General features: G+C 66.5%; 121 protein-coding genes, 4 pseudogenes and 1 riboswitch (1 of these 126 only partly in view). Of the genes and pseudogenes, 51 read left to right on the forward strand and 74 right to left on the reverse strand.

All coding sequences use genetic code 11. The features are described 5' to 3' along the window. The coding region (locus AAHS21_RS25195; protein WP_342930263.1) for a hypothetical protein at nt 1-810 on the forward strand (810 nt) is incomplete at its 5' end. 244 nt (nt 811-1,054) lie between these two features. Here AAHS21_RS25195 and AAHS21_RS25200 read toward each other — a convergent pair. The 9 genes and pseudogenes from AAHS21_RS25200 to AAHS21_RS25240 form a co-directional block, all read right to left on the reverse strand. After that, nucleotides 1,055-1,324, reverse strand: coding sequence for a hypothetical protein (locus AAHS21_RS25200; RefSeq protein ID WP_342930264.1), 270 nt, complete (start codon nt 1,322-1,324; stop codon nt 1,055-1,057). Between the two features lie 33 nt (nt 1,325-1,357). Then, complete coding sequence (locus AAHS21_RS25205; RefSeq protein ID WP_342930265.1) at nt 1,358-2,032, reverse strand: RelA/SpoT domain-containing protein; 675 nt, start codon at nt 2,030-2,032, stop codon at nt 1,358-1,360. Nucleotides 2,033-2,369: 337 nt separating this feature from the next. Further along, nucleotides 2,370-2,819 (reverse strand): annotated as a pseudogene (locus tag AAHS21_RS25210) (NUDIX hydrolase); the annotation flags it as partial. A 597-nt stretch (nt 2,820-3,416) separates the two neighbouring features. After that, nucleotides 3,417-3,737, reverse strand: a pseudogene (locus tag AAHS21_RS25215) (protein tyrosine phosphatase); the annotation flags it as partial. A gap of 112 nt (nt 3,738-3,849) precedes the next feature. Next, the gene (locus AAHS21_RS25220) at nt 3,850-4,245 is read right to left on the reverse strand and encodes an HNH endonuclease signature motif containing protein (protein ID WP_342930266.1); all 396 of its coding nucleotides are present in this window, start codon (nt 4,243-4,245) and stop codon (nt 3,850-3,852) included. Beyond that, nucleotides 4,245-4,472 (reverse strand): hypothetical protein, encoded by a 228-nt coding sequence (locus tag AAHS21_RS25225; RefSeq protein WP_342930267.1) that lies wholly within the window; start codon nt 4,470-4,472, stop codon nt 4,245-4,247. Before AAHS21_RS25225 ends, AAHS21_RS25220 begins: the two co-directional genes overlap by 1 nt. Further along, complete coding sequence (locus AAHS21_RS25230; protein WP_342930268.1) at nt 4,469-5,245, reverse strand: hypothetical protein; 777 nt, start codon at nt 5,243-5,245, stop codon at nt 4,469-4,471. Before AAHS21_RS25230 ends, AAHS21_RS25225 begins: the two co-directional genes overlap by 4 nt. After that, on the reverse strand, nt 5,208-5,594 hold the full coding sequence (locus AAHS21_RS25235; protein ID WP_342930269.1) for a hypothetical protein: 387 nt from the start codon (nt 5,592-5,594) through the stop codon (nt 5,208-5,210). Before AAHS21_RS25235 ends, AAHS21_RS25230 begins: the two co-directional genes overlap by 38 nt. Nucleotides 5,595-5,815: 221 nt before the next feature. Next, nucleotides 5,816-6,115, reverse strand: a complete 300-nt coding sequence (locus AAHS21_RS25240) for a hypothetical protein (protein WP_342930270.1) — start codon at nt 6,113-6,115, stop codon at nt 5,816-5,818. Between the two features lie 167 nt (nt 6,116-6,282). On the opposite strand from AAHS21_RS25240, the gene AAHS21_RS25245 reads away from it, so the two are divergent. Further along, complete coding sequence (locus AAHS21_RS25245; RefSeq protein ID WP_342930271.1) at nt 6,283-6,450, forward strand: hypothetical protein; 168 nt, start codon at nt 6,283-6,285, stop codon at nt 6,448-6,450. A 384-nt stretch (nt 6,451-6,834) separates the two neighbouring features. Here AAHS21_RS25245 and AAHS21_RS25250 read toward each other — a convergent pair whose 3' ends face one another. The 4 genes and pseudogenes from AAHS21_RS25250 to AAHS21_RS25265 form a co-directional block, all read right to left on the reverse strand. Next, on the reverse strand, nt 6,835-8,139 hold the full coding sequence (locus AAHS21_RS25250; protein ID WP_342930272.1) for a phage/plasmid primase, P4 family: 1,305 nt from the start codon (nt 8,137-8,139) through the stop codon (nt 6,835-6,837). A gap of 115 nt (nt 8,140-8,254) precedes the next feature. Further along, nucleotides 8,255-8,665 carry a DUF2742 domain-containing protein gene (locus tag AAHS21_RS25255; RefSeq protein WP_342930273.1) on the reverse strand — a complete coding sequence of 137 codons (411 nt, stop codon included), beginning with the start codon at nt 8,663-8,665 and terminating at the stop codon, nt 8,255-8,257. Next, nucleotides 8,665-8,862, reverse strand: a pseudogene (locus AAHS21_RS25260) (helix-turn-helix domain-containing protein); the annotation flags it as partial. The gene AAHS21_RS25255 and the pseudogene AAHS21_RS25260, both read right to left, overlap by 1 nt. A gap of 315 nt (nt 8,863-9,177) precedes the next feature. Next, nucleotides 9,178-10,368 (reverse strand): site-specific integrase, encoded by a 1,191-nt coding sequence (locus tag AAHS21_RS25265; RefSeq protein ID WP_342930274.1) that lies wholly within the window; start codon nt 10,366-10,368, stop codon nt 9,178-9,180. A gap of 326 nt (nt 10,369-10,694) precedes the next feature. On the opposite strand from AAHS21_RS25265, the gene AAHS21_RS25270 reads away from it, so the two are divergent. From AAHS21_RS25270 to AAHS21_RS25280, 3 genes are all read left to right on the forward strand, one after another. Next, complete coding sequence (locus tag AAHS21_RS25270) at nt 10,695-11,102, forward strand: hypothetical protein (RefSeq protein WP_342930275.1); 408 nt, start codon at nt 10,695-10,697, stop codon at nt 11,100-11,102. A gap of 223 nt (nt 11,103-11,325) precedes the next feature. Next, nucleotides 11,326-11,751 carry a ricin-type beta-trefoil lectin domain protein gene (locus AAHS21_RS25275; protein ID WP_342930393.1) on the forward strand — a complete coding sequence of 142 codons (426 nt, stop codon included), beginning with the start codon at nt 11,326-11,328 and terminating at the stop codon, nt 11,749-11,751. A gap of 227 nt (nt 11,752-11,978) precedes the next feature. Further along, entirely contained in the window at nt 11,979-12,122 is a 144-nt protein-coding gene (locus AAHS21_RS25280) for a hypothetical protein (RefSeq protein ID WP_342930276.1), read from the forward strand. A gap of 16 nt (nt 12,123-12,138) precedes the next feature. Here the strand turns inward: AAHS21_RS25280 and AAHS21_RS25285 are convergent, their stop codons facing one another. From AAHS21_RS25285 to AAHS21_RS25295, 3 genes are all read right to left on the reverse strand, one after another. After that, nucleotides 12,139-12,630, reverse strand: coding sequence for a hypothetical protein (locus AAHS21_RS25285; protein ID WP_342930277.1), 492 nt, complete (start codon nt 12,628-12,630; stop codon nt 12,139-12,141). 115 nt (nt 12,631-12,745) lie between these two features. Further along, complete coding sequence (locus AAHS21_RS25290) at nt 12,746-14,419, reverse strand: alpha/beta hydrolase (protein WP_342930278.1); 1,674 nt, start codon at nt 14,417-14,419, stop codon at nt 12,746-12,748. A 12-nt stretch (nt 14,420-14,431) separates the two neighbouring features. Beyond that, nucleotides 14,432-14,758 carry a WXG100 family type VII secretion target gene (locus AAHS21_RS25295; RefSeq protein ID WP_342930279.1) on the reverse strand — a complete coding sequence of 109 codons (327 nt, stop codon included), beginning with the start codon at nt 14,756-14,758 and terminating at the stop codon, nt 14,432-14,434. A gap of 1,503 nt (nt 14,759-16,261) precedes the next feature. Between AAHS21_RS25295 and phoU the strand changes: the two genes are divergently transcribed. Beyond that, nucleotides 16,262-16,936 (forward strand): phosphate signaling complex protein PhoU, encoded by a 675-nt coding sequence (gene phoU / locus AAHS21_RS25300; RefSeq protein ID WP_342930280.1) that lies wholly within the window; start codon nt 16,262-16,264, stop codon nt 16,934-16,936. 22 nt (nt 16,937-16,958) lie between these two features. Here phoU and AAHS21_RS25305 read toward each other — a convergent pair whose 3' ends face one another. The 4 genes from AAHS21_RS25305 to AAHS21_RS25320 form a co-directional block, all read right to left on the reverse strand. After that, nucleotides 16,959-17,312 (reverse strand): VOC family protein, encoded by a 354-nt coding sequence (locus tag AAHS21_RS25305; protein ID WP_342930281.1) that lies wholly within the window; start codon nt 17,310-17,312, stop codon nt 16,959-16,961. Between the two features lie 13 nt (nt 17,313-17,325). Next, complete coding sequence (locus AAHS21_RS25310) at nt 17,326-17,799, reverse strand: GtrA family protein (protein ID WP_342930282.1); 474 nt, start codon at nt 17,797-17,799, stop codon at nt 17,326-17,328. 69 nt (nt 17,800-17,868) lie between these two features. Further along, nucleotides 17,869-19,848: a serine/threonine-protein kinase PknD gene (locus AAHS21_RS25315; RefSeq protein ID WP_342930283.1), complete on the reverse strand. Its 1,980-nt coding sequence runs from the start codon at nt 19,846-19,848 to the stop codon at nt 17,869-17,871. A 217-nt stretch (nt 19,849-20,065) separates the two neighbouring features. Further along, a complete protein-coding gene (locus AAHS21_RS25320; RefSeq protein WP_342930284.1) occupies nt 20,066-20,398 on the reverse strand; it encodes a DUF732 domain-containing protein in 333 nt (110 codons plus the stop codon). Nucleotides 20,399-20,532: 134 nt separating this feature from the next. On the opposite strand from AAHS21_RS25320, the gene AAHS21_RS25325 reads away from it, so the two are divergent. Further along, entirely contained in the window at nt 20,533-21,561 is a 1,029-nt protein-coding gene (locus tag AAHS21_RS25325; RefSeq protein WP_342930285.1) for a polysaccharide deacetylase family protein, read from the forward strand. On the opposite strand, the gene AAHS21_RS25330 is transcribed toward AAHS21_RS25325, so the two are convergent. Together AAHS21_RS25330 and AAHS21_RS25335 are read right to left on the reverse strand one after the other, a co-directional pair. Further along, nucleotides 21,558-22,535, reverse strand: a complete 978-nt coding sequence (locus tag AAHS21_RS25330; RefSeq protein ID WP_342930286.1) for a glycosyltransferase family 4 protein — start codon at nt 22,533-22,535, stop codon at nt 21,558-21,560. The genes AAHS21_RS25325 and AAHS21_RS25330 overlap by 4 nt on opposite strands. A 169-nt stretch (nt 22,536-22,704) precedes the next feature. Further along, nucleotides 22,705-23,388, reverse strand: coding sequence for a GAP family protein (locus tag AAHS21_RS25335; protein WP_342930287.1), 684 nt, complete (start codon nt 23,386-23,388; stop codon nt 22,705-22,707). Between the two features lie 189 nt (nt 23,389-23,577). On the opposite strand from AAHS21_RS25335, the gene AAHS21_RS25340 reads away from it, so the two are divergent. Genes AAHS21_RS25340 through AAHS21_RS25350 form a run of 3 tightly spaced genes read left to right on the forward strand, consistent with a single transcriptional unit; the run spans nt 23,578 to nt 25,823 of the window. After that, complete coding sequence (locus tag AAHS21_RS25340) at nt 23,578-24,738, forward strand: glycosyltransferase (RefSeq protein WP_342930288.1); 1,161 nt, start codon at nt 23,578-23,580, stop codon at nt 24,736-24,738. Nucleotides 24,739-24,771: 33 nt separating this feature from the next. Further along, nucleotides 24,772-25,119, forward strand: coding sequence for a metalloregulator ArsR/SmtB family transcription factor (locus AAHS21_RS25345; RefSeq protein WP_342930289.1), 348 nt, complete (start codon nt 24,772-24,774; stop codon nt 25,117-25,119). Further along, nucleotides 25,116-25,823, forward strand: a complete 708-nt coding sequence (locus AAHS21_RS25350; protein WP_342930290.1) for a cation transporter — start codon at nt 25,116-25,118, stop codon at nt 25,821-25,823. The genes AAHS21_RS25345 and AAHS21_RS25350 overlap by 4 nt, the downstream gene beginning before the upstream one ends. 30 nt (nt 25,824-25,853) lie before the next feature. Here the strand turns inward: AAHS21_RS25350 and AAHS21_RS25355 are convergent, their stop codons facing one another. The 3 genes from AAHS21_RS25355 to AAHS21_RS25365 form a co-directional block, all read right to left on the reverse strand. After that, on the reverse strand, nt 25,854-26,507 hold the full coding sequence (locus AAHS21_RS25355) for a hypothetical protein (protein WP_342930291.1): 654 nt from the start codon (nt 26,505-26,507) through the stop codon (nt 25,854-25,856). Between the two features lie 166 nt (nt 26,508-26,673). Next, nucleotides 26,674-27,606 (reverse strand): cytochrome c oxidase assembly protein, encoded by a 933-nt coding sequence (locus tag AAHS21_RS25360; RefSeq protein WP_342930292.1) that lies wholly within the window; start codon nt 27,604-27,606, stop codon nt 26,674-26,676. 34 nt (nt 27,607-27,640) lie between these two features. After that, on the reverse strand, nt 27,641-28,009 hold the full coding sequence (locus tag AAHS21_RS25365; RefSeq protein WP_096286456.1) for a DUF732 domain-containing protein: 369 nt from the start codon (nt 28,007-28,009) through the stop codon (nt 27,641-27,643). 90 nt (nt 28,010-28,099) lie between these two features. Here AAHS21_RS25365 and AAHS21_RS25370 point away from each other — a divergent pair, with 90 nt between their 5' ends. After that, complete coding sequence (locus AAHS21_RS25370; RefSeq protein ID WP_342930293.1) at nt 28,100-28,708, forward strand: hypothetical protein; 609 nt, start codon at nt 28,100-28,102, stop codon at nt 28,706-28,708. 7 nt (nt 28,709-28,715) lie between these two features. Here AAHS21_RS25370 and AAHS21_RS25375 read toward each other — a convergent pair whose 3' ends face one another. Further along, nucleotides 28,716-29,042, reverse strand: coding sequence for a DUF732 domain-containing protein (locus AAHS21_RS25375; RefSeq protein WP_342930294.1), 327 nt, complete (start codon nt 29,040-29,042; stop codon nt 28,716-28,718). Nucleotides 29,043-29,175: 133 nt separating this feature from the next. On the opposite strand from AAHS21_RS25375, the gene AAHS21_RS25380 reads away from it, so the two are divergent. Next, nucleotides 29,176-29,694, forward strand: coding sequence for a hypothetical protein (locus tag AAHS21_RS25380; RefSeq protein WP_096291019.1), 519 nt, complete (start codon nt 29,176-29,178; stop codon nt 29,692-29,694). Continuing rightward, the gene (locus tag AAHS21_RS25385; RefSeq protein WP_342930295.1) at nt 29,682-30,230 is read left to right on the forward strand and encodes a GNAT family N-acetyltransferase; all 549 of its coding nucleotides are present in this window, start codon (nt 29,682-29,684) and stop codon (nt 30,228-30,230) included. Before AAHS21_RS25380 ends, AAHS21_RS25385 begins: the two co-directional genes overlap by 13 nt. On the opposite strand, the gene zapE is transcribed toward AAHS21_RS25385, so the two are convergent. Next, nucleotides 30,208-31,278 carry a cell division protein ZapE gene (zapE, locus tag AAHS21_RS25390; protein ID WP_342930296.1) on the reverse strand — a complete coding sequence of 357 codons (1,071 nt, stop codon included), beginning with the start codon at nt 31,276-31,278 and terminating at the stop codon, nt 30,208-30,210. The genes AAHS21_RS25385 and zapE overlap by 23 nt on opposite strands. 34 nt (nt 31,279-31,312) lie before the next feature. Between zapE and AAHS21_RS25395 the strand changes: the two genes are divergently transcribed. From AAHS21_RS25395 to msrB, 4 genes are read left to right on the forward strand one after another with little or no spacing between them, the layout of a single operon-like run. After that, nucleotides 31,313-32,092 carry a pyrimidine reductase family protein gene (locus AAHS21_RS25395; protein WP_342930297.1) on the forward strand — a complete coding sequence of 260 codons (780 nt, stop codon included), beginning with the start codon at nt 31,313-31,315 and terminating at the stop codon, nt 32,090-32,092. Nucleotides 32,093-32,111: 19 nt separating this feature from the next. Continuing rightward, complete coding sequence (locus AAHS21_RS25400; protein ID WP_342930298.1) at nt 32,112-33,692, forward strand: alpha/beta hydrolase; 1,581 nt, start codon at nt 32,112-32,114, stop codon at nt 33,690-33,692. Between the two features lie 20 nt (nt 33,693-33,712). Beyond that, nucleotides 33,713-35,059 carry an arabinofuranan 3-O-arabinosyltransferase gene (aftC, locus tag AAHS21_RS25405; RefSeq protein ID WP_342930299.1) on the forward strand — a complete coding sequence of 449 codons (1,347 nt, stop codon included), beginning with the start codon at nt 33,713-33,715 and terminating at the stop codon, nt 35,057-35,059. A gap of 28 nt (nt 35,060-35,087) precedes the next feature. Next, nucleotides 35,088-35,498 (forward strand): peptide-methionine (R)-S-oxide reductase MsrB, encoded by a 411-nt coding sequence (msrB, locus tag AAHS21_RS25410; protein ID WP_342930394.1) that lies wholly within the window; start codon nt 35,088-35,090, stop codon nt 35,496-35,498. 7 nt (nt 35,499-35,505) lie between these two features. On the opposite strand, the gene AAHS21_RS25415 is transcribed toward msrB, so the two are convergent. The 4 genes from AAHS21_RS25415 to hemE are packed head-to-tail and all read right to left on the reverse strand — an operon-like array spanning nt 35,506 to nt 39,421. After that, nucleotides 35,506-36,258 (reverse strand): methyltransferase domain-containing protein, encoded by a 753-nt coding sequence (locus AAHS21_RS25415; RefSeq protein ID WP_342930300.1) that lies wholly within the window; start codon nt 36,256-36,258, stop codon nt 35,506-35,508. 27 nt (nt 36,259-36,285) lie between these two features. Beyond that, nucleotides 36,286-36,993 (reverse strand): hydrogen peroxide-dependent heme synthase, encoded by a 708-nt coding sequence (hemQ, locus tag AAHS21_RS25420; RefSeq protein WP_342930301.1) that lies wholly within the window; start codon nt 36,991-36,993, stop codon nt 36,286-36,288. Nucleotides 36,994-36,998: 5 nt separating this feature from the next. Beyond that, on the reverse strand, nt 36,999-38,375 hold the full coding sequence (locus AAHS21_RS25425) for a protoporphyrinogen oxidase (protein WP_342930302.1): 1,377 nt from the start codon (nt 38,373-38,375) through the stop codon (nt 36,999-37,001). Beyond that, nucleotides 38,372-39,421 carry a uroporphyrinogen decarboxylase gene (hemE, locus tag AAHS21_RS25430; RefSeq protein WP_342930303.1) on the reverse strand — a complete coding sequence of 350 codons (1,050 nt, stop codon included), beginning with the start codon at nt 39,419-39,421 and terminating at the stop codon, nt 38,372-38,374. The genes AAHS21_RS25425 and hemE overlap by 4 nt, the downstream gene beginning before the upstream one ends. An 88-nt stretch (nt 39,422-39,509) precedes the next feature. On the opposite strand from hemE, the gene AAHS21_RS25435 reads away from it, so the two are divergent. The 6 genes from AAHS21_RS25435 to AAHS21_RS25460 all read left to right on the forward strand — a co-directional run bounded on the left by AAHS21_RS25435 (nt 39,510) and on the right by AAHS21_RS25460 (nt 44,850). After that, entirely contained in the window at nt 39,510-40,304 is a 795-nt protein-coding gene (locus AAHS21_RS25435) for an enoyl-CoA hydratase/isomerase family protein (protein WP_342930395.1), read from the forward strand. Between the two features lie 131 nt (nt 40,305-40,435). Then, entirely contained in the window at nt 40,436-41,095 is a 660-nt protein-coding gene (locus tag AAHS21_RS25440) for a DUF3000 domain-containing protein (RefSeq protein WP_342930304.1), read from the forward strand. Nucleotide 41,096: 1 nt separating this feature from the next. Continuing rightward, nucleotides 41,097-42,392, forward strand: a complete 1,296-nt coding sequence (locus AAHS21_RS25445) for a ribonuclease D (RefSeq protein ID WP_342930305.1) — start codon at nt 41,097-41,099, stop codon at nt 42,390-42,392. 232 nt (nt 42,393-42,624) lie between these two features. Beyond that, nucleotides 42,625-43,887, forward strand: a complete 1,263-nt coding sequence (locus tag AAHS21_RS25450; protein ID WP_342930306.1) for an EspA/EspE family type VII secretion system effector — start codon at nt 42,625-42,627, stop codon at nt 43,885-43,887. Further along, the gene (locus AAHS21_RS25455) at nt 43,884-44,201 is read left to right on the forward strand and encodes a type VII secretion target (RefSeq protein WP_342930307.1); all 318 of its coding nucleotides are present in this window, start codon (nt 43,884-43,886) and stop codon (nt 44,199-44,201) included. The genes AAHS21_RS25450 and AAHS21_RS25455 overlap by 4 nt, the downstream gene beginning before the upstream one ends. Before the next feature lie 61 nt (nt 44,202-44,262). Next, nucleotides 44,263-44,850, forward strand: a complete 588-nt coding sequence (locus AAHS21_RS25460; protein WP_342930308.1) for a DUF2694 domain-containing protein — start codon at nt 44,263-44,265, stop codon at nt 44,848-44,850. Nucleotides 44,851-44,909: 59 nt separating this feature from the next. On the opposite strand, the gene AAHS21_RS25465 is transcribed toward AAHS21_RS25460, so the two are convergent. The 5 genes from AAHS21_RS25465 to AAHS21_RS25485 form a co-directional block, all read right to left on the reverse strand. After that, the gene (locus tag AAHS21_RS25465; protein ID WP_342930309.1) at nt 44,910-45,257 is read right to left on the reverse strand and encodes a YbaB/EbfC family nucleoid-associated protein; all 348 of its coding nucleotides are present in this window, start codon (nt 45,255-45,257) and stop codon (nt 44,910-44,912) included. Between the two features lie 113 nt (nt 45,258-45,370). Beyond that, nucleotides 45,371-47,284: a 1-deoxy-D-xylulose-5-phosphate synthase gene (dxs, locus tag AAHS21_RS25470; RefSeq protein ID WP_342930310.1), complete on the reverse strand. Its 1,914-nt coding sequence runs from the start codon at nt 47,282-47,284 to the stop codon at nt 45,371-45,373. A gap of 37 nt (nt 47,285-47,321) precedes the next feature. Next, entirely contained in the window at nt 47,322-48,785 is a 1,464-nt protein-coding gene (locus AAHS21_RS25475; RefSeq protein WP_342930311.1) for a cation:proton antiporter, read from the reverse strand. Between the two features lie 166 nt (nt 48,786-48,951). Then, nucleotides 48,952-50,148 carry a TRAM domain-containing protein gene (locus AAHS21_RS25480; RefSeq protein ID WP_342930396.1) on the reverse strand — a complete coding sequence of 399 codons (1,197 nt, stop codon included), beginning with the start codon at nt 50,146-50,148 and terminating at the stop codon, nt 48,952-48,954. Nucleotides 50,149-50,188: 40 nt separating this feature from the next. Continuing rightward, nucleotides 50,189-52,183, reverse strand: coding sequence for an APC family permease (locus AAHS21_RS25485; RefSeq protein ID WP_342930312.1), 1,995 nt, complete (start codon nt 52,181-52,183; stop codon nt 50,189-50,191). A gap of 122 nt (nt 52,184-52,305) precedes the next feature. Here AAHS21_RS25485 and AAHS21_RS25490 point away from each other — a divergent pair, with 122 nt between their 5' ends. Both AAHS21_RS25490 and AAHS21_RS25495 read left to right on the forward strand, forming a co-directional pair. Continuing rightward, nucleotides 52,306-52,989 (forward strand): TrkA family potassium uptake protein, encoded by a 684-nt coding sequence (locus AAHS21_RS25490; protein ID WP_342930313.1) that lies wholly within the window; start codon nt 52,306-52,308, stop codon nt 52,987-52,989. 38 nt (nt 52,990-53,027) lie between these two features. Continuing rightward, complete coding sequence (locus AAHS21_RS25495; RefSeq protein WP_342930314.1) at nt 53,028-53,705, forward strand: TrkA family potassium uptake protein; 678 nt, start codon at nt 53,028-53,030, stop codon at nt 53,703-53,705. Here AAHS21_RS25495 and AAHS21_RS25500 read toward each other — a convergent pair. Both AAHS21_RS25500 and AAHS21_RS25505 read right to left on the reverse strand, forming a co-directional pair. After that, nucleotides 53,702-54,379 (reverse strand): DUF3159 domain-containing protein, encoded by a 678-nt coding sequence (locus AAHS21_RS25500; RefSeq protein ID WP_342930397.1) that lies wholly within the window; start codon nt 54,377-54,379, stop codon nt 53,702-53,704. The two genes, AAHS21_RS25495 and AAHS21_RS25500, sit on opposite strands and share 4 nt — an antisense overlap. 2 nt (nt 54,380-54,381) lie before the next feature. Then, nucleotides 54,382-54,750: an OB-fold nucleic acid binding domain-containing protein gene (locus AAHS21_RS25505; protein WP_036468284.1), complete on the reverse strand. Its 369-nt coding sequence runs from the start codon at nt 54,748-54,750 to the stop codon at nt 54,382-54,384. Nucleotides 54,751-54,888: 138 nt separating this feature from the next. Between AAHS21_RS25505 and AAHS21_RS25510 the strand changes: the two genes are divergently transcribed. Continuing rightward, nucleotides 54,889-55,587, forward strand: coding sequence for an alpha/beta hydrolase (locus AAHS21_RS25510; RefSeq protein WP_342930315.1), 699 nt, complete (start codon nt 54,889-54,891; stop codon nt 55,585-55,587). 8 nt (nt 55,588-55,595) lie between these two features. Here AAHS21_RS25510 and AAHS21_RS25515 read toward each other — a convergent pair whose 3' ends face one another. After that, complete coding sequence (locus AAHS21_RS25515; protein WP_342930316.1) at nt 55,596-56,375, reverse strand: DUF3710 domain-containing protein; 780 nt, start codon at nt 56,373-56,375, stop codon at nt 55,596-55,598. Beyond that, nucleotides 56,372-56,836: a dUTP diphosphatase gene (dut, locus tag AAHS21_RS25520; protein ID WP_342930317.1), complete on the reverse strand. Its 465-nt coding sequence runs from the start codon at nt 56,834-56,836 to the stop codon at nt 56,372-56,374. The genes AAHS21_RS25515 and dut overlap by 4 nt, the downstream gene beginning before the upstream one ends. Nucleotides 56,837-56,861: 25 nt before the next feature. Here dut and AAHS21_RS25525 point away from each other — a divergent pair, with 25 nt between their 5' ends. Beyond that, nucleotides 56,862-57,341 (forward strand): DUF3093 domain-containing protein, encoded by a 480-nt coding sequence (locus tag AAHS21_RS25525; RefSeq protein WP_342930318.1) that lies wholly within the window; start codon nt 56,862-56,864, stop codon nt 57,339-57,341. Nucleotides 57,342-57,350: 9 nt separating this feature from the next. On the opposite strand, the gene AAHS21_RS25530 is transcribed toward AAHS21_RS25525, so the two are convergent. After that, nucleotides 57,351-57,653, reverse strand: a complete 303-nt coding sequence (locus AAHS21_RS25530) for a DUF4193 domain-containing protein (protein ID WP_036468275.1) — start codon at nt 57,651-57,653, stop codon at nt 57,351-57,353. 182 nt (nt 57,654-57,835) lie between these two features. Between AAHS21_RS25530 and cei the strand changes: the two genes are divergently transcribed. Next, the gene (cei, locus tag AAHS21_RS25535; protein ID WP_342930319.1) at nt 57,836-58,489 is read left to right on the forward strand and encodes an envelope integrity protein Cei; all 654 of its coding nucleotides are present in this window, start codon (nt 57,836-57,838) and stop codon (nt 58,487-58,489) included. A 1-nt stretch (nt 58,490) separates the two neighbouring features. On the opposite strand, the gene AAHS21_RS25540 is transcribed toward cei, so the two are convergent. Next, entirely contained in the window at nt 58,491-59,360 is an 870-nt protein-coding gene (locus AAHS21_RS25540) for an inositol monophosphatase family protein (RefSeq protein WP_342930320.1), read from the reverse strand. Between the two features lie 126 nt (nt 59,361-59,486). Here AAHS21_RS25540 and AAHS21_RS25545 point away from each other — a divergent pair, with 126 nt between their 5' ends. The 4 genes and pseudogenes from AAHS21_RS25545 to AAHS21_RS25560 form a co-directional block, all read left to right on the forward strand. Next, nucleotides 59,487-60,296 carry an ROK family protein gene (locus tag AAHS21_RS25545; RefSeq protein WP_342930321.1) on the forward strand — a complete coding sequence of 270 codons (810 nt, stop codon included), beginning with the start codon at nt 59,487-59,489 and terminating at the stop codon, nt 60,294-60,296. Between the two features lie 177 nt (nt 60,297-60,473). Continuing rightward, complete coding sequence (locus AAHS21_RS25550) at nt 60,474-62,000, forward strand: RNA polymerase sigma factor (protein ID WP_342930322.1); 1,527 nt, start codon at nt 60,474-60,476, stop codon at nt 61,998-62,000. Between the two features lie 69 nt (nt 62,001-62,069). Next, nucleotides 62,070-62,930 carry a DUF4436 family protein gene (locus tag AAHS21_RS25555; protein ID WP_342930323.1) on the forward strand — a complete coding sequence of 287 codons (861 nt, stop codon included), beginning with the start codon at nt 62,070-62,072 and terminating at the stop codon, nt 62,928-62,930. Between the two features lie 68 nt (nt 62,931-62,998). After that, nucleotides 62,999-63,079, forward strand: a pseudogene (locus AAHS21_RS25560) (RidA family protein); the annotation flags it as partial. An 18-nt stretch (nt 63,080-63,097) separates the two neighbouring features. On the opposite strand, the gene AAHS21_RS25565 reads toward AAHS21_RS25560, so the two are convergent. After that, complete coding sequence (locus AAHS21_RS25565; RefSeq protein WP_342930324.1) at nt 63,098-63,478, reverse strand: DUF952 domain-containing protein; 381 nt, start codon at nt 63,476-63,478, stop codon at nt 63,098-63,100. A 134-nt stretch (nt 63,479-63,612) separates the two neighbouring features. On the opposite strand from AAHS21_RS25565, the gene AAHS21_RS25570 reads away from it, so the two are divergent. Together AAHS21_RS25570 and AAHS21_RS25575 are read left to right on the forward strand one after the other, a co-directional pair. Then, on the forward strand, nt 63,613-63,801 hold the full coding sequence (locus AAHS21_RS25570) for a hypothetical protein (protein WP_090608725.1): 189 nt from the start codon (nt 63,613-63,615) through the stop codon (nt 63,799-63,801). A 65-nt stretch (nt 63,802-63,866) separates the two neighbouring features. Further along, nucleotides 63,867-64,871 (forward strand): YihY/virulence factor BrkB family protein, encoded by a 1,005-nt coding sequence (locus AAHS21_RS25575; protein WP_342930325.1) that lies wholly within the window; start codon nt 63,867-63,869, stop codon nt 64,869-64,871. Here the strand turns inward: AAHS21_RS25575 and AAHS21_RS25580 are convergent, their stop codons facing one another. Then, entirely contained in the window at nt 64,872-65,111 is a 240-nt protein-coding gene (locus tag AAHS21_RS25580) for a DUF3039 domain-containing protein (RefSeq protein WP_342930326.1), read from the reverse strand. A 45-nt stretch (nt 65,112-65,156) separates the two neighbouring features. Here AAHS21_RS25580 and AAHS21_RS25585 point away from each other — a divergent pair, with 45 nt between their 5' ends. From AAHS21_RS25585 to AAHS21_RS25595, 3 genes are all read left to right on the forward strand, one after another. Continuing rightward, entirely contained in the window at nt 65,157-65,618 is a 462-nt protein-coding gene (locus AAHS21_RS25585; RefSeq protein WP_342930327.1) for a DUF3099 domain-containing protein, read from the forward strand. Nucleotides 65,619-65,767: 149 nt separating this feature from the next. Next, nucleotides 65,768-66,730 (forward strand): sigma-70 family RNA polymerase sigma factor SigB, encoded by a 963-nt coding sequence (gene sigB, locus AAHS21_RS25590; protein ID WP_090601317.1) that lies wholly within the window; start codon nt 65,768-65,770, stop codon nt 66,728-66,730. A 137-nt stretch (nt 66,731-66,867) separates the two neighbouring features. Further along, a complete protein-coding gene (locus tag AAHS21_RS25595) occupies nt 66,868-67,557 on the forward strand; it encodes a metal-dependent transcriptional regulator (protein ID WP_096286386.1) in 690 nt (229 codons plus the stop codon). Between the two features lie 7 nt (nt 67,558-67,564). Here the strand turns inward: AAHS21_RS25595 and AAHS21_RS25600 are convergent, their stop codons facing one another. Further along, complete coding sequence (locus AAHS21_RS25600; protein ID WP_342930328.1) at nt 67,565-68,623, reverse strand: DUF4192 domain-containing protein; 1,059 nt, start codon at nt 68,621-68,623, stop codon at nt 67,565-67,567. Between the two features lie 113 nt (nt 68,624-68,736). Between AAHS21_RS25600 and sthA the strand changes: the two genes are divergently transcribed. Next, nucleotides 68,737-70,143 (forward strand): Si-specific NAD(P)(+) transhydrogenase, encoded by a 1,407-nt coding sequence (gene sthA, locus AAHS21_RS25605; protein WP_342930398.1) that lies wholly within the window; start codon nt 68,737-68,739, stop codon nt 70,141-70,143. On the opposite strand, the gene AAHS21_RS25610 is transcribed toward sthA, so the two are convergent. Then, nucleotides 70,144-70,965: a serine protease gene (locus AAHS21_RS25610; RefSeq protein ID WP_342930329.1), complete on the reverse strand. Its 822-nt coding sequence runs from the start codon at nt 70,963-70,965 to the stop codon at nt 70,144-70,146. Between the two features lie 206 nt (nt 70,966-71,171). Here AAHS21_RS25610 and AAHS21_RS25615 point away from each other — a divergent pair, with 206 nt between their 5' ends. From AAHS21_RS25615 to AAHS21_RS25625, 3 genes are read left to right on the forward strand one after another with little or no spacing between them, the layout of a single operon-like run. After that, nucleotides 71,172-72,146 carry a PAC2 family protein gene (locus AAHS21_RS25615; RefSeq protein ID WP_342930330.1) on the forward strand — a complete coding sequence of 325 codons (975 nt, stop codon included), beginning with the start codon at nt 71,172-71,174 and terminating at the stop codon, nt 72,144-72,146. Between the two features lie 35 nt (nt 72,147-72,181). Next, complete coding sequence (locus AAHS21_RS25620; protein WP_342930331.1) at nt 72,182-73,213, forward strand: alpha/beta hydrolase; 1,032 nt, start codon at nt 72,182-72,184, stop codon at nt 73,211-73,213. 34 nt (nt 73,214-73,247) lie between these two features. Next, nucleotides 73,248-73,934, forward strand: coding sequence for a PhzF family phenazine biosynthesis protein (locus AAHS21_RS25625; protein WP_342930332.1), 687 nt, complete (start codon nt 73,248-73,250; stop codon nt 73,932-73,934). Between the two features lie 3 nt (nt 73,935-73,937). Here AAHS21_RS25625 and AAHS21_RS25630 read toward each other — a convergent pair whose 3' ends face one another. The 3 genes from AAHS21_RS25630 to AAHS21_RS25640 all read right to left on the reverse strand — a co-directional run bounded on the left by AAHS21_RS25630 (nt 73,938) and on the right by AAHS21_RS25640 (nt 75,559). Next, nucleotides 73,938-74,423 carry a peroxynitrite isomerase gene (locus tag AAHS21_RS25630; protein WP_342930333.1) on the reverse strand — a complete coding sequence of 162 codons (486 nt, stop codon included), beginning with the start codon at nt 74,421-74,423 and terminating at the stop codon, nt 73,938-73,940. Nucleotides 74,424-74,428: 5 nt separating this feature from the next. Continuing rightward, nucleotides 74,429-74,893 (reverse strand): transcriptional regulator NrdR, encoded by a 465-nt coding sequence (gene nrdR, locus AAHS21_RS25635; RefSeq protein WP_096286374.1) that lies wholly within the window; start codon nt 74,891-74,893, stop codon nt 74,429-74,431. A 156-nt stretch (nt 74,894-75,049) separates the two neighbouring features. Next, entirely contained in the window at nt 75,050-75,559 is a 510-nt protein-coding gene (locus tag AAHS21_RS25640; RefSeq protein WP_342930334.1) for a LysM peptidoglycan-binding domain-containing protein, read from the reverse strand. A 292-nt stretch (nt 75,560-75,851) separates the two neighbouring features. Here AAHS21_RS25640 and lexA point away from each other — a divergent pair, with 292 nt between their 5' ends. Further along, nucleotides 75,852-76,553: a transcriptional repressor LexA gene (gene lexA, locus AAHS21_RS25645; protein WP_342930335.1), complete on the forward strand. Its 702-nt coding sequence runs from the start codon at nt 75,852-75,854 to the stop codon at nt 76,551-76,553. 17 nt (nt 76,554-76,570) lie between these two features. On the opposite strand, the gene AAHS21_RS25650 is transcribed toward lexA, so the two are convergent. From AAHS21_RS25650 to AAHS21_RS25680, 7 genes are all read right to left on the reverse strand, one after another. Next, nucleotides 76,571-78,940, reverse strand: coding sequence for a hypothetical protein (locus tag AAHS21_RS25650; protein WP_342930336.1), 2,370 nt, complete (start codon nt 78,938-78,940; stop codon nt 76,571-76,573). Between the two features lie 546 nt (nt 78,941-79,486). Further along, nucleotides 79,487-80,647, reverse strand: coding sequence for an acyl-CoA dehydrogenase family protein (locus AAHS21_RS25655; RefSeq protein WP_342930337.1), 1,161 nt, complete (start codon nt 80,645-80,647; stop codon nt 79,487-79,489). A gap of 75 nt (nt 80,648-80,722) precedes the next feature. Beyond that, on the reverse strand, nt 80,723-82,183 hold the full coding sequence (hflX, locus tag AAHS21_RS25660) for a GTPase HflX (RefSeq protein WP_342930338.1): 1,461 nt from the start codon (nt 82,181-82,183) through the stop codon (nt 80,723-80,725). A 46-nt stretch (nt 82,184-82,229) separates the two neighbouring features. Next, entirely contained in the window at nt 82,230-83,096 is an 867-nt protein-coding gene (dapF, locus tag AAHS21_RS25665) for a diaminopimelate epimerase (protein ID WP_342930339.1), read from the reverse strand. Between the two features lie 4 nt (nt 83,097-83,100). Beyond that, nucleotides 83,101-84,042: a tRNA (adenosine(37)-N6)-dimethylallyltransferase MiaA gene (miaA, locus tag AAHS21_RS25670; RefSeq protein WP_342930340.1), complete on the reverse strand. Its 942-nt coding sequence runs from the start codon at nt 84,040-84,042 to the stop codon at nt 83,101-83,103. Beyond that, nucleotides 84,039-84,734, reverse strand: coding sequence for a hypothetical protein (locus AAHS21_RS25675; RefSeq protein ID WP_342930341.1), 696 nt, complete (start codon nt 84,732-84,734; stop codon nt 84,039-84,041). Before AAHS21_RS25675 ends, miaA begins: the two co-directional genes overlap by 4 nt. Before the next feature lie 35 nt (nt 84,735-84,769). After that, nucleotides 84,770-85,708, reverse strand: a complete 939-nt coding sequence (locus AAHS21_RS25680; RefSeq protein ID WP_342930342.1) for a DMT family transporter — start codon at nt 85,706-85,708, stop codon at nt 84,770-84,772. A gap of 806 nt (nt 85,709-86,514) precedes the next feature. On the opposite strand from AAHS21_RS25680, the gene AAHS21_RS25685 reads away from it, so the two are divergent. Then, nucleotides 86,515-87,849, forward strand: coding sequence for a DUF349 domain-containing protein (locus tag AAHS21_RS25685; RefSeq protein ID WP_342930343.1), 1,335 nt, complete (start codon nt 86,515-86,517; stop codon nt 87,847-87,849). Here AAHS21_RS25685 and AAHS21_RS25690 read toward each other — a convergent pair. The 5 genes from AAHS21_RS25690 to recA all read right to left on the reverse strand — a co-directional run bounded on the left by AAHS21_RS25690 (nt 87,846) and on the right by recA (nt 93,018). Beyond that, a complete protein-coding gene (locus AAHS21_RS25690) occupies nt 87,846-88,478 on the reverse strand; it encodes a hypothetical protein (protein WP_342930344.1) in 633 nt (210 codons plus the stop codon). The genes AAHS21_RS25685 and AAHS21_RS25690 overlap by 4 nt on opposite strands. After that, complete coding sequence (gene miaB, locus AAHS21_RS25695) at nt 88,466-89,992, reverse strand: tRNA (N6-isopentenyl adenosine(37)-C2)-methylthiotransferase MiaB (RefSeq protein WP_342930345.1); 1,527 nt, start codon at nt 89,990-89,992, stop codon at nt 88,466-88,468. Before miaB ends, AAHS21_RS25690 begins: the two co-directional genes overlap by 13 nt. Before the next feature lie 74 nt (nt 89,993-90,066). Beyond that, complete coding sequence (locus AAHS21_RS25700) at nt 90,067-91,251, reverse strand: PPE family protein (RefSeq protein WP_342930346.1); 1,185 nt, start codon at nt 91,249-91,251, stop codon at nt 90,067-90,069. Between the two features lie 239 nt (nt 91,252-91,490). After that, a complete protein-coding gene (recX, locus tag AAHS21_RS25705) occupies nt 91,491-92,012 on the reverse strand; it encodes a recombination regulator RecX (protein ID WP_342930347.1) in 522 nt (173 codons plus the stop codon). Next, complete coding sequence (gene recA / locus AAHS21_RS25710; RefSeq protein WP_342930348.1) at nt 91,978-93,018, reverse strand: recombinase RecA; 1,041 nt, start codon at nt 93,016-93,018, stop codon at nt 91,978-91,980. Before recA ends, recX begins: the two co-directional genes overlap by 35 nt. Before the next feature lie 158 nt (nt 93,019-93,176). Further along, a riboswitch (cobalamin riboswitch) is annotated at nt 93,177-93,313 on the forward strand. Between the two features lie 42 nt (nt 93,314-93,355). Here recA and AAHS21_RS25715 point away from each other — a divergent pair. Further along, a complete protein-coding gene (locus tag AAHS21_RS25715; protein WP_342930349.1) occupies nt 93,356-94,030 on the forward strand; it encodes a (2Fe-2S)-binding protein in 675 nt (224 codons plus the stop codon). Between the two features lie 159 nt (nt 94,031-94,189). Here the strand turns inward: AAHS21_RS25715 and AAHS21_RS25720 are convergent, their stop codons facing one another. After that, a complete protein-coding gene (locus tag AAHS21_RS25720; protein WP_342930350.1) occupies nt 94,190-94,396 on the reverse strand; it encodes a DUF3046 domain-containing protein in 207 nt (68 codons plus the stop codon). A gap of 11 nt (nt 94,397-94,407) precedes the next feature. Next, nucleotides 94,408-95,574: a glycosyltransferase gene (locus tag AAHS21_RS25725; RefSeq protein ID WP_342930351.1), complete on the reverse strand. Its 1,167-nt coding sequence runs from the start codon at nt 95,572-95,574 to the stop codon at nt 94,408-94,410. Nucleotides 95,575-95,623: 49 nt separating this feature from the next. Here AAHS21_RS25725 and AAHS21_RS25730 point away from each other — a divergent pair, with 49 nt between their 5' ends. Then, entirely contained in the window at nt 95,624-96,055 is a 432-nt protein-coding gene (locus AAHS21_RS25730) for a limonene-1,2-epoxide hydrolase (protein ID WP_342930352.1), read from the forward strand. Here the strand turns inward: AAHS21_RS25730 and AAHS21_RS25735 are convergent. The 4 genes from AAHS21_RS25735 to pgsA all read right to left on the reverse strand — a co-directional run bounded on the left by AAHS21_RS25735 (nt 96,052) and on the right by pgsA (nt 98,793). Next, on the reverse strand, nt 96,052-96,861 hold the full coding sequence (locus tag AAHS21_RS25735) for a hypothetical protein (protein WP_342930353.1): 810 nt from the start codon (nt 96,859-96,861) through the stop codon (nt 96,052-96,054). The genes AAHS21_RS25730 and AAHS21_RS25735 overlap by 4 nt on opposite strands. 15 nt (nt 96,862-96,876) lie before the next feature. After that, on the reverse strand, nt 96,877-97,707 hold the full coding sequence (pspA, locus tag AAHS21_RS25740; RefSeq protein WP_096286338.1) for a phage shock protein PspA: 831 nt from the start codon (nt 97,705-97,707) through the stop codon (nt 96,877-96,879). Between the two features lie 102 nt (nt 97,708-97,809). Beyond that, complete coding sequence (clgR, locus tag AAHS21_RS25745) at nt 97,810-98,145, reverse strand: transcriptional regulator ClgR (RefSeq protein WP_342930354.1); 336 nt, start codon at nt 98,143-98,145, stop codon at nt 97,810-97,812. 57 nt (nt 98,146-98,202) lie between these two features. Next, on the reverse strand, nt 98,203-98,793 hold the full coding sequence (gene pgsA, locus AAHS21_RS25750; RefSeq protein WP_342930355.1) for a CDP-diacylglycerol--glycerol-3-phosphate 3-phosphatidyltransferase: 591 nt from the start codon (nt 98,791-98,793) through the stop codon (nt 98,203-98,205). A gap of 56 nt (nt 98,794-98,849) precedes the next feature. Here pgsA and AAHS21_RS25755 point away from each other — a divergent pair, with 56 nt between their 5' ends. Further along, a complete protein-coding gene (locus AAHS21_RS25755; RefSeq protein WP_342930356.1) occupies nt 98,850-99,368 on the forward strand; it encodes an amino-acid N-acetyltransferase in 519 nt (172 codons plus the stop codon). A 6-nt stretch (nt 99,369-99,374) separates the two neighbouring features. On the opposite strand, the gene AAHS21_RS25760 is transcribed toward AAHS21_RS25755, so the two are convergent. Continuing rightward, nucleotides 99,375-101,894, reverse strand: a complete 2,520-nt coding sequence (locus AAHS21_RS25760) for a DNA translocase FtsK (protein WP_342930357.1) — start codon at nt 101,892-101,894, stop codon at nt 99,375-99,377. A gap of 218 nt (nt 101,895-102,112) precedes the next feature. Between AAHS21_RS25760 and AAHS21_RS25765 the strand changes: the two genes are divergently transcribed. The 3 genes from AAHS21_RS25765 to AAHS21_RS25775 are packed head-to-tail and all read left to right on the forward strand — an operon-like array spanning nt 102,113 to nt 104,126. Further along, the gene (locus AAHS21_RS25765) at nt 102,113-102,427 is read left to right on the forward strand and encodes a putative quinol monooxygenase (protein WP_342930358.1); all 315 of its coding nucleotides are present in this window, start codon (nt 102,113-102,115) and stop codon (nt 102,425-102,427) included. After that, the gene (locus tag AAHS21_RS25770) at nt 102,424-103,248 is read left to right on the forward strand and encodes a mycofactocin-coupled SDR family oxidoreductase (RefSeq protein ID WP_342930359.1); all 825 of its coding nucleotides are present in this window, start codon (nt 102,424-102,426) and stop codon (nt 103,246-103,248) included. The genes AAHS21_RS25765 and AAHS21_RS25770 overlap by 4 nt, the downstream gene beginning before the upstream one ends. Nucleotides 103,249-103,253: 5 nt before the next feature. Beyond that, on the forward strand, nt 103,254-104,126 hold the full coding sequence (locus AAHS21_RS25775) for an SAM-dependent methyltransferase (protein ID WP_342930360.1): 873 nt from the start codon (nt 103,254-103,256) through the stop codon (nt 104,124-104,126). Nucleotide 104,127: 1 nt separating this feature from the next. Here the strand turns inward: AAHS21_RS25775 and AAHS21_RS25780 are convergent, their stop codons facing one another. The 3 genes from AAHS21_RS25780 to AAHS21_RS25790 are packed head-to-tail and all read right to left on the reverse strand — an operon-like array spanning nt 104,128 to nt 106,517. Next, entirely contained in the window at nt 104,128-104,733 is a 606-nt protein-coding gene (locus AAHS21_RS25780; RefSeq protein ID WP_342930361.1) for a hypothetical protein, read from the reverse strand. A 58-nt stretch (nt 104,734-104,791) separates the two neighbouring features. After that, nucleotides 104,792-105,118, reverse strand: coding sequence for a type VII secretion target (locus AAHS21_RS25785; RefSeq protein WP_342930362.1), 327 nt, complete (start codon nt 105,116-105,118; stop codon nt 104,792-104,794). A gap of 52 nt (nt 105,119-105,170) precedes the next feature. Beyond that, entirely contained in the window at nt 105,171-106,517 is a 1,347-nt protein-coding gene (locus AAHS21_RS25790) for an EspA/EspE family type VII secretion system effector (protein ID WP_342930363.1), read from the reverse strand. A 232-nt stretch (nt 106,518-106,749) separates the two neighbouring features. On the opposite strand from AAHS21_RS25790, the gene AAHS21_RS25795 reads away from it, so the two are divergent. Continuing rightward, complete coding sequence (locus tag AAHS21_RS25795) at nt 106,750-107,097, forward strand: YbaB/EbfC family nucleoid-associated protein (protein ID WP_342930364.1); 348 nt, start codon at nt 106,750-106,752, stop codon at nt 107,095-107,097. Between the two features lie 84 nt (nt 107,098-107,181). Here the strand turns inward: AAHS21_RS25795 and AAHS21_RS25800 are convergent, their stop codons facing one another. Together AAHS21_RS25800 and AAHS21_RS25805 are read right to left on the reverse strand one after the other, a co-directional pair. Further along, nucleotides 107,182-107,496: a type VII secretion target gene (locus AAHS21_RS25800; RefSeq protein WP_342930365.1), complete on the reverse strand. Its 315-nt coding sequence runs from the start codon at nt 107,494-107,496 to the stop codon at nt 107,182-107,184. Nucleotides 107,497-107,543: 47 nt separating this feature from the next. Further along, nucleotides 107,544-108,908: an EspA/EspE family type VII secretion system effector gene (locus tag AAHS21_RS25805; RefSeq protein ID WP_342930366.1), complete on the reverse strand. Its 1,365-nt coding sequence runs from the start codon at nt 108,906-108,908 to the stop codon at nt 107,544-107,546. 265 nt (nt 108,909-109,173) lie between these two features. On the opposite strand from AAHS21_RS25805, the gene AAHS21_RS25810 reads away from it, so the two are divergent. Continuing rightward, nucleotides 109,174-109,521, forward strand: coding sequence for a YbaB/EbfC family nucleoid-associated protein (locus tag AAHS21_RS25810; protein WP_342930367.1), 348 nt, complete (start codon nt 109,174-109,176; stop codon nt 109,519-109,521). Between the two features lie 58 nt (nt 109,522-109,579). Here AAHS21_RS25810 and AAHS21_RS25815 read toward each other — a convergent pair whose 3' ends face one another. Next, nucleotides 109,580-109,692, reverse strand: partial view of a ribonuclease J gene (locus AAHS21_RS25815; protein WP_342930368.1) — the 3' portion only. Its footprint extends 1,564 nt past the window's final position; the window shows 113 of its 1,677 coding nt (coding positions 1,565-1,677); its start codon lies beyond the right edge, outside the window; the stop codon is at nt 109,580-109,582.

Here is a 109,692-nt window from a genome sequence, read left to right on the forward strand (position 1 = left end):
AAATCACCCCACCGACACCGCCCTCAGACGGCGATCAGCAAGCCGGAACGGAGGTCGCCTGAAACACGCCGATCCACAGGTATTGACAATTCCTCGACCTCAAGCCCCATCTTCGGGATGTCTGCTGTCCTGGTCGATGACGTGGGCGCCCCAAAGTTGCGTGCCGCGGTCAACCAGCTCCGGAGCGAATTTGGCGTGCCGGCGAATAAGCCCATGTCTTGGAAAGAGCACGTCAAAACCCATGACAGGCGGCGGCGTGCAGCCGACGTGCTCGGGGCGGTCGACGAGATGAAGGTGTGCTACGTGTACGCCATCAAGAGCGAGCTGTCGCCGTCCTCGTACGTTGGCAACCGCGATCGCTTTTACAACTACGTCGCGTACAAGCTGTACAAGTCGACGATCTGGGCAGCCCGAAACTGGCATGGCGACTCGGCGCGCCTGTTGACCCGATTCGGACACGTCAGGCACCACGACCACACAGTCACAGAGTCATACATCAAGTGGCAGGCGTCGTCAGACCCGAGGATCCCCTTCCACATGGAGCAGGGGCTCAGGTGGGTGTCAGCGGGTCGTTATCTCGAGAGCCAGGCCGCGGATCTGTTCTGCGGCTTCCTGAAGTCCGCCTTGTGGCCCGGCGGCGACTTCGGGTACACCGAACCGAGTTACCTGCTGAGCGTCTGGCACAAGATCCGCAACAGCGAAGACTGCGCGATACCGCTAGGGATCATGTCGATGCCCCACAACAAGCTGGTGATTGATCAGGCCTGGTTTCCATGCAACGCATGCCCAAAACGGACGCCGGGTGTTTGAGAGCTCCCGCGGGCCGATCCCGTTGGGAGGGCGGTGGCAGCACCGCTGGCGATCCGCGGCGAGCTCTCAAACACCCGGCTATGGGCGACGGTAGCGCTAGGCACCGACAATGGAAAGAAAAAAAGTAACGATTCGATAACGCTTGTTGCTTGTTGCCTGGTGAGGGTGCCGATGCGAGTACCGGAATCGTTACCCGCTCAGCGCGTGTCGACGCTCGAAGCTGACCCACTGAGCAGTGAACCGCTTAGGCGACTATCGGGTCTCGCAGGAACTCCGAGAAGATTGAGCTCTTGGAGGGGTTGAAGTAGTGCCCGTGGGTCTTCATCACGGTGTCGATGCTGTCGGCGCCGATCAAGACGATCTCGTATTTGTCCAGGTGAGGTCGATATTGCTTTTCGGCAGCGTTGTACGCAGCGATCGCCTCGTCGCTGTTGACGTACTCGTTGCGGTGGATCAGTCGACCCTCGTCAAAACTGAAGACGAGGAGGAAATACACGGCATCACCCTTGGCCACTACATCCCCTCTCTGACCTGGTATTTTTCAATCTTACCTGCTGTAGAACCCCGCGGTGATCACGGCCTCGCGGGCAACACGGACCCTCGCATTAAGCTCCGAGGATACGGATAGCCCGTATTCGCGCCGATAAATCAACTCACCGGTCGATGCGAAGTATTCCAGCATCTCCGCGGGAGCCTCGCCATCTTTGAGATTTACGCCCCGATGGCCAAGTCGGGCATCAGCTGTCTCCGCAGCTTCAGCCCATTGCTGCTGACCTCGGGTTCTCAATTGCACCTCGATCGCCCGATCGTCGCGCACCACCACGAAATGCACTGCTCTATAACCGATTTCCTTCGGATACTCGATGTAGTCGCGCGCATCGCGGCGGAACTGATGTTTCCAGTTTTTCTCTATACGTCGGCGCACGCGATTGAGTTCATCCCCATTCCGCAAGATGGCCCGAACGCCACCGATGTCTTCTAGCCGAGCGAGCATCGTTCTCCCGGTCGGCGAACCAACGGTGCGCTGAAGCTTTCGAATGATGCGCGGTACTCGCTTCAGCCGCTGGCCTATGACGTCATCCGCACACTCGGTGCGCACCATGCTCGTCAAGCCGTTCCTGATCTTGAGCAGCGGATATGCGTGAGCCTCCCGGAAGTCGTGGATGACCTGAAGCGCCTCATCCAGCTCCGCTTCTGAGATGGCTTCATGCTCGTACGCCACGCGGCGGACCAACTCCCCGCACTTGTTGATCCTGTTTCTGCTCGGCTCCGCCACGTGGTGGCCGTTCAGCCGACGAAAGCCTGCGGCGAAGCCGACCTCGGTTTAGGAGCCGCCCCGACTACGGTCGCGTACGCATTCGCGAGCTGCTCGAGGTACGCCGGGGTTTGGAATTCAACGGCGCCCTTCTTGATTGCTTGGAGCAGCTCCCGAGCGGTTTCGTCCGCAAGGTCTCTGATGTTCTCGCCAGACATGGCTACGGACGATAGCTGCCCAGTCCGTTCCAGGGGCCCGTTTCACACATCTGAATTGACTCGGGCATTCCTGGTAGTCGCAGTTTGCGAAGTGCTGGCCAGCTGGCCGCGAATCCGGGATGTAGCGGCAGGCCGGTTACCTCGTTTTCAGGCACCCAGCGCAACCTCAGGGCCTCACTATTCGGCCGTGTGGGCAGTAGATAGTCGGCACTGCCGACGACCGTGGTGTAGGTCCAATCGGTCCTGGCCGGGCGGTCGGTGACGAGCTGGGCCCGCAACCGGATCTCATTGTTGGGCACGCCGGCCTCCTCGCGCGCCTCGCGCAATGCGGTCTCGGCTGGGGTCTCGTGGCTGTCACGGGCACCGCCGGGCAGGCCCCAGGTTTCTCCGTGATGGGTGCTTGGCGCTCGATGCTGCAGCAGGATTGCGGTTTTGCCATCGGGGCGCGGCGCCCACAGCAGCAGGCCCGCCGCCCCGTACAGGCCCCAGCGGCGCTCGCCACCAGCGGAGACCCAGCCGTTGCCATCGCCGGGCAAGCCCCGCGGCCGCCGGCGAGCATCGGTGACAGGATGGACAGGAACGCCGTACCGCGCGGCCAACTGCTCGGCGATGCCGCCAGCGGCGTACAGGCGGGTGATTCGGCAAGCGGACGCCTTCCACTCAGGCGATGCAGACCGCACCAGGCCACCGCTGGCACCTGCCGCAGACATGCCGCCCTTCACTAGGCGTGCATCCGGCGACAGCTGCACTTGTCCCAGCACAACGGCCGGAAACTGAGATGGGTCAAGCAGATCACCTGCGAACGCCTTTGTGGCGTGGATGTGGGCCCAGCAATCGGTCGCGGTGGTGAACGCATAAGCTCCGCACCAACAGCCGGCATCGCCGTCATGCGGACAGAACGCCTCGAATTCGACTGCCGGCCAAAGATAGGAGCCGACAGGTGAAGCAAGCACACCATCTGGTGTGACCTTCCACCAGCGCCAAAACTCGCCCGCCGACCACCGTTTGATCTGCAGACGCTTTGCCACCCATGCGTGCAGAGCAGGCATCGCAGCATCAATCCGGTCGAACGCCGCCTCGAAATCAGGAGCAACACAAGGGTTTTTGGCCTCGACATACCGGATCCGGTCGTCGCTGACCCCTCGCCGCTGCAGGGCGGTCACATTCTCAACCCCCAGTGCCACTACCAGATCAGCGCCCAGAGGGTCGCTGTCGAGCTTGGTTGGCCGATGCTTCGGCACGAGGTAACCGCGCCCGCGCAGCACTCGCGCGGCCCGCGAATCCACATCGTCACCAAAGGGATTCGAGCCCGCACTTGAAACCCACACCGTGTCACTTAAGCCGAGCTGCTGCAGCTGCTGGGAGAAGACGGCCGCGGCCATCGGTGACCGCGCCCTGTTGTGGCGACAGACGAAAGCGATGTGCGGCGGCGTGCTGCGCGACGCGTCGTTCACCTTCGTGGCTCGTAGACTGCAGTGATGCGCGCTCTACACCGCTTGCTCGATCGGATCCTTGAGGCTGTCGAAGATGCCCGGGATCGGCGAAGCGTGCGCCGGCGAACTGGGGTCACGGTGTCGGCCGAAGACTTGTGGGCCCGGCTCGGTATCGACCCCTGAGCGTGCGATTCTTTCGCGTGCCGGCCTTGCGGCTGTTGCAGCTGCGGCAGAGGACCTGAAGCTCTCCGTCTGGGGCGCCGCCGCGACTGATCTCGTCGATGTGGTCGGCGGTGAGGTCGGTGCTGTGGTGCGGCGGCCGGTTGAAGCCGGGGCACCAGTCGCCGTGCTGGGCGCGGTGGGCGTCGACCGCGGCTTTGCGTCGTGCTCGGTCTGCGTCTCGGGCGACCTTGGTCGGCGTGGTGGCGCGTTGGAAGCGGTCGCTCTCGCGGCGGTGGTCTTCGCATCGCGACTCAGGCTGCAGGCCTGGACATCCTGGGACTGAACAGACGCGCACGCGATGAGGCATCAGCCGGGTCGCTCCCCATCCCCGAGGCGCGGTGTTTTGCTGTCCCGTTGGGGCTTCGGCTGGCTAGCGATGGCCGCCTCGAGTTCCGCGATCGCGGCGAGCAGCGCGCGGGTGGTGCGTGCCTGCGGATTGATCCCATCGTCGAGCAGAATGCGCTGATGCAGCCGCTTCGTGATGGGCCGATCGTCGGGGACCTCGTCAGGCGACGCCACGATGGTGACGCTCATGCCCCGCCCCCCGTTTCAGCGGCCGTGCGAGCTCGAGCCTCGTCGACCGCCTGTCGCCGGGCGGCTTCTTCTTCATCCGGAGTGGCGTCGCCGGTGAGCCGTGCCGCCCGAATGGCATCGAGACTGCGTGACGGATCGGCAGCGGCGTACTCGGAGATCTGAGCAAGGCTCAGGTTGGCGAGCTCCGTAGGCCGGGGCAGGCTGGCACCGATCGCGCCGCCCAGGCGAGATGCGATGCCGTCAAGCGCCTTTCGCAGGGAGACCAACTCGGCGAGCTTGTCAGCGACTGTGGCGTGAGTACTCGCGTATTTGTCAACGATTACGTCCCATCGGGATTCCCAGGCCCGCATCACGACAGCTTTGGCGAGGACAGCATCGCCAGAAAGTTCAGCGGTCCCAAGCATCTTCGCCGCCGCCTCGACGCTATCAAGCTGGCCGGCCCGGTCCACTGCATCACGGAAAGACACCGCGTCCGCTCCTGTTGATGCGCCGGCCGTCCCAAACACGGTGCGTTCCAATGAGTTGTATCGCTGAACCAAGCTATCGAAGTCGAGTTGTCGCAGACGGGCGATTTCAGCGCGGGTGTTACTCCAGATCCGCGCAATCACCTGTTGACGACCAAGCTCGCTGAGGCTCACATCGCCACGGACGTTATCGCAGGCCCGACGGTACGCGACCTTGAGATCGTTGATCTTCTGTCGGTTCGCGGTATTGGTGATCGCGGCACCGATGTCATCAGTGCTCGTCGCGATCGCGTCGCTTAACCAACTCACGGTGTTCCCTTCTGCTGTCCGCGTAGCGGATGACAGATCGCCGCGAGAACACCAGGTGTGTCGATCCCGCCGGCTGTGCCCCGTCGAGATCGGCCTGGAGCCTCCGCACGTGCCTAGCGCTGCAGCCAAGGAGAGAAGCTGCTTCGGCGGTGCCGATCAGGTCATCCGGTTCTAATTCTGTTTCACTGCCCGAACTTTGATGTCCGGCAGCGGACATCAAAGTCAGCCAGCGATGCGCTTCCCGCACCTCAGCCGGCACGGTGGGACGCTGCCGGATGAAATTGCTCACCGCGTACAGCACCGGCCCGACAAGGTACTCAGGCAGCTCAACGCCGCGCCGGCCGGTCATCGATCGCCCCACAGGAATCGACCAGCGCGTACCCGCCGCGACCTGCTGAAACCTGTTGCCCCGCAACCAAATCCAACGTCGCGTGAATCGGGAAACACGTTGCAGGACAACACAATTCGCGGCACCAAAAACCCGGCCAGGGCCTTCCGCGCTTTTCGTCTAACTTGCGGCACGGGGAATTTCCCTACCCCCCGGCGGTCTCCCCTTACCCTCGCGAGGGGTCATGCCCCACCCCCTGGGGTCGTGTCGGTGCTGGTCACTGGTGTGAAGGCTTGGTTGTCGACGTCGGTGGGTTTCGCAACGTGACCGTCGATGAGCCGTAGTTTCGGGCGGTCCGCCGGCGCGATGTCACTCTCGGCGTTGTCGAGTCGATTTTCGATGCCCATGAAGATGGTCAACAGCTTGAGGGCCTCGTCTGCCGTGAGGTCAGAAGGGTGGATGCGCTGCCAGGATCGGGCGATCGCACCCAGGATCGGTCGCAGGTCAATGCCCTCGTGGTGCTCAAAGTTGTTGGTGGTCATGGTGTTGGATTCCTTTCTGCGGGTGTTGTGCGGTGCCATCCGCATGTGCGGCCGGCGTTGGCTACTTCGACTCGGCATGCGGCCCCGGATTTGGTTGGGCGGCCGCATCGCAACGGCGCGAGCTGGACGCGTGAACGCCACCGCGGTGGTAGGGGGCCGAGTTGTTCGTGGGTGACGGTGGGGCACGACGCGTCGTAGCGAACGGTTTCGTCACCCATCGCGGCCGCCGCGGCGAGAACAAGGTGTTCGTTGCCGTCGACGTCTATTGCGACGGCGGCCGAGTAGCCGGCCAGTCCTTCGCAGCACAGGGATGCGCGACGCTCTGGATCGAGTAGGTGGCAGTCGATGGAAGTCATGGCAGTAGCGGCCTTTCATGCAGGGGCTCGCTGAAGTCGCGCGGCGGGTATGGCTTTCCGTCGCCCGTGTCGATACCGGCTGCCGCGCGGTCGACGCAAGGAACGCGGCGCACTCGTCCATCCGGTCTTGTGCACCACTGTCCTGGCGTTGCGCCGCAGTGCTTGCACGAGACGTCCAGGGCGCCGGTGTCGTCGTACGCCGCGCGTACGGGGCGCCCTTTCATGAGTTCACCAACCGTGTAGGTTGTTGTTGGGGCTCTGACCTGCGGAAAGTACGCAAAGTACGTATCTCCGGTATGTCCTGTAGTGTGCGCGCGCATGGGGCGAACCAGAACTGCGTACTTTGCGTACTGTTGGGCCCGTTCATGACTCGTCCTCAGCGTCAGTGAATTCCGGTCGGATGCCGATGCCCGCGCGCCAGCGCTTGCTGTTGCTGACTGGGCCGGCCGGATATCCGCGTTTGTCTAGGGCCGCGCCGAAGGCGCGTTGACTCAGCGGTTCCGAGCCGTCTTGGGTCTGCCACTTGGCGAACGCTTCATGGAGTTGGCCCGTGGTTGCCTTCATCTGGGAGCCGATGATGCAGCGATCGGCGATGAATCGGCCGATGGCGTCGCTGTTGCGGTGATAGGTGTCAGTGGCTTCCCGGATGCACGCGGGTTCATCAAGCCCGCGCTCGCAGTAATCCTGATAACCCGCCACGGCCCAGGAGAGGATGCCGTCGGCTTCTAGCTGCAGCTGAGAGTCCAGCTCGCGGTTCTGTTCCTCAGGGGGAATCACGACGTCGAACGGCACTACCCGCAGCCTGCGCCAGACCGCCTCGTCGTCGCCCGACACCCGGGGAAGATGGTTCGTGATCAACAGCGGTGTGTGGCTGGGTGTGAATTCGACGAAGTCCTGGCGCATACGGCGGGCTCGGATGGTGTCACCGCCCGTCAAACGCTTCATCGTTGCTTCAGCAAGCCGGCGATCCTTATCGGATTCGCTGACGACCACCCATCGGACGCCGCGCAGGTCCATCTCCCCCGTGGGGTGTGCGCCTTCTCTGTGCATGAAGAGATCCGGCTCGGCGGTGCATGCGTAGTCACCCAGGGTGTAACGGATCGCTTTGTCTAGCACCGACTTTCCGTTGGCCCCGACTCCAGTCATAATGGGCAGGACATGCTCCCGGACGGCACCGATCAAACCGATCCCCAACAGCCGCTGCACGAACCCGCGCACCTCGGGGTCGGGTAACACGCGTTCCAGGAACGCTGTCCAACGCGCCGATTTGACGTCCTGGTAATAGCCGCCCGCGGCCGACTTGGTGATTCGATCTGCAGGAGAGTGATTGCGTAATTCCATGGTGCGCAGGTCCAGCACGCCATTCGCGACATTCAGCAGGTAAGGATCGGCGTCGAGGTCTCGCACCGTCGCGGCGAAAGGCCTTAGTGCCGAAGCGATGTCGAGAACACCGGATACGCCGGCCGCCGACTCGCATCGGCGCACGTCGGTGCGGAGCTGTTTGTCGTCAAGCGATTCGGCGAGCGCCGCCCGTAGGATTTCAATCACCGCTCGCTTGGCCGCACCACGATCGTCGTACGCCCAACGCTTCCCGGTCCAAAAATGCCAACCGAGACTATGGACGAAAAGTAATCGTTCACAGAAGTTTTCAGCCAACCGATAGGCCATACGCACCTGTCCCGAGTGCTGCTCAGGTGCCCCGTTTGGGACAGGTGAGAGGTCGCGTTGCGCGCTATCGGGCCATTCCGGCTCGGGATAATCCTGCCCGTATGAGATAGCCACCCTATGCCACTCCCCCGCGCCGTAGCCAGGGACGTTGGCGGTAGAAGGCATCGAGCTGATTGACCTCGTGAGCTACGGCAGCCCAGTTAGCGGCCGTCGAGATAGCTCTACTCGCGTCGGCCCGAGCGGTTTGGGCGACTTCTATCCGCAGTACGTGATGTTCGCCGGCCACGGCCAGCGCCAATAGCTTCCGCAGATCGCCGTCCGCCAGCGCGCACCACGTAGGGGTCCCCGCCATCGGCAGCGGACCAGAGTTCGCCTGGGCGACAATGGCATCGATAAAGCGATGAGCCTCAGCCCATGACACCTGTTGGCTCGTGGTGTGAGCCTCCGAGGCGCTAGACTGGGGCGCAGCGATTGGCGTCGTCGAGTTGGGCCGGGGGTTGGCACCCGGCCCTTTTCGTTCGGACATTAGGCCGCACCACCACCGCCGAAAGGCTGCATGGCAGCGTCGATTTCGTTGAGGTCGACACGGATGACGCGTCCGTTCAGCTTGTATGCGCGGTACTTGCCAGACGCAATGTGCCCGCGCACGGTGCGGACACTTTCTAGATCGAGGTACTCGGCGGCTTTTTGTAGAGACGCCCACCGAGGCGCCGGCGAAGGTGAGTCTTCTTTTCGGCTGGCGCGGTTGGGTTTTGACGGTGAATCGACGGTTCGGGTCGGCGAGGACGCCACGGGATCACGCTCCAACGCGGGTGTTGTTTGGGTGTGTGGTAGCGAACCGGCATGCCGCAATCGGCGCGGTTCAGTTACTTCCCAAGGGTTAACGTCTCACGTATCGACGATGGTGAAGCCCGTAAGCCCGTCGGCATGCAGATCCCGTATAAGGCCCGTCGGCACAATCCTGCGGAGCAGGTATCTCTACAACTAGTACTACTTTCCGCTATGCGCAAGCAACACGCCGAAAAGCGCCGTCAAGTTTCACGTTGTGGGCGCAGCCATTTTCGAGAGCAGCTTGGCTATCTGGCGATCGCGGCCTTGCGCGGCATGCTGATAGCGCATCGCGGCCTGGGGTGTTGAATGTCCCAGACGGGCCATCAATTCGGCTAACGTGGCGCCGGTCGCTGCGGCTAGCACTGCCCCGCTGTGCCGTAAATCGTGCCAGCGCAAATCATCTCGCTTCGCGGTCGAGCGCGCCTTATAGAACTGGCGGTAGAGGCTGGCAGGGGCAAGGTGGCCGCCATGCGCGGCCGGGAACAGCAGCGCGCCTTTCTCTGGACCGGTGAACCGGGCAAGGTGATCCTTGATTGCCGGCAGGAGGTGAGGCGGAATCTCGACATCGCGCCGGCCGGCGTCCGACTTCGGGCTGGTGACCTGAAAGCCTTTGTCGACCCGCACGACGGCCCGCTCGACACGAACAACACCGTACGACTCGGGTTGCTCCTCTGAATCGACTGCGGCCGCGTCTAATTGCTCGTCGGCCGGCTCGACGATGATGATGTCGCGGCGTCTCAACTCGGTTAGCTCGCCGAACCGCAGCGCACACCAGCTCGCCAGTAGCACCATCGCCCGGTACTGCTCGGGCATCTCCTGGGTGATGGTCGCTATTTCGTCGAGCGTCGCGGGCCGGATCTTATGCACGCGTCGAGCGGTGCCGCCGCCGCGGATTACGCACGGGTTGACATTGATTTTGCCGTCGGATAGCGCGGTTCCCATGATCGTGCGCAGCAGCCCGTAGCAGTGGGCGCGCAGGGTCGGCGTCTTGGTGCCGAGCGCGGCGTGCCAGGCTCGGACGTCGTCGGCGGTGATCGCCGCGATCGGCAGCCCGCCGAACGTCGGCACGATGTGGTCCTCGAGAAGCTTCTGGTAGTGCTCGCGGGTGCGGTCTTTGAGGTCGCGCTGTGCCATCCACGTCTTGGAGTAACTGCCGAACGTCAGCTTGGGCGCTGGCTTCTCGTCGGCTTCAGGCGGTACCCACGCCTTGCGGATGATCTCCGCCTGCCGCAGCGACAGCCAGCCGCGGGCGTCCTTCTCGGTCAGGAACGTCTTGGGCGCGGAGTATCGGCGGCCGTCGGGCCCGTGGTACATGGCCCGATAGCGGCCGCTGGGGAGCTTGTGCGCCGTACCGAAGGCGCCGCGTTTCTGCGACTTGCGCCCTTCTCCCCTGACCACGTCGAGCCTCTCTGCGATACTTCGGTGAGTACTGGCGTGAACTCCGTGAACTCGTTGTGAGCTAACGAGACTGTATCAACTTTCCAACAACTTTCCGGAACATGCTGCTACACTGAGCGGTGTCAACGCAGGTAAATCCACTATTTGCGCTGGTCACAACATCCACGCTAGCAAACTGATTGAACTGGTTCAATCCCAGTATCGCGCACCAGTATTTACGCACGTCAATCCAGTTATCGGCGGATCAATGCTCCGCAGGATCGACGGCCGCCGACCCGACTGTTTCGCGTCAGCAGCGGCATCCGACGCTAGGCTACCGTTCCACCATGCCCGAATTTCCCGCGCGACCGGTGGACCTGTCGTGGTTCTACACGCTGAATTTGCACGACCGGGTCAACCTGCTGAACAACCCGCGCCAGTCACTCATATCTCAGTTTGTCGAACGCATTCTGGCCCAGGTCAAACAGCACGGGATAGACCAAGCGGTCGTAGACGAAGCCCAGTGGAACGGCAGCTCCACCTGGAAGCTCGACGACTCAGTGAGGGCAAAGCTCGAGGAGGACGGTCACAAGCTTGATGGATGGTTCAATTCACTGACACCCAGCGAGCGCAACCACGTCATTTTGCACCGCAGCGAAGAGGGCACCCAAACCGCCGCGACAAAAGCCGGCGTCGACCCACGCATGGCCCACCCCTATCTCGAGATGAAGGCGACGAAACTCGGTCTGCCCTGAGATGGCGCCACTGTCATCGCCCTTGGGTGCGGTAGGTGCACGACTCAGTCCCCGCGTATTCGCAAGGGCGTCAATTCCGACTCGTGGCTGACGGCCCTGTGATTTGATTTTGCCGACAGCGCCCCCTCAGGTCTCGTCTCGCCCACTGAACGGCGCACATCGACGGCTGAGCAAGGAGCGCACAGTGCGGTTGATCAACGGTCGAGCCCTTGCTGTCGTCGCCATGGTGCTCGGCATCGCGGTGTTGAGTGCTGGCTCGGCGAGCGCCGACGGCCCGGTCCAGATAAGAAGCCGAATGGGCGATGCGTGTTTGGACGCCCCGGGTGGGAACTGGTGGGCCGCGGTAGTGGTCAACCCCTGCAATGGTTCCGACACACAGCGCTGGTTTTTCAATGGCCTACAGCTGCAGAACGTGGCCTTCGGCGGGGGGTGCCTGGTAAATCCGCAGGGCAACACTATGTTTGCGCACCTCGCGCCCTGCACCGGAATGTGGAACCTGAATTGGCATTACGACCCCAACAACGGTCACTACTCGACCGATCCGGGGTGGCTCTGCCTCGCCGTCCTCGGCGGACCCGGCCCTGGGACTTGGGTGTCCACCCGCTATTGCGGCGATGATCCGGCTCAAAGTTGGGACATCGTTCCGTAATACATTGACGCACAATGTATTACGCGAGTTCGATCCGCTCAACAGATATTCGAACTGCCCGATCTCTTCCAGGTTGCACCCGAGCACCGGAAAGAAACACCGACACGCACGCCTGCTCCATAATGCAGTTGTGTCCCGCCGACGTCAGCGGCGGGTCTGGGTAGGGGGTGCCATACGCTGTGCCTCTTAAGCGTGTCGACGAGTTGAGGCCAGGCGACCGGATACGAATGAAGATCGGGCGTGCCACCGTCGTCGCCGTCGAGGCCCTGCCCGAGGATCGCACCTTGATCACTTTCGCCTACGGGACAAAAGGCGCTGCCGACAACGATCTGACCGTCGATGTCCTCGGCGAGGATGAGTGGGGCGACTGAACCGACCCGACTGGGCTCAGGAGCCCGTCAGGATCGTCGGGAAGGGGCTGCGCTCCGCGGGCAGGTCGGGCGGGAAACACGGCGAGACACCCTGCAGCGTCGGGGCATAGCCCGGCTGATACCGGGCGATAATTTGCAGGATGTAACCGTCGGGCGCGTAACCAAATCGATTGGGTTTGTAGAAGCCGTCCCGCTCGTACACCTGCCAGCCCCAGCTCTTCCAGATGTCCCCGGCCTTGGCGACGATCGTGCTCGTGTCGACACCGGCCGGCAGCGTCAGATCACCATTGGTCGCGAATTCCATTGGTGGCGTGCCTGTTTCGACATCCTTACACGGATGCACGGTGCCGCCGCCGCTGTAACGGCTGGCGTCAAGCGTGGTTCCGGGCGGCAGCGCCGCAAGCGTCTTCTTGAGGTAACCGATCACCGTATCCTGGGCCTGCTGTTGGGTTTTCGGGATGACGGGTTCCAGCTTCCAGCCGGGCGGTGGCGGTGGCGTTGATTCCACGGGTGGTCCTCCAATGGGCGTGGCACCGGTCGGTGTGGGCGACCCCAGCGGGCGTTCGTGGCTACAGGCAACGACGAGCATGACCACCAACAGAGCACATGTGCGGCGCATACGCTTAGCCTCCCCCACTCGGAATAGCCTGGGGCGGTGGCACACCGGCGATCACGGCGCCCAGATTGAGCAGCGCCGGGTTGCCCTCGCTCCAGTAGCTACTGTGGGCCGCCACGCTCGGTGTCACCCCGAGCGGGTCACTGCTCGGCCCGGCAGCCGCGAACAGCCGCCTCGCACCGAAGTCGTCGGCGGTCGGATCGTGCCCCAGCGTCATGTCGGTCACCAACTCGATGATGTCATTGCGGGCTCGCATGGCATAGACATTCGCGCCGGGATCCAGGCTCAGGTCACCAGCGTGCTTGACCAACATCCCAGGGCTGCCGACCGCGATGACGTTGTTGGCGTCCAGATGATGGCCTCCAGATGCGGCCGCACCGACTAACGTCGAGCCGTAGCTGTGCCCGATCACCGTGTCGATCGACGGCGTGCCCACGTGGGACGCGCGCTGCCCGCTCTCGAACGCATCCAACGCGCCCGCACCCGTCCGGGCCCGATCGGGCCATGCCGCCTCGACGAGATCCATCGGACGGTCGTAGCCCATCCACGTCGTCACCGCGACATCGCCCGGCCTCAAGTTCGGGTCGGCCGCCATCGCGGAGTTGTACATCGCCAAAGACTTGAGGTCGCTGCCTTCGAACGTCGCGAGGTCTTGGCCGGTGCCGGGCACCAAGATCGCATTGCGACGGGCGTAGTCGGGGTTTGCGATCGCGACCGCCCCATGGCCCTGGTTATCGATCAGGCCGAGGTAGCGCCGCACGCCGTCGTTGCGGTTCAACGCCGTCTGCACCGCCCGATAGCCGTCGAGGCTGTGCCGGGCCGCCAGCAGTTGGGGAGCAAGTGCGTTGAATTCACCGGTCGTCGCTTCGGTGTGATCGCCCATATAGATCCGGGCCGCCAGTTCGTCGACGCGGTGCTGCAGACGGTCGACGTCGGCTTGCGTCTGCTGCTGCAGCTCGGGCAGATGAAGCCGGTTGTAGTGATCCTTGCCGAGATGATCCTGCGGATCCCACGGCATCCCAGGGTGATTGCCGATGTTGTGGTCCTGGCTGTAGAGCCAGTCCTTCTCCTCCGGCGTGAGCTTGTTCCACAGGTCGGCGAACTGTTTGGGATCCTGCGGCAGCGGCTGCTCCAATGCCCGTTGCACGTCGGGTCGGTTGTCATGCGGACCGGGCGGAATGGGCGCGTCGCCGTCGGCCATATTGATCGCCGTCGCCAACTCCTGGTCGACGGCGTTTGCCTCGGCCACGATCGCGTCCAATCGGGTTTGCAGCTCGGCGCGCTGCGTCTGCATCTTCGCCCATTCGGCCGCGGTGTAACGCAGCTGGGGAATCGCCAGCACCTGACTGGTCGAGGCGTCGACGTGCAGCCGGGCGGCAGCCACGTCCGCCCGCAACGTAGCAAGCTCGGCCTTGACCTTGTCGATTCCGCCGGCGGCTTTCTCGGCGGCCTGTGCGACGGCGAGCGCTTCGTTCCCATGCGCGTCGAGGTCTTGCCGCACTGCCGCATTCTGGTGTGCGGCGGCATCGCGGGATGCACCCTCCCAGCTGGCGAACACCGCGAGCGTCGCCAACTCACGCGAGGTGCCGAAGGCGTTCTGCGAGCGCGCGGAGGCCGCGTGAAACACCTCGCGCACCGCTTCGGCGTTCCAGCGGTCAATGTCCGCGACCGATAAGGTCATACCCCACTGTTCTCAGCCGCGGCCACTGACCGCGGCAGCTCTGGCAGCGACCCCGGCGAGTGCGCGCGCTCGCTGCGCCTCGGCCGCCGCATGCAGGACCGCGGCGTCTTGCAGCGCGAATCCGTGATCGCCGACCTTGCCCACTAACGCCTGCGACTCCGGCAGCCAGCGCGCAACCCTGGCGCTCAGCGCCAGGGCCGACGTACCGGCCCATCCGTACTGAGCCGCCTCGATCCGGTTGTCGGCCGTGAGGAACCCTGCCGCCAGATCCTCGGCCTGATCGCTCACTTGCCTTCCCGAGACCGTCAACTGTTCCACATCGATTTTGATGTCAGTCACGGTCGGATCCCCTTCCCGGTTGACAAGGCAGCACTCGAAGGTCTGCATCGGTAGCCGGAGCGTAAAGGCGCGAGGGACGCAACGCACTTCACCCCGTCGTCACGGGCTTCGAGCCACCATGACAACCGTGACATTCCGACAGTTGTGACGCCGCCGTCAAAAAGAGGCCGTAGGTATGGGTTTCTCGGATAATTCAGACTCGAGGCCTTATCTCTGAGCCGTTTTTCGGAACATCGGAGGGCCTCGGTATGAATTCCCCGATTAAGACAGACTCGGGGATTTATCAAGAATTTATTGGTTGCCAGGAGATAGCGCTAAAGCTGCTGGGATTACTTGATTTTGGCGAGTTAGATGCCCTACGTTCGAGAACAATCGGCTGCTAAAAATCTATTCTTTGTGCGGGAGGACGAAATGCAGACGATAGCGCTAGTGGTGGTGGCCGTGATCGGTGCATTCATGCTCGTTTTTGGCTTCGGCAACGTTGGCTGCTTCAGCGAATGCGCAGGCAACGCGGGCGGCATCAAGTGCTCCACTTGCGACTCCCCGTCCGACGGCCAGACAAAGCTGGGCTACCACTACATAGGTCACTAGCCAGAACTTTTACCAAGCACCGGCGGTCGACGCCGGTGCTTCGTTTTGCCGGCCGACGCGCCAGCGACCCCGACGCGATGAACTGAACAGCAGCTAGGCTCGGCGGCTGCGGCCCGCCGATGGCATTCGCGGCCTCCGGTTGCTGATGGACACCGCCCAAGCCGGTCGACTTGCCATTGACCAGGGGGCGACTTGTCCATTAACGGGCCGCTAATTGCCACACGATTCAAGATCAATAATGTGGCAATCAAGATCAGATTAATCACCAGTCACGATCAAGTAAATCCTCAATCAAGATCATACGGCCAGAAGTCCAGGCCAATTGCTGGGCCGCACACCTCCCGGCCGTATGAATTCCACACGAACTGCCGAATTCCACGCTCCGCTAACCCGGGTTTGTGATAAGACGGCGAACGTGATGCCGAGTCCGCGATCTTCTGAAACTCCTGGGTGCGGTGTAGCGGGGTAATGCCAATGCGCCGCCGGCGGATACCCCGGGAACCCGCTACAGAATCCCGTAAAACCTTGGGACGCAGGCACATTCGGGACGCAGCGTGAAGGCTTGCGTGAACCAGACTTGAGGGGTGTCGGCCGAAAAATTAAGTGAAGCGGCCACCGAGGATCCTCCCGGTGGCCGCCTCGTCGGCCATCAAACGATGCTAGCTTTCGCCCGCGATCCGCGTGCCGTTTTTCGCGAGTTCTTCCGCAGATCCGAAGATCGGACCGCTCGAGCCCAGGACAGCGCAGGTCAGAGGCTTCGCCGCACCGTCGCCGACCGCTGTCCAACGTTCACGTTTAGCGGGACCGAATGGTGGCATCCCGCGGGCTATGAGTCTGAGGATCAATCTCGATCGCGCACAGCGTCGCCTGATGGCGATCGGCTGGGCGTCCGGCGCGACCAGCTAGTCGATCATGCGGACCGCGTTTCATCACCAACTCGACGCACTGAGGCGAGGCATCGCCGACATGTGTGACCTCACCGGCACCGCGATGGCTCAGGCCACCGAGGCTCTGCTGGGCCCGGACATCGTCTTGGCCGAAGCCGTGATCAGCGCGCACCCGGACGTCATCGTTCGGGCTACCGAGATCGAGAATGACGCCTACACCCTGCTGCTCCTGCAGGCTCCGGTCGCCGGCGACTTACGGGCGGTTCTCGGTAGCCTGCAAAACGTTGCCGACGTCTATCGCATGTCCGCCTTGGCGCTGCATGTCGCCGACACGGTCCGGCTGCGACACCCCTGCACCGCAATCCCGGACGACATCAAGCCCTACTTCGCCGAAATGGGCCGCATCGCCGTGGATCTCAGCCGGAACGCGAGCAGGGTCGTGCTGTCCGGAAACGCCGAGCAAGCCGCCGAACTGGCCCACGACGACGATGCGATGAACGCGCTACATCGACTCGTGTTCACCATCTTGATGGACCGGAAGTGGTCGCACAGCGTCCCCGCCGCAGTCGACAGCACGCTGTTGAGCCGTTACTACGAACGGTTCGCCGATCACGCCGTGAAAGTGGGACAGCGGATTATCTTCCAGGCCACCGGTTCCCACGGCGGCCAATCTCAGCTCAAGCGACATCGCACCGCCTGATGCCGTTGCGGCCGAACGTCGTTCAGCGAGCCAACGGCGTGTAGAAGACCACGCCGTTGCCCTTGTTGTCGTAGACGACGGCACGGCGCTCGTGGGCGTCGTCGTACGGGCCCTTCACGATGCCGCCGCCGCTGGCCTCAACAGCTTTGGCCGCCGCGTCGACATCGGCGGTCTTGATACCGACGACGACCTGCCCGGGTATGGGATGGTCGACGTCCGTCGCCAGGGCGAGAGTGACGGGTCCGCCGTCGAGGGCGGCGAAGTGGGCGCCGTCGCGGAATTTCAGCGCCATGCCCAGGATCTCGCTGTAGAACCGGATCGACTCGTCCAAGTCGTCGGTCGACAAGATGATCATCTTTACTTCGTGCTCGCTCAAGGTTCGCCTCCAGTCAGCGGCGGAAGACCACCCACCGCATCGCGCTATACATGTACACCGCTTCGCACATGCCCGCAACGATTCGCGACAGCTGGTACTGCAGCCCGATAGCCGACAACAGCGTGGTCACCCCGAGGATGAAGGCCAGGTAGTTGACGACCACCACGACGACGTAGACCGCGAGCTGCGAACCGACCGCGCCGTGGGACTGGAAGTTGAAGGTGCGGTTGAGCGCGTAGCTCAGCGCGAAGGCACACGCGTAGGAGACGGTGACGGCAACCGGCACCGGAAGGTCGAGGCCGTCGCGCAGCGTGGTGAGCAGCACGAGATCGACGCTGAAGGTGAAGCCGTTGATCACGCAGAAGCCGAGGAACGTCGGGGCGATGATCGAACTGAGCCCGAACGGGAGCCGACTGACGACGGCCTCGCAGGACCTGTGGAATCGATCGACCGCGCGCGACTGGCTGACCCACGATTCGGCTGTCACGCGGTCACCGTGCCATGACCGGGTTTCGGCCATGTGAGCAATTGGCCAACTCTTCGCTCGCCGGGTGCCTCACTTCGCGGGCAGCTTGACGACCCGGTCGCCGGTGTAGTCGGTGACATAGAGGTTGGCGGCCTTGTCCACTGCGATACCGCTGGGGTGGTTGAGCCCGACGAAGGGCAGCACGCTCTGCCGCTGCGTCGCGGCGTCCATTTTCAGCACCCGGTTGTCGGTGTAGTCGGTGACGAAGATGTCGCCCCCGTCGTCCACCGCGACGCCGCTGGGGTCGCCCGGGGTTAACAGGCCGCTGAACGGCACCACGCTCTGGCGGTTTGAGTCCGCCTCCAGCTTCACCACCCGGCTGTTGCCCGAGTCGGCGACGAAGACGTTGCGCGCCTTGTCGAGCCCCACCCCTTCGGGTGCGTTGAGGCCGCTGAACGGCAGCTCGATCGGGGTGCTCGAGCCGGCCGGCAGCTCCAGCACGCGATTGGCGTCGGTGTCGGCGAGATACAGAGCGCCCGCGTCATCCGTCGCCACACCCTGGGGCCGGTGCAGGCCGGTGAACGGCAACACGATCGGGGCGCTCGAGCCGGCCGGCAGTTTGAGCACCCGATTGTTGTTGGTGTCCGCGACATACAGGTTCCCGGCGCTATCCCCCGCCACACCCTCGGGCGAGTTGAGGCCCGTGAAGGGAAGTTCGATCGCAGCGCTGGAGCCCGGCGCCAGTTTGAGCACCCGGTTGTTCATGTCGTCGGCGACGTAGACGTTGCCGGCGAGATCGACCTCCACATCCGCGGGGTGGCCAAGCCCATTGAACGGCAGTGTGACCTGAGCGCCGTACGAGGGATCGCGATGTTGAGTTGACGGCTTGACGTCATGGGTCTCGAGGTGCCCGACGATGACGACGAAGGCGAGCACCACGGCGGCCGCCATCGCCAGCGCGGCTGGAACCACGATGACCGGTCGGCGCCACCACGGGCGCCGCGCCGGGGTGTCGGCGTCGTCGGGCCAGGGCTGCTGGAACGGTTCGAGATCAGACGGTTCGTCGGCGGGTGCTGCTTCGACCGCGAGATACGAGGTGACCGGTGGCGGCGGCTCAGCGAGATACGAACTGACCGGTGGCGCGGACTCCGCGAGGTACCCGTTCGCGGCTGGGTTGGGCTCTGGCTCCGGCGGCGGTACCGGCTGTGCCTGCGTATCGGGCACCGCGTGTCTGGCCCTGACCGGTGCCCGCGTGGTGGCGGTGATGACGTCGTCCGCGGCGTCGGCCAGCGCGACGGTGGTGGCATACCGGTTGGCGGGGTCTTTGGCCATGCCGGTGGCGATGACGTCGTCGAGGCGCGGGGGCACGCCGGGCCGGGTGACGGACGGTCGCGGCGGCGGTGTGCTCAGGTGCGCGGCGAACAGCCACGTATCACCGGCGAAGGGCGGCTGCCCGGTCAGGCATTCATAGAGCACACACGCCAGCGAGTAGATGTCGGCGCGGGCGTCGGCCTCGCGGGCCCCGGATCGCTCGGGCGCCATGTAATGCCAACTGACGAGCTCGTTGTCGGAGTTCGTCAACCGCGTTTCGTACCAGGGCGCCAACCGGGCGATCCCGAGATCGACGAGGTAAGCGAAATCGTCGCGATCAATCAGGATGTTGGAGGGCTTGACATCGCCATGGACCAGGCCGATCTCGTGCGCCGCGTGCAGCGCGTCAGCCACCTGCCCGATGATGCGCACCGCACGAGCCGGCTCGAGCGGCCCGTTCGCCAACACCTCTTGCAGGTTGCGCCCGTCGATGAGCTCCATGTCGATGTAGAGCTGGTCGCCGATCTCGCCGTAGTCGTGGATGGGAACGATGTGCGCGTTGTTCAACCGTGCCGCCGCGGCCGCCTCCCGGCGGAACTGCTCCGCGATCGCGGGATCGGCAGCCAGCTGTGGCGGGAGTAGCTTGATCGCAGCGGTGCGATTGCCGGTCTCGGTGTCATGCGCCCGCCACACCTCCCCCAGGTCGCCACGGCCCAACAACTCGACGAGCCGGTAGCGACCGAACTCCCTTCCCTCCACGGGCTCACCATACCCAGCCGGGCCGTCGTTTGAGGGTCAAGTTCTGCCCGCCTGTCGACGGCCGCTTCCGGGTATCTGCTTCCCCCGCAGGGTTATTCGGACGGATGGCCGCACGGACCCGCACAGCAAACTTTCAAGCACATAACATCAGCGTCACCAAAAGCGACGGCATGCGAAACGAAATGCGAAAAACGATCCCGAACCGGGTGTTGCCGGTCTAGGACTTGGGCGCCTTCTGGGCGTCGATATCCATGTCCGGGCAGAAGGCCTCGACCGCGGCGAACGCGATCTGCTTGGTCTGCTGCTGGCTGTAACCCATGTTCTGGATACGCTGCAGGGCCTGATCCGGCGGGAGGATGTTGTTGCGCAGCTCGTTGCACAGATTCGTTCCGATGTGGACGATCGTCTCGTGGCTGGAGTAGTGGATGTTGTTCTGGTCCAGGTAGCTGATGTACTCGGCAGTGTTTTCCGGGTCGGCGTTGGCGACTGCCGGCACTGAACACAGCAGTGCGGGCAGGGCGATGAAAGACGCCGCGAGTGCTGTTTTCATGGAACCGAGCATAGGATCACCCCCGAACTTTCAGGTGAACTATAGGCAAACGGCGGTACTCACGGCAGGGCTTAGCAAAACATGGCACGAGTTGCCGCGCCGGATCGGCCGGGATCGCTAGAGTTCCCCTGTTGATGACACAACTGAGCCACCTCATCTCACCCGCGGCCCGTGTGACAGTCAAAAACATGGCGGCCCGACTGCTCTGCGCCGTCGGTGTTCCGGCGCTTGCAAGGCGACGACACCGCGATGTGTTGGGGATCGTGATGTTTCACGGCGTGGAGGACCAAGCACTGTCGCCTGCCTGCTGGCATGTGCTCGATGCGGCGACATACCGGAGACAACTCGAGTACATCCGCGAGCACTTCAACGTCCTGCCACTCGAGGACGCCCTGAATCGGCTTGCGGCGGCAACGTTGCCGCCGCGCGCAATGGCGATCACCTTCGACGACGGCACCCGCAACCTCGCCACGCACGCGGTCCCGGTGCTGCGCGAGCTGGGGCTGCCCGCCGCGGTGTTCCTTGCGACCGGCCCGATGGACAGCGGCGAGACCCTTTGGCCCGACCGGCTTTGGCTGGCGATCGCCGGCACTGCCGCGATTGACGTCGACCTAACGGCATTGGGATTGGGCATTTGTTCGCTCGTAGGGGAAGCCAACCGCGGCAAGGTGTACGCGTCGGCGGCGGCGCGGATGAAAGACTTGCCCGATGCGGATCGGATCACGGTGCTCGGCGAGGTTCTGGACGCCTTGGGCGACGGCGGCGACGGCGGCCCGTTCCGCATGTTGTCCTGGGACGAAGCACGCGACATGGCCAGCGACGGCCTGGTGACGCTATACCCGCACACGGTGTCACACCCGATCCTTTCCCGCTGCACCGACGACAAGGTCACCCAAGAGATCACCGATTCGTGCACCACGCTCGAACGTGAGACGGGCCGGGCACCAAAGGTTTTCGCCTATCCCAATGGGCGGCTGCAGGATTTCGACGCGCGCGCCCAGGAGGTGCTGCGCGGCCGCGGCGTGCGCTGGGCGTTGTCGACCAGGTACGGATTCGCCGACCGCTGCTGCGATCCCATGGCCCTGCCGCGGCTACCGGTGGGCAGCGACACGTCTTTCAACTACTTCCGGCTGATGGTGTCGCGCGGCCTGCCCGGCCGCTAGCAACTCACCTCCGGACGCCGGATCGACGCGGCGGCAAGCCACAACTCGTGCAACGCGTCCCGCCAATGAGCGACGTCGAACTCGCTGGCGCGCTGATATGCCGCCGCCGCGAGTCGATTGCGCAGCTCGACGTCGACGATCAGGGACTGCAGCGCTGCCGCCAGCTGCTCGGGCTTGCCAGGCTCGATCAGCACACCACTCACCCCGTCGGTCACCACCTCGGGTATCGCGCCCACCGCGGTGGTCACCACCACCACGCCGGTGGCCATCGCCTCGAGCACTGCCATCGGCAGGCCCTCGCTGTAGCTGGGCAACAAAAAGATCGCCGACTCGGCTAGCAGCCGGTCCCGCTCCTCGGGCCCAACCCAACCGACGACATCGACGGTGTCACCTAGTCCGTCGGCGGCAACGATGTCGCGCACCTGCACCACTTCGCCGTCACCGGCCAAGGTAACTCGCAAGTTGGCACGAATCTCGTTGGGCAGCATGCCAATAGCACGAACTAGGTCGTAGGTGCCTTTGTTTTCGCCCAGCTTGCCCAACGCCACCGCCCGCAATGGTTGCGCGGTCCGCGGCGAGGGGGCAACAGCGGGCACGACCACTGGGTTGTACAGCACTCGGGTACGGGATTCATCGAAGCCCAGGCTCGCACACGACTCCTTCACGTGGAATTGGCCGAGCACCGCCGAATAGTCAGCACGCAAGGCCAGGCGTACGGCGTGCTTCAACGGCCGCGGCAGCTCCGCGAGCCAGGGGAAGAACTGCGTGGTGTGGCCGTGGACGATGGTCGGCACACCGCGCAGGCGAGCGACGAAAAGCGGTACGGCCTTACGCACAATGCTGCCGCGCCAGGAATAGTGCACATGGAAGACGTCGACCAAGCCGAACAACAGCAGGACCGACGCCCAGAGCATGCCCGTGATGCCGGTCCACAGCCGCACCGGCAGCGATGCGTCGTTGTAGGTGGATATCATGCGAACGCGAAACCGTGGGTCGCTGTCCTCGATTAGCAGGCGCATCATCGTCGCCATGCCGCCGCGGCTGTTGGGTCCAGCCGGGGCGTTCCCGATGGTCAGAATCCGTATCGGCCGGGACGTCGCCTGGTTTACCTCAATGCCCGTATCCCCATCGCTCAAGCTAGCCTCACCACAGGACGTTGCGGAACAGCAAAGCATCCGCCACGAGTCCGACACCGACGACCAGAAATAATATGCGCACCGAGATCGGACCGTAGCGAGTCAGGCCGCGCACAATCCCCCGCTGTATCCGGACGGCCCGCTTGGTCTTGCGAGTGGCAAGAAACAGGATCACCAGCGACGGCGTGAGTGCCAGCATCCAGTAGGCGTACACCAGCAGTGGCCACGCGGCCGGCCGGGGATGCAGCGCCGCGAGCATGGCCAGCCCGGTGATGTAGGGAATCGAGGTCGGCGCCTGCCCGATGCCGACCGCGGCGCCGAGAATGCCGAGCAGCCACGGGCGCTGCCGCATGGCCGCCAGCGCCCAGCCCGGCGCCGAGGTCTGCGCGGTCAACGGAAAGTAGGCCAGACACATCAGCACCACGCCTAGCACCAACTGGCCCCAAAAGTGAAGCGCCGGAGTGATTTTGAAGTCGACCGAGTGCTTCAAGATGCCAAGTCCGAGTACCGTGCAGACGCCGAACGTCGTGGTGATCGCGAACAACCCGGCGATAAAACTCATGCCGCCGGGGATCGGTGAGCGGCGATCGAGTCGGCTGGCGTAGACGACGGCTGAGACAACGCCCACGTTGAGGACATTCAGCGAGTCGAGGAAAGCCAGACCGGCGAGCGCCAGCAAGAGAGCTTCCATGATCGCACCGAAGTTACTGCAACCGCCCGGACGTGACGACACAAAGGGGGCGTTCGGCGCAGAAAAATGTGAAAATGCTAAGAATGCGTGGGTGCATCGGGCCGTTGCCGTCCCGGGTTGCGCCCGAGCGCCACGACCGCCAGGGTCGGACGGTCGACGTGTAGGTATTTGCGCGAGTGAGGTCGCCCTGTGAAATTTGCGCTCGCCGGCTACGGCAGCCGCGGCGACATCGAGCCCTTCGCGGCCGTCGGCAGGGAGCTGCTGCGTCGGGGTCACGACGTGTCGATGGCGGTCACGCCCAACATGATCGGCTTCGTGGAGTCGGCGGGGCTCGCCGCCGGCGCGTTCGGGCCGGATCCGCCGCAGCACAAGGACTTTTCGCACACGACCCTGCAGAACCCGATCATCATGATGGCTGCGGTCACGGATCAGATCCGAGCGGCCTGGACGCAGTGGGCCGCGTCGCTGCTGGCGCTCGCGAAGGGGGCCGACTTGGTGCTGACGGGCAAGAGCGAGCAGGGGCTGGCCGCCAATGTCGCGCAGTATTACGGCATTGCGCAGGCCGCGCTGCACTTCTTCCCCGACGGCGCGGCGCAGACCAATGACATGCTGGCCGGCCTGGCGGCCGAGGCCGAAGCCGCTCAGCGCGCCGAACTGGGCCTAACACAGGCCCCAGGATCGATCGCGCTGGAGATCCAGGCCTACGACAAGCTCTGCTTCTCCGGGCTGGCCGCGCAGTGGGCTCAACAGGGTCTGCGTCGTCCCTTCGTCGGCGCGTTGACTTTGGAATTGCCGGCGGATGCCGACGGCGAGGCGCTGGCGTGGATCGAGGCCGCGACGCCCCCTATCTACTTCGGCTTCGGCAGCGGTGTGCGGGTCGCCTCGGCCGACACGGTCGCGGTGATCGCCGAGGCCTGCGCACGGCTGGGCGAGCGGGCGCTGATTTGCAGTGGCCCCAATGACTTCACCGCCGTTGCGCACTTCGACCACGTCAAAGTCGTCGGCGAGGTGAACCATGCGACCATCTTCCCGGCGTGCCGCGCGATCGTGCACCACGGCGGCGCCGGCACCACGGCAGCGGGCATGCGGGCCGGAGTCCCGGCGTTGATCCTCGGGCTCGGGGTCGACGATCAACAGGTCTGGGCCGAGACCGTGCAACGACTGAAAGTCGGCTCCGGCGGGGAATTTCGGACGACCACGCTGGATTCGCTGGTCGAGGCACTGCGCTGCATCCTGGCTCCGGAGTACGCCACCCGCGCCCGTGCGATTGCGGCCCTGATGGCCACGCCGGCCGAAAGCATCGGCCGCGCGGCCGATCTCCTGGAGGAGGCAGCGCGCGCGGGACGCTAGCGTCAATACAGCCGCGGCTGTATTGTTCTGCGAATGCTGACGTGTGAGGCGCGGGAATCGGCGCTGGCCCGGTTGGGGCGGGCGCTGGCTGATCCGACGCGTTGCCGAATTCTGGTGGCGCTGCTCGACGGCGTGTGCTACCCCGGCGAATTGGCGTCCCAGCTCGGCCTGACCCGGTCGAACGTGTCCAATCACCTGTCGTGCCTGCGTGGGTGCGGCTTGGTGGTGGCCAGTTACGAGGGACGGCAGGTCCGCTACGCGTTGGCCGATGCGCACCTGGCCCGCGCGCTGCGCGAGCTGGTTCAGGTGGTGCTCGCCGTCGACACCGACCAGCCGTGCCTCGACGAGCCCGCGCCCGCCAAGACCGGTGCGCCGCGATGACCGATGGGGATGTCCCGCGCCCGGCCGGGCCCATGTTGCCGCTCTCGGCGCCGGAGGCCGACGGCTGCAATGCCGGGTGCTGCGCCGCCGAGACCGCGAATCTTGTTGAGCCGCAACGGCGCGGCGTGTTGTCGCGACGGGTGCGGCTGCTGGTCACGGCGACGATCAGCTACAACATCGTCGAGGCGATCGTCGCGCTCTCGGCCGGGGTGGTGGCGTCGTCGGCCGCGCTGATCGGGTTCGGGCTGGACTCGGTCATCGAGGTCTCCTCGGCCGCCGCGGTCTATTGGCAGTTCTCCGGTCACGATCCCGAGGCCCGCGAACGCGCGGCGTTGCGGATTATCGCGCTGTCATTCTTCGCCCTGGCGATTTACGTGACGGTCGAATCCATCCGGTCCCTGGCCGGCGGCGAGGCCGCCGGATCCTCAACTGCCGGAATCATTTTGGCGGCCGTTTCGCTGGTGGTCATGCCGCTGCTGTCGTACGCGCAGCGCCGCGCCGGGCGCGAGCTGGGTTCGGCGAGCGCGGTCGCCGATTCGAATCAGACCCTGCTGTGCACCTACCTGTCCGGCGTGCTGCTGGTAGGGCTGCTGCTGAACTACCTGTTCGGCTGGGCGTGGGCAGACCCGCTGGTGGCATTGGTGATCGCCGCCGTGGCGGTCCGGGAGGGCCGCACCGCCTGGCGCGGCGAGCACTGCTGCTGACTTAAACTGCGCCGCAGTATATTTCGGTGTTCAGCCGGCAAGCCCGGCCTTGATGGCCGCGTCCTGCTTGCGCGCCACGTCGAGTGCGATTTCCGGCGGCACCGGGTCGTTGGGCGCGCTCTCGAACTCGATCAGGGCGACGACCTTGCCTTCGCCGAAGATCACCGAGGTCTTGGTCTTGGCGCCGTCTGCCGCGGGTCCGGAAATGATCGTGCCGCCGACGCCCACGTCGACCGGCGCCGGCGTTGCACCCTTGATCGCACCGTTCTGCGGATCGGTGTAGGACTTGGTGAGTGGATCGCGGTCCTTGTCCGCCGCGGCGGGGTCGGGGTAGACCAGCAGCGAGTCGACGATGCTGCGCGAACCGGCCTGGTTGGTGAACACACCCTCGATGCCCGGCGCCGGGTCGGTCAGCTGCCGCGTTTTGGGCCCGCTGAAGCTGTCGCCCGGCACCACGATGTCGGTGGGCTTGATCAGCAGGTTGCTGTAGTCCGACGGCTGCGCGGCACCGCTGGTCGAAGTCGGAGCGGCCGACGACGAGGACGTCGCGGACGAACTCGTCGTCGACGATTTGGACGACGACGAGGGGCTGGACGACTTGTCGCTGCCGCACCCCGTGACCGCTACGCCGACCACCAAAGTGGTTGCCGCCAGACCGGCTGCCGCCACCGATACCTTCTTCACGATAGGCTCCCTTGACTGTCGTCCCGATTTGCTAGCGTCTCGCGCAACATAGCGGATCCTGGATGAGTTTGCTGATTAACAAACCACACCCCGGCGCGCAGCGCTACCACGAAGGCGCCGGCGGCATTGCGGGAAGGTGAACGACGCTGGACGGCTTCAGACCAGCTCAGCCCCGGCGGAACCGTTCGCGCATTTGCGGGTCGTTCTCCCACCACAGCCCCGAGGCAGCGGCGGGTTCGCTCTCGACGGCGTCGGTGCGGTCCAACTCGGCATCGACCTGGACGGCGTGCGCGCGTTCGTCGCGTGACAACGCCCGCATCAACAGCAGCACGAACGGCAACCCGACGACGTCGCCGAGAATCCACAGCACGCCGGCACCGATGGTCTGGTCGAGCCGCTGATCCGGCCCCCACGAGCGATGCAACTCCGAGTAGTACGCCGCGGCGATCAACGAGCCCTGCCAGATGACCAGCCCTAGCAGTCCATCGCCCAGGGTCTCGCCGACCGAGATCAGCAATGAGATCAGCTGCGGGTACCTGCGTGGCACGGGATCCGCCTGCAGCCGCGCGTAAAAGTAACCAAACCCTATGATTACCAACACTATTCGAGTAGGCGCGCCAATCCATTGGTTTCGCAGAGCCGCCGTGTACCACGGCGTCAGGTAGAGCAGCCACGGCGTGGCCAGCATCGCCAGCGACGTCGTCAACGGATGCACCAGCGCTCGAGCCCAGCGGGTGCCGAGCAGCCGGTCGATGCGCTCGCGGCCGCCCGGCCCCGCCGCGTCCCGCAGGACGGTGACCGGTTTGCCTTGCGCGAGGAAGAACGGCACCACATATAGCAACAGCAGTACCTGCAGCGCGCGCATCCAGAACAGGATGTACGCATAGCTGCCGATCGCGCCGACGGTCGCCAGGGCCCAGGCGGCAATGCCGACGGCGAAGCATCCGGCCTGCGCGACGGATCGGGTACCGCCGCGGGCCGTCCGGTAGCACCACGCATAGCTGGCCGCGACCAACAGGATCACGATCGCGGAGGTGGGGTCCAGACACCAGGTCTGGACCAGGGCGCCCCAGGTCAGCGGGCCCGGATCTACGGGCATGGCCCAAGCGTATTGCGGCTCGCGCCAGGCCTGGCTAGGGAGTGCCCTCAGGCTTGGGTCCGCGACCCTCGCCGGTCAGGTAATGCGGGCAATACGAACCGGCGGCGATGGCCGTGAACTTGGCCGCGCCATTGTCGGCGAATCCCGGATTGCGCAGCTGGAGATTGTTGACGATTTCCTGGTCCGAATGTCCCGCGTCCACCAGCGCGCACACGGTCTTGCCGGCCGATATCGCCGCAGCCGGGTCCTGGAAGGTGAGCCCGGCGTCTTTGAGCTCCTTGAGGAAGTTGGCATCAGCGGCCGGATCCGGTTCGGGGCTGGGACTCGGGCTGGGGTCGGCGTGCGCCGGAACCGCCAGGACAATCGTGAAAGCGACGCTGAGCAGCATCACGAGACGTCTCATAACTTCCGAATCCTCCCAGAGTTGCCGGGAACACGCATCCCGCCTAGTCGCCCGGGCGAGCCGAGCCTGGATGGTGTTGGCTAGGACGACGTGGCTGCCATCTTGATCGTTCTCGACGTCTTTGTCGGCATCATCGCGGTGGTCGGGCTGTTCTTCACGTGGAATCAACTGCGGGCCCGCCGCCGACGGTCGGGTGCTAAAGGAGTCGTGCTGGTCGTCGATCGGCTCACCCCGCGCCGAAAGAACATCGCCCGTCTGCAAGTGAGCCTGCGCATGGTCGGACCCACCGTGCGCTACGAGGTGGGCCTCGATCTGGAAGCAGACGGCACGGCGTTCGACGTGTCGACGCCCAAGCCCGAGACACGTCCGTCGATGGGTTGCGAGGACGCCGAAATGTCTTGGAATTTCGAGATTTCCGAAGACGAGATCGACAATGTCTGGGTCATCGCCTCGTGGATGTCGACCGAGAACGCCGACCTGCGGATGGCCGCGTTGGCGTCGAACCTGGGCACGGCGCACACCTACGAGTGGAGATGGGCGGCCGACTTTCGCGTCTCACGCGCCGGCCATTGGCGCAGGCGCCGCAGCGCGACGACTCCCCCACGCACCGTGGCCGGGATGGGGCCGCTGGAACTGGGCCGGGCGCCCGGGCGGGGTCGCGCGGCAAGGCCCACGGCCGAGGCTCCCGACGAGGATTAGCGCGTCGTTATTGCGGAGCGGTGGTCGAGGTGGTGTGCGGCAGCGACGCGGGGCAATAGGCCGTGGCCGCAATCGCCGCGAACTTCGCCGCGTTCTCCTCGCGCAGTCCGGGGTTGCGGTCTTCGACGGTCTTGACGACGTCCACCATCTGCGTGCCCTGGCCGACCGCCTGGCACACCCACTTGCCGGCCGCGATCGCCCGGCCCGGGTCCGGGAAGGTCACGCCGGACGCCGTCAGCGCGGCGAGGAATTGGTCATCCATGGCGTCGGCGTACGCCGGGGCAGCCGTGCCGACCATGGCGACGGCGCTTACCAGCAACAGGAGGCGTCTCATAGCTCCATGATCGTCGCAGACCAGCGGCAAATTCGCATCCCGCGGCCGCGACCGACCCTAGCCCTGGTCAACACGGCTGACCGGGCATGCGAACCCCTCCCGTCGGGCGGAGTCGATGTGCCATTATTCGAAGATGCGCCGCTGGCTGATCGTCCTGTCAACCTTGCTCATCGCCGCCGCGAGTACGGCCGGCGTTGCCGCCGGGCGGGCGTGGGCGCAGGACGCGCCGATCGGCCACATCGGCGATACCCTGCGGGTGGACACCGGCACCTACATCGCCGACGTCACCGTCAGCAGCGTGACGCCCTGCGATCCGCCGCCCGGGTTCGGCTACACCCGCAGCGGCGTTCCGATCAAAAGCTTCCCCGGCAGCACCCCTAACCGCGCCGACGTGACGGTCCGCGCGATCCAGGTGCCCAACCCGTTCATCATGGCGACCGCGTTCAGCTTCGACGGGGTGACGCCGTTCGCTGACGCCTACAAGCCGCGCGCCTCCGACGCACCCGACGCTTTGGACAACGTGCTCACCAACGCGCCGAACGGCGCGATCGTGCGCGGCGGGGTGTATTGGGACGCCTACCGCGATCCCGTCTCCAACGTCGTGCTGCTGGACCGCAAGACCGGCAAGCACCTCGCCCAGTGGAACCTCTGACGCTAGCCGTCCAGCGCGCCGCGACGGATTCCGTCGATGTCACAGAGCTCGCTAACGTTGCGGCCCTTACCTTTCCGTTGGCGTGCCCGCCCACGGCAACACCCGAGAACATCGCGTCCTTCATCGACGCCAACCTGTCACCCGCCCGCTTCCGCGACTATCTCGATGACCCGCAACGGGCCATTCTGATCGCGCGGCGCGACAACCGGATCATCGGCTACGCCATGGTTGTGCACGGCGTCTCCAACCACCCCGGCGTCCAGCAGGCTGTCGAAATCCGCCCGGCCGCAGAGCTATCCAAGTTGTATGTGCTGCCCGACTACCACGGCAGCGGGGCGTCGGCGGCACTGATGGAAAGCGCGCTGGCGGTCACGGCCGACTGGGACGTGCGCTGCGTATGGCTGGGCGTCAGCAAGGCAAATCAACGCGCACAACGCTTTTACACCAAAAGCGGATTCAAGATCAACGGCAGAAGGACGTTTCAAGTCGGCGATCACCTGGAAAACGACTACGTCATGATCCGCGAGGTTGGGTAGCCGCGGCCGTCAGCGCCAACAGGCGAGAGGTAGCCCGCAAGTACTTCTTTCGGTAGCCACCGGCCAGCATCTCCGCACTGAAGACGGTGTCCAGTTTCGCGCCGGAGGCCACCACCGGAATCCCGGCGTCGTACAGGCGATCGGTCAGCGACACCAGTCGCAGCGCCACGTTCTGGTCGTCGATGCCGTGCACGCCGGTCAGGAACACCACCGTCACACCCTCGATCAGGGTCAGGTAGCGCGAAGGGTGCATGGTCGCCAAATGCGCACACAGAGAATCGAAGTCGTCCAGGGTCGCCCCGGTCACGCCGGCGGCCCGGGCAACGACCTCGTCGTCGGACAGGGGCCGCGGCGCGGGCGGCAGGCCGCGGTGCCGATAGTCCGGACCCTCGATCCGCACGGTGGTGAAAATGCTTGCCAGCGTGTTGATTTCGCGCAGAAAATCCTGAGCGGCGAAGCGGCCCTCCCCCAGCTGCTCGGGCAGCGTGTTGGAGGTGGCGGCCACCGACACTCCCCGCTCGACCAGCGACGCCAGCAGCCGCGAGATCAGCGTGGTGTTGCCGGGATCGTCGAGTTCGAATTCGTCGATGCACACCGCGGTGTAGTCGGCCAGCAGGTCGATGCATTCACGAAACCCGAACACCCCGGCCAGCTGGGTCAGCTCGCCGAACGTCGCGAATGCCTTGGGATGCTGCGGCATCCCCGGCCCCGGCAGTTCGTAGTAGGCCGAGGCCAGCAGGTGCGTCTTGCCGACCCCGAATCCGCCGTCCAGGTAGATGCCCACGCCGGGCAGCACCGCCCGTTTGCCGAACAGCTTTCGCCGGCCCGCACGCCGCTGGACGGCCTCGCGGCAGAAGTCCTGGCACGCCACCAGGGCGGCGGCCTGGCTCGGCTCCGCCGGATCCGGGCGATAGGTCCCGAAGCTGACGTCGGCGAACGTTGGCGGCGGCCGCAATTGGGCGATCAGCCGTTGCGGCGACACGCTCGGATGCCGGTCCACCAGGTGGTCCACCCGCGCGAAACCATCCGCGGACGTGGACCCGTGCATGCGAAAACTCTAGCGGCGTGCTGCAATCGTCCTCATGCCCGAGTCAGGCACCGGCAGAGCCGCCGACATCTCGTTAACCCTGCTCGGATCGGGGCGCGACCTTGACGACGGCGAACTCCCCCGCCTCTACGCCTACCCGGACGGCGACCAGACCTGGGTACGGGCGAATTTCATCACCAGCATCGACGGCGGCGCCACCGCCGAGGGCAAGAGCGGCGCGATGGCCGGGCCCGGTGACCGGCTGATCTTCTTCCTGCTGCGCGAACTCGCCGACGTCATCGTCGTCGGCGCGGGCACCGTGCGGATCGAGGGCTATTCCGGCGCGCACGCGGGCATCGCCGAGCGCCAACGCCGGCAGGCCCGCGGGCAAACCGAAGTGCCGCAATTGGCCATCGTCACCAAATCCGGCCGCCTGGAGCGGGAGATGGGTGTGTTCACCCGCACCGAGGTGCCGCCGCTGGTGCTCACCTGCACGGCCGCGGCCGACGAGACCCGCCGCTGCCTGGGCGACCTGGCCGAGGTGATCGACTGCTCGGGACCCGATCCCGACAAGGTCGACGAGGGCGCGCTGCTGGCGATCCTGCGGGCCCGCGGAATGCGTCGCGTGCTGACCGAAGGCGGGCCGATGCTGCTGGGCGCCTTGATGCAACGAGATCTGCTCGACGAGCTGTGCCTGACGATCGCGCCGTTTGTCGTCGGCGGGCCGGCCCGGCGCATCGCGACGGGTCCCGGTCAGGCGCTGACCAAGATGGGCTGCACCCACATCCTGCGCGACGACGCTGGCTACCTGTACACGCGCTACGTGCGGGCTTAGCCGGGCGAAACCGCGCGGCATGGCTACTGTGGTCGGCATGAGTCGGCAAGTCAGGTCCGTTACCACCCTGGTCGCGGTCACCGTGCTGCTGACCGCGTGCGTTCCGGGCCTGGCCGCCGACCCGCGCTTCGCCACCAACTCCGGTGCCCGGCCACAGGGCGCCGCCACGACGAAGCCGCCGCCGGCCGGTCCGCCGCCGATCGCCGCCCCCAAGAACGACTTGTCCTGGCGCGACTGCACGTCGAAGGTGTTCAACGACGCCGGCGTGCGCAACGCCCCGGCCGGCGTGCGGCTGGACTGCGCGAACTACGACGCCGATCTCGATCCGGTCAACGGCGGATCGGGGACGGTCTCCGTCGGCGTGGTGCGGGCCCGGTCGCCGCAGACCCCGACAGACGCCGGCCCGGTGGTCTTCACGACGGGCTCCGACCTGCCGTCGTCGGCGCAGTTGCCGGTGTGGCTCGCCCGGTCGGGCAACGATCTGCTGCAGGCCCACCCGATCGTCGCCGTGGACCGCCGCGGCATCGGCATGTCGGCCCCGATCGATTGCCGGGATCGCGCCGACCGTCAGGCGATGCGTGATCAGACGCAATTCCAGAGCGGCGACGACCCGGTCGCCAATCTGTCGGACATCTCCAACAATGCGACGACGAGTTGCACCGACGCGATTGCGCCGGGCGACACCGCCTACGACAACTCGCACGCCGCCTCGGACATCGAACGTCTGCGTAGCCTCTGGGACGTGCCGGCGGTCGCGTTGCTCGGCATCGGCAACGGCGCCCAGGTCGCGCTGACCTACGCGTCGTCGCGCCCCGACAAGGTCGCCCGGCTGATTCTCGACTCGCCAGTTGCGTTGGGCGTCAACGCCGAAACGGCGGCCGAGCAGCAGGTCAAGGGCCAGCAGGCCGCGCTCGACGCGTTCGCCTCGCAATGCATCGCGGTGAACTGCGCGCTGGGTCCCGATCCCAAAGGCGCGGTCAGCGGGCTGCTGGCCGATGCCCGGGCCGGCCGGGGCCCCGGCGGCGCCTCGCTGGCCGAGGTCGTCAACGCGATCACCGTCGCGCTGGGTTTCCCATCCGGCGGCCGCGTCAACGCCACGACGAGCCTGGCCAACGCGCTGGCCGCGGCCCGCTCCGGCGACACCAGTCAGCTGACCAGCCTGATCACCCACGCCGACGCCACCCAGGACACCGACGGCCAGTTCGTCAGCTCCTGCAGCGACGCGATCAACCGTCCGACCCCGGATCGGGTCCGTGAACTCGTGGTGGCCTGGGGCAAGCTCTATCCGCAGTTCGGCGCGGTCGCCGCGCTCAACCTGGTCAAGTGCGTGCACTGGCCCACGATCTCGCCGCCGGCACCGCCGAAGCAACTCAAGATCGACGTCGTGTTGCTGGGCGTGCAGAACGACCCGATCGTCGGCTCCGAAGGCGTGGCCCAGACGGCGGCCACGATCATCAACGCGGGCGCGGCCAGCCGGCGGGTGATGTGGCAGGGCATCGGCCACGGGGCGAGCATCTACACGCCCTGCGCGATCCCGCCGTTGGTCGGCTATCTCAACAGCGGCAAGCTGCCCGGAACCGACACATACTGTCCCGCCTGAGCTGACGGCTCCGCGCCGCGGTGTACGGTGCGCTGGTGACGGCAGCTGACTCGACTCGGACCGGCCTGCGCGACTGGGTGCTGGCCGCCTTCCGTCCCCGCTCCGGGCCCCCCAGTACCGCGGCGATTCTGCGGTCCGTCCTGTGGCCGGTGGCCATCATGTCGGTATTGCACCGCAGCATCGTGCTCACCCTCAACGGCAATATCACCGACGACTTCAAGCCGGTGTACCGGGCGGTGTTGAACTTCCGCAACGGCTGGGACATCTACAACGAGCACTTCGACTACGTCGACCCGCACTACCTGTACCCACCGGGCGGCACGATGTTGATGGCACCGTTCGGATACCTGTCCTTCAACCCGTCGCGCTACCTGTTCATCCTGATCAACACCATCGCGATCCTGATCGCCTGGTACCTGCTGCTTCGCCTGTTCAAATTCACGCTGTCCTCGGTGGCGGCGCCCGCGCTGCTGCTGGCCATGTTCTGCACCGAGAGCGTGACCAGCACGCTGGTGTTCACGAATATCAACGGCTGCGTCCTGCTGGCGGAGGTGCTCTTCCTGCGCTGGCTGCTGGACGGGAAGGTCGCCCACCAATGGTGGGCCGGCCTGGTCATCGGACTGACACTCACGCTCAAACCCGTGCTGGCCCCGCTGCTGTTGTTGCCGCTGCTAAACCGCCAGTGGCGGACGCTGGTGCCCGCGGCCGTGGTTCCGGTCGTCGTCAACGCCATCGCGTGGCCGTTGGTCGCCGATCCGATGGACTTCGTCACCAAAACGCTGCCGTACATCGGCGGCACCCGGGACTACTTCAACAGCTCGATCGAGGGCAACGGCGTGTACTTCGGCCTGCCCACCTGGCTGATCGTGTTCATGCGAATTCTGTTCGTCCTGCTGACAATCGGCGCGCTGTGGCTGCTGTACCGCTACTACCGCACCCGAGACCCGCTGTTCTGGTTCACCAGCTCGTCGGGTGTGCTGCTGCTGTGCTCCTGGCTGGTGCTGCCGCTGGCCCAGGGCTACTACTCGATGATGCTGTTCCCGTTCCTGATGACGGTGGTGCTGCAGAACTCGCTGATCCGCAATTGGCCGGCCTGGCTCGGGATCTACGGCTTCATGGCGCTGGACGACTGGCTGATCTACAAGTACATGCGGTACGGCCGCGCGCTGCACTACCTGAAGATCACCTACGGCTGGTCGTTACTGCTGATCGTGGCGTTCACGGTGCTGTACTTCCGCTACTTGGACGCCAAGGCCGAGAACCGGCTGGACGACGGCATCGATCCCACCTGGCTGGCGTCCGAGGGCGAGCACGACGCGGCGATCGCAAGCGCGGCGCAGCCGGGCGCGGCGGGTCACCTGCATTAGCGCTAGCGTAGGAGACATGACTTCCGACGTGTCGCAGCCCAAATTGCAGCTGACCGACGACGAGTGGCGCAAGAAACTGACCCCCGAGGAGTTTGCGGTGCTGCGTCGCGCCGGCACCGAGCGCCCGTTCGTCGGTGAGTACACCGACACCAAAACGGAGGGCGTCTACGAGTGCCGGGCCTGCGGGGCGGAGTTGTTCCGCAGCACGGAGAAATTCGACTCGCACTGCGGCTGGCCGTCGTTCTTCGATCCGGCTAATTCGGATGCGGTGATCCTGCGGCCAGACCATTCGATGGGCACGACGCGCACCGAGGTGCTCTGCGCGAACTGCCACAGCCACCTCGGTCACGTCTTCGCCGGTGAGGGTTACCCGACGCCGACGGACCAGCGCTACTGCATCAACTCGATCTCGCTGCGCCTGGTACCGACCGGGCCCTGATTACCCGTCAGTCCACCCGCGTCGCGTGGACTTCCCAGAACGGAGCGTGTACCCGGCCGCCCTTCAGCCAGGGCTCCATCGCGCGGTAGCGCTTCAGCATGTCCTCGGCGTGCTCGGCCATCTCCGGGTTGCGCTTGGCCATCATCTCGATGCTCTCGGCGCTGACGTTGACCTGGTAGGTGGTGGTGCCCAGGTAGGTGATCTCCCAGCCGGCGACCGGAAGCACATCACGAAAGTCCTTCTCGGACAACGAGCGCATCATGGTGAACCCGTTGACGTCGTGCGCGCCGAATTCGAACATATAGAGCCGCGCGCCCGGCTTGGTGGCCCGCCGCAGCGCGTGCGCGTACGTCTGCGCGAGCTCGGGCTCGCTGCTGAAGGTGTGGTAGAAAGCGCAGTCGACCACGGTGTCGAAGCGGTTCTCCAGCCCTTCTAGCTTGGTGGCATCGGCCAACTCGAAATTGACTGTCAAACCGGCCTTTTGGGCGTTTTCACGGGCCCGCTCCAGAGCGCTGGCCGACCCGTCGATGCCGGTCGCCGCGTAGCCCTTGGACGCGTAGTAGATCGCGTGGTGGCCCGGCCCGGTGCCCGGATCGAGCACCTCACCCTTGATCGCGCCCAGCGCGACCAGCTGCTGAACCACCGGCTGCGGGCCGCCGATGTCCCACGGTGTCGCGGTGGGCAGGCCGTGCGACGTTCGCTCGTCGCGGTACATCTCTTCGAAACGGGTGGGATCGCTCGGGTCGAAATCGGTCGTCATATCTCCCCTTTCGCTTCGGATCGCCCGTCAGGGCAGTGCGTTCACCAGCTGCTCGATGGACACCCGCGGCCCGGTGAAGAACGGCGTCTCCTCGCGGGTGTGCCGGCGGGCGTCGGTGGCACGCAGTTCGCGCATCAGGTCGACGATGCGGTGCAGTTCGGGTGCCTCGAAGGCCAGGATCCATTCGTAGTCACCGAGCGCGAACGCCGGAACGGTGTTGGCGCGGACGTCCTTGTACTCGCGTGCGGCCATGCCGTGTTCGGCCAGCATGCGGCGGCGTTCCTCGTCGGGCAGCAGGTACCACTCGTAGGACCGCACGAACGGATACACGCAGATGTAGGCGCCGGGTTCCTCGCCGGCCAGGAACGCCGGGATGTGGCTCTTGTTGAACTCCGCCGGCCGGTGCAGCGCCACGCTGCTCCACACCGGCGCGCTGACCTGGCCCAGGGTGGTGGTACGGCGGAAGTCGGAGTAGGTGGCTTGCAGCGCCTCGACGCGCTCGGCGTGCGTCCAGATCATGAAGTCGGCGTCGGCCCGCAGACCCGCGATGTCGTAGAGGCCGCGCACCACGACGCCGCGTTCCTCCTGCTGCTTGAAAAACCGGGTGGCGTCGTCGATTACTTGTGCCCTTGCATCGCTTCGCTCCGCCCCGAGCTCGCCGGGCTCCACCGAGTACACCGAGAACATCAGGTAGCGAATCGTGGAGTTGAGGGCGTCAAAGTCGATCTTGGCCATGAGACCTATCGTGCCACTTCCGGATTCGAGGGCTCGGTGGCCCTGATCACACGCTCGACGGCCTTGCCGGCCGCACCGATACAGGCCGGCACCCCGATCCCGTCCAGATAGCTGCCCGCCACGGCCAACGTCTCCGGCAGCCCGGCTCGCAGCTGCGCGACCACCTCGGCATGACCCGGCCCGTACTGCGGCATCGCCTCGATCCACCGCTGGACGCGGGCCTCCACCGGCTCGACGGCCAGCCCGAACACGGCGAAAAGGTCGTCGACCGCCCAGGCCCGCAGCTCCTCGTCGGAGGCGGTGGCCGCCAGCCGGTCGCCGAAACGCCCGAACGACATCCGCAGGAATTGCAGGTCACCTTCGATACCCCATTTGCGCGACGACAGGGTGATCGCCTTGGCCCGCAACTGCTCACCGCTGGCGGCCAGCACACCGGAGCACTCCGGGAAGGCCGTGTCTGCGGGCACGGCGAGTGCCACCACCACCGCCGACGCGCTGGTGATGCGGCGCGCGGCGGCGTGCGTCGCCGGTGCCACGCCGTCGATCAGGCGCGCCAGCCGCGGCGCGGGAACCGCCAGGATCACCGCGTCGGCAGCCCAGGCGGCTCCGGTGTCGTCGCGCAGCGTCCAGCCCTGTCCGGCACGCTCCAGCCGGTCCACCGCGGCGCGAACCCACCGCGGCCGGGCGCGGGCGACTAGCTCGTCGAGCAGCACCTGATAGCCGCCGGCCAGCGCGCCGAACACGGGCGCACCCGTGGCCGGCGGCAACCCCTGTCGTACCGCCTCGGTCAAGCTGGTGGCGCCGCGGTCCAATGCCGCCGCCACGCTGGGGGCGGCGGCGCGCAGCCCAATGGTGGCCGCCGAGCCGGCGTACACCCCGCTCAGCAGCGGGTCGACGGACCGCGCCACGGTCTGCTCGCCGAACCGGTCGCCGACCAATTCCGCTGCGGCCGGGTCGCTTCCGGGCTGCCAATCCAGTGGCCGGCCAGGTTCGGCGTCGATGCGCGCGACGGTGGCGTCGTCGACCAGTCCAGCCACCGACGCGGCCGAGGAGGGAATCCCGACCACCGTGCCCGCCGGCAGCGGGTGCAGCTGTCGCTGGCTGTAGATCAACGGCCGGGCACCGGTAGTGCCGAGCTGACGATCAGAAAGGCCCAGCTCGGCCAGCAGTGCCGGCATCTCGGGCCGGCGCAGCACGAACGCCTCGGCACCCAGATCCATCGGTCGCCCGCCGAGCTGCTCGGTGCGCAAGATCCCGCCGAGCCGATCGCCCGGATCGAACAGCGTGATGTCCGCGTCGTCGCCCGCCGCCATCCGCAGCCGATAGGCCGCGGTCAGGCCGGAAATTCCGCCGCCCACAACACAATACGACCGCGGGGTCATAGCGAGTGGACCAGCGACACCAGATCGGTCAGCACGCCCGGGTCGGTCTCGGGCAGCACTCCGTGACCGAGATTGAAGACATGGCCGCCGGCCCCGGCGTCGACCGCGCGACGGCCATCGTCGACGACCCCGCGCGCCGCGCGTTCCACCACCGGCCAGCCCGCCAGCAGCACCACCGGGTCGAGGTTGCCCTGCAGCACCGTGCCCGGCCGCACCCGGGCCGCGGCGTCGGTGAGTGAGGTGCGCCAATCGACACCGACGACCGTCGGGCCCGCTTCCCCCATCGCGCCCAGCAGTTCGGCCGTCCCGACCCCGAAGTGCGTCATCGGCACGCCGTATTCGGCCAGGGTCGCGAACACCCGGCTGCTGTGCGGCAGCACGTATTGGCGGTAGTCGGCCAGCGACAACGTTCCCGCCCACGAGTCGAACAGCTGGATGGCGTCCACCCCGGCACCGATCTGGCCGCGCAGGAATTCCACGGTGAGATCGGTGAGCTTCGACATCAGCGCGTGCCAGCTGGCCGGCTCGGCCAGCATCAGCGCCTTGGTGCGGGCGTGATTACGGCTCGGCCCGCCCTCGACCAGATAGGACGCCAGCGTGAAGGGCGCACCGGCGAAACCGATCAGCGGCACCGCGCCCAGCGCGTCGACCAGCAGCGAAACCGCCTGACAGACCGGCTGAATCGCTTGCGGCTCAAGCGGTTTCATCGCCTGGATATCGGCATCGGTGCGGATCGGGTGTGCGATCACCGGGCCGACGTCTGCGACGATGTCCAACTCGATGCCCGCGGCGCGCAGCGGAACCACGATGTCGGAGAACAAGATCGCCGCATCGACGTCGTGACGGCGGATCGGCTGCAGGGTGATCTCGCAGACCACCTCGGGCTGCAGGCACGCCGCCAGCATGCTGTGGTGTTGACGCAGCGCGCGGTATTCGGGCAGCGAACGCCCGGCCTGCCGCATGAACCACACCGGCACCCGGCTGGGTTTGCGGCCGGTGACGGCAGCCAGGTAGGGCGACTCGGGAAGGTCGCGACGCGTACTCATCGACCTCAATGCTGCCACGGGGGCCCGGCGGCGGCCCCTGGAGCACCTGGCCACGCTGCGTAACATCAACCCGGTGTCAGTCGCACCGATCTCCGTCAACTACGACGAATTCCCCAGCCTGCGCTTCGAACACGGCGCGAACGGCGTCCTCACGGTGGTTCTCGACGCCCCCGGGCTGAACTCGGTGGGCCCGCAGATGCACCGCGACCTCGCCGACGTCTGGCCGGCCATCAATCGCGACCCCGACGTGCGGGCCGTCCTGATCCGTGGTGAGGGCAAGGCGTTTTCGTCCGGCGGCAGCTTCGACCTGATCAGCGAAACCATCGGCGACTACGAGGGCCGGCTTCGCATCATGCGCGAGGCCCGCGATCTGGTGCTCAACATCATCAACTTCGACAAGCCGATGGTCTCGGCGATCCGGGGACCCGCTGTCGGCGCCGGCCTGGTGGTGGCGCTGCTCTCGGACATCTCGGTGGCCGGGCGGACCGCCAAGATCATCGACGGGCACACCAAGCTCGGGGTGGCCGCGGGCGACCACGCGGCGATCTGCTGGCCGCTGCTGGTCGGCATGGCCAAGGCCAAGTACTACCTGCTCACCTGCGACACCCTGCTGGGCGAGGAGGCCGAGCGGATCGGCCTGGTATCCATCTGTGTCGACGACGACGACGTGCTCGCGAAAGCGACCGGCATCGCCAATGATCTGGCGCAAGGAGCCCAAAACGCGATCCGGTGGACCAAACACAGCCTCAACTACTGGTACCGCATGTTCGCGCCCGCCTTCGAGACGTCGCTCGGCCTGGAATTCTTGAGTTTCAGCGGCCCCGACGTGCAGGAAGGGCTGGCCGCGCATCGCGAGAAGCGCCCGGCCCGGTTCACCGGCTGAATAGCCCCTGAGCAGGCTAAACACCGAATGAAGACGACGTGACACAACCTGGTAACAGCTTGGTCGCGACGGGTTTGGAAATCGGCGCGCCTGTCGCGGCGGGTCGGGCGATAGGTCTAGCGTCGAACGCTGTGACCCGCGCATACGACGACGCGGAGCAGCAGCGACGTGGGGGCACCGCCCGCTTGCCGGGGAGAGGAGTAGCGCCAGTGACCTCAGTCGAACCAGGCCCGTTCCGCGAGGCGGTGGCGGCCATGAACGCCGTCAACGCCCGGCCGGAGATCGAGCTGGGCCCGATCCGGCCGCCGCAGCGCCTGGCGCCCTTCAGTTACGCGCTGGGGGCCGAGGTGAAGCACCCCGACCTCGAGATCGTCCCCGAGCGGTCGGAGGGCGATGCATTCGGCCGGCTGATTTTGCTCTACGACCCGGACGGCGCCGACGCCTGGGACGGCACCACCCGTCTGGTCGCCTACATTCAGGCCGACCTGGACTCCAGTGAGGCCGTCGATCCCCTGCTGCCCGAAGTCGCGTGGAGTTGGCTGGTGGACGCGCTCGAAGCCCGGACGGACCAGGTCACCGCCCTGGGCGGCACCGTCACCGCCACCACGTCGGTGCGCTACGGCGACATCTCCGGCCCGCCGCGGGCCCACCAGCTCGAGCTGCGGGCTTCCTGGACCGCGACCACCCCCGCTGTCGGCGCGCATGTCGAAGCATTCTGCGAGGTGCTGGAGCACGCCGCGGGCCTGCCGCCGGCCGGGGTCACCGACTTGAGCTCGCGGTCACGCGCCTGACATGTCTGAGCCGGAGGACCCGGGGCCCGACGGCACCGTGCCCGACAGCAGCACGCCCGAACCGGAGCCACTTCTACACCCGGCCGAGGGCATACCCGACCTGTCGGTGACACTGCGCCAGATCGCGGACGCCGCTCGTTTCCTGGACAGCGGCCACGGGCCGTTCGCGGTGGACGCCGAGCGGGCGTCGGGTTTCCGCTACTCCAACCGGGCCTACCTGATCCAGATCCGGCGGGCCGGCGCCGGAACCGTGCTGATCGACCCGGTCAGCCACGGCAACGATCCGCTGACGGCGCTGCGGCCCGTCGCGGAGGTGCTCAGCACCGACGAATGGATCCTGCACGCGGCCGACCAGGATCTGCCGTGTCTGGCCGAGGTCGGCATGCACCCGCCGGCGCTGTACGACACCGAGCTCGCCGGTCGCCTGGCCGGATTCGAGCGGGTCAACCTGGCGGCGATGACCGAGCGGCTGCTGGGCCGTAGTCTGGTCAAGGGTCATGGCGCGGCCGACTGGTCCAAGCGGCCGCTGCCCACGGAGTGGCTCAACTACGCGGCCCTCGACGTCGAACTGCTCGTCGAACTGCGCGCCGCGATCGCCGCGGAGCTGGCCAACCAGGGCAAAAGTGATTGGGCCGCACAGGAGTTCGACTACCTGCGCAGTGCGGGCAGCAGGGAGGCCACGCCGCGGCGCGATCGCTGGCGACGTACGTCGGGCATCCATCGGGTGCGCGATCGCCGCGGTTTGGCGGCGGTGCGTGAGCTGTGGACCACCCGCGACAACATCGCCGCGCGCCGCGACATCGCACCGCGGCGCATCCTGCCGGACTCGGCCATCATCGAGGCCGCGATCGCCAATCCGAATACGGTCGAAGAACTGGTCGCGTTGCCGGTGTTCGGCGGGCGCAACCAGCGGCGCAGCGCGGCGACGTGGCTGGGCGCGCTGGAGGCGGCGCGCAAGAGTCAGGACCCGCCCGAAGACGCCGAGCCGCCGAACGGTCCCCCGCCGCCGGCGCGGTGGAGCAGGCGCAAACCGGAGGCGGCCGCCCGGCTGGAGGCCGCCCGGGCCGGGCTGTCGAAACTGTCTGAGCGGGTGGGGATTCCGGCCGAGAACCTGGTTTCACCCGACCTGGTGCGGCGACTGTGCTGGGACTGGGCCGAAGCACCGGACCCGGTCGAGGCCGTCGAAGGATTCTTGTGCGCCGGCCACGCGCGGGCCTGGCAACGCGAGCTCGTCGATCCGGTGCTCGCGACCGCGCTGCAGCCGCCCCCCAAAACCGAAGACGGCTCCGCACCGTAGGCAAATGGCCGGTTTGGCCTCAGACGCCTGCGTCGGTGAAGACTCATCGATTTCGTCGCCGCTGCGTTATGCTCGGTGCAATAAGTGGCGCGAACCTTAAACCAAACTGAGTAAACCTGAATAATAATTGTAGAATTCGTGATCGCCCGAAAATTGGTGCACCCGACACGTTCCAAGTGCCGTTAAGCTTTAGATAAGAAGCGAGTTCCAACCCGGAGAAGGGTGCATTGAAATGGCCGTTGCAGCATCAGAAATTGGCGGCCTTGTGGGTAGTCTCGCCGGCATAGGCAGGAATATCGCCGCCAAAGATTGGATTGCGACGGGCATAGGCGCCGGCGCATTCGGCATGGAGACCACCAAAATCATCGTCAAGGGTATCGCCGAGCGAAGAATTAAAGCTGAAATAGAACGCGGCCTCCAGGAGCGAACCAATCCCTGGGCCGCAGAGGTGCCGATTATCGAATGGGGCATCGTCGCCATTACGGTCTTCGAATACTGCCTCGGTCTTGGTGACGCAACCAAGGGAGTTGAATTTGACAACGCCCGTTCAAAACTCGACTCGCCCAGGCGGGACTTGCAGTTGGCCGTCCCCGACAGCAGGTGGGAGTCGGACGCGTCGCAAGAGTATGCCAAGCAGAACCAAGCCCAACTGGATCGCGTTTCCCTGATCCAAACCGAGGATCAGGCGATGATGGATGCGCTTGCCGCCGAAGTCGCTCAGCTCACTGAAATACGCCGTGCGGTCGCTGGAATCAAGGACGGACTTACCGGGTGCATATTCGTTGCCTTACTGATCAAAGCGTATGGCAGCGAAGCCTCGTCGTTGGTGTTTCAGAAAGTGGTCACCCTGGCTGCGATCGCAGCAACCGTCAGTGCCATCGGTTACATGGAATTTTACTCGGGCACCGAGACCAAGCCGAAGCTAAAGGAAGTGGTCGAAGAATACGAGAAGATCATCGCCGAGATGAACAGTTACCTGTCGGCTTCTCACAGCGCGCCGACCGCCCGCATGGCGTCCGCGAAAGGCTCGAAAGTCACTGATTTCTCCAGCCGGACCGGTGCGACGGTTATGCCCGACCCGTCCACGTCGGTGGGCAACGCCGCGGCGAACAAATCGACGATCCTTGACGCCCCAAGGCAGCAGACCCAGATGGCGGCACCGCCGGTGAGCGCCGTGCCCAGCCTGAGCCCGCTGCTCCGGGAGCCCACCCAAGCCCAAGACCTGCCGGATCAGCACACTTCGCCCCTGCCGAGCACCGTCACCCCGCCGCCGGCCACTGCCGCGCAGCGCAGCAAGACGGCCGACGCCGGCGATCAGACCTCACCCTCGAGCGTCGTCCCCGAGGAAGCCACCGTGAGCGAAGACATCGAAGTCGCGGGTGCCGCCGCCGGCGCCGAGGCCACCGAGCGTCCGCCCGTCGAACTCACGGCACCTGGAGCTGAGCAGGCGCAGGGACCGTTAACGGCGAACGAGACATCGAGGAGAATCCGATGACAAATCTGAGCGTCACATCAAAATATCTCGTCGATGTGCTCGCGGCGGCGCATCAGCGAACCACCGAGGATTTCAAGAAATCGGCGACGGCGGTCGAGGGAGTCGGCGTCAACGCGTGGGTCAGCCATGGTGTGGCCTGCGGACCCGGCAACGATGCGGTGGTCGAGGTCGAGGCTCGCCGCGCCGAGGCAATTCGTCTGATGATCAAGGTTGCCGACGACCTCGCCGCGAAACTGCGTGCCGCCGCCCAAGCGTACGAAGGCACCGACCATAAGGCCGCTCAAGATCTCGACACGCAGCTGCGCCCCGGCTGAGCAAGCACCGCGAAAAAGCAACCATTCCACCGGATTTCGCTATTTTCGAGAGTAGGACGCCATGCCCCAGGATCCGAGCAACGACGGCGGCGATGACCTCTTTGCCGTAATGGACTTCTCCGCCGCCGGTGAACCCGCCGGTAACAGCACCGATGCGTCGGTCGCCCTGGACTTCTCCGCCACCGACGACGGGGAAAGGCCGGCCGGCGAAGCTGTCGACATCTCACCCGTATATGCACCGGCCGCGCCCGAAGAGACCGCGACAGTGCTGGACGCCATCGATGCGGTGACACACGCTCCCGAGGAAGCCGACGATGTCGTCCCGCTATTCACCGTGACCAATCCTCCTGGGACGGTATCGGTTTCGGCACTGGGAGATGGGGCGATCGATCGGGTGGACCTGTCAGCAGACGTGACACGCCTTAGCGAGTCGCAGCTGGCCGAGGAGATCCTCGTCATCGCGCACCTGGCAGCCCAAAAAGGGCAAGCCGCCCAGCACGAGTTGCTGTTCGAGACCATGTGCGAGCTGGGCGCGGGCGATCCCGAGGCGGTCAGCGACCTGCTGGAGAAGGGCATGGAATTGGCGTCGCCGCAGCGCGCCGCTCAGACACAGGCCCGAATGTTCGCGACCCGCTACAACAATGGCTGATCGCCCACCACGGCGACCACGCCGAGTGGGCCTTCCCCTCTAGACGCCGTGCGACGCCGTTAGGCCAAGCCCAATGTGTCCGTCATCGATCCGACGATGCCGGCCAGGGACTCGACCAGCCGTTGCTGTTGGGTTTCGTTGGCCACATTCACGACGGCCGCCGCGTTGCGCAAGGCCTCGTTGACGCGCCGCTCGACCGTTTGGGCACCGAGGCGCAGCAAACCATCTTCGATACGGAGGTCGGTGAGGTTGCGGCGTCCGTTCACCGTTACTTCGACGGTCTTTGCCTCGTCGGTGGCCGTGAACGTCTCGGTGTGGGCGCGGTACAGCTCGTCCTCGAGGGCCGACTGCAATTGTTGTCCGTACTCCAGCGCCTGGGCCAGCTGTGGGTGGCGGTCTGTGCTCATTGACCAGGTCTTTCTAATCGGGCGGCCGTCGCGTGGCCAAGCACCGACTGTGTCCTTGGTCCACAATTTCTATTGTATTGCTTTGGCCGGGGCCGCTTTGCACCAAATTGGTCCTAGTCCAGGTGCTCGCGGATCTCCGCTTCGGATTCGCTACTGACCAGGGCGGCAACCCAACCGGTGATCCGGCGGGCCACATCCTGGTCGGTCAGCCCGAGGTCGGCGAGCACCTCACCGCGTGAGGCGTGCTCGTAGAACCTCTGATCCAGGCCGACGTCCCGGCACGGCACGTCGATGTCGGCTCGGCGCAGCGCGGCCGAAATCGCCGACCCCACACCACCATTGACGCCGTTGTCCTCGCACGTGACGAGCAGCTTGTGCTGCACCGCCAATTCGAGTACACCGTCGGAGACCGGCAGCACCCACCGCGGGTCGATCACGGTCACACCGATCCCCTGGTTGTGCAGCCGCTTGGCCACCTCGAGCGCCATCGGGGCGAACGCGCCGACCGCCACCAGCAGCACATCGTGGCTGAGCCCGTCGGCGGGCACCGCCAGCACATCCACTCCCGACCGCTGTTCCAGCGCCGGAATGTCTTCGCCCACATCGCCTTTGGGGAACCGCAGCGCCGTGGGGCCATCGTCGACCTGCAGCGCCTCGCCGAGTTCTTCGCGCAGCCGGGTGCCGTCGCGCGGGGCGGCCACCCGCATGCCGGGCACGATGTTCAGCATCGACAGGTCCCACATGCCGTTATGGCTGGCACCGTCGGAACCGGTGACGCCGGCACGGTCGAGCACGATGGTGACGGGCAGTTTGTGCAGCGCCACGTCCATCATGATCTGGTCGAACGCCCGGTTGAGGAACGTCGAGTAGATGGCCACCACCGGGTGCATCCCACCCATCGCCAGCCCGGCGGCCGACGTCAGCGCGTGCTGCTCGGCGATGCCGACGTCGAACAGCCGGTCCGGGAATCGTTGCCCGAACGCCGACAGCCCGGTCGGGCCGGGCATCGCCGCCGTGATCGCCACGATGTCGCGGCGTTTACGGGCGTATTCAATCAGCGCGTCGGAGAAGGTCGCGGTCCAGCCCGGGCCCGGGATCTTGGTGGCCTGGCCGGTGGCCGGGTCGATCGGCGCGGTGGAGTGCATCTGTTCGGCCTCGTCAGCCTCGGCAGGGGCGTATCCCATGCCCTTGCGGGTTGCGACGTGGACGATCACCGGGCCGCCGAATCCGCGGGCCCGGCGCAGCGCGGCCTCCACGGCGCGTTCGTCGTGCCCGTCGACCGGGCCGACATACTTCAGCCCGAGGTCGGTGAACAGCAGTTGCGGCGCCAACGAGTCCTTGACGCCCGCCTTAACGCTGTGCATGAAGTGGTAGCAGATCTCGCCGATCAGCGGCACCGCGCGCACCACGTCGCGGCCCTTTTCCAGCATCTGCTCGTAGGCCGGCTGCAGCCGCAGCATGGCCAGGTGGTCAGCGACACCGCCGATCGTGGGTGCGTAGCTGCGGCCGTTGTCGTTGACGACGATGATCACGGGACGACCTGAGGCCGCGATATTGTTCAGCGCCTCCCAGCACATGCCGCCGGTCAGCGCGCCGTCCCCGACGACGGCGACGACATGCCGATTGCGGTGTCCGTTCAGCTCGAACGCCTTGGCCAGGCCGTCGGCGTAGGACAGGGCCGCACTGGCGTGGCTGGACTCCACCCAGTCGTGCTCGCTTTCGGCGCGCGACGGATAGCCCGACAGGCCGCCCTTTTTGCGCAGCGTCTCGAAGTCCTGGGCACGACCGGTCAGCATCTTGTGCACGTAGGCCTGGTGACCGGTGTCGAAGATGATCGGATCGTGCGGCGAGTCAAACACCCGGTGCAGCGCCAGCGTCAGCTCGACGACGCCGAGGTTCGGTCCGAGGTGGCCCCCGGTGGCAGCCACCTTGTGGATCAGGAACTCGCGGATCTCCTGGGCCAGATCGCGGAGTTGCTGTTGGGAAAGGTGCTGCAGATCGGCAGGGCCGCGGATCTGTTCCAACATCACGTCAGTCTACGCAGCCGACGCCGGATGTAGCTCGCTACGAGGTGCCGAACAGTTCGGCCAGGCTGTCATGAAGTTCGGGATCGGCCAGGACGACGACCTCGTCACCGGCCTCCAGTTCGGTGTCACCCCGCACCGGCACCAGGCCGGTGGCGCGCACCACCATGCTCACCCAGATGTCCCCGGCACGATCGCCGAGACCCTCAACCGTGCAGCCTTCGGCGGCTGAACCCGGGGCAACGCGCAGGCGATGGATCCCCTCGGGTTCGTCCTGCAGCCGGATACCGATCTCCCACGGCTGCGTCTCGACGGTACGCATGGGCAGCCGCAGCAGTTGGGCGACACCAGGCACCGAGCTGCCCTGCACCAGCACCGAGAAGATCACGACGACGACAACAATCCCGTACAGACGTTCCGCATCGGCGACGTGCGCGGCCCGCAGGAACTCGCCCAGCAGGATCGGCACCGCACCCTTGAGGCCGGCGAAGAGGATGAAGACGCGTTCGTTTCGCTGCAACCGGACCGGAAGCAGACAGGAGCCCACCGCCAACGGCCGAATCACCACGGTCAGGGTCACGCCGAGGATGAGCCCGGGAATCCATACGTCGGGGTGGGCAAGGACGTTGAGGTCGACGGTCAACCCCAGGACGGCGAACGCGACGATTTCGGCCAGACCCGCCAACGCGGCGTGGAATCGCTTGATATCCGGCTTGTAGGGCGCGCGCGCGTCACCGATCACGATGCCCGCGACGAACACCGCCAGAAATCCCGAGCCGTGCGCCAGCGTAGCAATGCCGTACAGCATCAGGCTCGATGCCAGCGTCCGCAGCGAGTAGAGGCCTTCGCTCGGCAGTGCCACGCGGCGCATGAACACGAGCAGGGCGCGGCCACCGATCACCCCGACGGCCAGGCCGATCGCCATCTGCAGTGCGAATTCGGTTCCCACGCGGGCGAATCCGGCCGCCGTGAGGCCACCGGCGGCGATCAGGCTGCTCATCAGCGCGATTCCGACCGGGTCGTTGGCGCCGGATTCGCCTTCCAGGATGGTGCTGCTGCGACCGGCGATCTCGCGTTTGCCCAGCACCGAGAAGACCACGGCCGGGTCGGTGGGAGCCACGGCGGTGGCCACGAGCACCGCAGGGAACCAGTCGATTTCGCACAGATAGTGCAGGATCACCGCGGCGCCGGCGGCGGTGAGCGCGGTGCCGATGACGCCGACCGAGAGGATCGGGGCGGCGGCCGCGCGGAAGCGCGCGGGCCCGATGTGCATGCCGCCGTCGAACAACACCAGCACCAGCGCGATGGTGATCACCCGCTCGACGGTCGGCTCCGAGGGTGACTGCACCGCTGATACGGTGTGCGCGGCGACCGCGGCTCCGACCAGAACCAGCAGGGGCACCGGAATTTTGACCCGCTCGGTGAGCCGATTCGCCAGCACCGCGATCAGGCCGACGGCACTGGCGAACAAGACCAGTAATGCGTACCGGAAAGTCTCGTTCACGTCACCGACCCGTGGGTGAGCATGAATAGGACGGTCGCGAAGCGTTGTTCGGCGCCAGCCACTCGAGCCTCTCGATCGTTCGACAACGGCATCGCCGACCAGACTTCCCGGCACCCCGCGACGGAGTCTAACGTGCCGCGGGAGTCGCCGCAGCGGCATCGCACCGTTACCGGGTCAGCAGCGCGATGCATTCGGTGTGATGAGTCAGCGGGAACGCGTCGAACACCGTGATCCGTTCGACGGCATAACCATGCCCAAGGTACAGGCCGATGTCGCGAGCGAAAGACGCTGCCTCACAACCGATGTGCACCACCCGCCGAACGCCGGCGGCGGCGAGGAGGTCGATGACGTCACGTCCGGCGCCCGACCGCGGCGGATCCAGCACCGCGATGTCGGCGCCGGCTTTCTGCGCCGACACCGCGCGACGCACCGAATCGTTGATGATGTCCACCTGCGGAAGATCAACCAGTGCGGCCCGCGCGGCCCGCGTCGACGCGCGCGAGGTGTCGACGCACAGAACCCGCCCCGACTCCCCCACCGCGTCGCCCAGGGCGGCGGCGAAAACGCCGACGCCGCCGTACAGGTCCCACACGCTCATGCCGGTGCCGGGTTGCGCCCAGTCGGTGACCAGAGCGCTGTACACCCGCGCCGCATCCCGGTGCGCCTGCCAGAACGCGGTCACCGGCACCTCCCAGCTGCGCCGCCCGACGCGTTGGGTTGCCTCGTAGTTGCCCTGCACCACGTTGGTCGCCGTTCGGCCGCCCTTACGCAGGGTGCGCACCACATGGCGGCGTCCGTCGTCATCGACGGCGACGTGCAGCTGTGCGTTCGCAGACAGGTCGGCCGGAGAACACGCCTGGGCCAGTCCGTCCAGCATGCCCGGCGGCAATTGCGCACACCGCAGGTCGGTCACCAGCTCGTCGCTGTGGTAGCGGTGAAACCCGGGGCGGGCGTCGGCGCCCACCTCGAGGCGCACCCTGGTGCGCCAGCCGGTGGGGCCGCAATCCGAAAGTGGTTGTGCCTCACCGCTCCAGTGATGCCCGCCCAGGCGTTCCAGCTGATTGGCCACGACCTGACCCTTGAGCGTCCGGGCCGCTTCCGGGATGGCAAATGCCAGGTCACAACACCCGGCGCCCTCGGCACCCGCGATCGGGCACAACGAATCGGTCCGGTCCGCCGACGCGTCGAGGACTTCGACAACCTCTGCGTGCCAATAAGATCCCCGGTCCGCGGTGACCCGCACCCGCACCCGCTCGCCGGGTAAGGCGTAGCGGACGAACACCACCCGGCCCTCGTGGTGCGCCACACAGCTACCACCGTTGGCGGCGGCACCGGCCAGCAGCGTCAGCTCCCCGGGCGACAGCGAGGACTCGGCACTCACGATCTTGTCCTCGTCGAGCCGGTTAGTCGAAGATCCCGCGACGGGCGTCACCGGGAGCGGCGTGCGGCTGCAAGGTCTTGAGCCGCTCCGACGAATTCAATTGCCAGGGAACCGAAGTCACCATCACGTTGGGCATGAACAGCAGCCGGCCCTTGAGTCGCAACGCGCTTTGGTTGTGCAGCACCTGCTCCCACCAGTGGCCGACGACGTACTCGGGAATGAACACCGTCACCACGGTGCGCGGCGAGTCCTTGCTGACTCGCTTGACGTAATCGAGCACCGGACGGGTGATGTCGCGGTAGGGAGAGGCGATGACCTTCAGCGGCACGCTGATCTCGCTGTGCTCCCAATCATGCACCAGCTCACGGGTTTCCACGTCGTCCACGCTGACCGTGACGGCCTCGAGCACATCGGGGCGGGTCGCGCGCGCGTAGGCCAGCGCGCGCAGGGTCGGTAGATGCAGCTTCGACACCAGCACCAGGGCGTGGTTGCGGCTGGGCAGCACCACGTCGTGCTGGGCGGCCGCCTGCTCCTCCAGTTCCCGGGAGACGGTGGCGTAGTGCCTGCGGATCATCTTCATGATGACGAACAGCGCGCCCATTGCGACGATCGCGATCCAGGCACCGGCAAAGAATTTGGTGACCAGCACCACCAGCAGAACCGCGCCGGTGGATAGCAGACCGACCGTGTTGATCACCCGCGAGCGCTTCATCTTGGCCCGCATCTTCGGGTCGGTCTCGGTGCGCAACAGGCGAGTCCAGTGCCGGACCATGCCGATTTGGCTCAGCGTGAACGATATGAACACGCCGACGATGTAAAGCTGGATCAGCGCGGTGACCTCACCGCGGAACGCGATGACGAAGGCCAGCGCCGCCGCCGACAGAAACAGGATCCCGTTCGAGAAGGCCAGGCGGTCACCACGGGTGTGCAGCTGGCGCGGCAGATAGCTGTGCTGTGCGAGCACCGAGCCGAGCACCGGGAAACCGTTGAACGCGGTGTTGGCCGCCAGCACCAAGATCAGGGCCGTCACGGTGGCGATGAGCAGGAAGCCGATTCGGAAACTGCCGAACACCGTCTCGGCCAGCTGGGTGACCAGTGTCTTCTGCATGTAGCCGGCCGGCGCACCCGTCAACTGAGTGGCAGGGTCATCGACCAGCTGCACATGGATCTGCTGGGCCAGCACGATGATGCCCATCAGCAGCGTCACCGCGATCACGCCCAGCATCAGCAGCGTCGTTGCGGCGTTGCGGGACTTGGGTTTCTGGAACGCCGGGACGCCATTGCTGATCGCCTCGACACCGGTCAGCGCCGCGCAGCCGGACGAGAACGAGCGGGCCAGCAGGAAGGCGAACGCGAAGCCGACGATCTGGCCGTGCTCGGCATGCATCTGGAAGGCCGCGGATTCGGCCCGCAGCGGATCGCCCAGCACGAAAATCCGGATCAGCCCCCAGCCGATCATCACGACGACCCCGACGATGAACGCATACGTCGGGATCGCGAAAGCCACCCCGGACTCGCGGATCCCGCGCAAATTCAACGCCATCACGAACAGGATGGCGGCCACACAGAACCACACCTTGTTCTCCGCCACCAGCGGAACCGCCGAACCGATGTTCGCCATCGCGGACGATGTCGAAACAGCAACGGTGAGAACATAATCCACCATCAGCGCACTGGCCACGACGAGGCCGGCGGTCTCGCCCAGGTTGGTGGTGACCACTTCGTAGTCACCGCCCCCGGAGGGGTAGGCGTGCACGTTCTGCCGGTAGCTGGCCACCACCACCAACATGACCGCGGCCACCGCAAGCCCGATCCACGGCGTCAGCGCGTAGGCGGCCGCTCCGGCCACCGAGAGCATCAAGAAGACTTCCTCGGGCGCGTACGCCACTGACGACAGTGCGTCGGAGGCGAACACCGGCAAGGCGATGCGTTTGGGCAGCAGGGTGTGGCTCAGCCGGTCGCTGCGTTGTGGTCGCCCGATGAGCAACCGGCGCGCTGCGGTTGAAAGTTTGGACACGAGAGCCAAGAGTAAGCGCAACAGGCCATGCCGGTAGCGTTCCGTGGGCGAGAATATTCCCGACGGAAATCGGCTGGCCACAAGTTTGCCGATGGAACACGACCCAGCCGAGAGGACCTGACGTGCGGGTGGTTGTAATGGGCTGTGGCCGGGTGGGCTCTTCGCTGGCCGACGGACTGTCCCGAATTGGCCACGACGTCGCCGTGATCGACCGCGACAGCACGGCATTCAACCGGCTGAGTCCGGAGTTCGCCGGCGAGCGGGTGCTGGGCCAGGGCTTCGACCGGGACGTGCTGCTGAAGGCCGGCATCGAGGAGACCGACGCGTTCGCCGCGGTGTCCAGCGGGGACAACTCCAACATCATTTCGGCCCGGTTGGCCCGCGAGACGTTCGGCGTTAAGCGGGTGGTGGCCCGGATCTACGACGCCAAGCGCGCCGAGGTCTACGAACGCCTCGGCATTCCCACGATTGCCACCGTGCCGTGGACCACCGACCGGCTGCTCGGTCTGTTGACCCGCGACACCGAGACCGCCAAGTGGCGCGACCCCACCGGCACGGTCGCGGTCGCCGAGGTCGTCCTGCACGAGGACTGGGCGGGCCGCCGCGCCACCGATCTCGAGCAGGCCACCGGTGCGCGCGTGGCGTTTCTGATCCGGTTCGGCACCGGCATCCTGCCCGAGCCCAAGACGGTCATCCAGGCCGGCGATCAGGTCTACATCGCCGCGATCTCCGGCCGCGCCGCCGAGGCGGTAGCCATCGCCGCCCTGCCGCCCGCCGACGACATCGATTCGGGGACGGGACATTGAACCCGGGCCGCCGGACCGCGACTTAAGGAGCGCCGCACATGAAGGTAGCTATCGCCGGGGCGGGAGCGGTCGGCCGCTCGGTCGCCCGCGAACTGCTCGAGAACAACCACGACATCACCCTGATCGAACGCAACCCCGACCACGTCGACGTCGACGCGATCCCGGCCGCGCACTGGCGACTCGGCGACGCCTGTGAACTGAGCCTGCTGGAATCGGTCCACCTCGAGGATTTCGACGTCGTGGTCGCCGCGACCGGCGACGACAAAGCCAACGTCGTGCTCAGCTTGCTGGCCAAGACCGAGTTCGCGGTGCCCCGGGTGGTGGCCAGGGTCAATGATCCCCGCAACGAATGGCTGTTCACCGACGCCTGGGGTGTCGACGTCGCGGTGTCCACCCCGCGCATGCTGGCGTCACTGATCGAAGAAGCCGTCGCCGTGGGCGATTTGGTGCGCCTGATGGAATTCCGGCGGGGCCAGGCCAACCTGGTCGAGATCACGCTGCCCGACGACACGCCCTGGGGCGGCAAGCCGGTTCGCCGGCTCGAGCTGCCCCGCGATGCCGCCCTGGTGACCATCCTGCGCGGGCCACGCGTGATCGTCCCGGAAGCCGACGAGCCACTGGAAGGCGGCGACGAGTTGCTCTTCGTCGCGGTCACCGAGGTGGAAGAGGACCTGCGCAAGCTGGTGCTGCCGGCGGTGGCGCCGCCCGACAGCTAGTCGCCGACGGTGTCGGCGTCGATCGGCACGGCGGCAGGATCGACGGCATCGCCGGCGCCGGCCATCGCGCGCTGCGCGGCCCTGATCGCCCCGTAGGTGACCAGCGCAGCGGCTGCGGTCAGCGGCCAGCCCATCCCGATGCGCGCCGCTGCCAGCCAGCCGGTCTGGTCGGCGTCGTAGAGCAGTCGCTGCACCACGAACCGCGCGGCGAAGACCAGCGTCCAGCACAGCGTGGCGATGTCGAACGCGTAGACGGCCCGCGACACGTCGCGCCACGCGCGGTCACGCCCGGTGGCCCAGCTCCAGGCGTATCCGACCAGCGGGCGGCGGATCACGACGGACACCGCGAAGACCACGGCCCACACCAGCGAGAGCCAGATGCCGATCAGGAAGTAACCCTTGGAGGCCCCGACGAAGTAGGCGATCAGCGCGCAGACCGCGACCCCGAAGAATCCGGAGAACGCCGGCTGCGTGGATTCGCGCCGAATCAGCCGCCACACCAGGACGAGTGCGGCCAGCCCCAGCGCGGCCCCGATCGCGGGCACCAGGCCGAGCAGGCTGGAAGCCGCCACGAAGGTGACGACGGGCAGCGACGAGTAGATCAGGCCGCTCACCCCGCCCAGCTGGCTCAGCAGGCGTTCTGGGTTGATGCGGTTAGAATTGTTACCGGGCAGAGTCAACGCTGAATTTCGTAATGCGGGTTGTAGATGGCCTTGGTTCCGTTCTCCAGCTTGCCCATCCGGCCGCTCACCCGCAAAGTGCGTCCCGAGTCGATGCCGGGGATCCGGCGCTGGCCCAACCAGACCAGGGTCACGGTGTCGCTGCCGTCGAACAGTTCGGCCTTCACACCGCCCGCGCAGCCCTTGCCGTTACATTCCACGCTGCGCAACGTGCCCACCATGGTGACCTCTTGGCCACGTTCGCAATCGATCGCGCGCTGCGCGCCAGTGCTCGCGACTTCGTCCGACAATTCCTCGGAATCGCGTTGCTCCGGGTCCTCCGTCAACCGACGGGTGAGGCGGCGCAAATAACCCTGGGCCCCCATGGCCACTCCTGACAATTGGAGAAAAAGCTGCGGTGCTTTCATCTATGCCAACGGACACCGTAGACCTGTTGGTTCCCCTGCGCCAACCGAATCAAACTGTGATTTTGGAAGGTTCGCCGCGCCGGGCAGTATCGGGGCGTGGGTGTCGATTTGCGCGGTGTGACGGCGGTGCTGTTGCCCGGAACCGGATCCGACGACGTCTACGTCAATCGGGCATTTTCCGGCCCGCTGCGCAACGCCGGCGCGCGGCTCGTTTGCCCGCCGCCGCGGCCGGAAAGTTTGGTCGACGGCTACCTGTCCGCCTTGGACGACGCGGCGCGCCAGGGACCCATCGCCGTCGGCGGAATCTCGATCGGTGCTGCCGTAGCGGCCGCCTGGGCACTGGCACACCCAGGTCAAACGGTCGCCGTGCTGGCCGCGCTGCCCGCCTGGTCGGGACCACCGGGGTCGGCGCCGGCCGCGCTCGCCGCGCGGTATTCGGCGTCCCAGCTACGCACCGAGGGCCTGGCCGCCACCACCGCACAGATGCGAGCGTCGAGCCCGGCCTGGCTGGCCGATGAGCTGACCCGGTCCTGGCTTGCCCAATGGCCACTGCTGCCCGATGCCATGGACGAAGCGGCCGCCTACGTCGCGCCCAGCTGTGACGAACTCAACACGCTCGCGGCGCCTCTCGGCGTGGCGGCCGCGGTCGACGATCCGATTCATCCGCTGCAGGCCGGTGTCGACTGGGCCGCCGCCGCGCCGCACGCGGCGTTGCGAACGGTAACCCTCGATCAGATCGGCGCGGACAGCGCCGCGCTCGGGGCGGCCTGCTTGGCGGCGCTGGCCGACGCGTAGGGGCCGGGTCAGCCGCCGGTGGTGGTGCGCAGCTGCTGCATGGCCGAGCCGTCCGCGCTGCGGCGCGCGGCCGGATCGTTGGGCGGGGATTGCGCTTCGGTTTGTTCGGCGGCCTGCTGCGCCGCCTCAGCCTGCTGCAGGGCGGCCTGACGCAGTTGCTCGGCCATCGGTTCGGGAAGGTTGACGGCCAGCGGCGTGCGCACCGGCAGTGGGGTGTCGCCGCGGCGAACCACGGTGTCCGCCAACGCCGAGCGTGCCTCCTGCTCGAGTGCCTCGATGGTTTCGTGCGGGCCGTTGATGACGCACCGGATCATCCAGCGGTAGCCATCGACCCCGATGAAGCGCACCACCCCCGACGCGGTACCGACCACCTCGCGGCCCCACGGGCCGTCCTTGATGCTGACTTGGGCCGAGTCCTTGCGCAGCGAGTCGGCGAGCTCGCCGGCCACCTCGCGCCACAGGCCGCCGGTCTTGGGTGCGGCGTAGGCGGCGATCGTGAACCGGCCGTTGGGCGTGACGACCCACACGGCGCTCGGGACGCCGGTCTCAGTCAGCTCGACCTGCAGCTGGCCGGCTTCGGGCATCGGGATGAGCACCGAGCCCAGATCGAGCCGGGCCAGCTCCGCGACCGCCGGGTCGTCGAAGTCGTCGATGTCGAACGGACCATCCAGCTCGTCCTCGAATTCGTCGTCGACCGGGTCGGCGGCGACCTCCGGTGCGGCCGAGTCGTCGCCGGCCGGCGCGTCGGAGGTGTCGTCTTTGCCTGAACGTTTACCGAATGCCATCACAAACTCGCATGTCCGCCGGAGGAACCGTGACCACCATCGCCACGGGATGTTTCGGCCAGCCCGGCCACGTCGAACGACGCGACCTCGACCAGCTCGACTAACTCGACCCGCTGCACCAGCAACTGGGCGATGCGATCGCCGCGGTGCACCACGATCGGCTCGGCCGGGTCGAGATTGATCAGTGAGATCTTGACCTCGCCGCGATAGCCGGCATCGATCGTACCCGGACTGTTGACGATCGAAAGTCCAACCCGCGCAGCCAATCCCGAGCGGGGGTGCACCAGGCCGACCATCCCGAACGGAATAGCGACCGCCACACCGGTACGGACCAGGGCGCGTTGCCCCGGGCCCAGCGTGACGTCTTCTGCGCTGAACAGATCAACCCCCGCGTCGCCGTCGTGGGCACGACTGGGCAGCGGGAGCTCGGGGTCGAGGCGGACTATGGCCAGACTGGTCGACACGGGGCCACAGACTACCCTTGACCGCGTGTCGAGTACGCGCGTCGCGCCGCACAGTGTGCGATATCGCGAACGGCTGTGGGTCCCATGGTGGTGGTGGCCACCGGCCTTCGCGCTGGCGACGCTGATCGCCGTCGAAGTCAATCTGGGCGTCAAGGCGCTGCCCGACTGGCTGCCGTTCGTGGTGCTGTACATCGTGGCGACCGGCGCGCTGCTGTGGCTGGGCCGCGTCGAAATCCGGGTCACCGCCGGGGACGACGGTGTGGTGCAGCTGTGGGCCGGGGAAGCCCACCTGCCGGTCACCGTGATCGCCCGATCCGCAGAGATAGCGGCGACGGCGAAGTCGGCGGCCCTGGGACGTCAGCTCGATCCCGCGGCGTATGTCGTGCATCGCGCATGGGTCGGGCCGATGATTTTGCTCGTCCTCGACGATCCAGACGACCCGACGCCGTACTGGATGGTGAGCTGCCGTCACCCGGAGCGGGTGCTGTCGGCACTGACACGCTAGCTGCAGCTATCAGGCTGCGCAGTCGGTGCAGATCATCACGCCGTTCTTCTCGCTGGCAAGTCGACTGCGGTGTTGCACCAGAAAGCAGCTCGAGCAGGTGAACTCGTCGGCTTGTTTCGGAATGACCCGAACCGATAGCTCCTCGCCAGACAAGTCAGCGCCAGGCAGTTCGAAATTCTCGGCGGACTCGGATTCGTCCACGTCGACAACAGCCGACGCGGCCTCGTTCCGCCGTGCCTTGAGCTCCTCCAGCGAGTCCTCCGAAACGTCGTCTGTTTCGGTACGCCGTGGAGCGTCATAGTCGGTAGGCATCGTCCAATCCCCTCACATGCCTGCGTTACCTCAGGCAACGCTTTGTACCAGCGTCGAACGCATCCACCAAACGATTCGTGCCCGCAACGCGGTCGGATGGGTTGTGATTTACCTCACACCCCCGAATTAACCCTCATATTCGCCGTTAAACAGTGGATTTGGTGTGCGGCTAGAGTGCAGCTGTGGTCGCACAAATCACCGAGGGTACAGCCTTCGACAAGCACGGTCGGCCCTTTCGGCGACGCAATCCCCGACCCGCGATTGTCGTGCTGGTTTTCCTGGTGTTGGTGACCGGCGTCGCGTGGACGGTGGCGCTGACGCGACCGGCCAAGGTTCGCGAAGCTCAGGTGTGCAACCCGCCCCCAGCGCCGGCCAACGGATCGGCGCCGGCCCAACTCGGCGAGCAAATGTCGCGCAGTGCGATGGCCGACGTGCCGCCCGCCAAACTCGCCGACACCAAGGTTCGCGTGCTCAACGCCAGCGGCCGCGGTGGCCAGGCCGCCGATGTCGCCGGCGCGATGAAAGATCTGGGGTTCGCGCAGCCGACCGCGGCCAACGACCCGATCTACGCCGGCGCCCGGCTGAACTGCCAGAGTCAGATCCGGTTCGGCACGGCAGGCGGGGCCACGGCCGCTGCGGTGTGGCTGGTCGCCCCGTGCAGCGAGCTGTTCAACGACAACCGCGCCGACGATTCCGTCGACCTCGCGATCGGCACGGAATTCACCGCGCTGGCCCACAACGACGACATCGACTCGGTACTGGCCAGCCTGCGCCCCGGTGCCACCGGATCGTCGGATCCCTCGCTGCTGTCCAAGATTCACGCCAGCAGCTGCTGACTCAATCGGCGATCGGCGCCAACCCGTCGAACTTTTCAAGCGCCGCCAGCAGCGCGTCGGCGATTCCGGGGGCGGCCGCCACCACCAGCCCCGCCGCCGATCCCGACTGCCCGACAGGCGGCACCAACACCCGCGCCCCGGCCTCGGCCGCGATCAACCCACCGGCGGCACGATCCCACACCTGCAGTCCGTGCTCGTAGTAGGCGTCCAGCCGTCCCGCCGCGACCATGCACAGATCCAGGGCGGCGGATCCGACGCGGCGCACGTCCCGCACCAACGGCAGCATCTTCGCCAACAGCGCGGCCTGACTGGTGCGGCGCCCGATCGAATACCCAAACCCCGTGCCCAACAAGGCCATCGACAGATCGTCGACGTCGGCACACCGCAGCGGATGCGTGCTCTGCGCGTCGATGACGTACGCACCGAGGCCCTGTGCCGCGGAATAGACCCGTCCCGCCACGACGTCGGCGACCGCGCCGGCCACCGACACGCCATTGATCTGCGCGCCGACCGACACCGCGTAGGCCGGGATGCCGTAGACGAAATTCACCGTGCCATCGATCGGGTCGAGCACCCAGGTGACCGCATCATCGGACGCTGCCTCCTGTTCGGTCGGCCCGCCGCCCTCTTCCCCGAGAATCGGGTCGCCAGGCCGTAATTCGGCCAACCGGTCGCGCAGCAGCCGTTCGGTCTCGGTGTCGACCACCGTGACCGGGTCGGTCGGTGTGCTCTTGGACCGCACCGCGCCGCTGTCGGTCTTGCCCGCGTGCACGCCGAACACCTCGGCGCGGCGAGACCTGACGAACTCGGCGGCTTCGGCGGCTAGCGTTTCGGCTACTGCGCGCAGCTGCGCGGGCTCGGATCGCGTCACGGGTCCATCGCAACACAGTCAGCCACCGCGCCGCAGACCGACAGCACCCCGATCGGATTGCCCGACCGCAACCGCAGCGTGGCCCGCTAAGGTGTGAACGATCCCAAATCTCGCCAAGGAGATTCGATGACCAGCACCGACTCGGCCACGGATGCACCGGGCACCGAGGCAGCCTCCGGCACGCCGCAGCGTCGTGGATTCGGCATCGACGTCGGCGGCAGCGGAATCAAAGGCGGAATCGTCGACCTGGACACCGGACTGCTGATCGGCGACCGGGTCAAACTGCTGACACCGCAACCCGCCACCCCGTCGGCCGTCGCCAAGACCATCGCCAAGGTCGTCAACGAATTCGGCTGGACCGGTCCGCTCGGGGTGACCTACCCGGGCGTCGTCACCAACGGCATCGTCCAGACCGCCGCGAACGTGGACCGCGCCTGGATCGGGACCAACGCGCGCGACGTGATCAGCTCAAAGCTGGACGGCCAGGACGTCACGGTTCTCAACGATGCCGACGCGGCCGGGCTCGCCGAGGAGCGCTACGGCGCCGGCAAGGGCAAGTCCGGCCTGGTCGTGTTGCTCACCTTCGGAACGGGCATCGGATCGGCCTTGATCCACAACGGAAAGCTGATACCCAACACCGAATTCGGCCATCTCGAGGTGGGCGGCAAAGAGGCCGAGAAACGCGCGGCGTCGTCGGTCAAAGACAAGAACAAGTGGAGCTACCCGCGCTGGACCAAAGAGGTGACCAGAGTGCTGATCGCGATCGAGAACGCGATCTGGCCCGACCTGATCATCGCCGGCGGTGGGATTAGCCGAAAGGCCGACGAGTGGGTGCCGCTGCTGAAAAACCGGACCCCGGTGGTGGCCGCGGCATTGCTCAATACGGCCGGAATCGTGGGCGCCGCGATGGCCTCCACCGCGGACGTGACGCACTGAATTTTCCCCGGTAGGGCGGTACGAGCGCGCACTGTCGTTACAATGGTCCACGGCGACCGCCCGACAGAAAGCGTGCGAGCAGTCACGCTCATACCAACGCCGACATTCGACATAGCAGACACTTTCGGTTAACCATGCCCAAACCCACCGAAAGTGAGTCCAACCAAAGGGGTATACGTGGCAGCGACGAAGACCAGCGCGGAAACCGATGAGCCGGTGAAGCGCACCGCCACGAAGACTCCCGCCAAGCGGCCCGCGGCAAAGGCCGCCAACGGCTCCGCACCGGCAAAACGCGCGACAAAGACCGCACCTCGGGCCACCAAGCCCGCCGACGACACTGAGGCGACCATCGAAAAGAAGCCCCGCACCCCCGCCAAGGCCGCCACGGGCAAGGCGCCGGCCGGACGCGGCACCAAGGCCACGGCCAAAGACGTCGGCGACGACGAGAACTTGGAGAGCGTCGACGAGACCGCCGAGGAGCTCGACGGCGAGCCCGACCTCGAAGGCGAGGATCTCGACCTCGAGGGTGACCTCAGCCTCGACGACCTCGAGGAGGACGTCGCCGGCGACGAGGCCGAGGCGGACGACGACACCGCCGACGGCGAGGGGGACGAAGCCGAAGAGGTCGTGACAGTCGTGAAGCCGGCGGTGGCCAAGAAGCCGGCCGAAGACGAGGAGGAGATCGCCGAGCCGTCCGAAAAGGACAAGGCATCCGGCGATTTCGTCTGGGACGAAGACGAATCCGAGGCGTTGCGGCAGGCCCGCAAGGACGCCGAGCTGACCGCGTCGGCGGACTCGGTTCGCGCCTACCTCAAGCAAATCGGCAAGGTGGCACTGCTCAACGCCGAGGAAGAGGTCGAGCTCGCCAAGCGGATCGAAGCCGGTCTGTACGCCACGCAGCTGATGGCCGAGCTGGTCGAGCGCGGCGACAAGCTGCCCGCCGCCCAGCGCCGCGACATGATGTGGATCTGCCGCGACGGAGATCGTGCGAAAAACCATCTACTGGAAGCCAACCTGCGACTGGTGGTCTCGCTGGCCAAGCGCTACACCGGCCGCGGCATGGCGTTCCTCGACCTGATCCAGGAAGGAAACCTGGGCCTGATCCGCGCGGTCGAGAAGTTCGACTACACCAAGGGATACAAGTTCTCCACCTACGCCACGTGGTGGATCCGCCAGGCGATCACCCGCGCGATGGCCGACCAGGCCCGTACCATCCGCATCCCGGTGCACATGGTCGAGGTGATCAACAAGCTGGGCCGCATTCAGCGCGAGCTGCTGCAGGACCTGGGCCGCGAGCCCACGCCTGAGGAGCTGGCCAAGGAAATGGACATCACGCCGGAGAAGGTGCTGGAGATCCAGCAGTACGCGCGTGAGCCCATCTCGCTGGACCAGACGATCGGCGACGAGGGCGACAGCCAGCTCGGCGACTTCATCGAGGACAGCGAAGCGGTGGTGGCCGTCGACGCGGTGTCGTTCACGTTGCTGCAGGACCAGTTGCAGTCGGTGCTCGAGACGCTCTCGGAGCGTGAAGCCGGCGTAGTACGACTGCGCTTCGGGCTCACCGACGGCCAGCCTCGTACCCTCGACGAGATCGGTCAGGTCTACGGCGTGACCCGCGAGCGCATCCGCCAGATCGAATCCAAGACCATGTCGAAGCTGCGCCACCCAAGCCGTTCCCAGGTCCTGCGCGACTACCTCGACTAGCCCCCAGCTGTTCAGCCGGCGTTCAACCGTCGACCCGCCCGGCCGGGTCCACTCGTTTACGGTGTGGGCGTGGCGGTGGGCACGGACTTCAAAAATGTTCGGGCAGTGCACAACCGGCGCCCCCTCGCGCTGCTCGCCATAGCCGCGTTCCTGGCCGTCCTGACGATCACGGCGGTGTCCTACGAGAAGGCCGGCCACGCGACGGGCGTCAACGGCGACCGGAACCTGAGCGACGGCATCCGCATACATGCCGACATCCAAAAGATCAGTCCCACCGACAACCAGTTGGTGGTCGGACTGCAATTCGAGCCGAGAGGACGCTTCGCGCAGGACGGCGTGTTCTTGGCCAATAACGTGCGCGTCGTCGCGGTCGGAGGCGCGGGCCTGGTTGACGAATCATTTGCCGCAGGCGGGCTGATGACGGCACAAACGCTGCCCGTCGCGCTGGAAACCGGCGACGTCAGCCAGTACCCGTTCGACCGCTACACCGCGCTTTTCAGCGTTCGCATCCTGGCCACCGATGGCACCCCGGTCCCGACCGTGCTGCTCGCCGGCGGGTCGGTGCACGGCTACAGCATCAGCATCGGCAACCCGCCGCGGGAGCCGAACGAGGGCAACGACCTGACGATCAGCGTGCGACGCGCGCCTTCGACATGGATCTTCGCGGTATTCATCATCTTGCTGATGTGGACGTTGACGATCCTGGCAATACTGCTCGTAGCCAATCAAATTCGCAGCGATCGACCGATCGACGGCACACTTATCTCATTCCTTGGCGTTCTTCTGTTTTCGTTTTCGGCAGTGCGCAACTCGATGCCCAACGCGCCGGCCGTTGGCGCACTCACCGACTACCTGTCCTTCTTTTGGTGTGAATTGGTGCTCGGACTCTGCGTGGTCGCGATGCTCGTTGTCCGCATCCGCCGCGACTGAATCGCTTGTGCTGTAGCTATTTTCGCGATCATAACGGCGTGAGCTCGCGCGCGGGCTACGGTGACCTCATGACAGCCACCCGCAAGCTGGTCTCGTCCGGATCCGAATTCGAAGCGGCGGTGGGCTATTCGCGCGCGGTACGAGTAGGTGGAGATCGAGGCCGACGCCTACCTGGACCCGTCAGACCGGTCCTGAGGTCTCGCGATCGGCGGGAACGTGCCGTCGTCCCCGGGTGAGTAGGCGGTGACGCTTGTCACCGCGGCAACGGGCAGCGGTCCATACAGATGCGGGAACAGCATCGCCTCCGGATCCGTTGGCACACCTGGCTCCCACCGCACGGGCGCGGCCAGCAAAGCCGGGTCGATGTGCAGCAGCACCAAGTCCAGGCGTCCGCGGAAGAGCCGATTGGCGGGCAGATGGACCTGCTCGGGCGCAGATAGGTGAATGAACTCGGCGCCGGTGCCGGGGCGGATTTCCCCCCGGCTCCGCGCGTCGGACCACTCATCGGATCCGCACAGGTGTACAAGCAGGTCAGGACCGAACGTCACGGTCGTTAACCCTAGAAGAACCTACGAAACCAAACGTTTACCGCCCGTGAGAAACGACACACCCGATAACGATCGGGGAACAACGCAAAAACGCCGAACGTCTGAGACAGTGAAGGAACGAGAAGGAGAAGCCAATGAACGCAACTCTGACGACAACCGCCGAGCTGACTAGAGCCGACCGCTGTGACCGCTGCGGTGCCGCAGCTCGCGTACGCGCCAAGCTGCCGTCGGGAGCCGAGCTTCTCTTCTGCCAGCACCACGCTAACGAGCACGAGGCAAAGCTTGTCGAGCTCGCCGCCGTGCTGGAGGTTAGCGGTAGCTAGGTCCAGCGAACTCGCCCATTCACAATGTGAGGTGTGGGCGAACTGATCGGTAATGCTGGACCGATATGAGCGATCAGACCGTAAGACCGTCGCGCCATCACATTTGGCGAATCACGTTGAGGACCCTCACAAAAAGCTGGGACGACTCCATCTTCGCCGAGTCCGCCCAGGCGGGCTTCTGGTCGGCGCTCTCGACGCCTCCGCTGCTGTTGGGAATGCTGGGCAGCTTGGCCTACGTGGCTCCGCTGTTCGGGCCGGACGCGCTGCCCAGCATCGAGAAGAGCGCCATCTCCGCGGCACACAATCTGTTCTCGTCCAGCGTCGTCATCGAGATCATCGAGCCCACCGTTCGGGACATCACGGCGCACGCCCGCGGTGAGGTGGTCTCGCTCGGCTTTCTGCTGTCGTTGTGGGCGGGGTCGTCGGCGATCTCGGCGTTCGTCGATTCCGTCGTCGAGGCGCACGACCAGACACCGCTGCGCCACCCGGTACGCCAGCGGCTGTTCGCGCTGTTCCTCTACGTGGTGGGGCTGGTGTGCGCGGTGCTGGCCGCCCCGGTCCTCGTGGTGGGCCCGCGCACGGTGTCCGAACACATCCCGGACGCCCTGGCCAACGTGCTGCGCTACGGCTACTACCCCGCGCTGATCCTTGGGCTGGTCCTGGGTGTCGTCATCTTGTACCGGGTCTCACTGCCAGAACCCCTGCCAACGCATCGCCTGCTCTACGGCGCCGTCCTGGCCACCGCCGTCTTCGTGATCGCGACACTGGGCCTGCGGATCTATCTGCGCTGGATCACCAGCACCGGCTACACCTACGGCGCCCTGTCCACGCCGATCGCGTTCCTGTTGTTCGCCTTCTTCGGCGGCTTCGCGATCATGCTCGGCGCCGAGCTCAATGCCGCGATCCAGGAGGAATTCCCCGCGCCCCGCACCCACGCCCACCGGCTGCGCAACTGGTTGCTTTCGCGTTCGCCCGCGCTGCGGCGGACGGCGGAGGCCCTGTCGAATCCGGTGACGACCAATCCGGCGACACAGGACCGTGCCGGCGAGCCGGCCAAGCGTCCGACCTGATCAGCCCTTCTTGAGCTGCTCGTAGATTTTCTTGCAATCCGGGCAGACCGGCGAGCCCGGCTTGGCCGCCCGCGTGACGGGAAAAACCTCACCGCACAACGCGACCACGTGGTTACCCATGACCGCACTCTCGGCGATCTTGTCCTTCTTGACGTAATGGAAGTACTTGGGGATGTCGCTGCCGGTCCCGTCGTCGACGCGTTCGTCGGTGTCGGTGCGTTCGATCGTCTGGGTCTGCATACCTCACATTGTGCCTGCCGATGCGCCCTGACCGGAATCGGCCGGATGTGGGACAGTGGAGGAATGAAGCGCGGCCCGGATTTGGGGTTCGATGACGACGGTCGGCCGGTGCTGATTACCGCCGCCGAGCCTTCGTATGAACAACAGCATCGCGCCCGGGTGCGTAAGTATCTGACGCTGATGGCTTTCCGGATTCCCGCGCTGCTGCTGGCCGCTTTCGCCTATGGCGCGTGGCACAACGGGCTGATCTCACTCGCGATCGTGGCCGCGTCCATCCCGCTGCCCTGGATGGCAGTGCTGATCGCCAACGACCGGCCACCGCGCGCCAAGGACGAGCCGCGGCGGTTCGACGATGCCGCGCGGCGCACTCCGTTGTTCCCGACGGCCGAGCGGCCCGCACTCGAGGCCCCGCGACCCGCGGCGCCGCAGCCGGGTTCCCCGGGCGCGGAATACAACCCGGGCCGCGGGTACAACCCGGGGCCCGGATACGGCGCCGGTTCCGGATAACCGGGTTCTGAGCACTCTTCTCAGGACATTCTCAGGTCGGTGGCACATTTGTGCACGTCAAAGCGTGTGAGATGACGGCGGCGCGGGAACTCTGAGGGCTGATCTGTCGTTTAACACTATGACAGCTACAAGCCAATCGGGAGGCCGCCATGGCGAATGCCATCACAGGCAGGATCGACACCAGCGATCTTGATGCTCAGAGCCCTGCAGCGGACCTCGTGCGCGTATATCTGAACGGCATCGGGAAGACGGCGTTGTTGACCGCCGCGGACGAAGTCGAACTGGCGAAGCGTATCGAGGCCGGACTGTATGCCGAGCATCTGCTCGCGACGCGGAAGCGGCTCGGCGAGAACCGCAAACGCGATCTTGCCGTCGTCGTACGTGATGGCCAGGCGGCGCGTCGTCACCTGCTGGAAGCGAACCTGCGCCTGGTGGTCTCACTGGCCAAGCGCTACACCGGCCGGGGGATGCCGTTGCTCGACCTGATTCAGGAGGGCAACCTCGGACTCATCCGCGCGATGGAAAAGTTCGACTACACAAAGGGATTCAAGTTCTCGACGTACGCCACGTGGTGGATCCGTCAGGCCATCACCCGCGGTATGGCCGACCAGAGCCGCACCATCCGGCTGCCCGTTCATCTCGTTGAGCAGGTCAACAAGCTAGCCCGGATCAAGCGGGAGATGCACCAGAACCTCGGACGCGAAGCGACCGACGAGGAACTGGCCACCGAGTCCGGAATCCCGGTCGAGAAGATCAACGATCTGCTCGAGCACAGCCGCGACCCGGTCAGCCTGGACATGCCCGTCGGTTCCGAAGAGGAAGCGCCGCTGGGCGATTTCATCGAGGACGCCGAGGCGATGTCCGCGGAGAACGCGGTGATCGCCGAGCTGCTGCACACCGACATCCGCAGTGTCCTGGCGACTCTCGACGAGCGCGAGCACCAGGTGATCCGGCTGCGTTTCGGTCTCGACGACGGCCAGCCGCGGACGCTGGATCAGATCGGCAAGCTGTTCGGTCTGTCCCGTGAGCGGGTCCGTCAGATCGAGCGCGACGTAATGGCCAAGCTGCGCAACGGAGAACGCGCCGATCGGCTGCGCTCATACGCGAGCTGAGGTACCCCACTTCGCCAGCTAGCGCCGACAGTATGCCCGCCGCGAGATCGCGGCGGGCATACTTGCTTGCCGAGGGGAAGCGTTGAACCCATTTCGGCAGCTGGCCAAGTAGACTCGGCGTCAATGGAGGGTGCTGAATGAACGACCTGGTTGATACCACCGAGATGTACCTGCGGACCATCTACGACCTCGAGGAAGAGGGCGTAACCCCGCTGCGCGCCAGGATCGCCGAACGACTCGACCAGAGTGGTCCGACCGTCAGCCAGACCGTCTCCCGGATGGAGCGTGACGGACTGCTCCATGTGGCCGGTGATCGGCACCTGGAACTCACCGACAAGGGCCGGGCCCTGGCCATTTCCGTGATGCGCAAGCACCGGCTCGCCGAGCGACTGCTCGTCGACGTCATCGGCCTGCCCTGGGAGGAAGTGCACGCCGAGGCGTGCCGGTGGGAGCACGTGATGAGCGAGGACGTCGAGCGCCGGCTGGTCAAGGTGCTCAACAATCCCACCACCTCTCCGTTCGGCAACCCGATTCCCGGTTTGCTGGACCTGGGCGTGGGCCCCGATTCCGGCGCCGACGACGTCAATCTGGTCCGGCTGACCGAGTTGCCGGCGGGATCGCCGGTCGCGGTCGTCGTCCGTCAGCTCACCGAACATGTCCAGGGCGACATCGATCTGATCGCACGGCTCAAGGACGCCGGTGTCGTGCCGAACGCGCGCGTCACCGTGGAAACCGGCCCTGCCGGGGTCACCATCCTGATACCCGGGCATGAGAACGTCACCCTGCCCCACGAGATGGCGCACGCCGTCAAGGTCGAAAAGGTCTGACTCGCCGCTACCCCGCACAGCGCCCGGATGCCCGTCGCGGCGGTAGCCGCACCCCGAGCCGCTTGGCCAGCCGGTAGCCGGTCGCCGCGAGTTCGCGGATCTGTTCTGGCCGCAGACCCGACTGCAACGCCGTATCAAGCATGCCCGCCATTCGATGGTCCGGATCACAGCGCAACGCGGCCTCCAGCGACACCCCGGCCAGCGGGCCATCTCCGCGGACGTAGGCACTGAACGCGAGCAACACCAGCGCTTCGACCCGCCACGGCGCGGGCAGGGTGCGTGCCAGCGACACCCACAACCCCTCGGCTTCCCCGGCCTTCTCGCCCACCGCGAGGGCGTACAACGTGTCGCGCACCTGCGCGTCGTCCAGCGCGCAGCCCAGCGCGGCAAGCTCGGTGTCGGACAGCGATTGAACGCCGCTGACGCGAGACGCCGCAGCGATCGCGCGTTTGACGTCTCGGCGGGCGCATCCGGCGGGATCCTTACGGTGGGCCGCCGCACGCCTTGAGGACTGGCGTTGCAGCCGTGCGGCCAGCGCGTCGCTGCGGTCCGGATTTTCGACGGCGATGACGGCCTGCAGGTCGGCGCGACGCGCATACAGCCGTCGGCCTTCCAGCACCGCCGCGGCGGCCAGGGGCGACGCGGACGGATCGTCCACCGTGCCGCCCGCGCCGCACTCGTCGACGCAATGCCAACGGCCACCACTGGCCACCCGATCCACCACATGCGCCGCCAACAGCTCAATGTTGTTCTCCGACAACACTTCTGCGAGCATTGCGCAGAGCTGCCGGTATTCGTCGTTGCACTGCGGGCAGTGGGCGCCCTCGTCGTTGACGATCACGGCGATCGCGGCTTCGGGCGCCGCCGCGGCGGTAACCTCGGCCAGCTGTCCGATCCGGCCGGCGAGCTGGTCGCAGAGATCGACGCGCAGCACGGCGCCGAGCTGGCCGCGGTCCAACGACACCAAGACCAATGAATTTTCCGGAACGAAGCCGAGAACGGCCGGTAGCGCCGCAATCAGTGCGCCGGGACGGTTCAGTCCAAAGTCGGGTGTGAGCGGTGTCATGAGGCCAACGCTGCTGGCCGCCACCGTCAGACGGCGCTCGCGCAACGCGATCGAGCCCTCCGTCTGTGGAGAAAGTCTCGACTGTGGGCTCTATCGTCTATCTCATGGGATCGATGCAGGAATACGACATGGTCGTGATCGGCTCGGGGCCGGGCGGCCAGAAGGCCGCCATCGCCTCGGCCAAGCTCGGCAAATCGGTGGCGATCATCGAACGCGGCCAGATGCTGGGCGGCGTGTGCGTGCAGACCGGCACGATCCCGTCAAAGACGTTGCGCGAAGCGGTGCTCTACCTCACCGGCATGAGCCAGCGCGAACTCTACGGCGCGAGCTATCGCGTCAAGGAAAAGATCACCCCCGCCGACCTGCTGGCTCGCACCCAGCACGTGATCGGCAAGGAAGTCGACGTCGTACGTAACCAACTGATGCGCAACCGGATCGACCTCCTGATCGGGCACGGGCGCTTCATCGACCCGCACACCATCGAGGTCGAAGACCCGTCCCGGCGCGAAAAGCTAACCATCACTGGCAAATACGTCGTCATCGCTACCGGCACCAGGCCCGCACGGCCGTCCGGCGTCGAGTTCGACGAAGACCGCGTGCTCGACTCCGATGGGATCCTGGATCTCAAGACGCTGCCCACCTCGATGGTGGTCGTCGGCGCCGGGGTGATCGGTATCGAATACGCGTCGATGTTCGCCGCGCTGGGCACCAAGGTCACCGTCGTCGAAAAGCGCGGCGACATGTTGGACTTCTGCGATCCCGAGGTCATCGAGGCGCTGAAGTTCCACCTGCGCGACCTCGCGGTGACGTTCCGGTTCGGCGAGGAAGTGACCGCGGTCGACGTCGGCTCGGCCGGCACCGTCACCACCCTGGCCAGTGGCAAGCAGATTCCGGCCGAGACGGTGATGTATTCCGCCGGGCGCCAAGGACAGACCGACCACCTCGATCTGCACAACGCGGAGCTGGAGGCCGACAACCGCGGCCGGATCTTCGTCGACGATTTCTTCCAGACCAAGGTGCCCCACATCTACGCCGTCGGCGACGTCATCGGTTTCCCGGCCCTGGCCGCGACCTCGATGGAACAAGGGCGGTTGGCCGCCTACCACGCATTCGGCGAGCCGACCGACGGCATCACCGAGCTGCAACCGATCGGCATCTACTCCATTCCCGAGGTCTCCTACGTCGGGGCCACCGAGGTGGAACTGACCAAGGCCTCGATCCCCTACGAGGTGGGCATGGCCCGCTATCGCGAGCTGGCCCGCGGCCAGATCGCCGGCGACTCCTACGGCATGCTCAAGCTGCTGGTGTCCACCGACGACCTCAAGCTGCTCGGGGTGCACATCTTCGGCACCAGCGCGACTGAGATGGTGCACATCGGGCAGGCCGTAATGGGGTGCGGGGGCACCGTCGAATACCTGGTCGACGCGGTGTTCAACTACCCGACGTTCTCCGAGGCGTACAAGGTGGCGGCGCTGGACGTGATGAACAAGGTGCGCGCGCTCAACCAGTTCCGCCGCTGACTAGCAGGTGTCGTCCAAGTCGACGGGTATCGGATCGCCCGGGCCGCCGGCTTCCGCGCGGGTCAGCAACTGGGCGATGTGGTCGTCGAACGGCGCGGAGTAGGACACGTTCTCGGCGCATCCGCCGCGTTCGAGTCCACCGATCAGCCCGACGACCGTCGTGCCGCTGACCCAGGGGGCCCCGCTGGTACCGCCGACGAGCCCCTGGCATACCAACGAGGGATATCCGGTGTCGGTGACCGCTGTGCTGCCCTGACAGCCGATCGGCGAGCCGCCGACGCCGGAGGGATAGCCCACCACGGTGACGCGGCTACTGGGCGGTGGGGCGGTGCCCAGGGTCAGCGCCAAGCCGGCCCGCGCCTCCACCGAACCACCATGGTCGCTGTTCACCCGCGCGATCGCGTAGTCGGCGTGCGGGTCTTTGCTCGCAACCCAGCGCGGATCCAGGTAGACGTTGTCGGCCGTCCAGAGATCGGGTGGCACCCCATCACCGGACAAACCGGGCACGAAGGTGATCTGGGCAGCTCCGGCCAGGCAGTGCGCGGCGGTCAGCACCAGATTGCCGGTCGCGGAGTGCAGCACCGAGCCCGTGCACACATGCTGGGTGCTGCCGTCCAGGAAGATTGCTCCCACCCGCCGGTCCGGATCCACCGGAGCCGCAACCGCGCCCGGCTCGGGCTGGCTGAGACGCTGGACCGTCTTACTCGTTTTGGGCGCCTGAGTGGTAGTGGGCAACGACACATGCAGCACCGGACGCCCGCACGACGTCAGTAACGTCGCCAGGCCGACCAGTGGGCATAGCAGCAACATCCGGACGCGCATCGATCCCCATCATGCCGGACCACAGCGGTGGAAGCGGAATTCCACGCTTGGCGCCGCGGTTGTAGATTTGCTGGACGAAGGCGATCGGGCGGGCATTGTTCCGTCCGGATTACGTTCACGCGTCATCCCGTTTCGAGTAACAGTGCCTATTGATTCGGGCGACACTGGGTAGGGCACCCTGGAGAAACCCCCGGGAGGAGGCAACGATGTCTAACGAGCGCAACGACGACGATCTCTACTACCAGCCAGGGCAACCCGGCATGTACGAGCTGGAGTTCCCGGCGCCCCAGTTGGTGACCTCGGACGGCCGCGGCCCGGTGCTGGTGCACGCTTTGGAGGGGTTCTCGGACGCCGGCCACGCGATACGGCTGGCGTCCACCCACCTGAAGGACGCCCTGGACACCGAGCTGGTCGCGTCTTTCGCGATCGACGAGCTGCTGGACTACCGTTCGCGACGGCCGCTGATGACCTTCAAGACCGACCATTTCACCAACTACGACGACCCGGAACTGAGCCTGTACGCACTGCGCGACAGCGTCGGCACCCCGTTTCTGCTGCTCGCCGGAATGGAACCGGATCTCAAATGGGAGCGCTTCATCACCGCGGTGCGTCTGCTGGCCGAACGGCTGGGCGTGCGGCAGACCATCGGCCTGGGCACCGTCCCGATGGCGGTCCCACACACGCGGCCCATCACGATGACCGCGCACTCGAACAACCGCGAGTTGATCACCGATTTCCAGCCGTGGATCTCCGAGATCCAGGTCCCGGGCAGCGCGTCGAACCTGCTGGAATACCGGTTGGCACAGCACGGGCACGAGGTGGTCGGGTTCACGGTTCACGTTCCGCACTACCTGACGCAGACCGACTACCCCGCCGCCGCGCAGGCGCTGCTCGAGCAGGTCGCCAAGACCGGGTCGCTGGAACTGCCGCTGTCGGCGCTGACCGAGGCGGCCGCCGAGATCCGGGGCAAGATCGATGAGCAAGTCGAGGCGAGCGCCGAGGTCGCTCAAGTGGTGGCCGCACTCGAGCGCCAGTACGATGCGTTCATCGACGCTCAGGAAAACAGGTCGTTACTAACGCGCGACGAGGACCTTCCTAGCGGCGACGAACTTGGTGCCGAGTTCGAGCGATTCCTAGCCCAACAGGCGGAGAAGAAACGCGACGACGACAACCCGGCCTAACCGCCCCGAGGGGCGCGACAACAAGGGTGGGCGAGATGACTGAGCGGAAGCGCAAGAGCAATCTTCGTCCAGTGCGCGAAGTTACGACTCCCAGGCTGGAGTTCCGCACCATCCACGGATACAAACGTGCCTTCCGTATCGCCGGCTCCGGGCCGGCGATTCTGTTGATTCACGGCATCGGTGACAACTCCACGACGTGGAATACCGTGCAGGCCAAGCTCGCTCAGCGGTTCACGGTGATCGCTCCCGATCTGCTCGGGCACGGACGGTCCGACAAACCTCGCGCGGACTACTCGGTGGCCGGCTACGCCAACGGAATGCGCGACTTGCTGTCCGTGCTCGATATCGAACGCGTGACCATAATCGGTCACTCCCTCGGCGGCGGGGTGGCGATGCAATTCGCTTACCAGTTCCCCCATTTGGTCGAGCGGCTCATCCTGGTCGCCGCGGGCGGTGTCACCAAGGACGTCAACGTCGCCTTCCGGCTGGCTTCGCTGCCGATCGGGACCGAGGCGCTGGCACTGCTGCGGCTGCCCCTGATACTGCCTGCCGTCCAGTTGGCGGGGCGGCTCGCGGGCTTGGCGATCGGATCGACCGGCCTGGGCCGCGATCTGCCGAACGTGTTGCGCATCCTGGACGACTTGCCGGAGCCGACAGCCTCATCGGCCTTCAGCCGGACACTGCGGGCCGTGGTGGACTGGCGCGGGCAGATCGTCACGTTCCTGGACCGATGTTATTTGACCGAGGCCATCCCGGTGCAGATCGTCTGGGGCACCAAGGATGTGGTGGTTCCCGTCCGCCATGCCTGGATGGCACACGCCGCGATGCCCGGCTCGCGCCTGGAGATCTTCCAGGGCTCCGGCCACTTCCCGTTCCACGAAGACCCGGCCCGTTTCATCGACGTCGTCCAGCGCTTCATCGACAGCACCGCACCCGCCGAGTACGACCAAGCCGCGCTCCGCGAGCTGCTGCGCACCGGCAGTGGTGAGCGCACGGTCACCGGCTCCGCCGATACCCGCGTCGCTGTGCTCAACGCGATGGGTTCCGACGAGCGCAGCGCGACTTAGACAATTCGTTTGACCCGCCCCGTACAGTCGGGCCATGGGCATCGACGTGACGGTGTTGCGTGTCTTCACCGACCGAGACGGCAACTTCGGTAATCCGTTGGGCGTCGTCGACGCCGGTCAGGTCGCTCCCGCCGATCGCCAGCAGCTGGCCACCCAATTGGGTTACAGCGAAACGGTATTCATCGATCTACCGACAGCCGGAGCAACCACCGCCCGTGCCACGATCTACACGCCACGCACCGAGATTCCGTTCGCGGGGCACCCGAGCGTCGGGGCGGCATGGTGGCTGCGCGCGAGGGGTACGCCGGTCGACACGCTCGCGGTGCCGGCCGGCACCGTCGGGGTGCACTACGAGGGCGACCTGGTGGGTGTGCGCGCCTGCCCGGAATGGGGCCCGCAGTTGCGCTTCCACGAATTCGAGTCCGTCGACCAGGTTCTCGCGGCCGACCCCGGCGAATTTCCCGACGACTCCGCGCATTACCTGTGGGCCTGGATCGATCAGTCCGAAGGGGTCCTGCGTTCCCGGATGTTCGTCGCGAATCTCGGTGTGCCAGAAGACGAAGCGACCGGCTCGGCCGCCATGCGGATCACCAGCCATCTCTGCCGCGACCTGAGCATCATCCAGGGCAAGGGATCGATGCTGGAAACGTTGTGGTACCCCGAAGGCTGGGCTCGCGTCGGCGGCCGCGTCGTCAACGACGGTGTGACACAACTCGACTGAGATTCAGGCCTTGCGCTGCAGCTCCGCGGACAGATGATGCTGCAGGGGCTGCCCGACCGCACCCATCCGCACCGAGTAGGACAGCTGGTCGCCGTCGATTCGCACGCTTCGGCCAAGCGCGGAAACCTCTTTGGCGGTCGGGGTCAATCCGACCGAGGTGGTGGCCACCTCGATTTCGATGACGCCGCCGGTCACCCGGTAGGTCCCGACCTCGATTTCCGTCACGCCGCTGGGGTGGGCCAGCACCATCTCGACGTGGCCGGGCTGCGGCACCCGAAGGTAGCCGGTCTCGGCATGCATCGGCTTGCCGTCGTCGGCCCCTTTGGTCTTTTGCGCATAGGCCAGAAACGGTTTGCCCACATGGGAAAACACGATTTCTTCGAGATACTCGAAGGGCTGGATCGTCGGGTATTCGCCCGAACCGCGGCCAGCCCAGGTGCCGAGCAGCGGCGCGAGCGCCTCGAGATCGGGATGCAGGTCCGGGGGCATCGGGGTCAGCTCGGTGTCGATACTTGGCGGTGCTTGCGAAGCGCGGCGATCTCGCGCTCGAAATCGTCGGCCGACGAAAAGGACCGGTATACCGAGGCGAACCGCAGATAGGCCACCTCGTCCAGGTCACGCAACGGGCCGAGGATCGCCAGGCCGACTTCGTGACTGGGAACCTCCGGCGAGCCCGCGGCACGGACGGTGTCTTCTACCTGCTGGGCCAGCAGATTCAACGCGTCCTCGTCTACCTGGCGGCCCTGGCAGGCGCGGCGCACGCCTTTGATGACCTTTTCGCGACTGAACGGCTCGGTGACACCGCTGCGTTTGACGACGGCCAGGATCGCGGTTTCGACGGTGGTGAACCGGCGTCCGCACTCCGGACAGGATCGGCGGCGCCGAATGGCTTGGCCTTCATCGGTTTCCCGGGAGTCGATCACCCGGGAGTCGGGATGGCGACAGAACGGGCAATGCATGACCGCTCCTTCGCTGTGCCGGCATCTCGGAAGAACACTCCGAGCGTACCCGTGCGCTCCCCCGGCGGGCCAATGCAGCCGCCACGCACGCGCCGTCACCGATGGGAGGACCGAGGAGCCTTGGCGGAGAGCGGTTTTCGCGATACGCGGCTACGGTCAGCCGACCGGCGCGATCAGGGTCTGGCCGGCGGCCAGCGCGGGAGAGCTCAAGTTGTTGAGTTCGCGGATGCGGTCGGCGACCTGGCGGGCCGGCGCCTCCGGCGCGACCCGGTGCGCCACATCCTGAAGGGATTCGCCCGGCTCGACCTGCACGACCGAGAGCCGGTCCGGAACGGGAGCCGTCGCGGAGTCGCCGTTGGCGATCTGACCGAGATTCGCGACCAGGCCCAGCCACAGCGTGATGACGCCGGCCATCAGGGCCAGACCCACCGTTGTCCCCAGCGTGACCGGCCGGCGGCGATGCGATGCTTGCGACACCGAAACACCGGTACCGCGGTAGCGCATCGGCGCCCCGGCCGGCCGGGCCTGCACCGACCGGCGCGACCGCAGCACGCGCTCCTGCTCGTACCGCGGCCGTGCGACGTCATAGCGAGGCCGAGCAACCAGCCCATCGCTGGGGCGCCGCATGTTGCTGGTCCGCGGTGAGACTGTGTGCATGAGCGTCATGGTGCGTTCCTCCGGTCGTCGAATCCTCGCTCGTGTGTTCGACACTATCGCTCGTGTGTTCGAAATCCGAACATTTGAGCGAAGCGTGTCGCACGAGCAAAACGCTAGACCCCGCCACCGACAACTTCTGCCGGTCGCCGTCCCTTCCATGCAGCACAGGTACCCGGTCTACGCAAAAGTTACACACGTGTGATTCAGCCGTTCTAGGGTCTTTAGCCACCATATGCTTGCCATGACACGCCAGTCGAACACATGTTTGATTCTTGAGTTCAGGGAGGCTACATTCAGTGCCATGAGCGACAGCAACGACACCTCGGCGACCGGCCCGGACGGCCGCCTGCGTTCCGTGGATTCATCGCTTACCCAGCGGCAACGCACCATCTTGAATGTCATCCGGGAGTCGGTGACCACCCGTGGTTACCCGCCGAGCATCAGGGAGATCGGCGACGCCGTCGGGCTGACATCGACCTCCTCGGTGGCTCACCAACTGCGCACCCTTGAGCGCAAGGGATATCTGCGCCGCGACCCGAACCGCCCCCGGGCCGTCGATGTCCGCGGCGCCGACGACGCGGTGGCGGCCGCGCCGCTCACCGAGGTCGCCGGGTCCGACGCGTTACCGGAACCGACGTTCGTCCCCGTGCTCGGGCGCATCGCGGCCGGTGGTCCGATCCTGGCCGAGGAGGCCGTCGAGGACGTCTTCCCGCTCCCCCGCGAGCTGGTCGGCGAGGGCACGTTGTTCTTGCTCAAGGTGGTCGGCGACTCGATGGTCGAAGCCGCGATCTGCGACGGCGACTGGGTGGTGGTGCGGCAACAGAATGTCGCCGACAACGGCGACATCGTTGCCGCCATGCTCGACGGTGAGGCCACCGTCAAGACGTTCAAGCGCGCGGGCGGTCAGGTGTGGCTGATGCCGCACAACCCGGCGTTCGATCCCATCCCCGGCAATGACGCGACCGTGCTCGGCAAGGTCGTGACGGTGATCCGCAAGGTATAGCGCCGCGCGCTAGGGCTTCAGTCGGCCTTCACGAAGCCGTTGACCAGCGCGGCTTCCTCGCTGGACAGCCAGATCTCGGCGAGCGTGTCGTGGTAGAGGTCGCTGTCCGGCGTGTAATAAAGGCCGAAGCGAACACTTACCTTGATCGGGTAGCCGTCGGGCATCTGATACGGGTCGTCCAACGGCAGGTGGATCGTCGGGCGCCCGGCGGGGCCTAATGCCCCGATCGAGGCCACCGGTACAAAGTCCGACTCGTCTTCGGCATCCGCGGCTGCGTGCCGTCCCGCCGCTCTGGGTGCGACGCCGGCCGCGGCACCCAGCGCGGCTGCGAGGCTGGCTGCGGCGCCACCCGCGGCGGCCCCACCGGCAGCACCAGACGCGCCGCCGGCGGCACCGGCCAGATCCGGAGGCGTGTGCGGCACGGCGACATCGGGGTACGCGGTCTCCGGCTCCTCGGCGGGATGGGCGGCCTCTTCCTCCTCGGCGCCCGGGTAACCCGCCTCCGGGTAGGCGGCGCCCGGGTAGCCCCCCGCCGGGTAGGCGGCGTCCTCGTCGAGGAGGTCGGGATAGCCGGCGTCCGGATAGCCGCCTTCGGGCGAATAAGCGCCTTCCGGGCCCGCGGCATCGGCGTATTCGTCCTCCGCGACGACGTCGGGATACGCGCTCTGCGGTACGTCGGGACTCTCCGGGTAGCCGACTTCGGGCAGTTCGTCGCCGTATCCGGCGTCGGACAGATCGTCGGCGGACACGACTGGGATGGAGTCGGTGTCGACCGAGTCGGGATCCCGCTCGTCGACCGCCAGCTCATCCCATTCTTCCTCGGTGACGGGATGCGACGGCTCGTCATACCCGCCGTCTTCGTCGATTTCGGCGGTTTCGGGTGAGTGCGGCCACCTGGCCAGCGGCGCGTGTTCGGCGTCCCGGAGATCCGGTTCGTGCGTGTCGGTGAACGACATGTGCTCGGCGTAGTCGGGACCCCAGCCCGGCTCACGCGTGTCCCCGTAGCCGCCGACATCGACATCGCGCTCCAGGTCGTAGGGTGCGCTGTTGCGACCGGCACGGTGCCGGCGCCAGCGCAACGCCACGAACACCACCAGCAGCACCAGAATCAGCAGCGGAACCAGGGCGAACAGGTACCACCAGCTCCAGCTGAACCACTTCTTGGCGTGCGCGGGCATCGCCGAACCGCTCGGCTGGTTCTGCCCCGACACCTGCAGACCCGACAGCAGCGGAGCCAGGTTGGCCGGGTCCGTGGAGAAGGTGTTCTTCGCGCGGTTCCACGAGATCTTGCCGCCGGTGAACTTCTGCGAGATCACGTCGCCGTCGACGGTCTGATCGCCGACCGGCGCGCCCAGCTTTCCGGTGGCACCACGCAGCTTGTCCCAGGCTGCCTTCATGGCGCCCCGCACGACGAAGGCACCATGGTCGGAAGTCCAGAAGATGACCGGCTTGTCGGCCCCGGAGAAGGAGGCGATTCGGCTGTTGGGGCTGATGCCGCCGTCGGACTCGTTAGCGGTGGGGAAACCCAGGTCGCTGCTGACCGGACCACCGACCGATTCGTACTTCGCCAGGATGTCGCTTTCCAGCGCGCTCGCACCGGTCGCCGGGCTGAAGAACACCTTGCCCCCGGCGAAGTTCTGGACGATGCCGTCACCGCCGATGGGATTCGGCCCGCCCTGCTTGGCGCCCAGCGGACCATTGACGCCGCCGGCCGCGCGCCAGGCCATGTTGATGGCCGCGGTGGGATCGATCGCTACCTGTAGGCCCTTGAGCTGCTCGGCCAAATTCGCTGGCTCAGTGGTGAATTCCTTGGTTTTGCGATTCCAGGAGATCTGGCCGCCGCTGAACTTCTGCGAGGACACCTCGCCGTCGTAGGTCTCATCGGAGACCGGGGCGCCCAGGACACCGCCGGAGCTGCCGAGCTTGTCCCAGGCGGCGTTGAGGGCGCCGCGCACGACGAACGCGCCGTGATCGGGCGTCCAATAGATCACCGGCTTGTCGCTGGCCGAAAACGTCGCCACCCGACTGTCCGGGCCCGCCAGACCGGGCACCTCGTTGATGGTCGGAAAGCCCAGATCGCCGGCGGCCGCGCCGCCCAGCATGTCGTATTTCTCCAGGATCGGGCCGTAGATGAATTTCGCCCCGGTGGCCGTGGTGAAGAAGAATTTGCCGCCGTCGAAGTCGCACGCGAAGCCGTCGGCAACCGGGTAGACGTCACCCTTACGGGGTCCGAGCGGAGAGGTGTCGCCGCCCGCCTTCGTCCACTCGGCCATGATGGCGGCTTCGGCGTCACCGATCGGAGACGCTGAAACGGTAGGTGCCAACAGGACGATGGCCAACGCTGTGGTCGCCACGCTGATGAGCGCCCGACCAGCGAGCCTGCGCACGTGACCTCTCTTCCCGTTCACCAAGCCTCCCAGCCGACGGATATGCCCTTTTGCATGGCCATGCCCGTACCCTGCGGCCCCGCGCGCGGTTGGTGCCCCAAACGCGGGTGACGAACCCCACCGAGTTCGTATTATCGCCGGGCTCGCATAACTTTGCTCCAGCGAACAAGAAATACGAAGGCAATTCGCGAATATTACGAAAACGGAGACCACTCCGATGTCGAAATGATGCGGTACGACGATCATGTCGCGACCGATCCTGCCTCAGGACACGCCGGGGGCGGGCGATGACGTGCTCCGTGCAGCCGATGGACATGCGCCGACCGTACGCGAGGCGCCGGCTATCCACTCGAGCAAAGGAGCTATTCATGGGCATCGACTATTTTGCCGTAAACCCAAGCAATGACAGCGTAAGCCGACTATTTGTGCGTGGTTCGTGTCACCATCCGCACGGGTACCGCGCGTCTGCCGACGATTCGTTGTTGCGTGACAGCAAGATTGGTCCACCGACGCCGACGTTAGCCGATATGCGTCCTGATCACGCGGCTAGACCCCGAGGCTGCGCCCGACGATCTCCTTCATGATCTCGGTTGTGCCGCCATAGATCGTCTGCACCCGGGCATCGAGATAGGAACGAGCAACCGAGTATTCGCGCATGTAGCCGTAGCCGCCGTGCAGCTGCAGACACCGATCGATCAGATGCACCTGCTTTTCGGTGGAGTACCACTTGGCCATCGCGGCCTGCTCTGCCGTCAGCTTCTTGTCCAGGTGCAGCCGCAGGAACTCGTCGACCATGATGCGCACCACGGTGGCCTCGGTCGCCAGCTCGGCCAGCACGAAGCGGCTGTTCTGGAAACTGCCGATCGGTTTGCCAAAGGCCTTGCGCTCCTTGGTGTATTGCAGCGTCTGCTCGAGCACCTGCTCCATCGCCGCGGCGGCCATGACCGCGATGTTGATCCGCTCCTGCGGCAAGTTCTGCATCAAATAGATGAAGCCCTTGCCCTCTTCACCGAGCAGGTTTTCGACGGGAACCTTGACGTCGGTGAACGACAGCTCCGCCGTGTCCTGCGCGTCGAGACCGATCTTGTCCAGATGGCGGCCCCGCTCAAAGCCTTCCATGCCGCGCTCGACGGCGAGCAGCGAAAAGCCTTGTGAGCCCTTGTCCGGATCAGTCTGCGCGACGACGATCACCAGGTCGGAGTTGATTCCGTTGGTGATGAACGTCTTTGCGCCGTTGAGCACGTAGTGATCGCCCTGCTTGACCGCGCGGGTCTTGATGCCCTGCAGGTCGCTGCCCGTTCCCGGCTCGGTCATCGCGATCGCGGTGATCATTTCGCCGGTGCAGAACTTCGGCAACCAGCGTTGCTTCTGCTCTTCGTTGGTCAGCTCCAGCAAATACGGCGCGATGATGTCGTTGTGCAGTCCGAAGCCGATTCCGCTGTATCGCCCGGCGGTCGTCTCCTCGGTGATGATCGTGTTGTACCGGAAGTCGGGATTGCCGCCGCCGCCGTACTCTTCGGGCACCGCCATGCCCAGGAATCCCTGCTTGCCGGCCTCGAGCCAGACGCCGCGGTCGACAATTTTCGCCTTCTCCCACTCGTCGTGGTAGGGCGCCACATGGCGCTCGAGGAAGGCCCGGTAGGACTCGCGGAACAGATCGTGTTCGGGTTCAAACAGTGTGCGCTGGTACTTGATTGCACTGCCCATGGATAACCTCCGGCCGCCGGGAACTCTGCCGCCCAAGATATACCAACCAGACGGTTGGTCGGCAGGCGCCCGGGTCTACCCCTGGGGAGTCGAGCCGTTGGCCGTGGCGAATTGCCGCAGGCTCGCGGCCAGGGCCACCGGAACCCGGGCCTTGATCCGCGTGCCAACGGAGTCGTGCTCTTCTTCCTGGACGCGGCCGTCGGCGTGCACGCGGGCCACCAGGTCGCCGCGGTCGTAGGGAATCACCACGTCGACGGCGGCGTCGGTGGGAGCGGCCAGTTCGGCCATCCGCCGGCGCAGCTCGTCGATGCCCTCGCCGGTACGCGCGGAGACGAACACCGCGCCGGGCAGCCCGTGCCGCAGCTTGGCCAGCATCAGGTCGCTCGCGGCGTCGATCTTGTTCACCACCAACAACTCCGGCGGCGGCTCCCCCTGGTGGTCTGAGACCACTTCGGAGACCACCTGGCGCACCGCATTGATCTGGGCGACCGGGTTGACGTCGGAGCCATCCACGACGTGCACCAGCAGATCGGCGTCGACGACCTCCTCCAGCGTCGAACGGAAGGCCTCAACCAGCTGGGTGGGCAGGTGCCGCACAAACCCGACGGTATCGGTGAGCACGAGCGGACGGCCGTCGGGGAACTCGGCACGCCGGGTGGTGGGCTCCAGGGTGGCGAACAGTGCGTCCTGCACCAGCACGCCGGCCCCGGTGAGCGCGTTGAGGAGGCTGGACTTGCCGGCGTTGGTGTAGCCGACGATCGCGACGGACGGCATATCGCTGTGCACGCGGCGACTGCGTTGGGTGTCGCGGGCCTGCTTCATGTCCTTGATCTCGCGGCGCAGCTTGGACATTCGCTCGCGGATGCGGCGCCGGTCGGTCTCGATCTTGGTCTCACCGGGACCACGCAGTCCCACCCCGCCGCCGCTGCCGCCGGCGCGGCCACCGGCCTGCCGCGACATCGACTCACCCCAGCCGCGCAGTCGCGGCAGCATGTACTCCATCTGCGCCAGCGACACCTGGGCCTTACCTTCGCGGCTGGTGGCGTGCTGCGCGAAGATGTCGAGGATCAGCGCGGTGCGATCGATGACCTTGACCTTGACGGCCTTTTCCAGGGCGGTCAGCTGCGCCGGGGACAGTTCACCGTCGCAGATCACGGTGTCGGCGCCGGTGGCCACGACCACGTCGCGCAACTCCTGGGCCTTACCCGAGCCGATGTAGGTCGACGGGTCGGGCTTGTCGCGGCGCTGAATCAGCCCCTCGAGCACCTGCGAGCCGGCGGTTTCGGCCAGCGCCGCCAACTCGGCCAGGCTCGCCTGGTTGTCGGCCGCGCTGCCCTCGGTCCACACGCCCACCAGCACGACGCGTTCCAGCCGCAGCTGTCGGTATTCGACCTCGGAGATGTCGGCGAGTTCGGTCGACAGCCCGGCAACGCGACGCAGTGCCGATCGGTCTTCGAGGGCGAGTTCACCGACACTGGGCTCGGACGCGGGATGGCCGGCCGGCTGTTCGGGGTACGGCAGTTCAGGATGTGTCATAGGCAATTAGCAATAGTGCACGCCAAATCCGTGGCGTGCATCCGAATTATTGGGCGTTCCACCAGTCCTCGCTCACTAGGCCGCGGGCCAGCAGCACCGACGGCCCGCGCAGGAAACTGGTGGCATCGGTGATGGTGACGTCGACGTCACCCCCGGGCACCCGAACGGTCAGCGTGCCGGTGTCGGCCCCGGCGTCGGCGAGGGCAGCAACCGCGGCCGCGACGGTTCCGGTTCCGCAGGAACGGGTTTCACCGACCCCGCGCTCATGGACCCGCATCCGCACCACGCCACCGACCGCCGCGGTGAGTACTTCGACGTTGACGCCGTCGGGGAACTGCGCCCGGTCGAACTGCACCGGCGCGGCGACATCAAGCGCGGCGAGCTCATCGCCACTGAGCTGCGGGTCGACGCACGCCAGGTGCGGATTGCCGACGTCGATCGCCAACCCCCGCAGGCGCCGGCCGCCGACGACAGCCTCCCCCGCGCCCATCCGGTTGGCCTTGCCCATGTCGACGGTGACGTCGGCGTTGGTGGCGTCGGCGTGGTGCATGGTGACCATCCGCGGCCCCGCCAGCGATCCGACGACGAACTCGTCGCGGGTCTCCAGGCCGCTGGCACGCAGGTAGTGGGCGAACACCCGCACTCCGTTGCCGCACATCTGCGCGGTCGACCCGTCGGCGTTGCGATAGTCCATGTACCAGTCGTCCGCGCCGACACCGTCGGGCAGCCGATCCAGCACGCCGACTTCCAGGGCGGCGCCCGCGGTGGTGATCCGCAGCACACCGTCGGCGCCCAGCCCGCGGCGGCGGTCGCACAGCGCGGCCACCCCGGCCGGGGTGAGCGACAGCTCGGCGTCCAGGTCGGGCAGCAGCACGAAGTCGTTCTGGGTGCCATGGCCCTTCGCGAAGATCACCTGTTCAGGGTACGTGCCGCCACGCCCGCAAGGTGTCGGCGACGACGCGGGCGCGGTCGGACTCGGTCGCGGCGCCCACGTCGACCCAGTGCACGCGGTGATCACGGCGAAACCACGATCGTTGCCTTCGCACGTAGCGGCGGGTGCCCACGAACGTCAGCTCCTGCGCGCCGCGCAACGCCGCGGGGTCGTCGGCATCGAGCGCGGCAAGGACCTGCGCGTAACCCAGCGCGCGTGACGCGGTGACGCCGTCGCGCAGGCCTTCGAGCAGCAGCGCACGCACCTCCTCGACCAGGCCCTGGGCGAACATAGTGTCGGTGCGTCGTGCCAATCTCTCGTCGAGAATCGTTGTGTCACAATCCAATCCGATGATAGCGCTGCCCCAGCGGGGTGCGCCGATACGGGGCGCGGACGCCGCGTACGGCCGGCCGGTGAGCTCGACAACCTCGAGCGCGCGCACCGTGCGGCGGCCATCGGTGGGCAGGATCGCCGCGGCGGCGGCCGGGTCGCGGCGGGCCAGCTCGGCGTGCAGCACGCCGACGCCGACCTCGGCGAGCCGTTGTTCCCAGCGGGCCCGCACCGCGGGGTCGGTGGCGGGAAACGTCCAGTCGTCCAGCAGCGACTGGACGTAGAGCATCGAACCGCCGACGATGACCGGCACCGCGCCGCGGGCCGCGATCGCCTCGATATCCGCGGCGGCGGCTCGCTGATAGCGGGCGACGGTCGCGGTCTGGGTGACGTTCAGGACGTCGAGCTGGTGATGCGGGATGCCGCGACGTTCGTCGACGGGCAGCTTGGCGGTCCCGATGTCCATGCCGCGGTAGAACTGCATGGCGTCGGCGTTGACGATCTCGGCGCTCACCTCGCCGCTGAGTTGCTCGACGACGTCGAGGGCCAGCTGCGACTTGCCGGTCCCGGTGGGGCCGATGATCGCCAGTGGTCTCATGGCTGCCAGGCTCCGGCGAAGTAGCCCACACCGTAGGGCGCTCCCCGGTACAGCTCCTTGGCCGAACGTGGCCCCGGCTCGGTCAGGCCGGCCAGCACCTGGAATGCGACCCGCCCCAGGATCTGTTCCGGCAGCCCGGCCAGCGCGGCGATGTCACCGCTGGCCAACGCGTCGTCCAGGGCCCGCTGGGCATCGGGGCTCGCGGGGTCGAAGGCGCCGGGCGCACCCGCGGTCAGGGTGTTCGCGCCGTCGGCGACGACCAGCACGCCGAGCGGATCGGACGCACGGTCGATCTCAGCCCGCAGCCGCCGGCCCATCTCCAGCGCGGTGTCGACGTGGTGATCGCCGCGATAGACGCGGACCCGCGCGTCGGCCTCGGGACGGACCTGGCCACGCAGCCAGCCCGCAATCAACGCGCAGAGCGGGAGGTCGGCCACCGCATCGGCCGGGCCGGCGGCCCGCGCCGACAGGCGGACGCGCACATCGGCGCCGTAGCCGCCAAAGCTGCCGATCCCGTCGGGGCCCAGCACCTCATCGGCGTCGGCCGTGCCGATCACGACCCACCGCGGCGGCAACAGCGCGGCCCCCGCCAGCACCGCCGTGGCCAGGTCGGCCAATTCGGCGGCCGCCGCGCCGGCCAGCTCGGGAACAAGCAGCGGCGTGGAGGGAACGATCGCGATGGCGCTCAGCACGACATCAAACTAATCGACGCCCAGGACACCGACCGTCAGCTGCGGCACTCCGCCTCGGCCAGGCGCACCTCGCCCGATCGGCGCAGCGCTTTTTTCGCCAGCTTCTCCGCGAAGCTGCTCGACATGGTCGCCGCCTCACCGCGGGCCAAGGCCACGGTCGCGACCGCCACCACCACGACGCCGATGGCGAGCACCAACTCGGCGGTCCCGTTGCAGTCGAGGTATTCACCGAGCACGGCCATGCCGAGGATCGACCCAACGACCGGCTTGGCCACCACGGACGTCGGCAGCGAGGCGGTCAGCGAGCCGGCCCGGAAGGACGACTGCTGGAAGATCATCCCCGCGAGGGCAGCCGCTATCCACGCGTAGAACTCGGGCGCGGTCAACAGCGCACCGACGCCGTCTCCGACGATCACCACCACGGCCTTGGTCAGGACCGCGAACAGCGCCAACGACGAACCGGCGACGATGGCCAGCAGTACCGCGGCCACCGAGCCGGGCCACTTGCGCGCACCCCACACGCAGAACACCAGCGCCGGGCCCATCACCAGGGCGACCACCAACCAGGTTTGCACCGAGCCGCGCGAGGCGCCGGGATCCGGATCGCCGACGACGACCACCACCGCCAACGCGGCGGCCAGCAGCAGCGCCCAGGTCCATTCCCAGCGGGTGACCGACCGCCGGGTCATGCGCGCGTAGATCGGCAGCGCGAACAACAACGCCGTCACCTGCAATGACGTGACCAGCATGACGGAGCCCAGCGTCAAGGCCGCGGCCTGCAGGGCGTAGTTCGCGATGGCTCCGCCGGCCCCCAGCCACCACTTGGCGTCGCGCACCGACATCCGGAAGAGCTCGAGGTGGCCCACCGGCTTGTCGGTGATCTCCTGTGCTGAACGCTGACGGACGACATTCCCCAGTGCCGACGCGAACGCGGCGAGCAGGGCGAGAAGAACCGCGATATCCGTCTTCTCCATCTGCGACCTCCTCCCCGGCACGCGGCCACCTGGGCCATCATTGGCGACGGGTATTCACTACCCGTTTCGGAGCCGTTTCCGTTGTGTGAGCGTTCAAATTGCCCGCGCCACTGCGGAAGAAACGGTCCTGCGCAATAAGTAGTTCACGAACCTATGTAGAGCCTGTGGCAAGGCTGTGGCCGGCTGGTGACGCCCGATAGGACCGACGAACTCGCTCCCATGGTGTCACAGCCCGGCGACCACGCCCCGCCCCGGCTTGCGCGGCGACGAGGATCCCGGTCGCGCAACCGCGGGCTAAATCCGCCGCCGCGCGGGCCCCACCCCTGACTATCTTGACGCGCCCCCTCCAGCCCCACAAGTACCAGCAACACCAATTGTCACTACCACGGTACCGGGTGCCGCGTGCCCGCCCTACGGCCCCGGCAACGGTGGAATCGAACCGTTACCCGCGTCCTACACCGGTCACTCGACGCCAGCACCAGCGTTTGCTGATCGTGACGCACCACGCCGAACTCAACGCGGGCACCGCGACGGATGTGCACCTCGTTGCAGGTGCGGTTTCTCTCCGAAGTCGAGCGCGGTTCACGGTAAAAATGCTGGGTGCACCCGCTGTTTCACAGGAGCTGTCAAGGCGGTGACGATCAGGTTGCGGCATACGGTCCGCCAAGCTGCTTGAATACTGGTGGAATCGGTGACGGAGCAGCTGTCGAGCGCAGCACGTCTCCCGACCGTAGAGGTGCCGCTACGCGCGGCAGGTGCGCGGGACAGCGAGCGCGCGAAAGGGTGCAAGAGATGGTGACGAGCGCATGACCGATGACGAGCCCCGCTCCAGCGACGCGCCCAAACCGGCACCCCGTCCCGGGCCGCGACCGGGTCCCCGCCCTGGGCCGACACCGCGACCCAGCGCCCACCCGGTGGTGTTGCCACCGGCCGGCAATCCACATCAGTACGGACGCGTCGACGACGACGGGACGGTCTGGTTGGTCAGCTCGGCCGGCGAACGCATCATCGGTTCCTGGCAGGCCGGCGACCGTGAGGCCGCATTCGCCCACTTCGGCAGGCGATTCGAGGACCTGAGCACCGAAGTCACGCTGATGGAGGAACGGCTGGCCTCCGGAAGCGGCGATGCCCGCAAGATCAAGGCCAACGCGGCCGCGCTGGCCCAGACGTTGCCGACGGCCTCGGTGCTGGGCGACGTCGACGCGCTCGCCGGCCGGCTGACCGTCCTGGTGGAGCACGCCGAAGCCTCGGTCGCCGCCGAACGCGCCCGCCGCGACGAGCATCGAGCCGCGCAGACCGCCCGCAAGGAGGCGCTGGCCGCCGAGGCCGAGGATCTGGCCGCCAACTCGACGCACTGGAAGGTCGCCGGGGACCGGATGCGCGAGATTCTCGATGAGTGGAAGACGATCACCGGACTGGATCGCAAGGTCGACGACGCGCTGTGGAAGCGCTATTCGGCCGCGCGCGAAGCGTTCAACCGGAGGCGGGGTTCGCACTTCGCTGAGTTGGACCGCGAGCGCGCGGGCGTGCGGCAGTCCAAGGAGCGACTGTGCGAGCGAGCCGAGGAGCTGTCCGATTCGACGGACTGGGCCGCGACGAGCGCCGAATTCCGCAATTTGCTGACCGAGTGGAAATCGGTGGGGCGCGCGACCCGTGAGGTCGACGACGCGCTGTGGAAGCGCTTCAAGGCTGCCCAGGATGCCTTCTTCTCCGCCCGTAATGCCGTGACAGCGGAGAAGGATCAGGAGTTGCGGGCCAACGCCACCGCCAAGGAGGCGCTGCTGGCCGAGGCCGAGAAGATCGACACCAGCAACCACGAAGCGGCCCGGGCGGCATTGCGGTCGATCGCCGACAAATGGGACGCGATCGGCAAGGTGCCCCGGGAACGGTCAGCCGACCTGGAGCGGCGGCTGCGTGCCGTCGAGAAGAAGGTGCGCGACGCCGGCGAATCGAATTGGTCTGACCCCGAAGCGCAGGCACGCGCCGAGCAGTTCGCCACCCGCGCCGAGCATTACGAGCAGCAGGCCCGCAAGGCGGCCGCGGCCGGCCGAACCAAGGAAGCCGAAGAGGCGCAAGCCAACGCCGAACAATGGCGGCAGTGGGCGCAAGCGGCCGCCGAGGCGCTGACCCGTAGGTCCTAGCGACCCGCCGCCTGGTCCGGCGGCGGCGCCTGGACGTCGGGACCATCGGGGATGTCCGGGTCACCCAGGCTCTCCAGCAGCGTCCTGGACTGTTGCTCGGCGCTGACCCGGCGCCGCTGCTCCTCGGCCGCGAGTTGCACGATCGTGCGCGACCACACCACGCGGGCCCAGTGGAACGTCAAGAGGATCACCGTGATCCACGCGACCCACAGCCCGATCCCCGGGCCGGGATGACCGGCCGCCGCGGTCTGGCGCGACCACACCGCCAACAACCCGGTCGCGCTGGCTATCGACGAGCCCGCCAGCGCGATCCAGGCCAGCGCCCAGCGCCGGGTCAGTAGTGCCAGCATCGAGAACCCGACACCGAAAACCAGTGTGAACCAGAGGAATACCTTCGACGGCAGCGACAACGCGGCCGCACCGGCGCCGTGGCTGCTGAACAATACATCCCAGCCGCGGACCTGGCCGGTATGCGGCAAGATGAACGATCCGAGCAGCACGAACACCAGGATGGCGACGATCAATGCCCTTGGGCCGGGGTCGATTTCGCGTGCAACGCGGCGTTCGGCGGCCTCGATCTCGGAGCGCAGCGCATCAAGATCCGGATGTTCGTTCGTCATCGGGTACATCCCTGGGTTTCGACTGTTTGAATTGCCGGCCCAATGCCGGGCATGCCCAAACCGACACCGCCGGCGCGCCGTCCGGCGGCGTGCCCGTCACCGGCCCGGGTGCGGCGGTGGGTCAGGATGCCGGCGTCGGCGATCAGGTGGTGCGGGGCGGCCCCGGTGACCACGGTGGTGATGATGTCTCCGGGGCGCACCGGGGTGTCGGCGGTGAAGTGCACCAGCCGGCCGTCACGGGCGCGCCCGGTCATGCGAGCGGTGCGCGCGTCCTTGCGGCCCTCGCCGGTCGCGACCAGCAATTCGACCTGCCGGCCGACCAGTTCGCGGTTGCCCTCCAGCGAAATTTGCTCCTGCAATTCGACCAGCCGCATATAGCGTTCCTGCACAACGTCTTTCGGCAGCTGTCCGTCGAGTTCGGCGGCCGGGGTTCCGGGCCGCTTCGAGTACTGGAAGGTGAACGCGGCCGCAAACCGGGCCTGGCGCACCACGTCGAGGGTGGCCGCGAAGTCCTCCTCGGTTTCGCCGGGGAATCCGACGATCAGGTCGGTGGTGATGGCCGCGTGCGGCATCGCCGTGCGCACGCGGTCGATGATGCCGAGGTAGCGTTGCGCGCGATACGAGCGCCGCATCGCCCGCAGCACCCGGTCCGACCCCGACTGCAACGGCATATGCAGGGCCGGGCACACGTTGGGCGTCTGAGCCATCGCATCGATGACGTCGTCGGTGAACTCTGCCGGGTGCGGGGAGGTGAACCGCACGCGTTCCAGTCCGTCGATGTCCCCGCAGGCGCGCAGCAGCTCGGCGAAGGCGCCGCGGTTGCGGGACACAGCGGGATCGGCGAACGAGACACCGTATGCGTTGACGTTCTGCCCGAGCAGCGTGACTTCCAGGACGCCGTCGGCCACCAACGATCGCACTTCGGCGAGAATGTCGGCCGGGCTGCGGTCGACCTCCTTGCCGCGCAGCGACGGGACGATGCAGAACGTGCAGCTGTTGTTGCAGCCGACAGAGATGGAAACCCAAGCAGCATAGGCGGATTCGCGGGCGCTCGGCAGCGACGATGGAAATTCCTGCAGCGCCTCGACGATCTCCACCTGGGCGACCTTGTTGTGCCGGGCCCGCTCCAGCAGGGTGGGCAGCGACCCGATGTTGTGCGTGCCGAAGACCACATCGACCCAGGGCGCCTTGCGCAGCAGGGAGTCTCGGTCTTTCTGGGCCAGGCAACCACCGACGGCGATCTGGAAGTCGGGGTTGTCGCGTTTGCGCGGGGCCAGGTGGCTGATGTTTCCGTACAGCTTGTTGTCGGCGTTTTCGCGCACCGCGCAGGTGTTGAAGACCACCACATCGGCGTCGGCGCCCTCGTCGGCGCGTTGGTAACCGGCGGCCTCGAGCAGACCCGCCAACCGCTCGGAGTCGTGGACGTTCATCTGGCAGCCGTAGGTGCGAACCTGATAGGTGCGCCCCGACCCCGTCGCGGGCCCGGCCAGGCTCGCGGCGTCCGGTGCCACGGTCGAAGTCACGGGGCCATGGTACGGCGACCGGGGCCTACCCCATGAACCCCCAGCTAGACGCGGCGGCGTTCGCGCTGGCAGCCCTACCCGGATGCGGCTTCGCCCAGGCCCGCGGCCAGGTCTGCGCCGGTGACGCCGCGGAACCACTGCCCGAGCAGTTCCGCGTTGAGTTGGGGTTGGATTCCGGAGGTTCCGGCCAGGCCCGGTGAGCCGGCCACTCCGGGTACAGCGGCTATTCCAGCGCTTGATGTCCCCGCGGTCACCGGCGCCACCGGGGTCACGGCTGCGGGGGCGACGTTGATGCTGCTTTGCGCTGCGACAGTGAGGACGCCGGTGCTTGGGCTCCAGGTGAACGCGTTGGCGGCGCCCGTGACGTCAACGGCGCTCTGCGAGACGGTCAACGACGCCACCGTAGTGCCGTTGTTCAGCACATACACCGAGCCGCTCTCGACGGTGAAGCTCATGGCTCCGGTCGTCGAATATGACGGAAAGAAGAAACCGCCGGGGTCAAGGGTGATGGTGTCGCCCACGATGCTGCCGCCGCCCACGTTCGAGGTGCCCCCCTGGATGACGTGAATGACGGCACCGTTGTTCGAGGCAAAACCTCGCGGAAATCCGCGTACGACCTGAGCGCTGACGCCGGGATTGAAGGTGACCCGCGCGTTGCCCGGCTGAAGGTTGATGATGTTGCCGGGTTGCAGGGTGGGGTCCGCGAGTCGCGCGAGGTCACTCGATGCGTTCGACTTGGTGGTCTGAGGTGGCTCGCCAAAGGAGGCCAGTGTGCTCGCCGACTCCGAATCGCCGGCGTAGGCATACATCGCGGTGGCGTCTTGGACCCACATCTCCATGTACTGGACTTCGGTGACCGCGATCGCGGGGGTGTTCTGCCCGAAGAAGTTAGTCGCCACCAAGACCGCCAGCTGTGCCCGGTTAGCCTCGATCACCGGCGGGGGCACGGTCAACGCGAAGGCTGTTTCGTAGGCAGCGACCGCGTCATACGCCTGGGCGGCGGTTTGCCCGGCGTACGACGCACTGGCATGCAACCACTGCACGTAGGGGCCGGCCGCGGCCGTCATCAGCATCGATGACGGGCCGAGCCATGCCTGGCCGGTCAGCGCCGCAAGCTCTGAGGCATACCCGCCGGCGGTGGACTCCAGCGCGGCCGCCACCGCGTCCCAACCGGCGGCGGCCGCCAACATCGGTCCCGCCCCAGGTCCTGAATACATCAGCCCGGAGTTGAGCTCCGGCGGCATTAACGCAAAGTCCATCGCCGTGTGTCCTCCGCTTTTCAGCTACCTGCGCCGCATCAGCCGGGGTGAACATGCGATGCCCCGGCTATCTGAGCCCCCACCCGTGAGGCCTCAGCTAGCTAAACGGGCGTGGCTGAACTCCCCGTGACAGCACGCCGAAGCACTCACGAAGCTAAGCGGTCGACGAAAAAGACGCGGGCGTCAATATTTCGCGGACGTGTCGAATGCCGGTCCAGCCGAACCTGAGAATTAATCGACTAGACCCGGCGGCGTTCCCGTTCGGCGTTCAGCTCGGCGAGGACAACCTCGCAGGCCAGGTTCTGGCCATAGCCACGGCGAGCCAGCATGCCCACCAGCCGGCGGGTGATCCGCGCGTCGTCCCCGCTCAGCGTTTCCCGCCGCAGCTTGGCCCGCACCAATTCTTCGGCCCGGCTTCGCTCGGCACCGGCGTCGATCGTGGCCAGTGCGGTATTGATGACCTCTTTGTCGACTCCCTTGGTGTGCAGCTCGGCGGCCAACGCGCGCCTGCTTTTCCCCGCGTGCGCGTGCCGGGACCGCACCCACTGCTCGGCGAAGTCCCGGTCGTCCACCAGCCCGACAGCGGCCAGCCGGTCGAGCACCCGAGCACTGACGTCGTCGGGGTATCCACGTTTGGCGAGCTGGCCGGACAACTCGGCCCGGGTGCGCGACCTCGCGGTGAGCAGGCGCAGGCACAGCGCCCGCGCCTGCTCCTCGCGGGCAGGCTCAGAAATCGACGGGGGCGGGGAGGACGTCGTCATCGGTCAGTACCGCGCCAATGCCCAACTTTTCCTTGATCTTCTTCTCGATCTCGTTGGCGATATCGGCGTTCTCCACCAGGAAGTTGCGGACGTTCTCCTTGCCCTGGCCGAGCTGCTCGCCCTCATAGGTGAACCAGGAACCGGACTTGCGGATGAAGCCCTGATCCACACCCATGTCGATCAGCGACCCCTCCCTGCTGATGCCGCGGCCGTAGAGGATGTCGAACTCGGCCTGCTTGAACGGCGGCGACACCTTGTTCTTGACGACCTTGACCCGGGTGCGGTTACCGACCGCATCGGTGCCGTCCTTGAGTGTCTCGATCCGGCGCACATCCAGGCGCACCGACGCGTAGAACTTCAAAGCCTTTCCACCCGTGGTGGTTTCGGGGCTGCCGAACATCACCCCGATCTTCTCGCGGAGCTGGTTGATGAAGATCGCGGTGGTCCCCGAATTGTTCAGTGCGCCAGTCATTTTCCGCAGTGCCTGGCTCATCAGCCGGGCTTGTAGCCCGACGTGGCTGTCACCCATCTCGCCCTCGAGTTCCGCGCGCGGCACCAATGCGGCCACCGAGTCGATGACCAGAATGTCCAGGGCGCCGGAGCGGATCAGCATGTCGGCGATCTCGAGGGCCTGCTCACCGGTGTCGGGCTGGCTGACCAGCAAGGAATCGGTGTCGACGCCGAGTTTCCTGGCGTAATCCGGGTCCAGGGCGTGCTCGGCGTCGATGAACGCCGCAACACCCCCGGCAGCCTGGGCATTGGCCACCGCGTGCAGGGCGACGGTCGTCTTACCCGAGGATTCCGGGCCGTAGATCTCCACGACCCGGCCGCGTGGCAGGCCGCCGATGCCCAGGGCCACGTCCAATGCGATGGATCCGGTCGGAATGACCGAGATCGGCTGACGCTGCTCGTCGCCGAGACGCATCACCGAGCCTTTGCCGTAGCTCTTCTCGATCTGGGCCATCGCCAGTTCGAGAGCCTTCTCACGGTCGGGCGCTTGCGCCATGGTGCTCTCCTATAGTCGGTGTTCTTCTGACCGGTATCGGTCGGTTGGCCGTGACACTAGAGATGGCCACCGACAAGTCGTCGCCTTCTTCGAGTGATCCCCACAGTAGACGAACACCTGTTCGATTCAAGTTCGACACGCCGGACCGGCTGCGTGTGGCAATATCGGCTACCGACAGTGCGCCGACGGGCCTGCATGAAGAGGAAACCGGTGCGAATCCGGTGCGGTCCCGCCACTGTGATCGGGCACGTTGCGACCCGAGAGCCAGATACTCTCCGCCGGCGCTTCCTCACTAGACGCTGGGGCGGATCTCCCCAGAGAGGCTGGTTGCGCACGCATGGATATCTCCGGTGAGCTTGCCGAAATATCTTCCTATAAAGGGTTTTTCGCACTGACTGTGGGCGGCGGGGCGACAGGATGGCACCCGATCCGTCAGGACTACGCCGATGGCTTTGCGGGTTTGATCGACACCACGGCTCAGCGCTACCACACGACGGACCTGCGGATCGGCGCCTCCCTGGTCCATCTCGGCCACGCCACCCGGTTGTGGTCACCGGCGCTGGCCTGCGCGTTGGCCCACGGCGTCGTCCCGGACCTGCAACACCTGGAACGTGCCGACGACGGGGCGCAGCTGCGCCTGCCCGAGCCCGTCGGAGAGCCGGTCGCGGACAGTGCGGCCGAGTTGTATCGCCTTGTGGTGCAACACCATATGCAGCCGTTTGCGGCCGGCCTGCGGGTAAAACTGGCGCCCGCCCTGGTGGCGGGCAACATCGCGTCCGCACTCGTCGGCGCATCGCGGGCGCTGCTCGCGGCCCGACCGGACCTGCGGGCACGGATCGTCGAGATCACCGCGTCCCTGCTCGACACCGGCGTGCTGTCCGGATCCGGCATCATCACCGGCTCACACCTGAGCTTCAAGCGCGACAGCTGCTGCCTGTTCTATCGCCTGCCCGGGCGATCGGTCTGCGGTGACTGCGTGTTTCGCCAGGCACCGCGCTCGACCCGGCGTTGAGTGAGCGGCCAAAGCGTCGAGTGTGCGGCCCCGGCGCTGAGCGTGCGCGCCCACGGCGCGGTTTCGGCCGATTCACCGCCCTGGCCGCACCCGCAAATCCGCCAGCGCACCCGCAAAGCCTCCAGCGCACACTCGACGGGAAGCTGGCGAGCTAAAAGCTCACCATTGCTCGCGGGGCACGTCGAAGTCGACGCACAACGCCCGCCAGACGTCGCGGGGTTCGATGCCGTCCTCGATCGCCTGGGCGGCGGTGCGGCCGTCAAAACCCGGCAGCACGTGATCTACCAGTACCGATGCGCCGTAGGCAGCACCGAATCGCAGCACCACCCGCTCGTTGAACTCCGTCAGCCGCACGCCAGCCAACATACCGAGCCCGGCTATTTCGCGAGCGCCAGCGCTTGGTGGCACACCCGAACCGGGTCGGCGACGCGGTGGATACCGGACGCGGCGGTGCGTGCGGCATCGCGGTAGCTCGGCGTGGACAACACCTCGTTGACCGCGTCGGCCAGCGCATCGGCGGTCAGCGGCCGAATCAGCCGCGCGCTCCCCTGCCGCTGCACCCGGTTGGCGATCTCCCACTGATCCCCGCCGCCGGGAACCACCACCAGCGGTACCCCGGCCAGCAGCGTCTTGGCGACCATGCCGTGGCCGCCGCCGCAGATCACGACGTCGGCATGACAGAGCAACTCGTCCTGACGGCCCAGCCCGACAACCGCCCACGGTGGCACCGTCAGATCCGGTCCGTTCAACCGCGACACCAGCAGGCGCGAACCCGCCGGCAACGTCTCCCCCGGCGTCAGGCACCCCAGCGCGACTTCGGCAAGACCCTCGGTCCCGATCAAGGCGGTCGACGGCGCGATGACGATCACCGGCCCGGAGTCAGCCGGGACCTCGAGGATGCGATCGGTCGGCTCGAAGTGCAGCGGACCGACGACGACGGCCTCGGCCGGCCAGTCCGGACGGGACACCTCCAGCGCGGGCAGCGTCGCGATCAGCCGTCGCAGCGGACCGGGATCGCGCGCCGGCAGTCCGATCTCGGTGCGCGCCATCTCGCGCTGCTGCAGACCCGCGCGCACCGAGCGCGCCGTCAGCGCCCGCATCGCGGCGTCGCGCAGCCAGCCGCGAATGCCGGTACCCGGCGCCAGCCCGCTGCCGATCGGCGGCAACCCGCGAGACGGCAGGTACAGCGGGTGCGGGTTGAGCTCGATCCAGGGGATCCCGAGCAGCTCGGCGGCCATGCCACCGCCGGCGGTGATGACGTCGGACACCACCAGGTCGGGCGCCAGCTCGCGCAGCGCCGCGACATTGAGCACCGCCATTCGCGCCGCGCGCCGGTGGATTCGGGCCCCGGCGTCGACGTCTTCGTCGGTCGCGGCCAGCCCGTCGAGCGCGAATGCCTCGATGCCGACGTCGCGGGCGGCTTGCAGCCATTCCTCGCCGGTGAACAGGCTCGGCTCATCGCCCGCGTCCCGGAAGCGCTGACACAACGCGATCGCGGGAAACGAGTGCCCGGGATCAGGCCCGGCGACCACGGCGACTCGCACCGCCTTACCCTGCCACAGTGCCTCACGGGGACGCGCCTACGCTGGCACCATGACCGAGCTGACCGGAACAGCCGTCGCGAACACGCGCACGGTCGAGACTTTTCTCAACGCCCTGATGGACGCGGACTTCGACACCGCGGATGCCTCGCTGGACGACAACCTCGTCTACGAAAACGTCGGATTGCCGACAATCCACGGCCGTGCCCGAGCCATGAAGCTGTTCCGCCGAATGGACGGCCGCGCCGGATTCGAGGTGAAGATTCACCGCATTGCCGCCGACGGTGCCGCGGTGCTCACCGAACGCAGCGATGCACTGATCCTGGGCCCGCTACGGCTGCAGTTCTGGGTGTGTGGCGTGTTCGAGGTCCACAACGGACGTATCACGTTGTGGCGGGACTACTTTGACTTCTTCGATATGACCAAGGCGTTGCTGCGTGGGGTGGCCGCGCTGGTGGTGCCGTCGCTGCGAGCGTCGTTCTAGCGTCGCGGTAACCCACCGAGTTCGTCGAACGCCTGGGCCCAGCCGGTCAGGCGGTCGGTAGCCTCGACCAGCTCGGCCCGGTAGCGCTGGTGTGCATCCGCTAGCCCATCACCGTTCGCCGAGGAAACCAATTGCGCTGCGGCGGTGACCATTTCGTTGTACTGCCGGACGCCGGCGCCCAGCTGCGCGGTAAACGCGTTGATACTGGGCACCAGATACGCGCGCGACGACTCCGAGTTGTGCGCCGCGCGCTCCATCGACACCACCTCCGCGGCGGTCGAGGCCATCGCCGCCGAGGTCCTGTTCGCCGCCGCGGTCAAGTCGCTGATCTCGGCCGACGGCAACATCGCGCCTCGCTCGATGACGCCCAACAGTGAGAAGAACCCGCGCTCGGAGGCGCCCAGCGCATACATCGCCGGTCGCGCCGCGGAGCCGGGTGGCGGCAACCGGCGGGCATTGGCGGGCCGGCTGGCCGGCAGCGGCTCGGCCTTCAGCCAGTGGTAGCGAAAGAACAGCAGCGTCGCGGGAATCGTCTCGAGCACCGCGATCCCGCCGGTGATCTGCAGCAGCAATACGAACCAGCCCCACCACGCGAGCACCGCCGTGACCAAGCCCCAGAACACGCTGCCCACGGTGAAGATCCAGGCCCAGCGCAGGGCACGACGGCGGCGGCGCAGCAGCCGCGCTCGCGGGTCGGCGGCGGCGCTGATCTTCTGCGCGACGAAGCCGGTGAGGTCGGCGGCGGTTTCCAGCCCCTGCTGCAGCAGTGCGCGCCAAAGCCCGCGCTGCGTTGCCTTCACCGCCATGTCACACCGGCCGGGCTACTGGCCGAAGGGTTTCTCGGCCACCTGCCCGCCGGCACCCTCGGCCGGCGCGGGGGTGGCCGGCGTGGCTCCGGGAGCCGCTGCGGTTCCACCCGTTGGCAGCGCCTCGCCACGCATCGACGCCCGAATTTGCTCGAGCCGCGAGTGACCCGCCATCTCGACGCTGGCCTGCTGGACCTCGAGCATGCGACCCTGCACCGAATTCTGGGCCAGCTCTGCCGAGCCGATCGCGTTGGCGTAGCGCCGTTCGATCTTGTCGCGCACCTCGTCGAGGCTCGGCGTGTTGCCCGGCGCGGCGATCTCGCTCATCGACCGCAGCGACGCGCTGACCTGCTCCTGCATCTTGGCCTGCTCCAGCTGGCTGAGCAGCTTGGTGCGCTCGGCGATCTTCTGCTGCAACACCATGGCGTTGCGCTCGACCGCCTTCTTGGCCTGTGCCGCCGCGCCCAGGGCCTGGTCATGCAACGTCTTGAGGTCTTCCACGCTCTGCTCGGCGGTGACCAGCTGAGCCGCGAACGCCTCGGCGGCGTTGGTGTACTCGGCGGCCTTGGCGGCATCTCCGCCGGCGGTGGCCTGGTCGGCCAGCGTCAGCGCCTGGCGCACGTTGACTTGCAGCTTCTCGATGTCGGCCAGTTGCCGGTTGAGCCGCATTTCCAGCTGGCGCTGGTTGCCGATCACCTGCGCGGCTTGTTGGGTCAGCGCCTGATGGGTGCGCTGGGCTTCCTCGATGGCCTGCTGAATCTGGATCTTGGGGTCGGCGTGCTCGTCAATTTTCGCGTTGAACAGCGCCATGACGTATTTCCACGCTTTGACGAACGGATTGGCCATGAGTTAGCTCCACCTTCGTTTCTTCGTGCCGGAGGACCCCTGCTGAGCCCTGGCGATCACCCTGCCGCTCAATTTAACGGGTTGGCGCCGTTCGCCCCACCCTCAGGCCACCGCGAGCGACGCGACCTGCGGGATGACGACCTTCGTGGTGGCGTCGATGGTGGACGCACTGGCCTCGGCGCTCTGCGCGGCCGCGGCGCGTTCCTCGTCCGCCATTCGCTCGCCGGCGTCGGTGAGCACCGTCGACAGCGGGACGTCCAGCGCGTCGCAGATGGCGTTCAGCAGCTCGCTGGAGGCCTCCTTGCGGCCACGCTCCACCTCCGAGAGGTAACCGAGGCTCACCCGCGCGGTGTCCGACACCTCGCGCAGCGTCCGGCCCTGGGTCGTTCGGGCCAGGCGCAGCACCTCGCCGATGACCTCGCGCACCAATGGCGACATCCTGCTCTCCTTCGTCCGGCAAAGCTGCTTCATCAGGTCAACGCCGGCAGCTGCCGTCTAGGTTCCCGTCCGCCGCACTTCCTTGACGGTCGACAACACGTAGTCGATCCCGGTGACCACGGTCAGCACGATCGCGGCTCCCATCACCACCGACGCGCCGACCAGGAACGGTCCCGACAGCGGCAGCACGAACAACCCGATCGCCACCGCTTGCACAAAAGTCTTCAGTTTGCCGCCCCAGCTGGCCGGAATGACGCCGCGGCGAATCACGGCCAGCCGCAACAGCGTCACACCGATCTCGCGGGTCAGGATCAGCACGGTCACCCACCAGGGCAGGTCGCCGAGCATCGATAGTCCGACCAGCGCCGACCCGATCAGCATCTTGTCGGCGATCGGATCGACGAACGCCCCGAATTCCGTCGCCATGCCGTAGTTACGGGCCAGCAGGCCGTCCAGCCGGTCGGTGATACACGCCACCGCGAACACCACGAAAGCCACGATCCGCGCGACGGTTTCGTGTCCGCCGCCGGCGAACAAAGCGAGCAGGAAGATCGGAACCAGTACCAGCCGCACCAACGTGAGGACATTGGCCAGGTTGGCGATGCTGACGCGTCCTGCCACCGGTCCTGTCTGCGGCTGCCCCGACACGGCACCAGAATAACGGTTGACCAGCACAGCCGCCCCCGATGTCAATACTGTTACCCGTGACCGAACGTTCTCGGGAGAACCAGCAAGTGGTCGTCCGGCGCGCGCGAACATCCGACGTCCCCACGATCAAGCACCTCGTCGACACCTATGCGGGCAAGATCCTGCTGGAAAAGGCCCTGGTGACGCTGTATGAGGCCGTCCAGGAGTTCTGGGTGGCCGAGCTGGACGGCAAGGTGGTCGGCTGCGGGGCGTTGCACGTGTTCTGGTCGGACCTCGGCGAGATCCGCACCGTCGCGGTCGACCCGGCCGCGACGGGCCATGGTGTCGGCCACGCGATCGTCCAGTGCCTGCTCGACGTCGCGCGCGAGCTGCAGCTGGAACGGATCTTCGTGCTGACCTTCGAAACCGAGTTCTTCGGCAGGCACGGGTTTACCGAGATCGAGGGCACGCCGGTCACCGCGGAGGTGTTCGAGGAGATGTGCCGCTCCTACGACATCGGTGTCGCGGAATTCCTGGACCTGAGCTACGTCAAGCCCAACATCCTCGGCAACACCCGGATGCTGCTGCTGCTCTAACCGGCGTTATTCGTCGCCGTCGCCGCCGTCGGCGTTCGCCCCGCCGCGGATCAGCGCCAGCGTTCCGGCCAGCTCGTCGGGCTTGACCAGTACCTCGCGCGCCTTGGATCCCTCGCTGGGCCCCACGATGCCGCGGGTCTCCATCAGATCCATCAGCCGGCCTGCCTTGGCGAAGCCGACGCGCAGTTTGCGCTGCAGCATCGAAGTGGAGCCGAACTGGCTGGACACCACCAGCTCGACGGCCTGCAGGAAGACGTCCATGTCGTCGCCGATGTCGGGGTCGACGTCGGTGCGCTCCGCGGTGGGCTTGGCGGTGGTGACGCCCTCGGTGTATTCGGGTTCGGCCTGGTCCTTGCAGGCGCTGACGACGGCGTGGATCTCCTCGTCGGTGATGAAGGCCCCCTGCAACCGCAGCGGCTTGTTGGCGCCCATCGGCAGGAACAGGCCGTCACCCATGCCGATCAGCTTCTCGGCGCCCTGCTGGTCCAGGATCACCCGGCTGTCGGTCAGCGACGACGTCGCGAACGCCAGTCGCGAGGGCACGTTGGTCTTGATCAGCCCGGTGACGACGTCGACGGACGGGCGCTGAGTGGCCAGCACCAGGTGGATGCCGGCGGCGCGGGCCTTCTGGGTGATCCGCACGATCGCGTCCTCGACGTCGCGCGGTGCGGTCATCATCAGGTCGGCCAGCTCGTCGACGATCGCGACCACATACGGGTACGGGCGGTACTCGCGCTGGCTGCCCAGCGGCGCGGTGATCGCGCCGGAGCGAACCTTGGCGTTGAAGTCGTCGATGTGCCGCACCCGCGACGCCTGCATGTCCTGGTAGCGCTGCTCCATCTCCTCGACCAGCCAGGCCAGCGCGGCGGCGGCCTTCTTCGGTTGGGTGATGATCGGCGTGATCAAGTGCGGAATGCCTTCGTACGGCGTCAGTTCCACCATCTTCGGGTCGATCAGGATCATCCTGACCTCCTCCGGGGTGGCCCGCGTCAGCAACGACACCAGCATCGAGTTGACGAAGCTGGACTTACCGGAACCGGTGGACCCGGCCACCAGCAGGTGCGGCATCTTGGCCAGGTTGGCCGAGATCATCTCGCCCTCGATGTCCTTGCCCAGCCCGATCACCAGCGGGTGGTGGTCGCGGCGGGTGGACGGATCGGTGAGCACGTCGGCCAGCCGCACCATCTCCCGGTCGGTGTTGGGCACCTCGATGCCGACGGCGGACTTGCCGGGGATCGGCGCCAGCATGCGCACGCTCTCGGTGGCCACGGCGTAGGCGATGTTCTTCTGCAGCGCGGTGATCTTCTCGACCTTGACACCCGGCCCGAGCTCCACCTCGTAGCGGGTGACCGTCGGACCGCGGGTGCAGCCGGTGACGGCCGCATCGACCTTGAACTGGGTCAGCACCTCACCGATGGCCTCGGCCATCTGTGTGTTGGCCGCGCTGCGCTTCTTCGGCGGGTCACCGGCGACCAGCAGCTCCATCGACGGCAGCGTGTACGGGCCTTCGACCACCCGATCCAGCACCTGAGTGTCCAGCTTCTTGGCGGCACGACGGCGGCTCTTGGCTTCCCCGGTTTTCAGCGCGGGTTCTGGAACCGTCGGCGTTTCGTCGGGCAACGGGTCGTCGAGAACGACCGGGGGCTTGCCGGCCGCCGGCCACGCCCGCGGCTCCTCGTCGGGCGCGCCGTCGTCGTAGTAGCCGTCGGAGAAGTCTTCGTGCGCGTCGTCGTCGGCGTAGTCGTCGTCGTCCCCATCGGCGTACAGGTCATCTACGAACGGGGTGCCGACCCAGGCCCGCATCATCTCGGGCAGCTCGCGCAAGGTGGTGCCGGTCAGCAACAGCAGCCCGAACAGTGCGCCGATGAACAGCAGCGGCGCGGCGATCCAGGGCGTCAGCCCGTCGGCCAGCGGTCCGCCGATCGCGAAGCCGACGAATCCTGCTGCACGGCGGCGCAATTCGGGATCACCCGGCGAACCCGACCACAAGTGGCGCAGGCCGAGCAGCGAAAAGCTGATCATGCTCGCGCCTAGAATCAGCCGCGGCCGCGCCTCGGGGTTGGGCTCGGTGCGCATCAGCACGATCGCCACCGCTCCGAGCACGGCCGGCAGCGCCAGGACGCCGGCACCGATGAACGTGCGCAGCACCTGGTCGACCCACGCGCCGATCGGCCGAGCGGCGTTGAACCAGGAGCTCGCGGCGATCACGACGGCAAAGGCGAGCAGCACCAGCGCGATTCCGTCGCGCCGGTGTCCGGGATCGATGTCGCGGGCGCGCCCGATCGACCGAGCCGCACCCCCGGTGCCGCGCGCCGCCATCAGCCAGGTAGCCCGCATCGCGCGTCCGCCGGTCACCCCGGCGGCGACGAGCAGCGACCGGTGGTGCCGCTTGGCTGGCCGGCGCACCGTCTTGGCGGCCTTCTTGCGGGCAGGTGCCGGTCGCGCACTTCGGGACCCGCTGGAGCGCGAAGTGGCCTTTGACCTGCTCGTTCGGGTACCGGAGCGGGCAGCGGTCTTACTAGCCATGGGGTCTAGCCTAGTCGCATCAGCCCCATAATCACCATCTGCCACACGGGTCACAAACCCGTGTCAATTAGGTCGCCAACGCGCCACAGCATGCCGAAATGGCCGAAACCGCGGTGACCGCGGCCCCTTTCCATCTGGGTGGGCGCAGCCTGAGGACCGCCACCGTCGCCTGAGTAGGGTGACAACCATCCCCTCCGTCATCCCTCAAGGAGCTCCGCATGCCCGTCGTCGTCGTCGCCACCTTGACCGTCAAGCCCGAATCGGTTGACACCGTCCGCGACATCCTCAAGGCCGCGGCCGAGGAGGTGCACTCCGAGCCCGGCTGCCAGCTGTATGCGGTGCACGAGTCCGGTGAGACGTTCGTGTTCGTCGAGCAGTGGGCCGACGAAGAGGCGCTGAAGGTGCACAGCACCGCGCCCGCGGTGGGCAAGATGTTCGCCGCGGCCGGAGAGCACCTCGCCGGGGCGCCCGATATCAAGATGCTGCAGCCGGTGCCCGCGGGCGACGCGGATAAGGGACAACTGCGGCGGTGACCGCTCCCGGCCCGCTGCAGGGAAAGGTCGCGCTGATCACCGGCGCGGCCCGTGGCCAGGGTCGTGCGCACGCGGTGCGTCTGGCCACCGACGGCGCCGACGTGATCGCGGTCGACATCTGCGCGCCGATCCCCAGCGTGCCCTATGCCCTGGCCACGCCGGAAGACTTGGCGGCCACCGTCAAACTCGTCGAAGACACCGGAGCCCGCATCGTGGCCAGGCAGGCCGATGTGCGTGATCGCGCGTCGCTGTCGGCCGCCGTGCAGGCCGGTATCGACGAGCTCGGCCGCCTCGACATCGTGGTGGCCAACGCCGGTATCGCGCCGATGCAATCCGGTGACGACGGCTGGCGCGATGTCATCGACGTCAACCTGACCGGTGTCTACAACACGATCAAGACTGCGATACCGACCATGGTGGCCCAGGGTGATGGTGGCTCGATCGTGCTGATCAGCTCGGCGGCGGGGCTGGCCGGCGTCGGCAGCCCGGACGCCGGTTCCGTCGGTTACGCCGCCGCCAAGCACGGCGTGGTGGGGCTGATGCGGATATACGCGAATTTGCTTGCGAAGGAGATGATTCGGGTTAACTCGATTCACCCGTCCGGTGTGGAGACGCCGATGATCAACAACGAGTTCACCCGGGAATGGCTGGCCAAGATTGCCGCCGCGACCGACACGCCCGCGGCGATGGGCAATGCCATGCCGGTGGAGACGCTGGACGCCGAGGACATCGCCAACGCGGTGGCCTGGCTGGTGTCCGACCAGGCGCGCTACATCACCGGCGTGACGTTGCCGGTCGACGCGGGCTTCTTGAACAAGTAGCTGACATGGCGCGAAACCCCGCTGCGCAGACCGCTTTCGGCCCCATGGTGCTGGCCGCCGTCGAGCAGAACGAGCCGGTCGGGCGCCGGCTGGTCGACGACGACCTCGCGGATCTGTTCTTGCCGGCGCCGCTGCGCTGGCTGGTCGCCACGACCCGGGCGACGCCGATCCGCCGGCTGATGATTCGCGCGTCCGAATACAGCGGCCCCGGATTGTGGGCAAACCTGGCCTGCCGCAAGCGTTTCATCGCCGACAAGATCACCGAGGCCCTCGACGACATCGATGCGGTGGTCATCCTCGGCGCCGGACTGGACACCCGTGCCTACCTGCTGAACCGACGGGTCCGGATGCCGGTCTTCGAAGTGGACCTACCGGTCAACATCGCCCGCAAGGCCAAGACACTGCGGCGGGTGCTGGGCGGTCCACCGCTCTCGGTTCGCTTGGTGGCCTTGGATTTTGAGCGCGACGACCTGCTCACCGCCCTGGCCGAGCACGGCTATCGCACCGACTACCGGGCCTTCTTCGTCTGCGAAGGTGTGACGCAGTACCTCACCGAGGAGGGGGTGCGGCGAACGCTGGACGGTCTGCGGGCAGCGGCTTCGGGCAGCCGGCTGGTGTTCACCTACGTACGCCGCGACTTCATCGACGGGACGAATCGCTACGGCACCCGCACGTTGTACCGCACTGTGCGCCAGCGCAAACAGCTGTGGCATTTCGGCCTGGAGCCCGACGAGGTCGCCGACTTCATCGGCGAATACGGCTGGCGGCTGGTCGAGCAAGCCGGCCCGGACGAACTGGTCGCGCGTTACGTCGCACCCACCGGCCGCAAACTCAAAGCGTCACAACTGGAATGGTCGGCCTACGCCGAGAAGATCTAACTCATTTGTTACGGCCGTAGCGGGCAGCGAACACTTCCGCGCGAGCCGCGTCCGCCTGATCCTGCGTCGTCAGGCCGAGGCCGTTCTCCATGAACTCCCGTACCACCTCGGAGCCGTCTGACCCCAATTCGCGCATGGTTTCCGCCAGGGAGTCCCCGCCCAACAAGTACGCCTGCTGGCCCGCCAGCGCCTGTCGGCGCGCCAGGTCGGCAATGATGAGTATCTCCTCGGCGAGCTCGGCTTCACTCATGCTCGTCACCTTCGCCGAAAGCGCGACACGCCCCGTTGTGCCGTCCAGCAGTGCCGATACGGACACGGTCTCCGGGGGGTTGATCACCGTGTACATGCCGACAGCGCCCTGGCCGGCTTGCGCGGTCGGTAGCGGGGCGACGGCGTCCAGCGCGGTTTCGGTGTCGTCGGGCCCGCGGCCGGTTGGCTCGGGCACGTACGTGTCCAGCGCAGCATCGGACTGCTCGACAACGTCGTCGTGGCTTGCGTGAGCCGGATAATCCAGAAAGGCCAGCTCGTCTGACTCCGCGTCCGAGGCGGGCTTGTCTTCGACGAAATCCAATGCGGCCAGCGGATCTTGGTCGTCGTACTGCGGCATGGCCCCTTCTTCCTGAAATCGCTGCGCTGCCAGCGCAATGAGCACCCGTGCGGAAACGTCAGCGGTACCGATATTCCGCAAACTGCGCCGCGAGGCTGTTGCTCATGGCCTCGTCGGTGTTTTGGTAAGCGTTCTTGGCGGTCTGCAACCTCTGGGCGAGCGCAGCCGCGGTCTTGCTGACGGCTTCCGCCGTCTTAGCGCGGGCGGCCGAAGCTTTGGTGAAGGCGACATTGGACGCCCCGCTGATGACGCCGTGGGTGACCCATACCGCGTCCCGCAGATTGGAGCCCGTAGCTCCCGCCCTCAGCGCCTGGGCTGCCGCGGATTCCTGGGCGGTCGCCAGCGCGACGATGTGTTGTGGTGTGACGTCCAGCTTCTTGTCCATGGGCTCACTCCTTTGATTCTCTGTCTATCAGCGGCAACGACTCGGCGCCGCTTCACCCGGTCTTGGCGGCCACGCTTGACACTGGCCCGACAAACCCGGCAGCGACGTACGCATCAAGGTTCCCTAGGACCAGAGCGGGCACGTTCTCGCTTGCCTCACCGGCACGTGCTCCGTCCGGGCCCGGAGCCGCTTCGCCCGGTCGACTCTTGCTCTGCTGGGCAGGCTGAGCGAGAAGCTGTGCCCTGGCGCGGCTGAACAGCTCCGCGTGGGGAGTCAGCTGGCTGGCCACCGACGCGGCCGACCCCGACCTCGAAGCCAGCTGAACCAAAGTGGGCATGGTGGCCGTCGCCGCAGCCGGTGCGCCGTGCTCGCGCGCCTTCGGCGTGGCAGGCGTCGCGATGCCGACCGTGGCAGCCACACCCTGCTGAGCCGCGTGTCGCCCTTCCCCCCGGCCCGCATCCGGAGCGGTCACCGGATGACCGCCGACGGCCGAAACGCCTTGCCCGCCTGCCGGATTGAAGTGCGGTACGGTGGACGATTTGGACTGTGGAATCGGCGTCGGCGGGGCCGAACGCTGACTGAGCGGCGTAGGGGCCAGCTCCGCATATCTGTTGGCCAAAGCGTTCGCGCCTTGGGCGCGCTGCACCGAATAGCCGAGCACGGTGGACAAGAAACCGAGCGAGGCCGCAATGGCAGCCACCGCAACTGAAATCGCGAACGCCATCGCCAACGGGGGGCCGACCGGCGCAGGCACCAACATGGTGATGGCCAGTTCGGTGACCAGAGCACCGAGCAGGGTGGCTTTCAATGCACCGAAGGCCAACCGCATTTGGGCGACCAGTTCGGCATGCTCCTTGGTCAGGGCCGCCAACTCGAGATCAAGCTGGGCCAGCTTCGCTGCGATGTCCGCCAGATTCCTGTTGACCTCGGCATAGGCTTCGGAAGCCGCGCCTGTCCAGTCGGCACCGGGGAGGGCGGACTGCAGTTCGGTGGCGAGTGCCTGGAATTCTTCCGACCCGCTTTCGACGCTGTTTCCCTCGTAGGGATATCCGAATCCGGTCGTCAGCGAAAGAAGTTCCACGATGGTGATCGTCCACGAGATGATGCTCATCCCCTGTGCATACTGCGCTGCTCCCGCCGACCCGCCCATCTTGGCCATCATCGCCTCGCGCCCGAGATGGGACGAATGTTGAAAGACCTTGCCCACGAACCCATCTGCGGCGGGAACGACCACCACCCCGAGACCGGTCGCAGCAATGCCGGTACCCGTCGCGGCCTTCGCCATCGTGCTCGGTGTCGGGTTGCTCCAACCGGTCGAATCCAGGCCGAGGGTTGCGGCCTGTCCGCCCACCGAGCCCAGATTGGCGAGGACCTGCGCGACTGCCGAGAACACGGACATCGGTGTTGGTTCCCCCTACGTTCACCCTCGGTGCCCCGCGCCGCCGAGTTTTGCCGAACAACCTAACCCGAGCCCCGCGATGTCGTGTCCGAATAGCAAACAGTTAACTGGCTCTTTGCAAGGCGTGCACCAGAACTCGGGCCACAGTCTCGGGTGGCCGGAAACACCTGCAGGCAGCGGACGAGCCGATCTACACTGCGGAGCAACCGGAGACCAAGCCAGTAAGGACACCATGACCGACGATGTGCACCCCGAGGTCGCCGATGCGCTGCGGCAGGCCCACCAGTTTCAGTCGGCCCTCGACAACCAGGTGCATCGAACGGCCACGAATAGCGTTACCGCCACCGACGAAGCCAAGAGCGTCGAGGTAACGCTGGACGGACGTCGTTGGCTATCCGGACTCTACATCGAAGAAGGCCTGCTCAGGCTCGGCGCCGAGACGGTCCAGCAGCGCGTGAACGAGGCGCTGTGCAATGCCGTGGCCGCGGCGACCGCGGCCGACGCCGCCGACGGCGAGCGTTTCGTCGAATCACTGGCCGCAATAGCCGGCTCGCTCAAGAACAGTTTCGGGCTGAACTAACCAGACCATCTCTGCCGCAACGTTTTTCCGCCGACAAGCACGAGTCTCCATGCTACGGAAATGTCCCACTGCGCTTCGACGTGATCAGCGATCCAGGAGCTGTCGGTCGATGCTGTTGCCCGCTTCGTCGTCGGCGCTCCCGTAAACGGCCTTCGCGGTGCGTAGCTTGCCGGCAAGCCCGGTCGACGCCTTGCTCATCGCGTCGGCCGTCTTCTTGCGCGCGGCGGCGGCTTTGGTGAAGGCCACGTTGGATGTCCCGCTGATGACGCCGTGGGTGACCCATACGGCGACTTCTACATTGGAGCCCGCAGACCCCGCGGTCTTGGCCTGAGTACTGGCCTGGTCTTGCTTGGTCGCCAAATTGTCGAGGTGTTCTGGTGTGACGGCTAGATCAGTCATGGTTACTTCTCCTTGAATACTGCTGAATCACATTGGTCCGCAACGAATTACACGCTGCGCTGGAATGGGCTCGGCACCTCCGCCGGTGCGGCGGCCGCCGGCGCCGCCCCGATCGGTGCGCGCTCGGTCCCATAGCCACCCGCACCGTCGTCGGCGCGGACCTCGTTGACGGGTGCAGCGGCGTCCTCCTGCGGGTCCGGCTGGGCGAGCTGGCGCACCTGCGCCCTGGCCTGGTTGACCAGGCTTTCGGGCCGCGACACCCGGGCGGACAGGTTCGTGCCGGACATCGCGGCGGCCTGAACCAGCGTGGGCATGGTGCCCGTCGGCGCGGGCGCGTGAGCCGGCGCTTCCATGGCCGCGGGAGCGGCGGGTGCCGCCGGTGCCGCCGGTGCCGCCGGTGCCGCGGGTGCCGTGACGTCACGCTGCCCGCGTTGCTGCGCGCGATCGTCGGCTATGCTCGCCGGCGGCGCGACCGTCGGCGCGTCGGCGACGCCGGATGGTCCGGACAGGCCGGCCGAGATGGCCTCAAAGCCCGACACCACGGAGTTGGACTGGCGGGCGACGGCCACCTGCGCCTGAGCGACCGTATCGCTTTGAACGATTCCCGCGACCAGCGCCGCGTAGCTCTCGGCCAATGCATCCGCCTTCTTGCCGTTCTCGATCGAGTAGCCGAGCAAAGTCCCCAGGAAGGCCACAGCGGCTGAAATTCCCAAGCTGGCAACCGTGATCGCGAAAATTTTCGCTACGGCGGGGCCGGCCGGTGCCGGCACCGCCACCGTGAGAATCAGCTCGATGATGAGGGCCGTGGTCAGGAGATCGTTCAATATGCCGAAAGCTAATTGCATATGGGTGACCCATTCGCCCTGATTTTTCACCAGGGCCGCGAGCTGGCTATCCAGGTCGGCCATATTCTGCGCCGCGGTCTGCAGCGCCGTGTCCAGGTCGGCATAGGCTTGCGACGCGTCGCCCTGCCAACCGGTGTCGGGAAGTGCGGACTTCAGCTGCCCGGCGAGCGAAGTGAATTGCTGCGAACCGGTTTGCAGGGCCGTCCCGTCGTAAGGCGTCCCGAATCCGGTCGTCAGCTGCAAGAGCTGGACGGTGGTGATGGTCCAGGAGATGATGCTGGCCGCTTTGGCGAAGTCGTTGACGCCCTCTTTTCCGCCCATCCGGGCCTGCATCTGGATCAGGTCACCTTGGGACATGTTCTTGATGTAGCGAGACATCACCTTGCCGCCGATAGCGGCCCCAAAGGACCCCAGGTCGGCCGCGGTATTGGTCGCCGTCGCCGCATAACCTTCAGCACCCGGCGTGGAGCCGCTCCAGCCACTGAAATCGAGACCCAAGCCGGCGCCTTGCTGACCCAGGTTGGCCAGGCCGGCGATGCACCTGGCGGCAGAAGCAAAGATAGACATCGGAGATTCCCTTCATTCGAACCGGCAACGTTGCACCTAGGCAACAGTTGCGCATACGCAACGTAACACGGCATTTGACGCCATCTGCGCACCAATTTTCAACGCACTAATGGCATATGAAAATTGGATTCACTCAAAAAATGCCGACTAAACAGGTGCATTCGTCATGGCTAACTCGTTTTAAACTTGAGGAGATACTGGACCGAAAAACGTGACCAGTTCAGCCCCCGAAAATACTGTTCCTGACAAGGGAGGGACGGCACTGATGACCGCCCAAATGCACCCGCAGGTCGCCGAGGCGCTGGCGCAAGCACAGCAATTTCAGTCGATCATTGACGACCATATCCATCGAACCAACACCGACACCTTTACGGTGACCGATGAAACCGAAACCGTCGAAGTGACCGTGGACAGGCACCTGGTATTGATCGGCCTCACCATCGAGCCGGGCCTGCTCAGGCTGGGCTCCGAGGCGGTCGAGCAGCGCATCAACGACGCGCTGCGCCGAGCGGAGGCCGCCGCGACCGCGGCCGGTGATGCCGACGACGAGCGCCTGGTCGCATCACTTGCCGAAGTTACCAGCTCGCTGAACACCATTTTGGGCTTGACCTGAACGGTTGTTGCTGAAACAGCGAAAAGTATTGCGGTAAAATATGTTTGGTGTAAACGCGTCACACTTCGATGACGGTCGGAACGATCATCGGCTGGCGGCGATAGGTTTCGCCCACCCACTTGCCGACGGTGCGCCGTACGCCTTGCGCGATCCGGATCGGGTCGGTGACGT

This window comes from Mycobacterium sp. 050272 (assembly GCF_039023525.1).
Taxonomy (GTDB): domain Bacteria; phylum Actinomycetota; class Actinomycetes; order Mycobacteriales; family Mycobacteriaceae; genus Mycobacterium.

Bases quoted from the DNA above. Each gene is read 5' to 3' on its own strand.
- AAHS21_RS25220 (WP_342930266.1), bottom strand. From the start codon at position 4,245: ATGCCTCATCGCGTGCGCGTCTGTTCAGTCCCAGGATGTCCAGGCCTG.
- AAHS21_RS25225 (WP_342930267.1), bottom strand. From the start codon at position 4,472: ATGAGCGTCACCATCGTGGCGTCGCCTGACGAGGTCCCCGACGATCGG.
- AAHS21_RS25235 (WP_342930269.1), bottom strand. From the start codon at position 5,594: ATGACCGGCCGGCGCGGCGTTGAGCTGCCTGAGTACCTTGTCGGGCCG.
- AAHS21_RS25240 (WP_342930270.1), bottom strand. From the start codon at position 6,115: ATGACCACCAACAACTTTGAGCACCACGAGGGCATTGACCTGCGACCG.
- AAHS21_RS25250 (WP_342930272.1), bottom strand. From the start codon at position 8,139: ATGGCCTATCGGTTGGCTGAAAACTTCTGTGAACGATTACTTTTCGTC.
- AAHS21_RS25255 (WP_342930273.1), bottom strand. From the start codon at position 8,665: ATGTCCGAACGAAAAGGGCCGGGTGCCAACCCCCGGCCCAACTCGACG.
- AAHS21_RS25270 (WP_342930275.1), top strand. From the start codon at position 10,695: ATGCCCGAATTTCCCGCGCGACCGGTGGACCTGTCGTGGTTCTACACG.
- AAHS21_RS25275 (WP_342930393.1), top strand. From the start codon at position 11,326: ATGGTGCTCGGCATCGCGGTGTTGAGTGCTGGCTCGGCGAGCGCCGAC.
- AAHS21_RS25280 (WP_342930276.1), top strand. From the start codon at position 11,979: ATGAAGATCGGGCGTGCCACCGTCGTCGCCGTCGAGGCCCTGCCCGAG.
- AAHS21_RS25290 (WP_342930278.1), bottom strand. From the start codon at position 14,419: ATGACCTTATCGGTCGCGGACATTGACCGCTGGAACGCCGAAGCGGTG.
- phoU (WP_342930280.1), top strand. From the start codon at position 16,262: ATGCGGACCGCGTTTCATCACCAACTCGACGCACTGAGGCGAGGCATC.
- AAHS21_RS25320 (WP_342930284.1), bottom strand. From the start codon at position 20,398: ATGAAAACAGCACTCGCGGCGTCTTTCATCGCCCTGCCCGCACTGCTG.
- AAHS21_RS25325 (WP_342930285.1), top strand. From the start codon at position 20,533: ATGACACAACTGAGCCACCTCATCTCACCCGCGGCCCGTGTGACAGTC.
- AAHS21_RS25330 (WP_342930286.1), bottom strand. From the start codon at position 22,535: ATGATATCCACCTACAACGACGCATCGCTGCCGGTGCGGCTGTGGACC.
- AAHS21_RS25335 (WP_342930287.1), bottom strand. From the start codon at position 23,388: ATGGAAGCTCTCTTGCTGGCGCTCGCCGGTCTGGCTTTCCTCGACTCG.
- AAHS21_RS25345 (WP_342930289.1), top strand. From the start codon at position 24,772: ATGCTGACGTGTGAGGCGCGGGAATCGGCGCTGGCCCGGTTGGGGCGG.
- AAHS21_RS25350 (WP_342930290.1), top strand. From the start codon at position 25,116: ATGACCGATGGGGATGTCCCGCGCCCGGCCGGGCCCATGTTGCCGCTC.
- AAHS21_RS25360 (WP_342930292.1), bottom strand. From the start codon at position 27,606: ATGCCCGTAGATCCGGGCCCGCTGACCTGGGGCGCCCTGGTCCAGACC.
- AAHS21_RS25365 (WP_096286456.1), bottom strand. From the start codon at position 28,009: ATGAGACGTCTCGTGATGCTGCTCAGCGTCGCTTTCACGATTGTCCTG.
- AAHS21_RS25375 (WP_342930294.1), bottom strand. From the start codon at position 29,042: ATGAGACGCCTCCTGTTGCTGGTAAGCGCCGTCGCCATGGTCGGCACG.
- AAHS21_RS25380 (WP_096291019.1), top strand. From the start codon at position 29,176: ATGCGCCGCTGGCTGATCGTCCTGTCAACCTTGCTCATCGCCGCCGCG.
- zapE (WP_342930296.1), bottom strand. From the start codon at position 31,278: ATGCACGGGTCCACGTCCGCGGATGGTTTCGCGCGGGTGGACCACCTG.
- AAHS21_RS25395 (WP_342930297.1), top strand. From the start codon at position 31,313: ATGCCCGAGTCAGGCACCGGCAGAGCCGCCGACATCTCGTTAACCCTG.
- AAHS21_RS25400 (WP_342930298.1), top strand. From the start codon at position 32,112: ATGGCTACTGTGGTCGGCATGAGTCGGCAAGTCAGGTCCGTTACCACC.
- AAHS21_RS25415 (WP_342930300.1), bottom strand. From the start codon at position 36,258: ATGACGACCGATTTCGACCCGAGCGATCCCACCCGTTTCGAAGAGATG.
- hemQ (WP_342930301.1), bottom strand. From the start codon at position 36,993: ATGGCCAAGATCGACTTTGACGCCCTCAACTCCACGATTCGCTACCTG.
- AAHS21_RS25425 (WP_342930302.1), bottom strand. From the start codon at position 38,375: ATGACCCCGCGGTCGTATTGTGTTGTGGGCGGCGGAATTTCCGGCCTG.
- hemE (WP_342930303.1), bottom strand. From the start codon at position 39,421: ATGAGTACGCGTCGCGACCTTCCCGAGTCGCCCTACCTGGCTGCCGTC.
- AAHS21_RS25445 (WP_342930305.1), top strand. From the start codon at position 41,097: ATGTCTGAGCCGGAGGACCCGGGGCCCGACGGCACCGTGCCCGACAGC.
- AAHS21_RS25450 (WP_342930306.1), top strand. From the start codon at position 42,625: ATGGCCGTTGCAGCATCAGAAATTGGCGGCCTTGTGGGTAGTCTCGCC.
- AAHS21_RS25455 (WP_342930307.1), top strand. From the start codon at position 43,884: ATGACAAATCTGAGCGTCACATCAAAATATCTCGTCGATGTGCTCGCG.
- AAHS21_RS25460 (WP_342930308.1), top strand. From the start codon at position 44,263: ATGCCCCAGGATCCGAGCAACGACGGCGGCGATGACCTCTTTGCCGTA.
- AAHS21_RS25465 (WP_342930309.1), bottom strand. From the start codon at position 45,257: ATGAGCACAGACCGCCACCCACAGCTGGCCCAGGCGCTGGAGTACGGA.
- dxs (WP_342930310.1), bottom strand. From the start codon at position 47,284: ATGTTGGAACAGATCCGCGGCCCTGCCGATCTGCAGCACCTTTCCCAA.
- AAHS21_RS25495 (WP_342930314.1), top strand. From the start codon at position 53,028: ATGAAGGTAGCTATCGCCGGGGCGGGAGCGGTCGGCCGCTCGGTCGCC.
- AAHS21_RS25505 (WP_036468284.1), bottom strand. From the start codon at position 54,750: ATGGGGGCCCAGGGTTATTTGCGCCGCCTCACCCGTCGGTTGACGGAG.
- AAHS21_RS25530 (WP_036468275.1), bottom strand. From the start codon at position 57,653: ATGCCTACCGACTATGACGCTCCACGGCGTACCGAAACAGACGACGTT.
- AAHS21_RS25545 (WP_342930321.1), top strand. From the start codon at position 59,487: ATGACCAGCACCGACTCGGCCACGGATGCACCGGGCACCGAGGCAGCC.
- AAHS21_RS25570 (WP_090608725.1), top strand. From the start codon at position 63,613: ATGAACGCAACTCTGACGACAACCGCCGAGCTGACTAGAGCCGACCGC.
- AAHS21_RS25575 (WP_342930325.1), top strand. From the start codon at position 63,867: ATGAGCGATCAGACCGTAAGACCGTCGCGCCATCACATTTGGCGAATC.
- AAHS21_RS25580 (WP_342930326.1), bottom strand. From the start codon at position 65,111: ATGCAGACCCAGACGATCGAACGCACCGACACCGACGAACGCGTCGAC.
- AAHS21_RS25585 (WP_342930327.1), top strand. From the start codon at position 65,157: ATGTGGGACAGTGGAGGAATGAAGCGCGGCCCGGATTTGGGGTTCGAT.
- sigB (WP_090601317.1), top strand. From the start codon at position 65,768: ATGGCGAATGCCATCACAGGCAGGATCGACACCAGCGATCTTGATGCT.
- AAHS21_RS25595 (WP_096286386.1), top strand. From the start codon at position 66,868: ATGAACGACCTGGTTGATACCACCGAGATGTACCTGCGGACCATCTAC.
- AAHS21_RS25600 (WP_342930328.1), bottom strand. From the start codon at position 68,623: ATGACACCGCTCACACCCGACTTTGGACTGAACCGTCCCGGCGCACTG.
- sthA (WP_342930398.1), top strand. From the start codon at position 68,737: ATGCAGGAATACGACATGGTCGTGATCGGCTCGGGGCCGGGCGGCCAG.
- AAHS21_RS25610 (WP_342930329.1), bottom strand. From the start codon at position 70,965: ATGCGCGTCCGGATGTTGCTGCTATGCCCACTGGTCGGCCTGGCGACG.
- AAHS21_RS25615 (WP_342930330.1), top strand. From the start codon at position 71,172: ATGTCTAACGAGCGCAACGACGACGATCTCTACTACCAGCCAGGGCAA.
- AAHS21_RS25620 (WP_342930331.1), top strand. From the start codon at position 72,182: ATGACTGAGCGGAAGCGCAAGAGCAATCTTCGTCCAGTGCGCGAAGTT.
- AAHS21_RS25625 (WP_342930332.1), top strand. From the start codon at position 73,248: ATGGGCATCGACGTGACGGTGTTGCGTGTCTTCACCGACCGAGACGGC.
- AAHS21_RS25630 (WP_342930333.1), bottom strand. From the start codon at position 74,423: ATGCCCCCGGACCTGCATCCCGATCTCGAGGCGCTCGCGCCGCTGCTC.
- nrdR (WP_096286374.1), bottom strand. From the start codon at position 74,893: ATGCATTGCCCGTTCTGTCGCCATCCCGACTCCCGGGTGATCGACTCC.
- AAHS21_RS25640 (WP_342930334.1), bottom strand. From the start codon at position 75,559: ATGACGCTCATGCACACAGTCTCACCGCGGACCAGCAACATGCGGCGC.
- lexA (WP_342930335.1), top strand. From the start codon at position 75,852: ATGAGCGACAGCAACGACACCTCGGCGACCGGCCCGGACGGCCGCCTG.
- AAHS21_RS25655 (WP_342930337.1), bottom strand. From the start codon at position 80,647: ATGGGCAGTGCAATCAAGTACCAGCGCACACTGTTTGAACCCGAACAC.
- hflX (WP_342930338.1), bottom strand. From the start codon at position 82,183: ATGACACATCCTGAACTGCCGTACCCCGAACAGCCGGCCGGCCATCCC.
- miaA (WP_342930340.1), bottom strand. From the start codon at position 84,042: ATGAGACCACTGGCGATCATCGGCCCCACCGGGACCGGCAAGTCGCAG.
- AAHS21_RS25680 (WP_342930342.1), bottom strand. From the start codon at position 85,708: ATGGAGAAGACGGATATCGCGGTTCTTCTCGCCCTGCTCGCCGCGTTC.
- AAHS21_RS25685 (WP_342930343.1), top strand. From the start codon at position 86,515: ATGACCGATGACGAGCCCCGCTCCAGCGACGCGCCCAAACCGGCACCC.
- AAHS21_RS25690 (WP_342930344.1), bottom strand. From the start codon at position 88,478: ATGTACCCGATGACGAACGAACATCCGGATCTTGATGCGCTGCGCTCC.
- AAHS21_RS25700 (WP_342930346.1), bottom strand. From the start codon at position 91,251: ATGGACTTTGCGTTAATGCCGCCGGAGCTCAACTCCGGGCTGATGTAT.
- recX (WP_342930347.1), bottom strand. From the start codon at position 92,012: ATGACGACGTCCTCCCCGCCCCCGTCGATTTCTGAGCCTGCCCGCGAG.
- recA (WP_342930348.1), bottom strand. From the start codon at position 93,018: ATGGCGCAAGCGCCCGACCGTGAGAAGGCTCTCGAACTGGCGATGGCC.
- AAHS21_RS25715 (WP_342930349.1), top strand. From the start codon at position 93,356: ATGGATATCTCCGGTGAGCTTGCCGAAATATCTTCCTATAAAGGGTTT.
- AAHS21_RS25720 (WP_342930350.1), bottom strand. From the start codon at position 94,396: ATGTTGGCTGGCGTGCGGCTGACGGAGTTCAACGAGCGGGTGGTGCTG.
- AAHS21_RS25730 (WP_342930352.1), top strand. From the start codon at position 95,624: ATGACCGAGCTGACCGGAACAGCCGTCGCGAACACGCGCACGGTCGAG.
- AAHS21_RS25735 (WP_342930353.1), bottom strand. From the start codon at position 96,861: ATGGCGGTGAAGGCAACGCAGCGCGGGCTTTGGCGCGCACTGCTGCAG.
- pspA (WP_096286338.1), bottom strand. From the start codon at position 97,707: ATGGCCAATCCGTTCGTCAAAGCGTGGAAATACGTCATGGCGCTGTTC.
- clgR (WP_342930354.1), bottom strand. From the start codon at position 98,145: ATGTCGCCATTGGTGCGCGAGGTCATCGGCGAGGTGCTGCGCCTGGCC.
- AAHS21_RS25760 (WP_342930357.1), bottom strand. From the start codon at position 101,894: ATGGCTAGTAAGACCGCTGCCCGCTCCGGTACCCGAACGAGCAGGTCA.
- AAHS21_RS25765 (WP_342930358.1), top strand. From the start codon at position 102,113: ATGCCCGTCGTCGTCGTCGCCACCTTGACCGTCAAGCCCGAATCGGTT.
- AAHS21_RS25775 (WP_342930360.1), top strand. From the start codon at position 103,254: ATGGCGCGAAACCCCGCTGCGCAGACCGCTTTCGGCCCCATGGTGCTG.
- AAHS21_RS25780 (WP_342930361.1), bottom strand. From the start codon at position 104,733: ATGCCGCAGTACGACGACCAAGATCCGCTGGCCGCATTGGATTTCGTC.
- AAHS21_RS25785 (WP_342930362.1), bottom strand. From the start codon at position 105,118: ATGGACAAGAAGCTGGACGTCACACCACAACACATCGTCGCGCTGGCG.
- AAHS21_RS25790 (WP_342930363.1), bottom strand. From the start codon at position 106,517: ATGTCCGTGTTCTCGGCAGTCGCGCAGGTCCTCGCCAATCTGGGCTCG.
- AAHS21_RS25795 (WP_342930364.1), top strand. From the start codon at position 106,750: ATGACCGACGATGTGCACCCCGAGGTCGCCGATGCGCTGCGGCAGGCC.
- AAHS21_RS25800 (WP_342930365.1), bottom strand. From the start codon at position 107,496: ATGACTGATCTAGCCGTCACACCAGAACACCTCGACAATTTGGCGACC.
- AAHS21_RS25805 (WP_342930366.1), bottom strand. From the start codon at position 108,908: ATGTCTATCTTTGCTTCTGCCGCCAGGTGCATCGCCGGCCTGGCCAAC.
- AAHS21_RS25810 (WP_342930367.1), top strand. From the start codon at position 109,174: ATGACCGCCCAAATGCACCCGCAGGTCGCCGAGGCGCTGGCGCAAGCA.